The 112,839-nt window shown below is 71.4% G+C and carries 101 protein-coding genes and 1 tRNA gene (2 of these 102 only partly in view); 44 read left to right on the top strand and 58 right to left on the bottom strand.

What is annotated here, in order from left to right; genetic code table 11:
* Positions 1 to 227, bottom strand: partial view of a dihydrodipicolinate synthase family protein gene (locus CGQ25_RS18065; protein WP_208711168.1) — the beginning only. Its footprint begins 718 nt before the window's first position; the window shows 227 of its 945 coding nt (coding positions 1-227); its start codon is at positions 225 to 227; its stop codon lies off the left edge, out of view.
* A 119-nt stretch (positions 228 to 346) separates the two neighbouring features.
* Here CGQ25_RS18065 and CGQ25_RS18060 point away from each other — a divergent pair, with 119 nt between their 5' ends.
* The gene (locus tag CGQ25_RS18060) at positions 347 to 1,411 is read left to right on the top strand and encodes a LacI family DNA-binding transcriptional regulator (RefSeq protein WP_208711167.1); all 1,065 of its coding nucleotides are present in this window, start codon (positions 347 to 349) and stop codon (positions 1,409 to 1,411) included.
* Positions 1,412 to 1,529: 118 nt separating this feature from the next.
* Positions 1,530 to 2,630: an alanine racemase gene (locus CGQ25_RS18055; protein WP_208711166.1), complete on the top strand. Its 1,101-nt coding sequence runs from the start codon at positions 1,530 to 1,532 to the stop codon at positions 2,628 to 2,630.
* 61 nt (positions 2,631 to 2,691) lie between these two features.
* On the opposite strand, the gene CGQ25_RS18050 is transcribed toward CGQ25_RS18055, so the two are convergent.
* The 4 genes from CGQ25_RS18050 to CGQ25_RS18035 form a co-directional block, all read right to left on the bottom strand.
* Positions 2,692 to 4,140: an amino acid permease gene (locus CGQ25_RS18050; protein ID WP_208711165.1), complete on the bottom strand. Its 1,449-nt coding sequence runs from the start codon at positions 4,138 to 4,140 to the stop codon at positions 2,692 to 2,694.
* 167 nt (positions 4,141 to 4,307) lie between these two features.
* Positions 4,308 to 5,063 carry a MerR family transcriptional regulator gene (locus CGQ25_RS18045; protein WP_208711164.1) on the bottom strand — a complete coding sequence of 252 codons (756 nt, stop codon included), beginning with the start codon at positions 5,061 to 5,063 and terminating at the stop codon, positions 4,308 to 4,310.
* Between the two features lie 141 nt (positions 5,064 to 5,204).
* A complete protein-coding gene (locus CGQ25_RS18040; protein WP_208711163.1) occupies positions 5,205 to 5,360 on the bottom strand; it encodes a hypothetical protein in 156 nt (51 codons plus the stop codon).
* 80 nt (positions 5,361 to 5,440) lie between these two features.
* Entirely contained in the window at positions 5,441 to 6,769 is a 1,329-nt protein-coding gene (locus tag CGQ25_RS18035) for an MFS transporter (RefSeq protein ID WP_208711162.1), read from the bottom strand.
* Between the two features lie 265 nt (positions 6,770 to 7,034).
* Here CGQ25_RS18035 and CGQ25_RS18030 point away from each other — a divergent pair, with 265 nt between their 5' ends.
* On the top strand, positions 7,035 to 7,814 hold the full coding sequence (locus tag CGQ25_RS18030) for a cyclase family protein (protein ID WP_208711161.1): 780 nt from the start codon (positions 7,035 to 7,037) through the stop codon (positions 7,812 to 7,814).
* Positions 7,811 to 9,547 carry a thiamine pyrophosphate-binding protein gene (locus tag CGQ25_RS18025; RefSeq protein ID WP_208711160.1) on the top strand — a complete coding sequence of 579 codons (1,737 nt, stop codon included), beginning with the start codon at positions 7,811 to 7,813 and terminating at the stop codon, positions 9,545 to 9,547. The genes CGQ25_RS18030 and CGQ25_RS18025 overlap by 4 nt, the downstream gene beginning before the upstream one ends.
* Here the strand turns inward: CGQ25_RS18025 and CGQ25_RS18020 are convergent.
* Both CGQ25_RS18020 and CGQ25_RS18015 read right to left on the bottom strand, forming a co-directional pair.
* Complete coding sequence (locus CGQ25_RS18020; RefSeq protein ID WP_208711159.1) at positions 9,534 to 10,265, bottom strand: ABC transporter ATP-binding protein; 732 nt, start codon at positions 10,263 to 10,265, stop codon at positions 9,534 to 9,536. The two genes, CGQ25_RS18025 and CGQ25_RS18020, sit on opposite strands and share 14 nt — an antisense overlap.
* A gap of 42 nt (positions 10,266 to 10,307) precedes the next feature.
* Positions 10,308 to 11,435 (bottom strand): ABC transporter permease, encoded by a 1,128-nt coding sequence (locus CGQ25_RS18015; protein WP_208711158.1) that lies wholly within the window; start codon positions 11,433 to 11,435, stop codon positions 10,308 to 10,310.
* 268 nt (positions 11,436 to 11,703) lie between these two features.
* On the opposite strand from CGQ25_RS18015, the gene CGQ25_RS18010 reads away from it, so the two are divergent.
* A complete protein-coding gene (locus tag CGQ25_RS18010; RefSeq protein ID WP_369802258.1) occupies positions 11,704 to 12,951 on the top strand; it encodes a sensor histidine kinase in 1,248 nt (415 codons plus the stop codon).
* Positions 12,948 to 13,607: a response regulator transcription factor gene (locus CGQ25_RS18005; protein WP_208711157.1), complete on the top strand. Its 660-nt coding sequence runs from the start codon at positions 12,948 to 12,950 to the stop codon at positions 13,605 to 13,607. The genes CGQ25_RS18010 and CGQ25_RS18005 overlap by 4 nt, the downstream gene beginning before the upstream one ends.
* A 12-nt stretch (positions 13,608 to 13,619) precedes the next feature.
* On the opposite strand, the gene CGQ25_RS18000 is transcribed toward CGQ25_RS18005, so the two are convergent.
* The 5 genes from CGQ25_RS18000 to CGQ25_RS17980 form a co-directional block, all read right to left on the bottom strand.
* Entirely contained in the window at positions 13,620 to 14,606 is a 987-nt protein-coding gene (locus CGQ25_RS18000; RefSeq protein WP_208711156.1) for an aldo/keto reductase, read from the bottom strand.
* Between the two features lie 95 nt (positions 14,607 to 14,701).
* Complete coding sequence (locus tag CGQ25_RS17995; protein ID WP_208711155.1) at positions 14,702 to 16,099, bottom strand: MFS transporter; 1,398 nt, start codon at positions 16,097 to 16,099, stop codon at positions 14,702 to 14,704.
* A gap of 25 nt (positions 16,100 to 16,124) precedes the next feature.
* The gene (locus CGQ25_RS17990; protein ID WP_208711154.1) at positions 16,125 to 17,330 is read right to left on the bottom strand and encodes a cytochrome P450; all 1,206 of its coding nucleotides are present in this window, start codon (positions 17,328 to 17,330) and stop codon (positions 16,125 to 16,127) included.
* 17 nt (positions 17,331 to 17,347) lie between these two features.
* A complete protein-coding gene (locus CGQ25_RS17985) occupies positions 17,348 to 18,340 on the bottom strand; it encodes a PDR/VanB family oxidoreductase (RefSeq protein ID WP_255405445.1) in 993 nt (330 codons plus the stop codon).
* A 163-nt stretch (positions 18,341 to 18,503) separates the two neighbouring features.
* The gene (locus CGQ25_RS17980) at positions 18,504 to 19,265 is read right to left on the bottom strand and encodes an IclR family transcriptional regulator (RefSeq protein ID WP_208711153.1); all 762 of its coding nucleotides are present in this window, start codon (positions 19,263 to 19,265) and stop codon (positions 18,504 to 18,506) included.
* Between the two features lie 267 nt (positions 19,266 to 19,532).
* On the opposite strand from CGQ25_RS17980, the gene CGQ25_RS17975 reads away from it, so the two are divergent.
* Positions 19,533 to 19,994: a response regulator gene (locus CGQ25_RS17975; RefSeq protein ID WP_208711152.1), complete on the top strand. Its 462-nt coding sequence runs from the start codon at positions 19,533 to 19,535 to the stop codon at positions 19,992 to 19,994.
* On the opposite strand, the gene CGQ25_RS17970 is transcribed toward CGQ25_RS17975, so the two are convergent.
* A complete protein-coding gene (locus CGQ25_RS17970) occupies positions 19,936 to 20,871 on the bottom strand; it encodes an MBL fold metallo-hydrolase (protein ID WP_208711151.1) in 936 nt (311 codons plus the stop codon). The two genes, CGQ25_RS17975 and CGQ25_RS17970, sit on opposite strands and share 59 nt — an antisense overlap.
* A gap of 14 nt (positions 20,872 to 20,885) precedes the next feature.
* Positions 20,886 to 22,307, bottom strand: coding sequence for an aldehyde dehydrogenase family protein (locus CGQ25_RS17965; RefSeq protein WP_208711150.1), 1,422 nt, complete (start codon positions 22,305 to 22,307; stop codon positions 20,886 to 20,888).
* A gap of 189 nt (positions 22,308 to 22,496) precedes the next feature.
* Between CGQ25_RS17965 and CGQ25_RS17960 the strand changes: the two genes are divergently transcribed.
* Entirely contained in the window at positions 22,497 to 23,294 is a 798-nt protein-coding gene (locus CGQ25_RS17960) for a coniferyl-alcohol dehydrogenase (protein ID WP_208711149.1), read from the top strand.
* A gap of 71 nt (positions 23,295 to 23,365) precedes the next feature.
* Entirely contained in the window at positions 23,366 to 24,187 is an 822-nt protein-coding gene (locus CGQ25_RS17955; RefSeq protein WP_208711148.1) for a PaaX family transcriptional regulator C-terminal domain-containing protein, read from the top strand.
* Between the two features lie 10 nt (positions 24,188 to 24,197).
* On the opposite strand, the gene CGQ25_RS17950 is transcribed toward CGQ25_RS17955, so the two are convergent.
* A complete protein-coding gene (locus CGQ25_RS17950; protein ID WP_255405442.1) occupies positions 24,198 to 24,932 on the bottom strand; it encodes a S9 family peptidase in 735 nt (244 codons plus the stop codon).
* A 14-nt stretch (positions 24,933 to 24,946) separates the two neighbouring features.
* The gene (locus tag CGQ25_RS17945; RefSeq protein ID WP_208711147.1) at positions 24,947 to 25,429 is read right to left on the bottom strand and encodes a cupin domain-containing protein; all 483 of its coding nucleotides are present in this window, start codon (positions 25,427 to 25,429) and stop codon (positions 24,947 to 24,949) included.
* 158 nt (positions 25,430 to 25,587) lie between these two features.
* On the opposite strand from CGQ25_RS17945, the gene CGQ25_RS17940 reads away from it, so the two are divergent.
* Both CGQ25_RS17940 and CGQ25_RS17935 read left to right on the top strand, forming a co-directional pair.
* On the top strand, positions 25,588 to 26,607 hold the full coding sequence (locus tag CGQ25_RS17940; protein WP_255405441.1) for an MBL fold metallo-hydrolase: 1,020 nt from the start codon (positions 25,588 to 25,590) through the stop codon (positions 26,605 to 26,607).
* The gene (locus CGQ25_RS17935) at positions 26,604 to 28,121 is read left to right on the top strand and encodes an MFS transporter (RefSeq protein WP_255405440.1); all 1,518 of its coding nucleotides are present in this window, start codon (positions 26,604 to 26,606) and stop codon (positions 28,119 to 28,121) included. Before CGQ25_RS17940 ends, CGQ25_RS17935 begins: the two co-directional genes overlap by 4 nt.
* Before the next feature lie 97 nt (positions 28,122 to 28,218).
* Here CGQ25_RS17935 and CGQ25_RS17930 read toward each other — a convergent pair whose 3' ends face one another.
* On the bottom strand, positions 28,219 to 29,538 hold the full coding sequence (locus tag CGQ25_RS17930) for an MFS transporter (RefSeq protein ID WP_208713182.1): 1,320 nt from the start codon (positions 29,536 to 29,538) through the stop codon (positions 28,219 to 28,221).
* A gap of 277 nt (positions 29,539 to 29,815) precedes the next feature.
* On the opposite strand from CGQ25_RS17930, the gene CGQ25_RS17925 reads away from it, so the two are divergent.
* From CGQ25_RS17925 to CGQ25_RS17905, 5 genes are all read left to right on the top strand, one after another.
* On the top strand, positions 29,816 to 31,522 hold the full coding sequence (locus CGQ25_RS17925; RefSeq protein WP_208711146.1) for a thiamine pyrophosphate-binding protein: 1,707 nt from the start codon (positions 29,816 to 29,818) through the stop codon (positions 31,520 to 31,522).
* Between the two features lie 52 nt (positions 31,523 to 31,574).
* Positions 31,575 to 33,503: a GAF domain-containing protein gene (locus tag CGQ25_RS17920; RefSeq protein WP_208711145.1), complete on the top strand. Its 1,929-nt coding sequence runs from the start codon at positions 31,575 to 31,577 to the stop codon at positions 33,501 to 33,503.
* Between the two features lie 131 nt (positions 33,504 to 33,634).
* The gene (locus tag CGQ25_RS17915) at positions 33,635 to 34,897 is read left to right on the top strand and encodes an iron-containing alcohol dehydrogenase (RefSeq protein WP_255405439.1); all 1,263 of its coding nucleotides are present in this window, start codon (positions 33,635 to 33,637) and stop codon (positions 34,895 to 34,897) included.
* A 20-nt stretch (positions 34,898 to 34,917) separates the two neighbouring features.
* Positions 34,918 to 36,390, top strand: coding sequence for an NAD-dependent succinate-semialdehyde dehydrogenase (locus tag CGQ25_RS17910; protein ID WP_208711144.1), 1,473 nt, complete (start codon positions 34,918 to 34,920; stop codon positions 36,388 to 36,390).
* A 43-nt stretch (positions 36,391 to 36,433) separates the two neighbouring features.
* On the top strand, positions 36,434 to 37,804 hold the full coding sequence (locus CGQ25_RS17905; protein WP_208711143.1) for an MFS transporter: 1,371 nt from the start codon (positions 36,434 to 36,436) through the stop codon (positions 37,802 to 37,804).
* Positions 37,805 to 37,902: 98 nt separating this feature from the next.
* On the opposite strand, the gene CGQ25_RS17900 is transcribed toward CGQ25_RS17905, so the two are convergent.
* The 6 genes from CGQ25_RS17900 to CGQ25_RS17875 all read right to left on the bottom strand — a co-directional run bounded on the left by CGQ25_RS17900 (position 37,903) and on the right by CGQ25_RS17875 (position 44,965).
* Positions 37,903 to 38,358, bottom strand: coding sequence for a thioesterase family protein (locus CGQ25_RS17900; protein WP_208711142.1), 456 nt, complete (start codon positions 38,356 to 38,358; stop codon positions 37,903 to 37,905).
* 107 nt (positions 38,359 to 38,465) lie between these two features.
* On the bottom strand, positions 38,466 to 40,874 hold the full coding sequence (locus tag CGQ25_RS17895) for a bifunctional salicylyl-CoA 5-hydroxylase/oxidoreductase (protein WP_208711141.1): 2,409 nt from the start codon (positions 40,872 to 40,874) through the stop codon (positions 38,466 to 38,468).
* 14 nt (positions 40,875 to 40,888) lie between these two features.
* Positions 40,889 to 42,547 carry an AMP-binding protein gene (locus CGQ25_RS17890; protein WP_208711140.1) on the bottom strand — a complete coding sequence of 553 codons (1,659 nt, stop codon included), beginning with the start codon at positions 42,545 to 42,547 and terminating at the stop codon, positions 40,889 to 40,891.
* Positions 42,548 to 42,633: 86 nt separating this feature from the next.
* Complete coding sequence (locus CGQ25_RS17885) at positions 42,634 to 43,587, bottom strand: acyl-CoA thioesterase II (RefSeq protein WP_208711139.1); 954 nt, start codon at positions 43,585 to 43,587, stop codon at positions 42,634 to 42,636.
* Positions 43,584 to 44,078, bottom strand: coding sequence for a cupin domain-containing protein (locus CGQ25_RS17880; RefSeq protein WP_208711138.1), 495 nt, complete (start codon positions 44,076 to 44,078; stop codon positions 43,584 to 43,586). The genes CGQ25_RS17885 and CGQ25_RS17880 overlap by 4 nt, the downstream gene beginning before the upstream one ends.
* Positions 44,079 to 44,113: 35 nt before the next feature.
* On the bottom strand, positions 44,114 to 44,965 hold the full coding sequence (locus CGQ25_RS17875) for a fumarylacetoacetate hydrolase family protein (RefSeq protein WP_208711137.1): 852 nt from the start codon (positions 44,963 to 44,965) through the stop codon (positions 44,114 to 44,116).
* Positions 44,966 to 45,108: 143 nt separating this feature from the next.
* Here CGQ25_RS17875 and CGQ25_RS17870 point away from each other — a divergent pair, with 143 nt between their 5' ends.
* Positions 45,109 to 45,534, top strand: coding sequence for a RidA family protein (locus CGQ25_RS17870; RefSeq protein ID WP_255405438.1), 426 nt, complete (start codon positions 45,109 to 45,111; stop codon positions 45,532 to 45,534).
* A gap of 35 nt (positions 45,535 to 45,569) precedes the next feature.
* Here CGQ25_RS17870 and CGQ25_RS17865 read toward each other — a convergent pair whose 3' ends face one another.
* Genes CGQ25_RS17865 through rhaI form a run of 4 tightly spaced genes read right to left on the bottom strand, consistent with a single transcriptional unit; the run spans position 45,570 to position 51,407 of the window.
* Positions 45,570 to 46,592: a LacI family DNA-binding transcriptional regulator gene (locus CGQ25_RS17865; RefSeq protein ID WP_208711136.1), complete on the bottom strand. Its 1,023-nt coding sequence runs from the start codon at positions 46,590 to 46,592 to the stop codon at positions 45,570 to 45,572.
* Positions 46,593 to 46,624: 32 nt separating this feature from the next.
* Positions 46,625 to 48,109, bottom strand: a complete 1,485-nt coding sequence (locus CGQ25_RS17860; RefSeq protein ID WP_208711135.1) for a rhamnulokinase family protein — start codon at positions 48,107 to 48,109, stop codon at positions 46,625 to 46,627.
* Positions 48,110 to 48,137: 28 nt separating this feature from the next.
* Entirely contained in the window at positions 48,138 to 50,195 is a 2,058-nt protein-coding gene (locus CGQ25_RS17855; protein WP_208711134.1) for a bifunctional aldolase/short-chain dehydrogenase, read from the bottom strand.
* A gap of 45 nt (positions 50,196 to 50,240) precedes the next feature.
* A complete protein-coding gene (gene rhaI / locus CGQ25_RS17850) occupies positions 50,241 to 51,407 on the bottom strand; it encodes an L-rhamnose isomerase (RefSeq protein WP_208711133.1) in 1,167 nt (388 codons plus the stop codon).
* A 211-nt stretch (positions 51,408 to 51,618) separates the two neighbouring features.
* On the opposite strand from rhaI, the gene CGQ25_RS17845 reads away from it, so the two are divergent.
* The 7 genes from CGQ25_RS17845 (at position 51,619) to CGQ25_RS17815 (ending at position 58,145) form a co-directional block, all read left to right on the top strand.
* Entirely contained in the window at positions 51,619 to 51,987 is a 369-nt protein-coding gene (locus CGQ25_RS17845) for an L-rhamnose mutarotase (RefSeq protein WP_208711132.1), read from the top strand.
* Positions 51,988 to 52,199: 212 nt separating this feature from the next.
* Positions 52,200 to 53,576, top strand: coding sequence for an MFS transporter (locus CGQ25_RS17840; RefSeq protein ID WP_208711131.1), 1,377 nt, complete (start codon positions 52,200 to 52,202; stop codon positions 53,574 to 53,576).
* Positions 53,577 to 53,656: 80 nt separating this feature from the next.
* The gene (locus CGQ25_RS17835) at positions 53,657 to 54,820 is read left to right on the top strand and encodes a glycoside hydrolase family 105 protein (protein WP_208711130.1); all 1,164 of its coding nucleotides are present in this window, start codon (positions 53,657 to 53,659) and stop codon (positions 54,818 to 54,820) included.
* A 30-nt stretch (positions 54,821 to 54,850) separates the two neighbouring features.
* Positions 54,851 to 55,615, top strand: coding sequence for a 2-dehydro-3-deoxy-D-gluconate 5-dehydrogenase KduD (kduD, locus tag CGQ25_RS17830; protein WP_208711129.1), 765 nt, complete (start codon positions 54,851 to 54,853; stop codon positions 55,613 to 55,615).
* 48 nt (positions 55,616 to 55,663) lie between these two features.
* On the top strand, positions 55,664 to 56,503 hold the full coding sequence (kduI, locus tag CGQ25_RS17825; protein WP_208711128.1) for a 5-dehydro-4-deoxy-D-glucuronate isomerase: 840 nt from the start codon (positions 55,664 to 55,666) through the stop codon (positions 56,501 to 56,503).
* Between the two features lie 11 nt (positions 56,504 to 56,514).
* On the top strand, positions 56,515 to 57,171 hold the full coding sequence (gene eda, locus CGQ25_RS17820) for a bifunctional 4-hydroxy-2-oxoglutarate aldolase/2-dehydro-3-deoxy-phosphogluconate aldolase (RefSeq protein WP_208711127.1): 657 nt from the start codon (positions 56,515 to 56,517) through the stop codon (positions 57,169 to 57,171).
* A complete protein-coding gene (locus CGQ25_RS17815; protein WP_255405437.1) occupies positions 57,168 to 58,145 on the top strand; it encodes a sugar kinase in 978 nt (325 codons plus the stop codon). The genes eda and CGQ25_RS17815 overlap by 4 nt, the downstream gene beginning before the upstream one ends.
* 54 nt (positions 58,146 to 58,199) lie before the next feature.
* On the opposite strand, the gene CGQ25_RS17810 is transcribed toward CGQ25_RS17815, so the two are convergent.
* The 4 genes from CGQ25_RS17810 to kynA all read right to left on the bottom strand — a co-directional run bounded on the left by CGQ25_RS17810 (position 58,200) and on the right by kynA (position 62,210).
* On the bottom strand, positions 58,200 to 59,069 hold the full coding sequence (locus CGQ25_RS17810) for a PaaX family transcriptional regulator C-terminal domain-containing protein (RefSeq protein ID WP_208711126.1): 870 nt from the start codon (positions 59,067 to 59,069) through the stop codon (positions 58,200 to 58,202).
* 125 nt (positions 59,070 to 59,194) lie between these two features.
* Positions 59,195 to 60,049 (bottom strand): PaaX family transcriptional regulator C-terminal domain-containing protein, encoded by an 855-nt coding sequence (locus CGQ25_RS17805; protein ID WP_208711125.1) that lies wholly within the window; start codon positions 60,047 to 60,049, stop codon positions 59,195 to 59,197.
* Positions 60,046 to 61,338 carry a kynureninase gene (locus tag CGQ25_RS17800; protein WP_208711124.1) on the bottom strand — a complete coding sequence of 431 codons (1,293 nt, stop codon included), beginning with the start codon at positions 61,336 to 61,338 and terminating at the stop codon, positions 60,046 to 60,048. The genes CGQ25_RS17805 and CGQ25_RS17800 overlap by 4 nt, the downstream gene beginning before the upstream one ends.
* 2 nt (positions 61,339 to 61,340) lie before the next feature.
* Entirely contained in the window at positions 61,341 to 62,210 is an 870-nt protein-coding gene (gene kynA / locus CGQ25_RS17795; protein ID WP_208711123.1) for a tryptophan 2,3-dioxygenase, read from the bottom strand.
* A gap of 203 nt (positions 62,211 to 62,413) precedes the next feature.
* On the opposite strand from kynA, the gene CGQ25_RS17790 reads away from it, so the two are divergent.
* Entirely contained in the window at positions 62,414 to 63,697 is a 1,284-nt protein-coding gene (locus tag CGQ25_RS17790) for an ATPase (protein WP_255405436.1), read from the top strand.
* A 29-nt stretch (positions 63,698 to 63,726) separates the two neighbouring features.
* Here the strand turns inward: CGQ25_RS17790 and CGQ25_RS17785 are convergent, their stop codons facing one another.
* The 4 genes from CGQ25_RS17785 to CGQ25_RS17770 all read right to left on the bottom strand — a co-directional run bounded on the left by CGQ25_RS17785 (position 63,727) and on the right by CGQ25_RS17770 (position 69,597).
* Positions 63,727 to 64,401: a GntR family transcriptional regulator gene (locus CGQ25_RS17785; protein WP_208711122.1), complete on the bottom strand. Its 675-nt coding sequence runs from the start codon at positions 64,399 to 64,401 to the stop codon at positions 63,727 to 63,729.
* A gap of 29 nt (positions 64,402 to 64,430) precedes the next feature.
* Complete coding sequence (locus CGQ25_RS17780) at positions 64,431 to 65,852, bottom strand: carboxylesterase family protein (RefSeq protein ID WP_208711121.1); 1,422 nt, start codon at positions 65,850 to 65,852, stop codon at positions 64,431 to 64,433.
* Entirely contained in the window at positions 65,849 to 67,828 is a 1,980-nt protein-coding gene (locus CGQ25_RS17775; protein WP_222703682.1) for an NAD(P)/FAD-dependent oxidoreductase, read from the bottom strand. The genes CGQ25_RS17780 and CGQ25_RS17775 overlap by 4 nt, the downstream gene beginning before the upstream one ends.
* A 116-nt stretch (positions 67,829 to 67,944) precedes the next feature.
* Positions 67,945 to 69,597 carry an FAD-binding oxidoreductase gene (locus CGQ25_RS17770; RefSeq protein WP_208711120.1) on the bottom strand — a complete coding sequence of 551 codons (1,653 nt, stop codon included), beginning with the start codon at positions 69,595 to 69,597 and terminating at the stop codon, positions 67,945 to 67,947.
* A gap of 79 nt (positions 69,598 to 69,676) precedes the next feature.
* On the opposite strand from CGQ25_RS17770, the gene CGQ25_RS17765 reads away from it, so the two are divergent.
* Positions 69,677 to 70,612, top strand: a complete 936-nt coding sequence (locus CGQ25_RS17765) for a LysR family transcriptional regulator (RefSeq protein ID WP_208711119.1) — start codon at positions 69,677 to 69,679, stop codon at positions 70,610 to 70,612.
* Positions 70,613 to 70,630: 18 nt separating this feature from the next.
* Here the strand turns inward: CGQ25_RS17765 and CGQ25_RS17760 are convergent, their stop codons facing one another.
* Positions 70,631 to 71,965, bottom strand: a complete 1,335-nt coding sequence (locus CGQ25_RS17760) for an NtaA/DmoA family FMN-dependent monooxygenase (RefSeq protein ID WP_222703681.1) — start codon at positions 71,963 to 71,965, stop codon at positions 70,631 to 70,633.
* A gap of 161 nt (positions 71,966 to 72,126) precedes the next feature.
* Entirely contained in the window at positions 72,127 to 73,494 is a 1,368-nt protein-coding gene (locus tag CGQ25_RS17755; RefSeq protein WP_208711118.1) for an MFS transporter, read from the bottom strand.
* Between the two features lie 248 nt (positions 73,495 to 73,742).
* Here CGQ25_RS17755 and CGQ25_RS17750 point away from each other — a divergent pair, with 248 nt between their 5' ends.
* The 3 genes from CGQ25_RS17750 to CGQ25_RS17740 are packed head-to-tail and all read left to right on the top strand — an operon-like array spanning position 73,743 to position 77,899.
* Positions 73,743 to 75,236, top strand: coding sequence for a 4-hydroxyphenylacetate 3-hydroxylase N-terminal domain-containing protein (locus CGQ25_RS17750; RefSeq protein ID WP_208711117.1), 1,494 nt, complete (start codon positions 73,743 to 73,745; stop codon positions 75,234 to 75,236).
* A 37-nt stretch (positions 75,237 to 75,273) separates the two neighbouring features.
* A complete protein-coding gene (locus CGQ25_RS17745; protein WP_208711116.1) occupies positions 75,274 to 76,701 on the top strand; it encodes an MmgE/PrpD family protein in 1,428 nt (475 codons plus the stop codon).
* Positions 76,702 to 76,750: 49 nt separating this feature from the next.
* A complete protein-coding gene (locus tag CGQ25_RS17740; protein ID WP_208711115.1) occupies positions 76,751 to 77,899 on the top strand; it encodes a flavin reductase in 1,149 nt (382 codons plus the stop codon).
* A gap of 783 nt (positions 77,900 to 78,682) precedes the next feature.
* Here CGQ25_RS17740 and CGQ25_RS17735 read toward each other — a convergent pair.
* The 4 genes from CGQ25_RS17735 to CGQ25_RS17720 all read right to left on the bottom strand — a co-directional run bounded on the left by CGQ25_RS17735 (position 78,683) and on the right by CGQ25_RS17720 (position 82,181).
* Positions 78,683 to 79,510, bottom strand: a complete 828-nt coding sequence (locus CGQ25_RS17735) for an ABC transporter ATP-binding protein (RefSeq protein ID WP_208711114.1) — start codon at positions 79,508 to 79,510, stop codon at positions 78,683 to 78,685.
* 53 nt (positions 79,511 to 79,563) lie between these two features.
* Entirely contained in the window at positions 79,564 to 80,307 is a 744-nt protein-coding gene (locus CGQ25_RS17730; protein WP_208711113.1) for an ABC transporter permease, read from the bottom strand.
* A gap of 85 nt (positions 80,308 to 80,392) precedes the next feature.
* A complete protein-coding gene (locus CGQ25_RS17725; RefSeq protein ID WP_208711112.1) occupies positions 80,393 to 81,169 on the bottom strand; it encodes an ABC transporter permease in 777 nt (258 codons plus the stop codon).
* 7 nt (positions 81,170 to 81,176) lie between these two features.
* Positions 81,177 to 82,181, bottom strand: a complete 1,005-nt coding sequence (locus CGQ25_RS17720; RefSeq protein ID WP_208711111.1) for an ABC transporter substrate-binding protein — start codon at positions 82,179 to 82,181, stop codon at positions 81,177 to 81,179.
* A 153-nt stretch (positions 82,182 to 82,334) separates the two neighbouring features.
* On the opposite strand from CGQ25_RS17720, the gene CGQ25_RS18615 reads away from it, so the two are divergent.
* Positions 82,335 to 82,520, top strand: coding sequence for a hypothetical protein (locus CGQ25_RS18615; protein WP_208711110.1), 186 nt, complete (start codon positions 82,335 to 82,337; stop codon positions 82,518 to 82,520).
* A 9-nt stretch (positions 82,521 to 82,529) separates the two neighbouring features.
* Positions 82,530 to 82,868 carry an aldehyde dehydrogenase family protein gene (locus CGQ25_RS18610; protein ID WP_208711109.1) on the top strand — a complete coding sequence of 113 codons (339 nt, stop codon included), beginning with the start codon at positions 82,530 to 82,532 and terminating at the stop codon, positions 82,866 to 82,868.
* A gap of 30 nt (positions 82,869 to 82,898) precedes the next feature.
* Here the strand turns inward: CGQ25_RS18610 and CGQ25_RS17705 are convergent, their stop codons facing one another.
* The 5 genes from CGQ25_RS17705 to CGQ25_RS17685 all read right to left on the bottom strand — a co-directional run bounded on the left by CGQ25_RS17705 (position 82,899) and on the right by CGQ25_RS17685 (position 87,831).
* Positions 82,899 to 84,626 (bottom strand): FAD-dependent monooxygenase, encoded by a 1,728-nt coding sequence (locus CGQ25_RS17705; protein WP_208711108.1) that lies wholly within the window; start codon positions 84,624 to 84,626, stop codon positions 82,899 to 82,901.
* 5 nt (positions 84,627 to 84,631) lie between these two features.
* Entirely contained in the window at positions 84,632 to 85,486 is an 855-nt protein-coding gene (locus tag CGQ25_RS17700; RefSeq protein ID WP_208711107.1) for a fumarylacetoacetate hydrolase family protein, read from the bottom strand.
* 51 nt (positions 85,487 to 85,537) lie between these two features.
* Positions 85,538 to 86,413 carry a VOC family protein gene (locus CGQ25_RS17695; RefSeq protein ID WP_208711106.1) on the bottom strand — a complete coding sequence of 292 codons (876 nt, stop codon included), beginning with the start codon at positions 86,411 to 86,413 and terminating at the stop codon, positions 85,538 to 85,540.
* 107 nt (positions 86,414 to 86,520) lie between these two features.
* Positions 86,521 to 87,210 carry a GntR family transcriptional regulator gene (locus CGQ25_RS17690; RefSeq protein ID WP_208711105.1) on the bottom strand — a complete coding sequence of 230 codons (690 nt, stop codon included), beginning with the start codon at positions 87,208 to 87,210 and terminating at the stop codon, positions 86,521 to 86,523.
* Positions 87,211 to 87,291: 81 nt separating this feature from the next.
* Entirely contained in the window at positions 87,292 to 87,831 is a 540-nt protein-coding gene (locus CGQ25_RS17685; protein WP_208711104.1) for a TetR/AcrR family transcriptional regulator, read from the bottom strand.
* Between the two features lie 77 nt (positions 87,832 to 87,908).
* On the opposite strand from CGQ25_RS17685, the gene CGQ25_RS17680 reads away from it, so the two are divergent.
* Positions 87,909 to 89,480 carry an MFS transporter gene (locus CGQ25_RS17680; protein WP_208711103.1) on the top strand — a complete coding sequence of 524 codons (1,572 nt, stop codon included), beginning with the start codon at positions 87,909 to 87,911 and terminating at the stop codon, positions 89,478 to 89,480.
* 84 nt (positions 89,481 to 89,564) lie between these two features.
* Here the strand turns inward: CGQ25_RS17680 and CGQ25_RS17675 are convergent, their stop codons facing one another.
* From CGQ25_RS17675 to CGQ25_RS17665, 3 genes are read right to left on the bottom strand one after another with little or no spacing between them, the layout of a single operon-like run.
* The gene (locus CGQ25_RS17675) at positions 89,565 to 90,263 is read right to left on the bottom strand and encodes a dienelactone hydrolase family protein (protein WP_208711102.1); all 699 of its coding nucleotides are present in this window, start codon (positions 90,261 to 90,263) and stop codon (positions 89,565 to 89,567) included.
* 29 nt (positions 90,264 to 90,292) lie between these two features.
* Complete coding sequence (locus tag CGQ25_RS17670; protein ID WP_208711101.1) at positions 90,293 to 90,673, bottom strand: CrcB family protein; 381 nt, start codon at positions 90,671 to 90,673, stop codon at positions 90,293 to 90,295.
* The gene (locus CGQ25_RS17665) at positions 90,670 to 91,377 is read right to left on the bottom strand and encodes a CrcB family protein (RefSeq protein ID WP_255405434.1); all 708 of its coding nucleotides are present in this window, start codon (positions 91,375 to 91,377) and stop codon (positions 90,670 to 90,672) included. The genes CGQ25_RS17670 and CGQ25_RS17665 overlap by 4 nt, the downstream gene beginning before the upstream one ends.
* A 73-nt stretch (positions 91,378 to 91,450) precedes the next feature.
* On the opposite strand from CGQ25_RS17665, the gene CGQ25_RS17660 reads away from it, so the two are divergent.
* The gene (locus CGQ25_RS17660; protein ID WP_208711100.1) at positions 91,451 to 92,938 is read left to right on the top strand and encodes a lipase maturation factor family protein; all 1,488 of its coding nucleotides are present in this window, start codon (positions 91,451 to 91,453) and stop codon (positions 92,936 to 92,938) included.
* Between the two features lie 89 nt (positions 92,939 to 93,027).
* Here the strand turns inward: CGQ25_RS17660 and CGQ25_RS17655 are convergent.
* Positions 93,028 to 93,110, bottom strand: a tRNA-Leu gene (locus CGQ25_RS17655).
* A 261-nt stretch (positions 93,111 to 93,371) separates the two neighbouring features.
* Between CGQ25_RS17655 and CGQ25_RS17650 the strand changes: the two genes are divergently transcribed.
* From CGQ25_RS17650 to pknB, 7 genes are read left to right on the top strand one after another with little or no spacing between them, the layout of a single operon-like run.
* Positions 93,372 to 94,094 (top strand): DUF3662 and FHA domain-containing protein, encoded by a 723-nt coding sequence (locus tag CGQ25_RS17650; protein ID WP_208711099.1) that lies wholly within the window; start codon positions 93,372 to 93,374, stop codon positions 94,092 to 94,094.
* Positions 94,091 to 94,564, top strand: a complete 474-nt coding sequence (locus CGQ25_RS17645) for an FHA domain-containing protein (protein ID WP_208711098.1) — start codon at positions 94,091 to 94,093, stop codon at positions 94,562 to 94,564. The genes CGQ25_RS17650 and CGQ25_RS17645 overlap by 4 nt, the downstream gene beginning before the upstream one ends.
* A 2-nt stretch (positions 94,565 to 94,566) precedes the next feature.
* The gene (locus tag CGQ25_RS17640; protein WP_255405433.1) at positions 94,567 to 96,393 is read left to right on the top strand and encodes a PP2C family serine/threonine-protein phosphatase; all 1,827 of its coding nucleotides are present in this window, start codon (positions 94,567 to 94,569) and stop codon (positions 96,391 to 96,393) included.
* A complete protein-coding gene (locus tag CGQ25_RS17635; protein ID WP_208711097.1) occupies positions 96,390 to 97,853 on the top strand; it encodes an FtsW/RodA/SpoVE family cell cycle protein in 1,464 nt (487 codons plus the stop codon). Before CGQ25_RS17640 ends, CGQ25_RS17635 begins: the two co-directional genes overlap by 4 nt.
* Positions 97,850 to 99,313, top strand: a complete 1,464-nt coding sequence (locus CGQ25_RS17630) for a penicillin-binding protein 2 (RefSeq protein ID WP_208711096.1) — start codon at positions 97,850 to 97,852, stop codon at positions 99,311 to 99,313. The genes CGQ25_RS17635 and CGQ25_RS17630 overlap by 4 nt, the downstream gene beginning before the upstream one ends.
* The gene (locus tag CGQ25_RS17625; protein WP_208711095.1) at positions 99,310 to 100,968 is read left to right on the top strand and encodes a serine/threonine-protein kinase; all 1,659 of its coding nucleotides are present in this window, start codon (positions 99,310 to 99,312) and stop codon (positions 100,966 to 100,968) included. The genes CGQ25_RS17630 and CGQ25_RS17625 overlap by 4 nt, the downstream gene beginning before the upstream one ends.
* A gap of 49 nt (positions 100,969 to 101,017) precedes the next feature.
* Complete coding sequence (gene pknB / locus CGQ25_RS17620; RefSeq protein ID WP_255405431.1) at positions 101,018 to 102,997, top strand: Stk1 family PASTA domain-containing Ser/Thr kinase; 1,980 nt, start codon at positions 101,018 to 101,020, stop codon at positions 102,995 to 102,997.
* Between the two features lie 43 nt (positions 102,998 to 103,040).
* Here pknB and CGQ25_RS17615 read toward each other — a convergent pair whose 3' ends face one another.
* Positions 103,041 to 103,685, bottom strand: a complete 645-nt coding sequence (locus tag CGQ25_RS17615) for an aminodeoxychorismate/anthranilate synthase component II (protein WP_208711093.1) — start codon at positions 103,683 to 103,685, stop codon at positions 103,041 to 103,043.
* A 222-nt stretch (positions 103,686 to 103,907) separates the two neighbouring features.
* On the opposite strand from CGQ25_RS17615, the gene CGQ25_RS17610 reads away from it, so the two are divergent.
* Positions 103,908 to 104,150: a cell division protein CrgA gene (locus tag CGQ25_RS17610; RefSeq protein WP_208713173.1), complete on the top strand. Its 243-nt coding sequence runs from the start codon at positions 103,908 to 103,910 to the stop codon at positions 104,148 to 104,150.
* Here the strand turns inward: CGQ25_RS17610 and CGQ25_RS17605 are convergent.
* From CGQ25_RS17605 to CGQ25_RS17595, 3 genes are read right to left on the bottom strand one after another with little or no spacing between them, the layout of a single operon-like run.
* Positions 104,113 to 105,258 carry a glycosyltransferase family 4 protein gene (locus CGQ25_RS17605; RefSeq protein ID WP_255405427.1) on the bottom strand — a complete coding sequence of 382 codons (1,146 nt, stop codon included), beginning with the start codon at positions 105,256 to 105,258 and terminating at the stop codon, positions 104,113 to 104,115. The genes CGQ25_RS17610 and CGQ25_RS17605 overlap by 38 nt on opposite strands.
* 16 nt (positions 105,259 to 105,274) lie before the next feature.
* Positions 105,275 to 105,679, bottom strand: coding sequence for a 6-carboxytetrahydropterin synthase (locus tag CGQ25_RS17600; protein ID WP_208711091.1), 405 nt, complete (start codon positions 105,677 to 105,679; stop codon positions 105,275 to 105,277).
* Between the two features lie 22 nt (positions 105,680 to 105,701).
* Positions 105,702 to 106,706: a zinc-binding alcohol dehydrogenase gene (locus CGQ25_RS17595; protein ID WP_208711090.1), complete on the bottom strand. Its 1,005-nt coding sequence runs from the start codon at positions 106,704 to 106,706 to the stop codon at positions 105,702 to 105,704.
* Between the two features lie 101 nt (positions 106,707 to 106,807).
* On the opposite strand from CGQ25_RS17595, the gene CGQ25_RS17590 reads away from it, so the two are divergent.
* A complete protein-coding gene (locus tag CGQ25_RS17590; protein ID WP_208711089.1) occupies positions 106,808 to 107,536 on the top strand; it encodes a hypothetical protein in 729 nt (242 codons plus the stop codon).
* Positions 107,533 to 108,159, top strand: coding sequence for a phosphoribosylanthranilate isomerase (locus CGQ25_RS17585; protein ID WP_208711088.1), 627 nt, complete (start codon positions 107,533 to 107,535; stop codon positions 108,157 to 108,159). The genes CGQ25_RS17590 and CGQ25_RS17585 overlap by 4 nt, the downstream gene beginning before the upstream one ends.
* Before the next feature lie 154 nt (positions 108,160 to 108,313).
* On the opposite strand, the gene CGQ25_RS17580 is transcribed toward CGQ25_RS17585, so the two are convergent.
* Positions 108,314 to 108,772, bottom strand: coding sequence for a DUF4383 domain-containing protein (locus CGQ25_RS17580; RefSeq protein ID WP_208711087.1), 459 nt, complete (start codon positions 108,770 to 108,772; stop codon positions 108,314 to 108,316).
* Between the two features lie 176 nt (positions 108,773 to 108,948).
* On the opposite strand from CGQ25_RS17580, the gene CGQ25_RS17575 reads away from it, so the two are divergent.
* Positions 108,949 to 110,928 (top strand): APC family permease, encoded by a 1,980-nt coding sequence (locus CGQ25_RS17575; RefSeq protein WP_208711086.1) that lies wholly within the window; start codon positions 108,949 to 108,951, stop codon positions 110,926 to 110,928.
* A 48-nt stretch (positions 110,929 to 110,976) separates the two neighbouring features.
* On the opposite strand, the gene CGQ25_RS17570 is transcribed toward CGQ25_RS17575, so the two are convergent.
* The 3 genes from CGQ25_RS17570 to CGQ25_RS17560 all read right to left on the bottom strand — a co-directional run.
* Positions 110,977 to 111,852, bottom strand: a complete 876-nt coding sequence (locus tag CGQ25_RS17570) for an anti-sigma factor domain-containing protein (protein WP_208711085.1) — start codon at positions 111,850 to 111,852, stop codon at positions 110,977 to 110,979.
* Positions 111,845 to 112,450, bottom strand: coding sequence for an ECF RNA polymerase sigma factor SigK (gene sigK, locus CGQ25_RS17565; RefSeq protein ID WP_369802254.1), 606 nt, complete (start codon positions 112,448 to 112,450; stop codon positions 111,845 to 111,847). Before sigK ends, CGQ25_RS17570 begins: the two co-directional genes overlap by 8 nt.
* Positions 112,451 to 112,563: 113 nt before the next feature.
* A protein-coding gene (locus CGQ25_RS17560; protein ID WP_208711084.1) for a fasciclin domain-containing protein crosses the window boundary here: on the bottom strand, positions 112,564 to 112,839 show its end. It continues 402 nt past the right edge of the window; only the last 276 of its 678 coding nucleotides appear in the window; its start codon lies off the right edge, out of view; the stop codon is at positions 112,564 to 112,566.

The following is a 112,839-nucleotide window of genomic DNA, read 5'->3' as shown; positions in this document are numbered from 1 at the left end:
AGCCGGCCGTCCACGGCGTCGCGGAAGGCGGAGATGACGAGCGCCTGCTCGGCCTGGGTCAGGAAGGTGCCCTCGCCGGCGTGGCCGAGGACCACGAGGCCCTTGACACCCTCGACGCTGCCGAGCCACCCGCCGAGGCGGTGGATCGCGGCGACGTCCACGTCGCCGTCGCGGGTGAACGGGGTGACCGGGGCGGGGACGAGGCCGCGGAGGTCGATGCTGCTCATGGTTGCTCCTCTTCGAGTGGGGACTTTTCGAGTAAGGGAATCGATTCCGTTATCGATTGCTTCAACGGTAAGCTGGGTCACGTCAGCACGTCAAGGGTTCCGTTCCGAGGAGGAAGACGATGGAGGGCAGGGAGGCCAGGGCGGGGTCGCGGCCCACCATCGCCGACGTTGCGGCGGCGGCGGGAGTGGCGCGCTCGACCGTGTCCCGGGCGATGAACCGCGAGCACACGTTCTACCGGAGCGAGTCCGCCGCCCGCATCCGCGCGGTGGCCGAGTCGCTGGGCTACGAGCCCAACCCTTCCGCGGCGAACCTGCGGCGCCGGCAGACCAACACGATCGGCGTCCTGGTCTCGCGGCTCACGGACACGGTGATGGCCACCCTCTACGAGGAGATCGCCTCCGCCTGCGCCGCGCGCGGCTACCACGCGCTCGTCGCGACAACCTACGGCGACCCCGGCCTCGAGCGCGACAACGGCCACACGATGCTCGCCTCGCGCGTGGACGGGCTGATCCTGACCACGGCCACCACGGAAGGCGGCCTGTGCACCGAGCTCCTCGAGCGGGGCGTGCCGCATGTGCTCGCCCTGCGCGCCTACGGGTCCAGCCCGAGCGTGACCGGCGACGACGCCCTGGGCGGATACCTCGCCACCCGCCACCTCGTGGACCTCGGCCACCGCGAGATCGGCATCCTGACCGGCCCCGACGAGGCGCCGACCGCTCTGGCCAGGCGCGAGGGATACCGGCGCGCCCTCGCCGAGGCCGGGATTCCGGAGATGCCCGAGTTCGTCTACTCCTCGACGTTCTCCATGGAGAGCGGCGAGGCGGCAGCCGAGGCCTTCCTGGGCGCCGCCCGCAGGCCCACTGCCGTCTTCGCGGTGAACGACAACACCGCGATCGGCTTCACCTCCATGGTCCAGCGGGCCGGCCTGCGGATCCCCACGGACCTCTCTGTGGTGGGCTACAACGACATCCCGCTCGTGGGCCGGCTCGCCGTGCCGCTCACGAGCGTGCGCGTGCCGTTCCGCGAGATCGCCGCCGCCGCGGTGGACTCCCTCCTCGACCAGGTCGCCGGACGCACGGGGACCGGGTCGGGGGCGGCCCGCGTCGTGGCGCCGACGCTCATCCCGCGCGCGTCCACGGCGCGGCCGCCCGTCCGCGAGCCGGCTGCGGTCTCGGAGGGATAGGGCCGCGAGGCGCACGACGGCGGGTGGGCACCCGGGCAGGGCCGGCGACCGAGGCCCCCCATCGCCGCCTCGCCTAAGCTGGGGCGACCACCCCGACCCGGCAAGGAGAGCGCAGAGCATGACCACGGTCCCGCACGACATCGACACCCCCCAGATCATGGTCGACAGGGATGTCCTGCAGCGGAACATCTCCCGGATGGCGGAGGCGGTTGCCGCGAAGGGCCTGGCGCTGCGCCCGCACGCGAAGACCCACAAGATCCCCGAGATCGCGGCGCTCCAGCTCGCGGCCGGCGCCGTCGGGCTGACCGTCGCGACGATCGGGGAGGCAGAGGTCTTCGTGGAGCACGGCGTCGAGGACCTGTTCATCGCGTACCCGCTGTGGGTGGGCCCGCGGCAGGCCGAGCGGCTGCGGCGCCTCGCCGAGCGGGCCAGGATCGCCGTCGGCACGGACTCCGCCGAGGCCGCCCGGGCCATGGGCGCGGCGCTCGGGGACGCGGCAGGGACGCTTGACGTGCTCGTCGAGGTGGACAGCGGCCACCACCGCAGCGGCGTCGCCCCGGTGCAGGCCGTCGCGGTGGCCCGGGCCGCGGCGGACGCGGGGCTGCGTGTCGCCGGCGTCTTCACGTTCCCCGGCCACTCCTACGCCCCCGGCATGCCGACGGCGGCGGCGCACCAGGAGCGGCAGGCGCTCGCCGAGGCCGCCGCGCTGCTCGCGGACGCCGGGTTCGAGGCCACGCGGGTGAGCGGCGGTTCGACGCCGAGCGCGCTGCTCACCGAGCCCGGAGCCACCACCGAGGTCCGCCCCGGCGTGTACGTGTTCGGCGACGCCCAGCAGCTCGAGCTCGGCCGCTGCGGTCCCGAAGACATCGCGCTCACGATCGCCGCCACCGTCACGAGCCGGCACGAGGGCGACGGCGCCATCCCGCGCCGCATCGTCCTGGACGCCGGGACCAAGGTGGTCGGGGGCGACCGGCCCGCGTGGTCCACCGGCTTCGGGCGGCTCATGGACTTCCCCGACGCCCGCATCACGGCCCTGTCGGAGCACCACGCGACGGTGGTGTTCCCCGATGGCGCAGACCTCCCGGCCCTCGGCGAGCGCGTCCGAGTCATCCCCAACCACGTGTGCGTCGCCGTGAACCTCGTCGACGAGGTGGCCGTGGTCAGCCGAGGCGAGGTCGTGGACCGGTGGCGCGTCGCGGCGCGCGGACGCAACAGCTGAAGCTGGACGGCCCGCGGACGACGGCGGGTGCGCGCCCGCCGTCGTGCGCCCGGCAGCGCGCTCAGCGCTCGGAGGACGGAGCGGCGCGCTGCTCGCTGGCGTGCCGGGGGCTCTCCGGGTTGAGGAGCGAGTGCCGCCGCGAGTAGCCGAAGTAGATGGCCAGTCCGACCACGAGCCAGACGGCGAAGCGGACCCATGTCTCCCAGGGCAGGGAGATGATGAGCCAGAGGGAGAACAGGACCCCGACCGCGGGGACCACGGGCATCAAGGGGGTCTTGAACGAGCGCGGGATCTCGGGGCTGCGGTAGCGCAGCACGATGACCGCCAGGCACACCACCACGAACGCGGAGAGGATGCCGATGTTGGTCAGCTCCGCCACGGTGGTGATCGGCAGGACACCGGCGAGGAGTGCGGAGCCGACGCCCACGATCCACGTGACGCGGGTCGGGACGTGGCGCTTGGGGTCGGTCTTGGCGAACCACTTGGGCAGCAGCCCGTCGCGGCTCATGGAGAACCACACCCGGGTCACCCCGAGCATGAAGGTGATCATGACGGTCAGGATGGAGATGATCGCCCCGATCGCGATCACGTCGGCTACGCCCGCGAGGCCCACCGACTCGAACGCCGTGGCGAAGCCGGACTTGGGGTCGATGTCCTTGTAGTTCTGCATCCCGGTGAGCACGAGGGTCGCCAGCACGTAGAGGACCATCGCGATCACGAGGGAGTAGATGATCGCCTTGGGCATGTGCCTCCTGGCGTCCTTCGACTCCTCCGCGGCGGTGCTCATGGCGTCGTAGCCGAAGACGGCGAAGAACACAGTGGCCGCGCCGGTCATCACCCCGCCGAAGCCGAACGGGAAGTAGGGCTGGTAGTTGGCCGTGTTGATGTGGAGGACCCCGAGCACCACGATCACAACGACGAGCAGCACCTTGAGCCCGACGATCACCAGCTCGAAGCGGCCGGTGCTCTGGATGCCCCGCGTGAGGATCCACGCCGTGAGCAGGCACAGCACAATCGCGAAGACGTCGACCACGTGCCCCGGCCCCGTCCCCGGCGCGCCGAGCATCCACGCGGGCAGGTCGACGCCGAACTGCCCCACGAGGAAGCCGAAGTACCCCGAGATGCCGATCGCGACCACCGCCACGATCGCGGTGTACTCGAGCAGCAGGTCCCAGCCGATGAACCATCCCACGACTTCGCCCAGCGACGCGTACCCGTAGGTGTAGGCCGAGCCGGCCTTGGGGATCATGCCCGCGAACTCCGCGTAAGACAGGGCTGCCGCCGCGCTTGCGACCCCGGCGATGAGGAACGAGATCAGCACGGCGGGTCCGGCGGTCTTGTTGGCCACGGCGCCGGCGAGCGAGAAGATTCCGGCGCCGATGATTCCGCCCACGCCGATCGCCGTCAGCTGCCAGAGGCCGAGGGTCCGTGACAGGTGCCCGATCCCCGGCTCCTCCTCGATCTCCCCGATGGGCTTGCGGCGCAGGATTGACTGGTTCGGCCGAGACATGACACCCCTTGCTCGAGTAGGTCGCCTCCGGAAGTCCTGCCAGTATGCGCGCGGGCCGGGGATACGCCTAGGCGTCCGCGGCGCATCCCGGGGCAGATGCGCGCACGACGGCGGGGTGCGCACCCCGCCGTCGTGCACTCACCGCACGCCGCGGACCTCGGCCGCGCCTACATTTCCCGTTCGGCGAACGCGTGGAGCGCGTCGCGGACGAACTCCGCGCCCTCGGCGCCGCCGTAGTTCCTGGCGAACCGCGGGTCGGCGACGTACATGTCGGCGAGGCCGAGCACGTACTCCTTCGCCGGGCCGTGGGGGTAGCCCGGCGTGCCGGGGATGCCGCCGAGCCACTGCACATGGCGGGCGGCGAGCGCCTGGGCGGCCTCGCCGTCGGGGGCCTCGCCGCTCCGGGCGGCGGCGAGCCAGTCCTCCCCGAGCCGGCGCGAGCGCTCCTTCCATTCGGCCTGCCCCTCGGGGCCGAGGCCGCGCCACCACGCGTCGGAGTCGGCGTACGCCGCCGCACCCCAGCGCTGCTCGACCTCGTCCTTGTACTGAGTGTGGTCGAATCCGTCGAACATGTCCTTGGCCATGACCGGCCCTCCTGTCTCCAATGCCTCGATGGTCTGCTCCACCGCGCGCGCCTGCCGGGCGAGCCTCTCCTGCTCGGCGCCCAGCCACGCGAGGTGGCGGCGCAGGGCGCGGGCCGGGTCGCCGTCGTGCGCGAGCGCCGACGCGATGTCGTCCAGCCCGAGGCCGAGCTGGCGCAGGAGGAGGATGCGCTGGAGGCGCACGAGCGCGTCCCGGTCGTAGTAGCGGTAGCCGTTGGCGCCGGTGCGGGTCGGCTCGAGCAGGCCGATGCTGCCGTAGTGGCGCAGGGTCCGGCTCGTGGTCCCGGCGAGGCGGGCGACCTCCTGGATGCTCCAGTCCATGCGTTCCTCCTTCCGTTCTCCCACGGTAGGAGTTGACGCTGCGTCAAGGTCAAGGGGGATCAGGGACAGGAAGAGGCCGACGGCGGCGGGTTCGCACCCGCCGTCGTCGGCCTCCTGGTTGTCCTGGCCGCCCGGAGGGGGCTACTCGTCGCCGGTGGTGGCCTCCGGGTCCTCCTCCGGCTCGAAGGTCGTGGCCTCCTCGCCGGCGCCCAGACCCACCCCTTCATCGCTGTCGGGGATGCTCTCGCCCGTCGGCTCCTCCGGGATCGGCTCGCGCTCGTCGGGATTCGTGCCCATGGTCTGCCCCTCTCATCCGAGTTCAGCCTGCACGACCCAATATGGCCGAAAGCGGGCGGGGAGAACAGGGGAACCGCCGGTCAGGACTTCTTCGGGATGAGCGCCACCGCGACGGCGGCGAGGAGCCCGATGCCGGCGAAGATGACGAAGTTCCACTGGAACGGGAGCTGGACGGCGGCGATGACGCCCCCGATCATCGGGCCCGCGATGGCCCCGATGCGGGCGAAGGAGAGCGCCCAGCCGGTGGCGGTCCCGCGGGCGTGCGCGGGGTAGTAGTCGGCAACCCACCCGGTCAGGACGAGCGAGGTCGAGATCGACCCGACGCCGGCCACCGCGACGAACACGTAGTTCACGAACTGGCTGCCCGGGAACATGAGCGCCAGGATGCCCGCCGAGCCGAGGGCGTAGAAGACCACGAGGATGAGCTTCTTGCCGTACTTGTCCGCGACCCCGCCGATGAGGACTCCGCCGATCGCCGAGGCGAGCGAGAAGACGAGCAGGAACGTCAGCGACGAGCCGAGGTCGTAGCCGGCCTTCTTCATGATGGCCGGGAGCCACGTGTTGAGCCCGTACACGAGGAGGAGGCCGCAGAAGAGCGAGATCCAGAAGCAGACGGTCGCCACGCCGTAGCGGCGGGAGAACATCGTGCCCAGGACGCTCTTCCACGAGGCGCCGGCCTCCTTGCCCGGATCGGCCCGGGGCGTCCAGTCCTCGGCGACGAACGGGGAGATGCCGAGCTTCCGGGCGAGCGTCTCGGCTCGGTCGCGGCGGCCCTTGGCCATGAGGAACTCGAGCGATTCGGGCACGAAGGCGAGGATGAGCGGCAGGATCACGAGCGGTGCGGCGCCGAGTCCGATCACCCACCGCCAGCCGAGGGTGGGCAGGAACGCGAGCGCGCAGAGCGCCGAGACGACGATGCCGAGCGAGTAGCCCGAGTACATGAGCCCGTAGTTGTAGGAGCGCTTGGTGGGCGCCGAGTACTCGATGGTGAGGGCCGCGGCGACCGGGATGATGCCGCCCATGCCGAGGCCGCCCAGGAGGCGGAACAGGCCGAACAGCTCGGGCGTCGGCGCGAAGGCTGCGCCGAGCTGGGTCGTGGTGAAGATGAGCATGGAGACCGCGAGCATCCGGCGGCGCCCGAACAGGTCCGAGAGGGTGCCGATGAACATCGCCCCGATCAGCATGCCCACGAGGGCGTACGAGCCGAGGCCGCCGAGCGCCAGCGGGCTCAGGTTCCACGGCTTGTAGTCGGCCAGGGCCGGCAGGACCGCGCCGAGGACGCCGACGTCGTAGCCTTCGGCGAGGATCGCGAGCCAGCAGCAGAAGAGGACTTTCGAGGTGGTGCTCTTCGGCACCGGCCAGGCTCCAGCCCGGCTTCCGGTGACGGTGGACGACGGCGCAGCGGCCATGGGCGGACTCCTCGTTGAGTTGCGCGGTTGTGACGTGCGTCACCGGACGACCATAAGACGTGCGGATGACGACCGTCAAGGAAGGGCGATAATCAGCCGCCTGCGGGACTGGTCTCCGCAGCGTAGCCGACGGCGGCCCGGATTCTGGGAGACTCTAGGCAGCCCTCGGAACGCGATGTACCGTAGCGGACTATGGACTTTTCGTGACGGAAGTCACGGAATCAGGTTATGCACCACTTGTGTGCGCCCGGACGAAGGAGTCCCCATGCCCCTGCCCACCCTCATCGAGTCCCTCGCCGCCGGCACCACGCGCGTCGTCGACCTCACGAACCGGCTCTCCTCCCAGACGCCGACGCTGCGGCTCCCCGAGCCGTTCGCGAACCTCGTGGACTTCAGCCTCGAGGAGGTCTCGGCCTACAACGAGCCGGGACCGTTCTGGAAGCACCACAACATCTCCACCGGCGAGCACATCGGCACCCACCTCGACGCCCCCGTCCACTGGGCCACGGGCAGGGACGGCAAGGACGTCGCCTCGATCGAGCCCGGCCGCCTCGTCGGGCCGGCTTGCGTCCTGGACGTGACCGCGCAGGTGGCCGAGGACCCCGACTTCCTCGTCGACATCGAGCACATCGAGGCCTGGCAGGACGAGCACGGGCCGCTGCCCGAGAACGCGTGGCTCCTGGTCCGCACCGGCTGGGAGGCGTACGCGCAGGACCGCGAGCGCTTCCTCAACGCGGACGAGAACGGGCCGCACTCCCCCGGCTTCACCGCGCGCTGCGCGCAGTGGCTCGCCGAGTCGACCCCCCTCTCGGGCGTGGGCGTGGAGACCGTGGGGATCGACGCCGGCTCGGCCGGGGGGATGGAGCCGCCGTTCCCGATGCACCACTTCCTCCTCGGGCACGACAAGTACGGCATCACCTCTCTGCAGAACCTGGGCCAGCTGCCCATCACGGGCGCGCTCCTGATCGTGGCGCCGCTGCCGATCGTGGGCGGGACCGGCTCCCCGGCCCGTGTCCTCGCGTTCGTGCAGGAGGATGCCGCGTGAGCGCCGCTTCGGCCCCGGCGGGGGCCGAGACTGTCGCCGGCGTCGTCGCCCGGACGCTCGCCGAGCTCGGGGCGGGGCACTGCTTCGGGGTGGTCGGCTCGGGGAACTTCGCGGTGACGAACGCGCTCGTCGCGAACGGCGTGCCGTTCACAGCCGCCCGGCACGAAGGGGGCGCAGCGACCATGGCCGACGCCTACGCCCGCATGTCCGGCAAGGTCGGCCTCGTCTCCGTCCACCAGGGCTGTGGGCTGACGAATGCGACGACCGGCATCGGCGAGGCCGCCAAGTCCCGCACCCCGCTCATCGTCCTCGCCGCGGAGACGGCAGGCGCCGCCGTGCACTCCAACTTCGCGATGGACCAGGCGGCGCTCGCCCGGTCGGTGGGGGCGGTGGCCGAGCGCGTCCACTCGGCCGCGTCCGCCGTCGCCGACACCGTGCGCGCCTTCCGGACCGCGCTCGAGGGCCGGCGCACGGTCGTGCTGAACCTGCCCCTGGACGTACAAGTGCAGGAACTGCAGAGCACCGCGCACGACGCCGGCCACGCGCCGTCGTCCGTCGCCTCGCCGCTGCGGGTCGCGCCCCCCGCGCCGGTGCGCCCCGCCGAGGAATCGGTCCGCGCGATCGCCGAACTGCTTGCAACGGCCGAGCGGCCGGTGTTCGTCGCCGGGCGCGGGGGCCGCGGGGCCCGCAAGGAGATCCTGGCACTTGCCGAGCACGCGGGCGCCCTCGTGGCCACCTCCGCGGTGGCGAAGGGCCTCTTCGCCGGCGAGCCGTTCAGCCTCGGCATCTCAGGCGGTTTCTCCTCCCCCACGACGGCGGAGCTCATCTCAGGCGCGGACGTGATCGTCGCGTTCGGGTGCGCCCTGAACATGTGGACCATGCGGCACGGGAACCTCATCGGGGCGGACACCGCCGTCGTGCAGGTGGACCTGGACCACGCGGCGCTGGGCGCGCACCGCCCCGTGACGCTCCGGGTGGTCGGAGACTCGGGGGCCACCGCGGCCGCCGTGCTCGAGGCGCTCTCCGGCGCCGCGCCGCGGACGGCGTACCGCACCGAGGAGGTGCGCGAGCGCATCGCGGCCGGTTCCCGCTGGCAGGACGTGGTGACGGAGGACCTCTCGGGGCCCGGCGCGGACGGGCTGGAGCGGATCGACCCGCGCGAGGTCACCCGCCGCCTCGACGCGCTCCTGCCCGCGGAGCGGATCGTCGCCGTCGACTCGGGAAACTTCATGGGCTACCCGAGCCAGTACCTCGACGTCCCCGACGAGTTCGGCTTCTGCTTCACCCAGGCCTTCCAGTCGATCGGGCTGGGGCTCGCGACGGCCATCGGCGCCGCGCTCGCCCAGCCTGGCCGCCTGCCGGTGCTCGGCTCGGGCGACGGCGGCTTCCTCATGGGCCTGTCCGAGCTCGAGACCGCGGTGCGGCTCAAGCTGCCGCTCGTGTGCGTCGTCTACAACGACGCCGCGTACGGGGCCGAGGTCCATCACTTCGCCGCCGACGACGCCGACGTCGACGTCTCCACGGTGACCTTCCCCGAGACCGACATCGCCGCCATCGCCCGCGGGATCGGCTGCGAGGCCGCGACGGTCCGGACGCTGGACGACCTCGACGCCGTCGGGCGCTGGCTGGCCTCCGGGCCGAACGGGCTACCAGTCCGGCCGCTGGTGCTCGACGCGAAGGTCGCCTCCGACGGGGGCGCCTGGTGGCTGCAGGAGGCGTTCAAGGGGCACTGAGCGGGGACAAGGCCTCTGTCCCCGCGGCGGGGACGGGGGCGGCGAGCCTCCCGTCGCGCATGGTCGCGACCGCGTTCGTCAACGGAACGAATTCGGTGTCGTGCGTGACCATGACGGTGGCGACCCTGAACTCGTCGGTGACGCGGCGCAGGAGCCGGACAATGGACTCGCTGCGTTCGTGGTCCAGGGCCGCGGTGGGCTCGTCCACGAGCAGGACCTTGGGTTCGCCCATGAGCGCTCGGGCGATGTTGACCCGCTGACGTTGGCCGCCGGAGAGCTGGTGCGGGCGCTTGTCGGCGCTCGGGGCGAGCCCCACGACGTCGAGCATTTCTGCGGCCTTCGCCCACGCGGCCTTGGCGGACCGCCCGCGCAGATGGTCGCCGATCACGAGCTGTTCGGCCGCGGACAGCGACGCGAGCAGGTTCGGCTGCTGGAAGATGAGGCCGACCTTTTCGCGGCGTAGCACCGCGAGGTCCTTGTCCCCGAGGCCTGTCGCATCGGTGCCGTCGATGAGCACCAGGCCGTGGGTGGGGCGGACGAGGGTGGCTGCGACGGCGAGCAGGCTGGACTTGCCGGAACCTGACGGGCCCACGAGGGAGACCAGCTGGCCGCCGCGGACGCTGAGATCGACGGCGTCGAGGGCTCTGACGGTTCCGTCGCCGTCCGGGTACTCGAGGGTGACGTTGACGAGGGCCAGGGGAGCGGGAGTGGAGGACATGACGATGCTTCCTTGAGGTTCAGGGCCGGACTGCGGCGTGGGTCAGTTGCCGCCGAGCGCGATGAGGGGGTCGACCTTGGTGACGCGGCGGACGGCAAGGGCCGCGCCGGCCAGGCCGAGGGCGATGATCCCGACGACGGGCAGCAGTGTCGTGGCCGGGGTGATGAGGAAGGGTGCGGCTGTCGCTGCCACCAGGCCGCCGAGGACGCCCACCACGCCCCCGAGTCCAGCCCCGGCGAGCAGGACGATGGCTGCTTGGGCGAGGGCATCGCGGAGGAGGTAGCCTGCCGAGGCCCCCATCGCCTTGAGCACGGCGATGTCACGCGTGCGCTGGACAGTCCAGACTGTCAGGAAGGCCACGATGACCAGCGCAGAGATGCCGTAGAGGAAGCCCTGCATCAGGATCAGGGAGCCGTTCTCGCTCTTGTAGGAGCCCAACGCCTGGAAGGAACCCGTGCGGGAGGCGCTGACTGTGTGCGCGGCGGCGTTGGCGGCGGCCTCGTCAACGGCGGCACCGTTCTGGTAGGTGACCGCGGCAACCGTGGCGAGCTGTCCAGGGCTGCTGACATGGGCGAGCCTGGACCAGGTCGGGAGGGCAGTCCAGGCGACGCTGGTGTGGGAGTACCACTGGTCGTCGACGACGGCGCTGACGGTCAGGTCGATGCCGCCGACCCTGGCGGTGTCGCCGACTCCCAGGGACAGGGCGGTGGCGACGGCCCTGCCGATGACGACCGTGTCGGCACCGACGTCGGACGGGGCGAGCCCCCCGCCGGATGCGACGCCGAAGACGGCGACGTTGGCGGTGCCGGCGCCGCTGCCCCCGGTGACGGCCTGGAGGCGGCTCTGGCTGATGCCGAGGGGCTCCGCGGCCTGCACGCCCGGGGCGTTCTTCCAGGTCTCGACCTGGTCGGCGCTGATCTCGCTCTCCGTGAACGAGGCCTTGGGCTCGCTCGTGCCCGGGGCTCCGAAGACGATGGTGTCAACGGCCATCGGCGGGACCCCCGCGGGGCTGACGGCGCCGAGTCTGGCGATGGCTGAGGTCGACTGGTCCCCCAGGCCGGCCGTGAGCCCGGAGAGCATGACGAGGAGCAGGGTGATCGGGGCGACGACTCCGCCCATCAGGGCGAATCGGCCCTTGGCATAGCGAATGTCGCGGACAGCGAGGAACACGTTCAGTCTTCTTTCAGTGGGGTGTCTGGCAGCCGAAAGGCTCCTTGATCCACTCTCCCGCGGGCCGGGGGCGCACATCATCGTGCAGGCGATTGACCCCGCAGGAGGAACGGCTGATCTCCGGGTCAACCATTCGGTTGACCCCACCTGATCGGGACCCGCATACGCTGGTACAGTGCCTGCCGCAGACCCGCCCCCCGCACCGGACAGCGCTCGTCCTCCAGGGCTGGACGGAGACTCTCCCGGCGATCCCGGCACGGCCCCGACTGTGGTGATCCTGCGCGTCCTGAGGGTCACGCTGCACGTCGGCTTCGCCGCCCTGCTGAGCGTGGCGGTCGTGAGGCTGCTGAGCATGGGGCAGGCCGGCGTGCTGGGCTACGTCTGGACCGCGGCCGCGTGTGTCCTGGCCGGCGTCTACCTCACCGGCACGCTGCAGGAGAAGCGCTTTGCCGCGGCCGGAACCGGCATGGACCCTCGCCGCTACGGCGTCCTCTGGCTGGGGATCGTCACCGCGCTCTGGCTCGTCCTGCTGTCGGCGAGCGCCGAGTTCTCCTGGCTCGCGTTCCCCCTCTTCTTCCTCCACCTGCACGTGCTGCCGCGGCGGGTGGCGCTGCTGACCATCGCGCTGATGACCGCCGCAGTCATCGCCGCACAGTGGGCCTCCAGCGGGCTGGCCGCCCCCCAGCCGGCGATGGTCATCGGCCCGCTCTTCGGTGCAGGGTTCTCCATCGTGACGGGGCTCGCCTACCGGGCGCTCTACCGGGAAGCGGAGCGCCAGCGCCGGGCAGTCGATGAACTGAGACGGACCCGCACAGAGCTGGCCGCATCGCAGCACGACGCCGGGGTCCTCGCCGAGCGCGAGCGGCTGGCCCGGGAAATCCACGACACGCTCGCCCAAGGCCTCTCGAGCATCGTCCTGATGGCCCGCGCGGCGGAGAAGTCGCTCGCCGACGGCGACGCTGCCACCGCCGCCGCGCGCCTCGCCCTCGTGCGGCAGACCGCGTCGGAGAACCTCTCGGAAGCCCGCAGCTTCGTCCGCGGGCTCTCCTCCCCGCAGCTGCAGGGGGCTTCCCTCCTGGAGAGCCTGCACCGGCTGTGCGAGCGCACCGAGACCACTGCCGCTGCTCGCGGCGTGCGGCTGCGGTGCAGGGTCGAACTCGACGGGGAACCCGTGGACCTGCCCCAGCCCTATCGGGTGACACTCCTCCGGGCCGCCGAAGCAAGCCTCGCAAACGTCGCGGACCACGCCGGCGCCAGCAACGCCGTCGTGACCCTCGCCTTCCTGGGCAGCGACGTCGCCTTGGACATCTACGATGACGGCGTCGGCTTCGACCCCGGCACCCTGGCGGCGCAGACCGCTGCGCGGACCGACGGGACCGGCTACGGGATCCGGTCGCTGCAGCAGCGGGTGCAGGAGCTGGACGGTTCCCTCGACCTGGAGTCGGCTCCCGGGGAGGGGACGGTGGTCGCGGTGCGCCTGCCCTTGCGAGAGGCCGCCGGGAGGACGGGACGATGAAGGAGATCCGCGTTCTGCTGGTCGATGACCACCCGGTGGTCCGGGCCGGGCTGAGGGCGATGCTCACGGCGTTCGAGGGGATCTCCGTCGCGGCGGAGGCGGCCGACGGCGACGCGGCACTGAAAGAGCTGGAACGGCTGAGGATTCTGGGGGACAGGGTCGACGTGGTGCTCATGGACCTGCAGATGGGTGCCGGAATGGACGGCGTCACGGCCACTTCCCGGATCAGGCAGCTGGAGGGTCCCCCGCCCGTCCTGATCCTGACCACGTATGACACGGACGCCGACATCCTGGCGGCAGTGGAGGCAGGCGCGAGCGGCTACATGCTCAAGGACGCCCCTCCCGAGCAGATCCACCAGGCCGTGCTGGCCGCCGCCGCCGGCCAGACGGCGCTGGCGCCGCGGGTCGCGGCCCTGCTGATGGACAGGATCAGCAATCCCGCCCCGTCGCTCACCCCGCGGGAGATCCAGCTGCTCGAGCTGCTCGCCACCGGCCTGTCCAACCGGGCCATCGCCAAGCGGGTCTTCATCTCCGAGGCGACCGTCAAGACCCACCTCGTGCACATCTACGGCAAACTCGGGGTGGACAACCGCACGGCAGCCATTGCCGCCGCCACCCAGCGCCGCATCATCCGGGGCCCCGGCACCCAGGGCTGAGCATGCCTGGTCCTACCAGCGCGGGTGGACCGCCTCGCGGAAGTACGCGTCGTAGATCCGCTGCACCCCGGCATCGAGCTCCGTCCCCAGGCGGCCTGCGGCGTCGGCCGCCGCGGCGTTAGCCCTCGCCTGGGCGGCGTTCCTCGCCCCGGGGATCGCGGTGGTGACCCCCGGCTGGGAGACGATCCACGCCAGGGCGGCCTGCGCCGTCGTCAGGCCCTCCGGGAGGAGCTTCTGGAACTCGGCCACGGCGTCGAGGCCCTGTTCGAAGTCAACGCCGGAGAACGTCTCCCCCACGTCGAAGGCCGAGCCGTCCCGGTTGTAGCTGCGGTGGTCGCGCTCGTCGAACCGGGTGCTGCGGCTGTACTTCCCGCTGAGCAGGCCTGAGGCCAGCGGCACCCGCACGATGATCCCGACGCCTGCCTCCCGGGCCGCCGGGAAGACCTCCTCCTGGGGCTTGAGCCGGAACGGGTTGAAGATGATCTGCACCGTGGCGACACCGGGCCGGGCGATCGCGGTGAGGGCTTCCTCGGTCCTCTCCACGCTGACGCCGTAGCTGCGCATCACGCCTTCCTCAACGAGCTGGTCGAGGGCGTCGAAGACCCGGTCGTCCGAGTAGACCGGGGTGGGCGGGCAGTGCAGCTGGACCAGGTCGAGGGTGTCCTGGCCGAGGTTGCGGCGGGAACGGTCGAGCCACTGGCGGAAGTTCTCGAGGGTGTAGTTCTCGGGGACCTGGGGCACGCGCCGGCCCATCTTGGTCGCCACCGTGATGCCTGCGTCGGGATGGGCTGCGAGCCAGGCGCCGATGGTCTGCTCGCTGCGGCCATCGCCGTAGACATCGGCCGTGTCGAAGAACCTCACGCCGGATTCGGCCGCCGCGTCGAGCACCTGGGCGGCGTCCGCTGCGCCGACCTCGCCCCAGTCGGACCCCAACTGCCACGTTCCGAGGCCGATCGGCGAAACGATCCGGCCAGTCCGTCCCAGCACACGCTCTTCCATGGTGTCCGACTATAGTGCGCTGGCTCACGCAGGGCGGTGGACGCACAGGCAGGGGCCACGCGACCGGTCGTCGCGCGGCCCCTGCCGGTATCGGATCAGGCGGCGGGCACCGGCGCCGCGTCGAGGCCGAGCCGGCGGCGGTCGCGCTGCTGGTTGATGAAGACCAGGGACAGCACGCCGCATGCCAGGAGGAGGCCGCCGGCGAGCGCGAAGGAGGCCGAGTACCCGGCGGCCTGCGTCGCGGCGCCGCCGATGAGGAAGCCGGAGACCGCGGGGGCGAAGACGCCGCCGGTGGTGAACACCGCGTTGGCGATGGAGAGGTTCGCCCCGCGCTGGGCCACCGAGGTCAGCTCCGCGACCACGAGGTAGCTGAGGGCGAACAGCGCCGGCGCGGTGCCGAAGCCGAACACCATGAGTGCGACCGCCACGACCGGGTCCGGGACGAGGGAGGCGGCGAGGAGGGCCGCTCCCCCGAATACCGCGCCGCTGCCGAGCACCCAGGCCCGCGACTTGCGGGTGGGGACGCCGCGGAGGTGGAGGCGCTGCGTGAGGGCGCTCAGGCCCACGGTCGCGATGGCGCCCCAGGCGGCCGGGAGGGCGATGAGGCTGCCCGCCTGCTGCCCCGTGAGCCCCAGGACGGTCTGGAAGTACGCCGGGCCCCAGGACATCGCGAGGGTGAAGGTCCAGTAGCCGAAGAACGAGGTCAGCACCGCGAAGATCCAGCTCGGGGACAGGATGGTCCGCAGGTAGGGCACGCGGTTCTCCACCACGGCGGTGGCGGACGACGGCGTGGCGGCGCCGGCGCGGGCGCCCCGGTCGCCATCGAGCTTCAGCTCGGCCGCGCGGCTCGTGTACGGGCCCTCCTTGCCGACGATGAGCCAGTAGGCGGCGAACGCGAGGCCCACGACGGCGAGCAGCGCGAACGCGGCGTGCCAGCCGTAGGAGCCGATCACCCAGGCGAGCACGGGGGCGAAGGCCACGATGCCGAGGGTGACGCCGGAGGAGGCCAACGCGGCCGGGGTGGCGCCCTTCTTCTCGGGGAACCACTTGTAGACGCCGTGCATCATGACCGGCGCGAGCGGGCCCTCGCCGGCGCCGAGGAGGAGCCTGCTGACCCAGAGCGCGGGCAGCGAGGAGAAGACGAGGATCGGGGCCTGGGCCACCGACCAGAGGATGCAGATGACCAGCAGGATCCAGCGGCTCTGGACCTTGTTCGCCAGCGGGGCGGCGACAAGCTGCGCCACGCCGAAGGTGAAGAACATGGCGCTGCTGACCAGCCCGAACATCTCGGGGGTGATCTGGAGGTCCTTCATGATGGGCACGGCCGCGAGGCCCAGGACGGCCTTGTCCGCCCAGCTGAGCATCATGAGGAACAGCAGCGAGACCGTGACGAGCCAGCCGTAGCGGCGGCGCTTCTCGTAGGACCAGGTGGCCGGGTCCTTCGACACGGCGGCGGGCGCCTGGGGCGGCGTGGGGGGAGCAAGCTGGGTCATGGATCTACTCCTTCGTAGAACCGGCTCACGCAGCAGCGGAGACCTTGAGGGGGATGGAGGTGAAGAAGTGGAGGGTGTTGTGGAGCTCCTGGACGGGATCGCCGTCGAGCTCGAGGGTGGCGGCCCGCGCCACGAGTGCCTTGAGGACCAGTTCGATCTCGAGGCGGGCGATGGGCTGCCCGATGCACTGGTGCAGTCCCATGCCGAAGGCGACGTGCCCGGTCGCGTTGCGGTCCAGGTCGAAGTCCGACGCCGTGTCGCCCCACCGCCGGGGGTCGCGGTTGGCGGCACCGAGGAAGAGCAGGATCTTGGAGTCGGCCGGGATGCGCACCCCGACGAGCTCGGAGTCCACGGTTGCGGTGCGGTGGAACATCTGGAACGGCGACTCGAGGCGCAGCGCCTCGTCGACGGCGAACTTCACCAGGTGCGGCTCGCGGCGCAGCCGCGCCCACTGCTCGGGCTCGCGGGCCAGGCAGAGGAGCGTGTTGCCGATGCCGGCCACCGTAGTGTCGACGCCGGCGGAGAGCAGGGCCCGCACGAGCAGCGAGGCTTCCTGGTCGGTGATGTTGCCGAGGTCGGCCTGCTCCCAGATCTTCTCCCCGAACCCCCCGGGCATGAGGCTTCCGCGGGCGCACGCCCACTCGACCCAGGCGGCCACGGACTCGGCACCGACGAAGGCACGCTCGTAGATCTCGTTGCGCGGGCCGAACGCGTTGAAGGCCATGCTGCCGTAGGGCAGGAGGTTCTCCCGTCCTGAGTCGGGGATGCCGACGGCGTCGGGGAAGACGCGCAGCGGGTAGACCTGCGCGAGGTCTGTCACGGCGTCGAACGAACCGCGGGTGACGAGCGATTCGGCGAGGCTCTCCGCGGGCGGGGTGAAGCCTGCGGCCAGGTCCCGGACCGAGCCGGGGTGGATGACCTTCGACAGGCCCCGCCGCATCGCCGTGTGGGTGGGCGGGTCCGACTCGAGGATGCCGGCAGGTCGCCACTCGGCCTGCTTGCGGATGTCCTTCGGCCCGACTCCGCCGGAGGAGCAGTAGGTCTCGAAGTCCATGAGGACCTCGCGGACGGGGTCGAAGTGCGTGACGGCGTAGACGCCGTACTTCTCGAGGTAGACCACGGGGCCGGCCTCGCGCAGGGTCTCGTGGAGGGCGTAGCGGCCCACGAGGTTCTCGGGGGCGAAGGGATCCGCGTCGAGGATCGGCGCCTCGCGGTGTGTCAGAAGCGACATCGTGTTCTCCGTAGGTCTCAGAGGTCGAGGGTGAGGCGGCTGCAGCCGGAGGCGGCGCGGGAGACGCAGACCATCATCGTGGCGCTGCGGGCCCGGTCCTCGGGGCTGAGGATTGCGTCGCGGTGGTCCACCTCGCCGGCGAGGACGGGGATCTCGCACGTGCCGCAGACCCCTTGGCGGCACGAGGAGAGGACGCGCACTCCGGCCTCCTCGACGGCGTCGAGGACGGTGCGGTCCGCGGCGACCTCGACGACACGGCCGGTACGGCTCAGCTCGACCTCGAACGGGCCCGCGGACCCGCTGGCGCCCGGGGCCGCGGCGAAGCGCTCGAGGTGCAGGGCGCCGGCGGGCCAGCCGAGGCAGTAGTCCTCGATGGCGTCGAGGAGGCGCTGGGGGCCGCACGCGTAGACGAGGGTGAGGGCCCGCGGAACGCCGAGGAGTGCCTCGAGGTCCAGCCGGCCGGACTCCTCCGACGGGAAGAGCAGCACCCGCTCGGGTCCGTAGGCCTCCAGGAGCCCCTGCGCGAAGGCCATGGTCGCGAGGCTGCGGCCGCCGTAGGCGAGGCGCCACTCCTTGCCTGCCTGCTCGGCCGCCTCGATCATCGCGAGCATCGGCGTGATGCCGATCCCGCCCGCGATGAAGAGGTACTTGCGCGAGGGGGCGAGGGAGAAGTTGTTGCGCGGGCCGCCGACGACGACCCGGGTGCCCGGGGTGAGCTCCTCGTGGACGTACGCTGAGCCGCCGCGGGACTCGGGCTCGCGCAGGACGGCGATCTCGAGGCTCGCACGGTTGGCCGGCGAGGAGCAGATCGAGTACTGGCGCGTGTGCCCGGGGAGGTGCAGGTCGATGTGCGCTCCGGCTTCCCACGCGGGGAACAGGCTGCCGTCCGCGGGGCGGAGCGTGAGGTGGGCGACGCCGTCGGCCGCCTCACGGCGTTCGGCGACGAGCGCGTCCAGCGTCGCGGAGACCGGCAGGAGGTGCTCCATGTCTGCCTCGGCCTGTGCCGTCATCGGGATGTCCTTTCGCTGATGCGGGTGGAGGATGCCCTCCATCGCCGCGCCTTCTCCAAGACCTTAAGTCCGCTGCGTGGTCCGGATCACGCGGCCTTTACCGCTGGATGGAAAAGCAGCGTCAGCCGGCTTGTCCATCCCTTCGGAGCCTCGGTCGGGCGCCTCAGCCGGTGGCGCCCAGCGTCCTGCCGATCGCCTTCGCGGCCACCTGGAGGGCCGGGAGCGTGCGCGCCACGGGCGGCGGCGTGGCCCCGATGCCGACGGCGCCGAGGGCAGCGATCACTCGTCCGCCGGCGCCGAAGACGGGCACGGCGAGGCCGGAGGTTCCGAGGGCGTGCTCCTCGACGGTGGTGGCGTAGCCCTGCTCGCGGATCTTCACGATCTCGCGCTGGAGCTTGGCCGGGTCGGTGATGCTGTGCCGTGTCTCCTGCTTCAGCTCGGCGAACGCCTGCTCGAGGACGGACACCGGCGCATAGGCGAGCAGGACCTTCCCGCCCGCGCTCGTGTGGAGGAGCAGCCGCTCCCCCACACGCGCCACAGGCTGCCCCACGGCGGTGCCCGCAATGCGCTCCAGGAGCAGCGCGCGGGCGTCTTCGAGGACGAACAGGTTCACCACGTGGCGGGTCGCGAAGAGGACGTCATGCATGTACGGGGCCGCGACCTCGCGCAGGCCCTTCTGGACGGGGGCAAGCATGCCGAGCGTCCACAGGCGGTAGCCGATCTGGTACCGGCCGTCGGTGGTCTTGGCCAGGGCGCCCCACTCCGTGAGCTCGCCCAGCAGGCGGTGGCACGTGGCCACGGGCGTGCCAGAGCGACGGGCGATCTCGGAGAGACCGAGGACCGGATTCTCCTGGTCGAACGCGCCCAGCACGTTCAGCGCCCGTGACGTCACGGACTTCCCGGCGGCCTTCGTATGACCTGCCACTGCCCACCTCGCCGACGAGGCACACGGCACCGTGCCGTGCGCCCCCTTCACGATACCTGTGCCACGGCCGGCCGGACGGGGGGCCTGTGGTGGCGAGGCCACGTGGGAAGCCGGCGGCACCGGGTCCTTCGCCTCTGAGGCGCGCCGGTGCGCTCCGCTAGTGTCGGGGGAGTCAGGAAGCGGCGAGCACACGCAGTTCCGCGCCCAAGGCTCCCTGCTCCCCAGGGACGGTCCGCGGACAGCCCGATGACGTAGGGAAACCCGCCGATGGCCCCCGCACCAGCCCCGCACGACCCCCTGACGGTGTTCCTCCTGGCCGCCCTCGTCCCGCTCCGGCGCCGGCTCGCGGAGCTCCTGCAGGACGAGGGCATGAAGATCGTCGGGGAGAGCTCCTCGGCCTCGGACGCCGCGCGCTCGATTCCCGTCCTGGGTCCCCGCGTCGCGGTGCTGGACCTCACGGTCCCCGACGGTAACGGGATCGCCCTGTGCAGGGAGGTCAGGCGGACGAGCCCAGGCACGCGCTGCGTCATCCTCGCCAGCTTCTTCGACCACCGGGCCTACGGTGCGGCCATGGAGGCCGGCGCCTCTGCCTTCGTGCTGCGGCAGATCAGGAACCACGGCCTCCCGGACGCGGTCCGCCGCGCCGCCTGCACGGAGCCTTCCGTCCGGGTCAGCTCCGGGCCGGGATGCGTCCCGGGACGAAGCGCTGGCCCGGCTGGGCCACGGTGATCGGCCCGGAGAACTCCGCGGCCACGCCGGCCGCCCACTCCTCGTCGGTGGCCACCCCGGCCAGATGGGACAGGACCACGTGCCCGACGCCGGCCGCCCGGGCCACGCGCCCGACCCCGGCGGGGGTGGTGTGGGAGACCTGCTGGTGGTTGAGGAACTCCGGCGAGAAGTCCCGGGCCGCGAAGTAGGCGAGGTTGACCGCCTCGTGGATGAGCAGGTCCGCGCCCGCGGCGAGGGTCGCGACGTTCTCGCACTCGGTGGTGTCCCCCGAGATGACGACCGAGCCGTAGCGGGTGTCGAAGCGGAACGCGAAGGCCGGGAACACCGGCGGGTGCTCGACGAGGATGGCCGTGACCGTCACGTTCTCGTCCGTGTACACCTCGAACGGCCGCATGGCCGGGGTGGAGCCAGGGCCGCCGCCCGCGGCGTCCGCGGGGAGCTCGATGTCCACGGGGCGCACGATGCGCCGCAGGTCGGGGCGCCCCTCGTCGACGATGCGGATGGCGATGTCGTAGTCGAATGCGGCGAGGAGGTGGGAGACCATCTCGCTCGTCTGCGGCCCGGGCCCGTAGACGGGGACGTCGCGGGTGAAGCCGTCCACGGGCCTGCCCCAGTTCCACAGCAGGTAGGCGGGCAGTTCGCCCACGTGGTCCGAGTGGAGGTGGGTGATGAACGCGGCCCGCAGGTCCTGGCCGCGGAGGCCGGCGGCGTTGGCCTGGCGGGTGCAGCCGAGGCCGAAGTCGACGAGGTAGTGGGCGCCGTCGACCACGATTGCGGTGGCGATGCCGGGGGCTCCGCTGCGGATCGCGGGCCCGGCCGCGGTGCCCAAGGTGATGACGTCGAGGCCGGCGGGTGCCGGGCTGTTCGCGGGGTGCATGCGGGTCCTCCGAATCAGCGGGCCGTCACAGCGGCGGAAGCTGCCGCGGGGGTGGGGCTCGGGGCGGTGTGGCTGCGGGCATTCACAGTGCGCAGCTCGAGGTAGGGCTCGAGCCCGAACGGGCCGCGCTCGCGCCCCACGCCGGACGCCTTCCAGCCGCCGAATGGGGCGTCCAGCTCCACCTGCGTGTGCTGGTTGACCCAGACCGTGCCTGCCTCGATCCGGCCGGCCAGCTCGTCGGCGCGGTCCAGGTCAGGCGTCCACAGGGAGGCGCCGAGGCCGAACTCCTGGCCGTTGAGGCCCTCGAGGAGCCGGTCGAGGTCCGTGTAGGCGACCACGGGCAGGGCCGCGCCGAACTGCTCCCCTGCGACCAGGGCGGTATCGAACGCAGCGCCGGCCACGACGGTCGGCTCGAGGAAGTACCCCGGCAGGGAGGTCCCCCGGCCGCCGCCCGAGGCGAGCCTCGCGCCGCCGTCGAGCGCGTCCCGCACCAGGCCCTGGACGAGCTCGAGCTGGGACCGGCTGTGCATCGGGCCCATGGTGGTGCCCTCCGCGACGCCGTGGCCGAGGACGAGCTTGGCCGCCTCCGCAGCGATCGCCTCCACGAACTCGGCCTCCCGCTCGGCGGGCACGAACACGCGCTTGACCGCCATGCAGACCTGCCCGGCGTTGCGGAACGCCGAGCCGACGATCCCCGCCGCGGTGAACGCCGCGTCGGCGTCGGGCAGGACGATGGCGGGGTCGTTGCCGCCGAGCTCGAGCGTGACGCGCTTGACCGTCGGGGCGGCCTGGGCCGCGATCGCGGCGCCCACCTCGGTGGAGCCCGTGAAGGAGATCTTGCGGACCTTCGGGTGCTCGCTGAGCGCACGGTTGACGGCGCGCCGTCCGGTGAGCCACTGGACCACCCCATCCGGGACGAACTCCGCGACGGCGTCCACGAGCGCGATCGTGGAGAGCGGGGTGGTGGGCGACGGCTTGGCGATGACGGTGCAGCCGGCCGCGAGTGCGGGGGCGAGCTTGACGCTCAGGAGGGAGATCGGGAAGTTCCACGGGGTGATGGCGGCGACGACGCCGACCGGGCGGCGCTGGACGGTGAGCCGCCGGCCGCCGCGCTCGGGCAGGGACTCCTGCTCGTCCCATTCCAGGCTCGCGTAATAGTCGAACACGTCCGCGGCAACGAGGACCTCGCCGACGGCCTCGCGCAGCACCTTGCCCTGCTCGAGCGAGAGGGTGCGGCCGATCCCGGGCGCCTTCGCCCGCAGGGCCGCGGCGGCGCCGCGCAGGGCGGCGCGGCGGGCATCGCGGTCGGCGGCCCAGCGCGGGCCGGCGGCGACGGCCCGCCCGACGGCGCGGTCGACGTCCGCCTCGGCGTGCAGGGGCGCGGTGCCGACCGGCTCCAGCGTGGCGGGGTCGAACACCTCGTACGTCGTTGTCATGCGATGTCCCTTTCGGCGGGCCGGGCGCCGGTGGGGCGCCGGGTCTCGGATCTGGTTCCCAGCGTGGCCCGGCACGCCGGGGACGGACAACGCAGTCTCTCCATCCAGTGGAAAGGGCGCGTTGCCCGTCACATCGCGGGACCCAAGAGTGGTGGGAGAGACATCAGCCACTCTTCAGCAGGAGGACCCATGGAGCCGAACCTCGCCGGCCGCACCGTCGTCGTCACCGGAGCCGCCTCGGGCATCGGGGCCGCGACCGCAGCAGCCTTCGCCCGTCTCGGGGCGCGGGTGATCGGGGTGGACCGCAACGTTCCCGACGGCGCCCGCGACTTCGTGCGCGCAGACCTCTCGACCTCGGCGGGAGCCGCCGCGGCGGCAGAGGAGGTCCGCGCCCTGGCCCCGAGGATCGATCACCTCGCCAACATCGCCGGCGTGCCGGGCACCGCGCCGTGGCGGACCGTGCTAGGCGTGAACGTGCTCGGCCTGCGCGCCCTCACCGACGCCCTGCTGCCCTCCATCGCGGAGGGCGGGTCCGTGGTGCACCTCGCCTCGAACGTCGCGGACGGCTGGGCCGCCCGCGTCCCGCAGCTCCGCGCATTCCTCTCCCACGCGGACGACGCCGAGGCCCTCGCCTCTGTCGAGGACGACGCCGAGGTCACCGGCAACTCGTACCGCTTCTCGAAGGAGTGCGTGCGGGTCCTCGCCCAGGCCCAGGCGGCGGCGTCCCTCGGGCGCGTCCGCGTGAACTCCGTGAGCCCCGGCCCGGTCAGCACTCCGATCCTGGACGACTTCAAGCGCGACCACGGCACGGACAAGGTCGAGGGTGCCATCAGCCTGACCGGCGGCGCCGCCACGCCCGAGGCGGTGGCCGACGTGGTCGTCTTCCTCGCCTCCGACGCCGCCCGGTGGGTCAACGGCAGCGACGTCCGGGTGGACGGCGGCCTCGGCGCCCACCGCTTCACCGAGGCCGCGGCGCAGCCCGCCTGAGCGGCCGGCGCGCCGGGCGCCGCGGCCGGACCTAGGATGGCAGGGACCCCGCCGCCGTCCTGAGGAAGAAGATGCCGCCGCGCCCGACCCCGCTCGTCCAGGAGCTCGTGGTCACCCTCTACGGCCTCTACGCTGACCCGCGCACCGGCGAACTGCCCGTGGCCGGGCTCGTGCGGCTGCTCGACGGGGTGGGCGTGGACGGGCAGGCGGCGCGCGCCACAGTCTCCCGCCTGAAGGGCAAGGGGGTCCTGGACCAGCGCCGCGCCGGTGGCACGAGCCTCTACGCCCTCTCCCCCGACGTCCTGGACCTGTTCCGCGCCGACGACGAGCGCATCTTCGCTCCCATGCGCTCCGTCCCGGGGGACCCGTGGTCCCTCATCGTCTTCTCCGTGCCGGAGGCGGAGCGCAACCGCCGCTACGAGCTGCGCAGCGAGCTCGCGAGCCTGGGCTTCGGGTTCGTTGCCGCCGGGGTCGCGATAGCGCCGCGGACCGTCCTCGACCAGGCAAGGGAGCGCCTCGCGGCGCGGGGCCTCGACGGCTACACCGAGTGCTTCGCCGGGGAGTACCTCACGGGCGCGGACATCCGGGCGAAGGTCGGGCAGTGGTGGGACCTGGGCGCCCTGGACGAGCAGTATGCCGCGTTCATCGGCGACTACGAGCACCTCGAGGCCCCCTCGCCGGACGGCCCGGAGGCCGATCTGGCCGCGTTCGCCGCCTACGTGCCCATGCTCACGCGCTGGCGCCGGTTCCCCTACCGCGATCCGAACATCCCGCTCGAGTACCTGCCCGAGGGCTGGAAGGCGCCCCGAGCGAAGGCGGCGTTCCTGCGCCTGCACGCGCAGCTGGCCGGCCCCGCGGGACGGCACGCCCGGCGGGCCCTCGAGGCCGCCTGATCCCCGGCGCTCAGCGCACGACGGCGGCCCCCGCCATCCAGCCGACCACCGCCTCCCAGTGGGACGCCGCGGGGTCGATGGCACCCAGATGGGTCAGGCCCGGCACCTCGAGCAGGCCGACGGGGCTTCCGCCCGCGCCCGAGGCCGCGCGCACATAGTCGACGGAGTGCGCGAGCGGCACGCGGTCGTCGGCGTCGCCGTGCACGGCGAGGACGGGGCATCCCGGGGGCAGCCGGCGGATCGGCGAGGCCTCTGCGTACACGCCCGGGAGCTCCGCCGGTCCCGCTCCGAAGAACTCGGCGGCCGCGCCGTCGCCCAGGCCCTCGGCCCACACCCGCCCAGCGTCGGTCACCGGTGCAAGGGCGACCGCACTGTCGAGCTCCCCCGAGGCGAGCAGCACGAGCTGGCCGCCCACGGAGTGCCCGATTCCGACCAGCGGGCCGCCCCAGTTCCAGCGCCACGCGCTCGCGGCGACTGCGACGGCGGCGGCCCGGACGTCGTCGTCCGGCGCGGGCCATGGGCCCGAGGCGCCGCGCCGGTACTCCACGTTCGCCACCGCCCACCCGCGCGCCACGAGATCCGCGGCGAGCCCCCGCATGAGCCCGAGCGTAAAGCGCTCGCGCCAGTAGCCGCCGTGGACCAGGAGCGCCACCCCGCGGGGCTGGCTGCCCTCGGCAGGGTCGTAGAGCTCGACGCGCTGGTCGGGGTGGGCGCCGTAGCGCACGACGCCGTCGGGCCGGTTCACGCGGCTGCCCCGCCTCAGGCGCCCGGGACGGAGCCCGGCGGGAGGAAGTCCACGTCGCGCAGGGCCGAGAGGCGCACGACCTCCTGGGGGTCGTCGAGGTTGTGCAGCTCGTCGAAGAGCCTGCTGAGCTGGCCGGCCGGGCTGACCCAGAAGAGCGACTTCCCGGGGGTCTCGCCCTTGTTGTAGTAGGCGTGCGGGAGGCCCTTGGGCATGCGGACCGTGTCGCCGGGCCCTGCCGTGGTCCACTCCCCGTCGAGGTACAGCGTGTACGTCCCCTCGAGGACGTAGATGTGCTCGTCCTGGGTCGGGTGCACGTGCGGCGGAACGCCGGTCCCGGTGGGGTCGAGGGACAGCCAGGCGAAGCTGGTGGCGGACTCGACCTTGGCCAGGTACGTGTGCCCGAGGACGTTCCACGTCTTGTTGCCCATGGCCTCGCTCGCGAGCGTGATGCCCTTGGGAAGGTCTCCGAGGATGATCTCCTGGCTCGTCGGCTCCATTGCCTGTTCCTTTCGTCGGTGGAAGGTCCGGCCAGCATGGCACGCCCCCGCACGCTTATGCAATACCCATTGCGATCGCCAAAAATGCTGTATATGGTGTTCGTCACACGCTGGCCAGCGGACTGCTCACACCCCCAGACCCGAAGAAAGGCCACGCCATGACCTCTCCCCCCACCCCCGGCATGACCGTCCACGCCCTCGGCACCGGCGGCGGCCCCATCGTCTCCTCCAGCCGCGCCGGAACCTCCACCGCCGTCACCGTCGACGGCGCCACCTACGTCATCGACGCCGGGATGGGCAGCATCCGCAACTACCGCTCCCACTCGTCCTGGGCCGCCCTCCGCGCCGTCCTCCTGACCCACCACCATTCGGACCACCTGTACGACCTCGGCGCCTACCTCGTGACGGGCTGGGAGGTGCCGGGCGAGTCGTTCTCCCGCCCGGTGCGGGTCCTCGGCCCCGGCCCGGCCTCCGTCGGGACCGAAGGGCGCACCACCTCAGCGACCACCGAGATCGTCGAGGCGCTCCTGGGCACCGTGTTCGCCTCCGACGTCGCCGTGCGGCGCGAGGACGAGCGCCGGGGCGACCCGCGCGCGTGGATCCTCGCCGAGGACATCGCCGTGCCGGGCGGTGCCGGCGCCGACGAGGCCACGCGGCATCCCGAGACGGAGCCGTTCGAGGTGTACCGCGACGAGCTGGTGAGCATCACCGCGGCCCTCGTGGACCACCGGCTCTGCTACCCGGCCTTCGCCTTCCGCGTCGACTCGCGCTACGGCTCGGTCGTGGTCTCCGGCGACACCGCGCCGTCGCCGAACCTCGTGCGCCTCGCACGGGGCGCCGACCTCCTCCTGCACGAAGTCATCGACCTGGACTCCATCCTCGCGACCTTCCCCGACGGCCCTGCCCGCGCAGGCATCGAGGTGCACCTGCGCGAGTCCCACACCCCCTACAGCGACGTCGGCAAGGTGGCCGCCGGCGCGGGAGTGGGCGAGCTCGTCCTGCACCACATCGTCCCGAACACGCCCGGCGCGGCGGACCTCGCGGCCATCCTGGCCGGCGCCCGCGCCGACTTTGCGGGGCCGGTCCGGATTGCCGAGGACAACGACGTCTTCCGCGTCGGCACCCAAGGCGAGGCGGCCGGCGTCGTCCGCCACGAGCTCGCCGGGAGCAACGCGTGAGCGCCCCGCAGCAGGTCGCCGACCACACCCTGCGCGGGGCGATCGCGAACGGCCGTATGAACCGGCGCGCGTGGCTGGTGACGGGCCTGCTCGTGGTGTTCCAGATCATCAACTTCGCGGACAAGGCCGTCCTTGGCCTCGTGGCCGACCCGGCGATCCGCGAGCTCGGCCTCACCGCCGGCGAGTTCGGGATGATCGGCAGCTCGTTCTTCTTCCTCTTCGCAATCTCGGCCGTCGTGGTCGGGTTCGTCGCAGCCCGGGTCCCGACGAAGTGGCTCCTGCTCAGCATGGGCGTAGCGTGGGCCGTCATCCAGTTCCCGATGCTGGCCGGCGGCGGGGCCGCGGTCCTGCTCGTCACCCGCATCATGCTCGGCGCAGCCGAGGGCCCGGCCACCCCCATCACGCTCCAGCACGTGCACGGCTGGTTCGCGCCGGCCGAGCGGGGCCTGCCCAGCAGCCTCGTCGCCGCCGGCTCGACGCTCGGGCCCATCATCGCCGCCCCCGTGCTCGCCTGGATCATCGCGCACCCCGAGCTCGGATGGCGCTGGGCGTTCGGCTTCCTCGGAGTCCTCGGACTGGTCTGGTCCCTGGCCTGGCTGCTCGTGGGCCGGGACGGGCCGTTCAGCCACACGGCCCGGCGCCGCGGCACCGCCGCCGCGCACCCGGGCCTGTCCGCGCACGACGGCGGGGACGTGCCGTCGTCCGCCTCCTCGCCGGAGACGCGGGCTGGCGGGGCGGGGGGCGGGACCGCTACCGCGGCGGGATCCCCGCGTGGCACGTCGGGGAGCATCGCGGACCGGGCGGACGCGCTCGGAATCGTGCCGATCCGACGGATCCTGGGCACGCGGATGTTCGCGGTCGCGGTCCTCGCCGGTGCGGGCTGCTTCTGGGCGCAGGGCTTCCTCACGACGTGGTCGCCGAAGTACCTCTCCTCGATCGTGGCGGTCTCCCCCGAGGCAATCGGGGCGCTCTCGACCCTGCCGTGGATCGTGGGCGCGCTCGCGCTCCTGGCGCTCGGGTACGCCTCGCGGTTCCTCATGCGCCGCGGGGTCACGGTCCGCTGGGCGCTCGGGGCACTGTTCGGCGGGACGCTCCTGGTCTCCGGCGTGTGCTTCCTGCTCCTCCCGGGCCTGCAGGGGGCGGCCGCCATCGCCGTCGTGACCGTCGGCGCGGGCCTCGCGATGATCTACCCGCTCGCCCCGACCGCCGTGGCCTTCTGCGTCAGCTCCAAGCAGCGGGCCGCGGTCATGGCCACCCTCACCGGCCTCGCCTCGCTCGGCGGCGTAGTGGCCCCGGCGATGGTGGGCGGCCTCATGGATGCGGCCGGCTACGTCCCGGCACCGAAGGGCGTCAAGGAGTCGGCGGAGATGATCGCCCGGCTGGGGGCGGGCATGGACACCTCCTTCTGGGCCATCGGGGTGTACCTCGTCCTCGTGGGGGCGCTCAGTGTCCTCCTGCTCAACCCCGACCGGACGGGCACGCGGCTCCAGGAGCGGTTCGCGTTCAGCGGGTAGGCCCGGCTGGACCCGCATAGGAATGTGCCCCCGTTCCGGACGCCGCGCGGCTCATGCAGGAGACGTCCGGAACGGGGGCTTCCAGCGGCAGCGGCGCTCAGGGTCCCGGCTCGGGCGCGGGCGTCGGCGGCCGCTGGTACTCGCGCGAGATGAGCCGGTAGGAGCGGGTGCCGAAGGCCATCACCGCGAGCGCCGTGAGCAGGAGCCCGCTGGCCAGGAAGACGAGGGCGATCCCCCTGGCCTGACCCTCGCCGAGCAGCCACCCCCACGCCTGCCGGCCGCCGTCGGATGCCATGTACGGGATGATCCAGAACTGGGCGACGGGCGCGATGAGAAACGAGGTGATCGGCGCTGCCGCGGCCTCGAACGCGGAGGCGAATCCGAAGACCCGGCCCTGCCGCCGGTACGGGACGACCCGCTGGATCACAGTCTGCTCGGAGGCCTCGACGGCGGGGATGAGCATCATGTAGGCGAAGATGCCGAGCGCGTAGACCCACCACCACTCGCGGATGGTGAAGAGAGCGCCGAGGAGGCCCATGGCGACGACCATGAGCAGCATGGTGCGCACCGGGTTCCTGCCCAGCCCGAACTTCGCGATGGCCGCGCCCCCGATGAGGAACCCCGTGGACGTCACGCCCAGGACGAGGCCCCAGAGCTCCACCGAGAACAGCGTCAGCCCGTACGGGTCCATGAGCGCCATGTAGACGCCGCCGATGAGGTTGTTGAAGGTCGTGAACAGGATCAGGGCGAAGAGCCCGGGCACCCCGCGGATGGCGGCGAGGCTGCCGCGGATGTCCACCGAAGGCGCCTTCCCTCCCTCCGGGGCCGGCTTCTCTTCGGGGATACGCACGAACATCAGGTGCACGAGCGTGACGAGCGTGAGGGCAACGGCGATCGCCAGCGTCCACCCCATCCCCAGCAGGCCGACCGAGAGCCCGCTGAACACGCTCGTCGTGATGAACGCCAGCCCCTGGACGGTGCCCACCATGCCGTTGGCGTTCGCATGCCGCTCCACCGGCACCAGGAGGGTCACCGTCGTCGAGAGCGCGATGTTGCGCAGCTGCTCCACGACTGAGCCGAGCAGGATGACGCCTGAGAAGATCCAGAACCACATCCCGCCGAGGTCCACGATCGCGGACTCGGGCTGGAGCAGGTAGACCGCGGCGGCCACGAGGAACGCCCCGAGCGGGACGACGCTCGAGAGCACCATGACGCGGTGCTTCCGGTGACGGTCGACCATCGTCCCGAAGTACATCGCGAACACCGCGACCAGCAGCATGTACGCGCCGCCCACGATCCCGGTGGCCAGCACGGACCGCGTCTCGAGGTAGACCCAGAAGGTGAGGGCGAACCAGAGGTAGCTTGTCGTGACGTTCGCGACCATCGTGTTGGCGAGCAGGGCGACGAAGACGCGCATCCCGTCCGACGGCGGGTGCGCGCCACCGGGCGCGTGCTCGGCGGCCGCGCCCGCCGGAGGAGTCCGGGCCCCCTCAGTCACCCTACGAGGCTAGCGCGCAGCGGCGGCATCTGGCAGGGCGGCCGAGTCGGTCAAACAAATTGCCACATCAAGAGCCGCTTCCACCGTGCATAAGTGACATCGTGCACCGTCCTAATGTGCCCGCTTGTGCAGTGACGCTCTTCACACCTACCGTCATCGAGAACCGATGCGCAGCACATCATCGAGGAGGGGCCAGATGACCACCGCCACCGATTCCCAGCAGACCGCATCCGCCGGCGCCGGGAGCGCCCCGACCGTCTCCACCGCCGTGGCGGACGTGATCGCGGAGCGCGCCCAGCACCTGTTCGGGCTCATGGGCAACGGCAACGCCCACCTGATCAGCCACCTGACCTACGCCGGCTTCCCCTTCACCTCCGCCCGGCACGAGGCCGCGACCGTCACGATGGCGGACGCGTGGCACCGGGCGACCGGCACGGTCGGCGTCGCCACGACCACCTACGGGGCGGGCTTCACGAACACCTACACCGCCCTGGCCGAGGCGCGCCTGGCCCGCATCCCCCTCGTCCTCGTGGTCGGGGATGCCCCGACCACCGGGCCCCGGCCCTTCGACATCGACCAGACGATGGCGGCGGCGGCGGTCGGGGTCACCACCCTCGTGGCGACCCCGCAGAACGCGGCCGCTGTCGCGCACCGCGCGTTCGACCTCGCCCTCCAGACCGTCCAGCCCGTGGTCCTCGCCATCCCCTACGACGTCGGCACCGCGCCCCTGGCTGCCGAGCAGTCCGGGCTCGAGCCACTGCCGGCCAAGCCCGCGTGGCACGCCGACCCCGCCGACCTGGACCGGATCGCCGACCTTCTCCGCGCCGCGGAACGCCCGCTCGTGCTCGCCGGCCGCGGGGTTGTCCTGGCCGACGCCGCGGCGCCCCTGCGCGAGCTCGGCGACCGGCTCGGTGCGCTGTTCATGACCTCGGTCATGGCCGTCGGCGTGGTCGACTCGCCGTGGGACCTCGGCGTGGCGGGCGGGTTCACGCGGGCCCACCGCCTCGAGCTCGCGCGGCAGGCCGACGTCGTCCTCGTGGCCGGCGCGTCGCTGAATGCCTTCCAGTCCCGCTACGGCACGCTGTTCCCCGAGGGTGCCCGGGTGATCCGGATCGACAACGAGCCCGCGGAGGACCTCGCCCACCCGCAGGTCACCGACTACCTCCGCGCCGACCTGGCCCCAGCCCTGGCCGGTCTGGCCGAGCGCATCCCCGCGGCGGACGCCGCCCGGACGTGGCGGGCGCGGGTGCCCGAGGCCGCCGACGCGGCCTTCCACTCCGCCGAGCCGGTCGAGGACCCTGCCGAATTCGGCCCCGACGGGCGGCTCAACCCGCGCGCCGTCGTCGCCGCGCTCGAGGAGATCCTCCCGACGGAGCGGTCGGTGGTCATGGACGGCGGGCACTTCATCGGCTGGGCGCCGATGTACCTGTCGGTCCCGGATCCGAGGGCCATGGTGCTGGTCGGCACCGCGTTCCAGAGCATCGGGCTCGGCTTCGGCTCCGCCGCCGGTGTCTCCGCCGCCCGCCCGGACCGCACCACCGTGCTCGTCACCGGCGACGGCGGCGGGCTCATGGGCCTGGCCGATCTCGAGACCTTCCTGCGGGCCACGCGGCGCGGCGTCGTCGTCGTGCTCAATGACTCCGCCTACGGCGCCGAGCTGCACCAGTACGCCTCCAAGGGGCTGGACCCCACGGCGATGCTCATCGACGAGGTCGACTTCGCGGCGCTCGGGCGCGCCCTCGGCGCGCGCGGTGCGAAGGCCCACACCCTCGCCGACCTCGAGTCCCTCAGGGAGTGGCTCGCCACGGGCGAGGACGGCGTGTTCGTCCTCGACGTCGCCATCTCCCAGAAGGTTATCGCCGAGTTCATGGCCGCCTCCCTCGACGCGGGCAAGAGGCTCTAGCCTGACCTCTTGGAGGACCCCGGGAGCTGAAGCGGCGCCTTAGCATGGCTGCGTGGATGCCAAGGGCAGTGCCAGGGCCACCGACGGCCCGATCACCGGGGAGCTCCTGTCCCTCCTGGAGTCGGGCGTGCCGGCCGGGACGCTTGAGCCGCGCCTCTCCCGATGGCTCGAGGAGGGCCGCATCGACGAGGTGGCGGCAAGGGCAGCCCGCGGCCTGCACTCGCAGCTCTCCGAGGCACGTCGGCGGGAGAGCCTGCTCCGGGTGCTGTACGACACAGCAACGGACCTGACCGCCATCCGCGATGTGGAGGCGATCCTCAAAGCGATCGTCCGGCGCACCCGTGCGCTGATGGGAACGGATCTGGCCTATCTGAGCCTCAACGACTACAAGACGGGCGAGTCATACATCCGGGTCACCGACGGGGCGACGACGGCCCTCTTCCGCAACATCCGCATGCCGCTCGGTGCCGGGGTGCTGGGCGCCGTGGCCACCGGTGAGGCACCCTCGCAGAGCTCCGACTACCCGGCGGACCGCACCAAGTCGCACCTCGAGTCCAGCGACCGTGCGGTTGAGGCCGAGGGGGTCCGCGCGATCATGGGCGTCCCGCTCCGCGTGGAGGGCAAGGTGATCGGCGCCCTGCTCGTCGCCGACCGCCACCCGCACGAGTTCAGCAGTGAAGACGTTGCCCTCATGGAGTCCCTCGGCACCCACGCCGCCGTGGCCCTCGAGAATGCCAGGCACTTCAGCGAGATGGCAGACGCCCTAGCCGAGCTGGACCGGGCCCAACAGCAGAATCTCGCGACAGTGCGGGCGCTCGAGGAGCTCTCCAGCATCGACCGCCGCCTCATGGAAGCGCTGGCCGCCCCGAACACGCTGCCCGAACTTCACAAGCTGCTGCGCGGGGCACTGGGAAAGGATGTTGCGGCGATCTCGCCACTCGGGGAGAGCCTGGAAGGATTCAACGCCGACGCCGAGTACGCGGTCCCCGAGGTGCTCGCGGCGGCGCAGGAGTCCGCCGCGAGCACCGCCCCCGTGCTCTTCACGGCCGGCGGGCGAGAGCTGACCTTGATGTCCGCCGTGGCAGGCGAACAGCAGCTCGCGTCCCTGATCGTGGTCGGCGAACTCGGCCCGGCCCAGATCGCAGTGCTGGAGCGCAGCGCCCTCGTGCTCAGCGTCGCCCTGCTCTTCGAGCGGACGTTCCAGGACGCGCAGTACAGGCTCCAGCTGGAGCTGATTGACGAGCTGCTGAGCTCCCGCCCCCAGGACTCCGTCTCCGTCGCCCGACGCGCCAGCCAGTTTGGTCTCAGCGGCAGCGTCCGCCTCGTGGCGAGGGTCATCGGCGTGGAAGAGGATCAGCGTCACCGGGCCCTTGCTGTCCTCCGGCGCGAGATGGAAGGGCGTCCTGGGATCGTGGCCCTGCACGAGGCCCATCTGTGCCTGATCGAGCCTGCCCGCCCCGATGACGACGGCGGCGAGTCCTTCCTCGCCGCCCTGCGCCGGCACCGCATCACGGCAACCCTTGGCTCCTCGCAGCCGGTTGCCGGCTTCGCTGCCCTCGCGTCCGGGCACGCCGAGGCTCAGGCCGTGCTCGCGGCCCTGCTGGCCCTCTCGCGTGCTGGCGAGGCGGCGGACAGGGCGGCCCTCGGCACAGCCGGCATGCTCCTCGGCGCCATGGGGAGCCACTTCACCGAGCAGCTGCTGGCCGCGCAGATCGGCCCGCTGTTGGACTACGACCAGCGGCGCGGCACCGAGCTGACACTCACCGCGTGGCGTTTTCTGGAGAGCGATGGCGCTCTGGCGGTGGCCGCTGACTCCCTCCACATCCACGCGAATACGCTGCGCCAGCGGCTGCAGCGGATCGACGCAGTGCTGGGAGAGGGCTGGCGGCGGGGCAGCCGGACCTTGGACGTCCACGTGGCGCTGCAGCTCTGGCGGCTCAAGTCCGTCGGGAGGAAAGGTTCTGCAGGCAGCTCGAGCTGATGTTGTCTGACCACATAGGAACCGCTCTGTTGTGGCTGTGATCCCCATAGGAGAGAGCTGGATCACGGGAGACGATGGAGACCCGCGCACACCGCGGAGATCTTCCACCCCCCTTGAGGAGTAGAGCACCCATGTCTTCCATGTCCTGTTCGCACCCAGAAGGCGTCCGTTCAGGCGGCCCCTCAGGCGTCCTGCGCCTGCCGCGCACCGTCGTCGTGGGCGCCGGCCAGCGCTTTGCTGTCGCCAGCCTCGCCGCCGGGCTCGGCCAGCGCGTCCTGATCTGCACCGACCCCCGTCTGGCCGCCTCGGAGGACCTCCGATCGCTGGTCGAGAGCCTCGAGAGCGCCGGTCTGGCCGTCCGCGTCTTCGGAGAGACCCAGGCGGAGCTGCCTGTTCCCGGAATCGTCGCATGCGTCGATGGCCTCCGCGGCGAGGACATCGATGTCGTCGTCGGCTTCGGCGGCGGAAGCTGCATGGACATGGCCAAGGTCGTGTCCATCCTGCTGACCCACGGGGGGCGCCCGAGCGACTACTACGGCGAGTTCGCCGTTCCCGGCCCCACCCTGCCGGTCATCGCCCTGCCGACGACGGCGGGGACGGGTTCCGAGGCCACTGCCATCGCCGTCGTCTCCGACCCGGAGCTGGGGATGAAGATGGGCATCTCGAGCCCGCACATCATTCCCGAGATCGCCGTATGCGACCCCGAGCTGACCTACACCTGCCCGCCGTCCCTGACCGCGGCCACCGGTGCGGACACGTTCGTCCACCTCGTCGAGTCCTTCACGGCGATCACCCGCGAGCCCACCAGCGCCCTGGCCTCGGAGCGGATTCTGATCGGCAAGAACACCCTGACCGACTCCTTCGCGCTCGACGGCATCCGTCGCGTCGGCCGCAGTCTCGTGACGGCCTACAAGGACCCCGAGAACGCCGAGGCGCGCGGGGACATGATGCTCGCCGCCCTCTACGGGGGCGTCGCGCTCAGCAACGCCGGAACCGCCGCCGCGCACGCCATCCAGTACCCGGTTGGGGCCCTGACCCACACGCCGCACGGCGTTGGCGTGGGCCTGCTGCTCCCGTACGTGGTCCGGCACAATTTCGACGTCGTCCGGCCCCAGCTGGCAACGATCGCCGAGGCGCTCGGACGGGACGTGCGTGGCCTGGACGAGCGGTCCGCCGCCGTTGCCGGTGTCGAGGCCATCGACGAGGTCATCGCCGCCATCGAGCTCCCGCCCACCCTCGAGGCACTCGGCGTGAGGGAGGAAGACCTGCCGGAGATCGCGCGGCTCTCACTGAACTCCAAGCGCCTTGTCGACAACAACCCTGTGCCCCTCGACGTCGAGGCCGTCACCTCCATCGTGGAGGCCGCCTTCGCCGGCGACCGCACCATCCGCTGACCACCACCAAGGAATATCCCATGACCCAGACTGCCCCTGAAGCCCTCGCACTTGATGGCCTCGACGTCCCGACCCGGCTCCTCATTGCCGGTGAGTGGCGCGACGCCGCAGCCGGCGCCGTCATCGACGTCGTCAACCCCTCCGACACCTCGGTCCTCGCCTCGATCGCCGATGCCGAGGTCGAGGACGGCCTCGCCGCCGTCGACGCCGCCGCCGCGGCCTTCCCGGCCTGGGCCGGAACTGCCCCGCGCGAGCGGGCAGAGATCCTGCGTCGCTGCTTCGAACTGATGACGGAGCGCAGCGAGCAGCTCGCACGTCTGATCTCGCTCGAAAACGGCAAGGCACTCCCCGACGCCCGCGGCGAGGTGGCCTACGCCGCCGAGTTCTTCCGCTGGTACTCGGAGGAGGCCGTGCGGATCATCGGCGACGTCAGCACGTCTCCCTCCGGTTCCAACCGCATCCTGGTCCAGCACCAGCCCATCGGCGTGACGGCGCTCATCACCCCGTGGAACTTCCCGGCCGCCATGGCGACCCGGAAGCTGGCCCCGGCCTTGGCCGCCGGCTGCACGGCGGTCCTGAAGCCAGCGGCCCTGACTCCGCTCACCTCCCTCGCGATCGCCCAGCTCATGGTCGACGCCGGGGTGCCTGCCGGCGTCGTCAATGTCATCACCACCAGCAGGACCGGCGCAGTGATGGGCCCCATCATCGCCGACCCCAGGGTCCGCAAACTCTCCTTCACCGGCTCCACCGAGGTGGGCCGCCACCTCCTGCGCCAGGCAGCCGACAACGTGCTCAAGTGCTCGATGGAGCTGGGCGGCAACGCTCCGTTCCTCGTGTTCGACGACGCGGACCTGGACAAGGCGGTTGACGGCGCCATGGTCGCCAAGATGCGCAACGGCGGGCAGGCCTGCACTGCCGCGAACCGCATCTACGTCCAGCGCGGCGTGGACGAGGAGTTCGCCCGCCGGCTGACAGAGCGGATGAGCGCCCTGCGCGTCGGTCCGGGCACCGACCCCGCAACCGAGGTCGGCCCGCTGGTGGACGAGGCCAGCGTCCGCAAGGTCGACGAGCTCGTCCGCGACGCGGTCGGGCAGGGCGCCCGGCTGCTGACCGGCGGCCGCACCCCCCAGGCTGAGGGCTTCTTCTACCTGCCCACCGTCCTGACCAACGTCCCGCTGAGCGCCCGCATGGTGAGCGAGGAGATCTTCGGTCCGGTCGCCTCGATCATCCCGTTCGACACCGAAGAGGAGGCCATCGCGGCGGCCAACGACTCCGAGTACGGCCTCGCCGCGTACGTCTTCTCGGAGGACCTGCGCCGCGCCCTGCGCGTCTCAGAGAGGATCGAGAGCGGCATGGTCGCCATCAACCGCGGCCTCGTCTCCGACCCGGCCGCGCCCTTCGGCGGAGTGAAGCAGAGCGGCCTGGGCCGCGAGGGCGCTCATCAGGGCCTGCTCGACTTCACCGAGACCAAGTACATCGCCCTCGACTGGTGACCCCCACCCGAACACCCGTGATCCACCAAGAGAAAACAGACCAATGACGCATTCTGCCCCCGCGGCATCTGCCCGCCGCGTGCCCTGGCGCGTATCAGTCGCCAGCCTCGTCGGCACCACCATCGAGTGGTACGACTACTACATCTTCGGCCTGCTGGCCGCTACCGGGGTCTTCAGCAAGCTGTACTTCCCCGACCAGGACCCGGCCACCGGCCTCCTCCTCGCCTTCGTGACCTACGCCGTCGGCTTCGTGGCGCGCCCCTTCGGCGGCCTCTTCGCCGGGCATTTCGGCGACAAGCTCGGACGCAAGCCCATGCTGGTGCTGTCCCTGATGATCATGGGCGTCGCCACCCTCGCCATGGGTCTTCTGCCGACCTACGCACAGATCGGCGTCTGGGCGCCCATCCTGCTCACGGTGCTGCGGCTCGCGCAGGGCTTCGGCGCTGGGGCTGAATGGGCCGGCGCTGCCGTGATCTCCACGGAGCACGCGCCCGAGGGCCGCCGCGGCTTCTTCGGCAGCTTCACGCAGATGGGCGTTCCCGCCGGCATGCTGCTGGCCAACTCCAGCGTGCTCGCCGTCAAGGCCTTCGTGCCCGCCGCAGACTTCGCGGTCTGGGGCTGGAGGGTCCCGTTCCTGCTCAGCGCCCTGCTGATTGCCACCGGTCTGGTCGTCCGCGCCAAGCTCGAAGACTCGGCGGACTTCAAGGAGCTCGTGGCCGCGAAGCAGACCGCGCACAACCCGCTCGGGGAGGCCCTGAAGAAGGAATCCAAGGGCGTGTGGCTCGTGGTCGGCATGCGCCTGGCCGAGAACAGCGCCTTCTACCTGTACACGACGTTCTCCGTGGTCTACATCATGAAGACCTTCGGCCCCGAACAGGCCAACCAGGGCAGCATGTCGGTGCTGATTGCCTCGGCCATGGGCGTCATCGCCGTGCCGCTGTGGGCCCTCCTGTCGGACCGGATCGGCCGCAAGCCGCTCTACCTCTTCGGCTCCATCGGCGGGCTCCTGTTCTTCCCGCTGTACTTCGTCATGACGGACACGGGCAGCGCCCTCCTGGCGACCCTCGCGATCATCATCGGCCTGGCTGTTTTCCACAACTCCATGTACGGGCCGCAGGCCGCCTTCTTCGCCGAGCTGTTCTCCACCAAGCTGCGCTACAGCGGCGCTTCCATGGGCTACCAGTTCGGCTCCGTGCTGGCAGGCGGCATCGCCCCTCTGGTCGCCGTGGCCCTGCTTGACCTGGGCCAGGGGCATCCCGGCTGGGTCATCCTCTACTTCAGCATCATCGGTGTGATCACGATTGCCTCGGCGATCCTCGCTCCGGAGACGATGAAGCGGGTCAAGGCTCACGTGGAAGACGCTTCGCTCTCCGCGCAGACCACGACGGGGGAGGCCGGCGCCCCGGTCCGGTAGCCCCCAGGGACGGCGCCCCGAGAACCGCCGCAGGGCCCCCTGTCGCAGGGAAGACACCGTCAAGCCGTCTTCCCTGCGACAGGGGGCCCTCGGCTGTCCTAGTCCGACAGCCCGCCCTGCGACGTCACGGCCCCGCGGATGGCCTCGGGCCACGGGGCGGACGCCTCGCTGTCCTTCGGCACATGCACCGTCACGAACCGGCCCGAGGCCGCGAGGCGCCGCTCGACGCGCCCGGAGGGGCCGCCGTCGTGCGCCTCGCCCCACACCTGGAAGCGGAACGTCATCGAGGACCGGCCGATCGCCTCGAGCTCGAGGACGGTCGTGGCCTCCTGCCCGAAGTACAGCTTGGAGAGGTAGTCGACCTCCTGGCGCACGCGCGGCGCCGCGCCAAAGTACGCCTCGAGCACGCCGAGGCGCCGGAACAGCCGCGCCTCGGCCGCCTCGACGCTGCGCAGCACGAACGAGTTGTGGTGGTGCCCCGCCGCGTCCGTGTCGACCCACTCGACGGTGCGGGTCACCTCTTCGCGCACGACGGCGCCGCTCGCCTCCGTCACGGAGTCCTCCTGGGTTGTGCGATTCACTCAGAGTCTGGGGGTCCCGTCCCGATCCTAGGGCGGGCGGGACGGGACCCCACAACGGGCGGGACGGGACCCCGCAAGGGTCAGGCGTTCGCGAGGGCCTCGTGCTTCCGGGCCGCAGCCGGGGTCCAGCGCAGGTGGGTGGGCAGCTCGTCGGCGTCTGGCTCGCGCAGGAGCGAGAGCCGCGGGCGGACGGCGTCCGTGCGGGCCGACGGGGGCTTCCGCCGGCCGGCGCGGAACTGCTGCACCCACTCCGCACCCTCGCCGCGGTAGTCCTGCTCGGCGGCCGCGTGCAGCGTCCAGTTCGGGTCGTACAGGTGCGTGCGGCCCAGGGCGCAGAGGTCGGCGCGGCCGGCGAGGAGGATCGAGTTGACGTCGTCGTAGCTCGAGATCGCGCCGACGGCGATGACGGCTGCGCCTGTCCCCTCGAGGGCCTGGCGGATCCGGTCCGCGAACGGCGTCTGGTACGAGCGGCCGAACGCCGGCTTCTCCTCCTTGGCGATCTGGCCGGAGGAGACGTCCACGGCGGCTGCGCCGTGCGCCACGAAGGCCTGCGCGATCTCGACCGCGTCCTCCACCGTGTTGCCGTCGGGCAGCCAGTCCACCGCGGAGATGCGGACGGTGACGGGACGCTCGGCCGGGAAGGCGGCGCGGACGGCGTCGAACACCTCGAGCGGGAACCGCAGGCGGTTCTCGAGGCTGCCGCCGTACTCGTCTGCGCGCCGGTTCGAGGCCGGGGAGAGGAACGACGAGAGCAGGTAGCCGTGCGCGGCGTGGACCTCGAGCAGGTCGAAGCCGGCCTCGCCCGCGCGGCGGGCGGCGGCGACGAACTCGTCCCGGATCGCGTCCATGCCGGCCCGGTCCAGCTCGGCCGGGACCTGGTTCTCCGGGCCGTAGGCCAGGGCGGACGGTGCGACCGCCTGCCAGTTGCCCGACTCCAGGGGCTGGTCGATGCCCTCCCACATGAGCTTCGTGGAGCCCTTGCGGCCCGAGTGGCCGATCTGCGCGCCGATCTTCGCGGTCGAGGCGGTGTGGACGAAGTCCACGATCCGGCCCCAGGCCTCCTGCTGGCCGTCCGTGTAGAGGCCGGCGCAGCCCGGGGTGATGCGGCCCTCGGGGGACACGCACACCATCTCCGTCATGACGAGACCGGCCCCGCCGAGGGCCTTGGAGCCCAGGTGCGCGAGGTGGAAGTCGCCCGGCACGCCGTCCACGGCGGAGTACATGTCCATCGGGGAGACGACGACGCGGTTCTTCAGCTCGAGGCCGCCGATCCGGTAGGGCTGGAACATCGCGGGGCGCGACGCGCCGTCGCCGTGCCCGGCCGCGGCCTGGGACGCGGCGAACCAGGCGTCGACCTGCGCGGCGAACTCCGGGTCACGCAGCCGCAGGTTCTCCTGCGTGATGCGGCGCGAGCGGGTCAGGAGGTTGAAGCAGAACTGCGTGGGCTCCTGGGACGTGTACATGCCGATGTTCTCGAACCACTCGAGCGAGGCCTGCGCGGCGCGCTGGGTGGACTCGACGACGGGGCGCCGCTCGGTCTCGTACGCCTCGAGGGAGGCCTCGAGGGTGGGGTGCTCGTGCAGGCAGGCCGCGAGCGCGAGCGCGTCCTCCATGGCGAGCTTGGTGCCGGAGCCGATGGAGAAGTGCGCGGTGTGGGCGGCGTCGCCGAGGAGCACCACGTTCCCGTGCCGCCACGAGGCGTTGCGCACGGTGGTGAAGTTGATCCACTTCGAGTTGTTGGCGAGGACCTCGTGGCCGTCGAGCTCCTCGGCGAAGATCTCGCGGACCTTGGCGATGGCCTTCTCGTCGGAGACGCCCGGCGCGAAGGCGGTGCCCTCGGTCTCGTCGAACCCGGCGGCGCGCCACACGTCCTCGTGCATCTCGACGATGAAGGTCGAACCCTCGTCGGAGTACGGGTACCCGTGGATCTGCATGGTGCCCCACTGGGTGTCCTTGACGAAGAACTGGAACGCCTCGAACACGAGGTCCGTGCCCAGCCACATGTACTTGTTGGGGCGCACGTCCAGGCTCGGTCCGAACGAGTCGGCGAACTTCGCCCGCACGGCCGAGTTCACGCCGTCGGCCGCGAGGACCAGGTCGTAGTCCCGGGAGAGCTCCGCGACGTCGGGCGCCATGGTGGAGAAGCGAACGTCGACGCCGAGCTCCGCGGTGCGGCGCTGGAGGAGCTGCAGGAGCTCCTTGCGGCTCATGGCCGCGAAGCCCTGGCCGCCCACGGTGTGGCGGACGCCGTTGAGGGTGATGTCGATGTCCGTCCAGCGGGCGAACCGCTCCGACATGTACTCCGCGACGACGGTGTCCGCGTTGCCGATCCCGCCGAGGGTCTCGTCGGAGAACACGACGCCGAATCCGAAGGTGTCCTCGGCCCGGTTCCGCTCCCACACGGTGATCTCGTGGGACGGGTCGAGCTGCTTCATGAGGGCGGAGAAGTACAGGCCGCCGGGGCCGCCGCCGATGACTGCGATCTTCATGGTGGGTCTTCCTCTCAAACCTGGGTGCCGTTGGTGGCGGCCTGCTCGCGCAGGCGGTAGTGCTGGAGCTTGCCGCTCGGATTGCGCGGGAGGGCCTCGACGAAGCGGACGTCGCGCGGGTACTTGTAGGGGGCAATCCGGGACTTGACGAAGTCCTGGATCTCGCGGCGCTTGGCGTCGTCGCCCTCCACGCCCTCGCGGAGGACGATGAACGCGCACACCACGGTGCCGCGCTCGGCGTCGGGGCGGCCGACGACGCCGGACTCCATGACGTCAGGGTGCTCGTTGATGGCGGCCTCGACCTCGGGGGCGCCGATGTTGTAGCCGGAGGAGACGATCATGTCGTCCGCGCGGGCCTGGTAGTAGAAGTAGCCGTCGGCGTCCCGGTAGAAGGTGTCGCCCGTGACGTTCCAGCCGTTGACCACGTAGGAGGCCTGCCGCTCATCGTCGAGGTACCGGCAGCCGGTCGGGCCGATGACGGCGAGCCGCCCGAGCTCGCCGGGGGCCACCTCGTTGCCCTCCTCGTCGAGGACCGTGGCCCGGTAGCCGGGGACGGCGCGGCCGGTGGCGCCGGGGCGGATGTCCTCGCCGGCGGCGGAGATGAAGACGTGGAGCATCTCCGTGGCGCCGATGCCGTTGATGAGCTTGAGGCCGGTCTCCTCGTAGACGTGCTGCCACGTCTCCTGGGGAAGGTGCTCGCCGGCCGAGACCGCCTTCTGCACGCCCTTGAGCAGGTCGGCGTGGCCCTCCTTGAGGATCGCCCGGTACGCGGTCGGGGCCGTGGCGAGGACCGTGACGCCGTGCTCCGCGACGAGCTCGGCGAGCTGGACCGGCGTCGTGCGCTCGGTCAGCAGCGCCGAGGCGCCGAAGCGCAGCGGGAACACCACGAGGGAGCCGAGCCCGAACGTGAACGCGAACGGCGCCGAGCAGGCGAAGACGTCGTCCTGCCTGGGCTGCAGGACGTGCCGGGCGAACGTGTCCGCGTTGGCGAGGATGTCGCGGTGGAAGTGCATGGTCACCTTGGGCACGCCGGTGCTGCCCGAGGTGGGGCCCAGGAGGGCGACGTCGTCCGCCGCCGTCTGCACGGCGTCGAACGTCCCGCTCTTGGCCGACGCGCGGGCGGTGAGGTCGTCCGGGCCCTCGCCGCCGTACCGGACGACGGTGGGGCGCACGACGGCGGCCGGGGCACCGAGGCCGGTGACCGCGGCGTCGAGGTCCTCGGCGAAGCGGTGGTCCACGAGCGCCACGGTGGGTGTGGTCCGCTCGAGGATCTGGGCGATCTCGGGGGCGCGGAGGGCGTGCATCGTCGTCACGACCACTCCGCCGGCCTTGAGGACGCCGAGCCAGGCGGCGACCGTCCAGGGGTTGTTCGGGGAGCGCAGGAGGACCCGGTTGCCGGGCACGAGGCCGAGGTCCTCGGTGAGGACCTGCGCGACCTGGTTGGCGTGCGTCTGGAGCTCGCCGTAGGTCCAGCGGGTGCCGTCCGGGGCGATGACGGCCGGGCGGTCGGCGCCGAAGCGCTCGACGGCGCGGTCGATCAGCGCCGCACCCGCGTTGAGCCGGTCGGGGTACTGGAGCTCGGGGAGGGTGAACTCGAAGGTCGGCCACTGCTCGGCCGGGGGGAGGTTGTCCCGCGCGAACGTGTCCGCGTGGGCGGAGGGTGAGAGAGCCATGGCGCACCTTTCGTGATGTGCGGGTGGGGCACGGGTGGGGATCTGCAGAGGCGGGCCGGGGGGGCCCGGGGCCCGGGGCCCGGACGTCAGTGTCCGGGCCGGACCAGGGCCTCCTGGGCCACGGTCGCGACGAGGCGGCCGTCGGTGTCGTAGAACCGGCCCAGACCGAGGCCGCGCCCGGACTGGGCGCCGGCGGCCTCCTGGACGTAAAGGAGCCATTTGTCCACGCGCGCCGGGCGGTGGAACCACATGGCGTGGTCCAGGCTCGCCGTCGTCAGCCCCGGGTCCGCCCAGGCGAGGCCGAGGGCCCGCAGGGTGGGCTCGATGATCGTGTAGTCGCACACGTAGGCCAGCGCCGCGGTGTGGAGCTGCTCCTCGGTGAGGGCGCCGGCCCGAGCGCCCTCGAGGGGGCTGAAGGCGCGGACCCACACGGCCTGGTGCGGCACCGGCTCGCCCTCGACCCGCACGTACACGGGGCCGGGGACGTGCCGCGTGTCGAACGAGCGGCCGCCGGACCAGTACGCCCTGGCCTCCTCGGTCATGGTGCCGGCCTCGGGGGTGCCGGGCTCCACGGCCGCGAGGTACTCGGCCGAGCTCGGCAGCGTCTCGGGGGCCGGAACGCCGGCGGGCATCGCGGGGGCGAGCTCGGCGCCCTCCTCGGGCACCTGGAAGGAGGCGAGCGCCGCGTAGACGGGCTTGCCGTTCTGGTAGCCGCGGACCTGCCGGGTCGAGTAGCCGCGGCCGTCGCGCAGCAGCTCGACCTCGTACCGGACCTCGGCGCCGATGTCGACCGGCCGCATGAAGTAGGAGTGCATCGAGTGCAGGCGGCGGTCAGTCCCGGCGGAGAGCATCGCGGCCGCGGCGGCCTGGGCCACCATGTCGCCGCCGTAGGCCTTGGGCCACGGGCAGGGCTGCGTCGTCGCGGTGAAGGCGAGGTCGAAGTGCTCCGGCTCCGTCGGGGTCAGCTCGAGCGCCGCGAGGAGGGCCTCCGCGGTGCCGCCGCGCGGCGTCGTGCGCGTCTCCTGGGTCCCGGTGCTCATGCCCGACGGAACCCCTCGAGCTCGGAGTCGTCGACGTCCTCGAGGTTCACCACGATGTTCTCCGGCGTGCGGGCGGTGAGCCAGACGAGCTCCTCAGTGGTGGACATGTTGGCCTCGACGTGCGGCATGAACGGCGGGACGAAGACCCAGTCCCCCGCGGTCATGTCGATGTAGTCCTTGTAGCCCTCGCCGAAGTAAATGCGGCCGTGGCCGCGGAGCACGTACCCGCCGGTCTCGGCCTCGCCGTGGTGGTGCGGGAAGGAGCGGTAGCCGGGCTCGTTGGAGACCTGGCCGAACCAGATCTTGGTAGCAGGGGTGTGCTGGATCGAGACGCCGGAGACGCGCACGCACTGCCCGGACTGCATCGTGGAGGTGTCCTCCTGCCCGGCGCGGGTCACGACGGGGACGACGCGGCCGTCGGGCTGGGCGTAGACGGAGTTGTCGCCCTCGGTCGCGTACTGGGCCTGCTGGATCTCGGTCTGCTGAGTCATCGTGGCTCCTTTGCCTTGTCTCTAGTGTGTCGGTGTCAGTCGGTGAAGCGGATGGTGTTGGCCAGGCGGCCCAGGCCCTCGGCCTCGACCACCACGGTGTCGCCATCGGCGAGATACCGCGGAGGCCGCATGCCCATGCCGACGCCGCCGGGCGTGCCGGTCAGGATGACGTCGCCGGGGCGCAGCACGGTGAACTGGGAGATGTAGGCCACGAGGGCCGCGGGGCCGAACACGAGTGTCTTGGTGTTGCCGGTCTGGCGGCGGATGCCGTTGACCTCGCAGGTGATCTCGATGCCGGCCTCGGGATCGAGGGCGTCCGCGGTGACGAGGACCGGGCCGAGCGGGTTGGTGGCGTCCCAGGCCTTGCCCTGGAGCCACTGGAGGCTGCGCTTCTGCCAGTCGCGGACGGAGATGTCGTTCGCGAGGGTGTAGCCGGCGATGCCGTCCCGGGCCTCGTCCTCCCGTGCGTCCCGCAGCTCCGCGCCGACGACGACGGCGAGCTCGGCTTCCCAGTCGAGCTCGGCCTGGGCGGCGGGCGGCACGGCGATCTCGTCCGTGGGGCCGGTGAGGGTGTCGGCGAACTTCGCGAAGAGCGTGGGGTGCTCGGGGAGATCGCGGCCCATCTCGAGGATGTGGTCGGCGTAGTTCAGTCCGCAGCAGATCACCTTGCGCGGGGCCGGGAGCGGGAGGACGAGCTCGGCGTCGTTCGCCGCGACCGGGGCCGCGGCGTGCGGCGCGGTCCCCGCGAGGGCGGCGTGCGCCGTCGTTCGCCAGGCGGCGTCGGCGAGGAGCGCGCTGAGGTGCGGGGCGCCGAGCGGCAGCCACTGGTCCCCGCTGCGCACGGCGGCGCGGGTTCCCTCCGCGGTCCGGATGGTGGCCAGTTCCATGGGGCTCCTCCCTGGGTCGTGGGCGACATTCCTGAGTATGTCGCTTTCTTGACGTCCGTCAACTAAGCTCAACGTAACACGGCTCACACGGCCGTGACTAGCCCCACACTGGAACGAGCCCGCGAGGGACGCAGGAGGACACCATGGAGGCCACCATGACGCGCAAGGAGACCATCAACCCGGCGTCGCTGCCCAAGCCGTCGGGCTACGCGCACGGGATCAAGGTGGGGAACACCGTGTATCTGGGCGGGCAGACCGCCCTGGATGCGGACATGAAGATCGTGCCCGGCGGGATCGTCGAGCAGTTCAAGCAGGCGTTCGGGAACGTCCTGGCCACACTGGAGGAGGCGGGCGGGAAGCCCGAGGACCTCGTCGACGTGACGATCTACCTGACCGACGTGGACGACTACATGGCCAACGGGCGCGAGATCGGGCGCCTGTGGCGCGAGATGGCGGGCCGCGAGTACCCCGCCATGGCCGGGATCGGCATCACCCGGCTCTGGCAGGAGGAGGCGCTCATCGAGATCAAGGGCGTCGCGGTGATCGGGTCGGGCGCGGCGGCGGAGTAGGGCGGGACTCCGGGGTCTCGGGCGCCGCCGCGGCGTTAAGGGGCGGCGGTCGAATCGCGGACCACAAGCTCCGGCTGGAAGCTGACGTGCCGGTGGCGGTGCTCGGGGTCCGTGCTCTCGTCCTCGAGCAGTTCCACCGCGGTGCGGCCGATCAGCCGCGCCGGCTGGCGTATCGACGACAGCGGCACGATCGCCGAGGTCGCGAAGTCGATGTCGTCGTAGCCGATGAGTGCAATGTCCTCGGGGACACGGATCCTGCGGTGGAACGCGAAGGCCTGCAGCAGGCCGATCGCCACCAGGTCGTTTGCGGCGAAGACCGCATCGGGGCGCCGGTCCTGCGGCAGGTCCGCGATCTGCTCCCCGATCCGCCTGCCCTCCAGTACAGTCAGGGCCTCGCTGGCGAAGTCCTCGAGGGACGCGCCGGGGACGCCTTGGACGGCGCGACGCGCACCGGTGCGGCGGTCGCGGACCTGGTGCAGCGAGTCGGGGCCGCCGACGAAGGCGATCCGGCGGCGCCCGGTCGAGAGCAGATGCTCGACGGCGAGCCGGCCGCCTTCGATGTCGTCCACGGCCAGCGAGCAGTACAGGCTGGACGAGGCGTGCTCGTCGACGAGAATCACGGGAATGCCGCGCGAGCGGAGGGTGTCGATGCGGGCGCGGTCCGCCGACTGCGGAGTGATGAGCACGCCCCGGACACGCTGCTCCTGGAAGAGGTCGAGGTAGAGGCCCTCCCTGGCCGGCGACAGGCCCGCGTTGCCCAGGATGACGGCCTGGCCGAGCTTCTCCGCCGCGGCCTCCGCGCCCAGGGCGATCTCGTTGTAGAAGGGGTTGGCCGAGTCCTGCACGACCAGGCCCACGGTGAGGGATTGGCCAGCCTTGAGCTGGCGGGCGACGTCGTTCCGGACGTAGCCCAGCTCTTCGATCACCTGGGTGACGCGGCGCCGGCGATCCTCGGAGACCATCTCGGGGCGGTTCAGGACGTTGGACACCGTGCCGATGGAGACGTTCGCGTGGCGGGCGACGTCCTTGATGCTCACCGGCGGTCGGCCACGGTTCATGTCCGGATTCCCCCTCCTCACAGGTGAGAGTGTCATCGTACCCAATGGCCAGCGCGGGAAAGGCTCGGGGCGTGGGCCTTGGGTGGGTAGCGGACCGGCTCGAACGTGCGGGCCACGACGCTCCGGAGGGCCTCAAGGCTCCCCGAGAGGATGCCTGTGGCCCTCATCTGGACCAGGACGTTGCCGATCGCGGTGGCCTCGACGGGTCCGGCGAGGACCGTCCGCCCCGTGCGGTCGGCCGTGAGTTGGCAGAGCAGGGTGTTCTGCGACCCGCCGCCGACGATGTGCACGGTGCGGATCCGCTTGCCTGAGAGCTGCTCGGCCTGCTCGATCGTGGCCGCGTACGCGGCAGCGAGCGACTCGAGGATGGACCGGACGAACTCGGCCCGGCCGCGCGGCGGCTCGAGGTCGTGTTCCAGGCACCACGCCGCGATGCGGGAGGGAATGTCCCCCGGGGCCGTGAAGCGCTCGTCGGAAGCATCGAAGACCGGCTGGGGGCGGGCCACCGCGGCCGCCTCGGCGATCAGGGCTGCGAGGTCGCTGGTGCGCTGGGCGTCCGTCGCCCCCAGCCCCTCCCACGTGCGGATCGACTCCGAGAGCAGCCACAGCCCCGAGACGTTCTTGAGGTAGCGCACGCGCCCGTCCACTCCGCCCTCGTTCGTGAAGTTCGCCGCCAGGCTCTCGGGCGTGAGCACGGGAGCGTCGAGCTCGAGCCCGACCAGCGACCAGGTGCCAGAGGAGATGAAGGCGGACTCGTCGTCGGCGGCCGGAACCGCCACCACGGCAGAGGCGGTGTCGTGGGAGCCGACGGCGGTGACGGGCACCGTGCGGGAGGCCCCGAGTTCTGCCGCCACCTCCGGCAGCAGGGCGCCGAGCCGGTGCCCCGGATGGACCAGGGATGGGAAGAGGTCCCGCGGCAGGCCAAGCCGATCGGAGAGCGCCGTGTCCCACTGACCGGACCGGACGTCGACAAGCCCGGTCGTCGAGGCGTTGGTTGCCTCGGTGGCCTCTTCCCCCGTGAGCCAGTAGGCGATGAGGTCCGGGATGAGCAGCGCCCGGTCTGCGAGCGCGAGGTCTCCCTCCTCCGAGTCGGCAGCCAGCTGGAAGACCGTGTTGAAGGGCAGGTGCTGCAGCCCGTTGCGCTGGTAGAGCTCGACGGCGGGCACCCGGCCGTGCACCGCCTCCACCCCTCGGGCGGTGCGCCCGTCGCGGTAGTGGTAGGGCAGCCGGAGCATGCGTCCGCGGCGCAGCAGCGCGTAGTCCACGGCCCAGGAGTCGATCCCGATGGAGGCCAGTCGGGGCTCGTCCCGGAGGGCCTGGGCAAGGCCGGCACTCAGGGAACGGTAGAGCTCCGCAATGTTCCAGTGCAGGCCGAGACGGCCGCCTTCGTGCAGCTGCACCGGCTGGTTGGGGAAGCGGGCGACGTGGCGCAGGCGAAGCCGCCCGTCCTCGAGGCCGCCGAGGATGACCCTGCCGCTCGTGGCCCCGAGGTCGACCGCCGCCACGGATGTCGTCATGCTCTCTCTCCTCTGATCACGACCAGCATCAGCGCAGGAAGGCGGCGGCGACGCCGGCGTCGACCGGAACGTGCAGGCCGGTGGTGTGCGAGAAGTCCGAGGTGCAGAGGGCGAAGACGGCGTTGGCGACGTTTTCGGGGAGGACCTCGCGCTTGAGCAGGGTCCGCTGGGCATAGTACTGGCCCAGCTCCTCCTCGGGGACGCCGTACACCGCCGCGCGCTTGGCGCCCCAGCCTCCGGCGAAGATCCCCGAGCCGCGCACAACGCCGTCGGGGTTGATGCCGTTGACCTTGATGCCGTGCTCGCCCAGCTCCGCTGCCAGGAGACGGACCTGATGGGCCTGGTCGGCCTTGGTCGCGGAGTAGGCGATGTTGTTGGGCCCGGCGAAGATCGAGTTCTTCGAGGAGATGTACACGATGTCTCCGCCCATGTTCTGGTCGATGAGCACGCGGGCGGCGTTCTTGGACACGAGGAAGGAGCCCTTGGCCATGACGTCGTGCTGCAGGTCCCAGTCCTTCTCGGTGGTCTCCAGAAGCGGCTTTGACAGCGACAGCCCGGCGTTGTTGACCACGAGATCCAGTCCGCCGAAGGCGAGAAGCGACTCCTGGATGGCGGCCTGAACAGCTGCCTCGTCGGCGACGTTCACGGCAACGCCGACGGCGACGTCGGGTCCGCCGATCTCAGCGGCCGCCGCACGCGCCTTCTCCGCGTCGAGGTCGGCGATCACCACGCACGCCCCCTCGGCCGCCAGGCGGGTGGCGATGGCCTTGCCGATGCCCGAGGCCGCGCCGGTCACGAGCGCGATCCGCGTCGCCAGTGGCTTCGGCTCGGGCATGCGCTGGAGCTTGGCCTCCTCCAGGGCCCAATACTCGATGCGGAACTTCTCGGCCTCGTCGATGGGGGCGTAGGAGGATACCCCCTCGGCACCCCGCATGACGTTGATGGCGTTGAGGTAGAACTCGCCGGCGACGCGCGCGGTCTGCTTGTCCTTGCCGAAGGAGAACATCCCGACGCCGGGCACGAGCACGATGGCCGGGTCAGCCCCGCGGATCGCTGGGGAGTCCGGGACGGCGTGGCGGTCGTAGTAGGCCTGGTAGTCGGACCGGTAGGCCTCGTGGAGCTCCTTCAGCCTGGCGACGGAGTCGTCGACCGATGCATCTGCGGGGAGGTCCATGACCAGGGGCTTGACCTTGGTCCTCAGGAAGTGGTCCGGGCATGAGGTGCCCAGGGCCGCCAGACGGGGGTGCTCCGCGCCGGCGAGGAAGTCGAGGACCCGGGGGTCGTCGGTGAAGTGGCCGACCTGCGGCCGGTCGTGAGAGGCCAGGCCCCGGATCGTCGGCGCCAGCGCGGCCGCCTTGGCGCGCCGCTCAGCCTCGGGGAGCGCCTCGTAGCCGGGCAGGACCGGACCGAAGGGCTCGGCCTTCGAGTTCTCGGCGATGTACCTCTCCGCCGCGGCGATGATCGACAGGGAGTTCGCCTCCGCCTCCTCGCTGGTCTCGCCCCAGGCCGTGATGCCGTGTCCGCCCAGGATGCAGCCCACGGCCTGCGGGTTGGCATCCTTGATGGCGGCGATGTCCAGTCCCAGCTGGAACCCGGGGCGGCGCCACGGCACCCACACGACCTTCCCGCCGAAGACCTCGGAGGTGAGCCTCTCGCCGTCGGCCGCTGTGGCGATGGCGATGCCGGAGTCCGGGTGGAGGTGGTCCACGTGGGCGGCGCCCACCAGGCCGTGCATGGCGGTGTCGATCGAGGGGGCTGCCCCTCCCCTGCCGTGCAGGCAGTAGTCCAACGCGGCGACCATCTCGTCCTCGCGCTCGACGCCCGGGTACATGTCCGCGAGGGCCCGCAGCCTGTCGAGGCGAAGCGCCGCGAGGCCCTGCTCGGTCAGGGTGCCGAGGTCACCGCCCGATCCCTTGACCCACAGCAGCTCGACGTCCTCGCCCGTGACTGGGTCCGTGGCCCTTCCCTTCGCGGACGTGTTGCCACCGGCGTAGTTGGTGTTCCTCGGGTCGGCGCCGAGCTGGTTGGAGCGGGCGATCAGGTCCGCGACGACGGTCTGCGCGGGGCTGTCGGTGATGGTGTTCATGATCTGGCGTTCCTTGGAAGTCGGTGGGTCGACGGGCGGGATGGATCAGGAGGCCCAGGAGGCCTGGGCGCCGCCGACACGCTCGTCGGCGATGCGCTGCTGGTAGCCCGAGGCCGCGTAGGCGCGCATGGGGTCGGCGGGCAGGCCTCGGGATTCCCGCCACGCGGCCAGGGCGGGACGGACATCGGTGTAGAAGGCGTCCATGAGGATCTGGTGCGCTCCGAGCACGTCGCCGGCCTCCTGCGCCGCGGTGAGTGCCACGCGGTCCAGCAGCAGCGCCCGCGCAGTCATCTCCTGGACGTTGAGGACCGAGCGGATCTGGCCGGGGATCTTCTCCTCCACGTTGTGGCACTGGTCGAGCATGAACGCCACGCCGGACTCGTGGTCCAGGCCTCCCCCGCGGACAACCTCCACCATGACGCGGAACAGCTGGAACGGGTCGGCGGCACCGACGATGAGGTCGTCGTCGGCGTAGTTGCGGGAGTTGAAGTCGAAGGACCCCAGCTTCCCGAGCCGCAGGAGCTGCATGACGATGAACTCGATGTTGGTGCCCGGGGCGTGGTGCCCCGTGTCCAGGCACACGACGGCGCGCTCCCCGAGGGCGGCGACCTGGGTGTACGCGGTGCCCCAGTCCGGCACGTCCGTGTGGTAGAAGGCGGGCTCGAAGAACTTGTACTCCAGGACAAGCCGCTGCTCCATCCCGAGCTGGCTGTAGATCACTGCGAGCGACTCGGCGAGGCGGTCCTGGCGGCCGCGCATGTCACCCTGGCCAGCGTAGTTCGTGCCGTCAGCGAGCCAGATCTTCAGGTCCCGGGAGCCGGTCGCCTCCATGATCTCGAGGCACTGCAGGTGGTGGTCGATGGCCTTGCGCCGTACGGCCGCGTCGGTGTGGGTCAGCGAGCCGAACTTGTAGTCCTCGTCCTGGAACGTGTTGGAGTTGATCGTGCCCAGGGCCACCCCCTCGTCGGCAGCGTGGCGGGACAGCGCGGCATAGTCGTCCACGGCGTCCCAAGGGATGTGCAGTGCCACGGTGGGAGCGAGGCCCGTGAAGCGGTGGACCGTCGCCGCGTCGGAGATCTTCTCCTCGACTGTGCGGGGGGTTCCGGGGGTGCCGAAGACCTTGAAGCGGGTGCCGGCATTGCCGAAGGCCCACGAGGGCAGCTCGATGGCCTGCGCGGCGAGACGCGGTGCGATGTCGTCGAAGGCTGTCATGATCTTCTCTTCTCTGTGAGGACCGACGCAGGAGAGCGGCCTGGGCGACTCGACGCGGCCTGTTCCCTATTTATTGAATCGTTTCATCCACGGTAGCCGGTGAATCAGGTCACGTCAACGATCACGCCCGCATTTGAAACGTCTCAAATATCTTCTACGATGAAACCCCCACCGAGGTGCACATCACAGCCCTTCCGGCCAAAGGAGCCCCATGAATCCCGACCCAACACCCTCCGAGCTGATCGGTCTGGTCGAAGTGCCCCAGGAGGTCCTCCGCACCCGGCACTGCTTCCTCCTGCGGATCCGCCCCGAGAAGCTCGCTGAGTACGTCGAGGTGCACCAGAGGGTGTGGCCCGAGATGCTTGACGCCCTGCGCGGGACCGGATGGCGCAACTACTCGCTGTTCCTCCGGGCCGAGGACGGCCTGGTCGTGGGGTACTTCGAGGCCGATGACGCCTGGGACGCCGAGACCCTTATGGCAAGGCATCCGGTGAATGCGCGGTGGCAGGCCCAGATGGCCCAGTACTTCGTCGAAGGGTCGGCACCCGAGGGGCTCCTGCAGTACTTCCATCTCGAGTAGGAGGCCCGGGCGGGGAACGCTGCACGGCCGAATGGAAACAAGCATCCTCGGGGCGTTGACGTGGCGCACCTCACCTTCTACGATTGATGAAACGATTCAAGAAGCGAAGGCTTCAACGCCTCGCATCCCTCCCCCAGCATCCACCGTCACGACCAGTGCCCCTGCGGGGCCAGCGCCGGCTCATCACCAACGTCGATGAAGGAAGTCAGCACATGAACACGTCAGCCGGGGACTTCGGTCCCGAAGCCAGCATCGGACGGCGCAACCCGAAGAAGGCCGCGATCAGCGGCTGGATCGGAAGCGCCCTCGAGTACTACGACTTCGCGTTGTACTCGACGGTCTCGGCGCTGGTCTTCCCCAGCGTCTTCTTCCCCTCGGAGAACCCGACCGTCGCGATCATCGCCTCACTTGCGACGTACGCGGTCGGCTACGTCTCCCGTCCGCTCGGCGCGGTCGTCCTTGGCGCGTACGGGGACCGCCACGGGCGGAAGAAGGTCCTGGTCTTCGCCATGCTGCTGATGGGGGTCGCCACCTTCGCGGTGGGCCTCCTGCCCACCTACCAGCAGGTTGGACTCCTCGCGCCCGCCCTCCTCGTGGCCCTGCGTCTGATCCAGGGCTTCGCGGTCGCGGGCGAGCTCGGCGGCGCGAGCGCGATGATCGTCGAGCACTCCCCCGATGCCAAGCGCGGGTTCTTCGCCAGCTTCAGCCTCCAGGGCACCCAGGTCGGCTCGATCCTCGCCACCGCGGCACTGCTGCCCCTCTCCGCATTCCTCCCCGCGGAGCAGTTCCAGACGTGGGGCTGGCGGATCCCCTTCCTGCTCAGCGCGTTCGTCATCCTGGCCGGCTACCTCATCCGCCGCCGCGTCCAGGAGCCACCCGCCTACCTTGCCCAGGCCGAGAAGGCCGAGGTCAAGCGCCGTTTCCCGCTCGTCGACCTCCTCCGTAGCCACCCCTGGGTCCTGGTCCGCTGCATCATCATGACGTTCACCAACGTCATCGGCATGGCAACCCTGATCTTCGGCGTGTCCTACGCCACGCAGAAGGGCTATGGCATCGGCTTCTCCGCCGGCGAATTCCTCTGGGTCACGCTCGTGGCCAACGTGGCCGCCGTGATCACCATCCCGGTCTTCGGCGCACTCTCCGACCGGATCGGGCGGCGGGCCCTCATGATCGTCGGCGGCGCCGGCGGCGGCCTGCTGGCTGCGGCGTACCTCTGGGCCATCGACCAGCGCAGCCTCGTCCTCGTCTTCGTGTTCGTGGTCATCGTCCAGGGCGCCCTCTTCCAGATGTGGAACGCGACCTTCGCGACCTTCTTCCAGGAGCAGTTCCCCATGCGGATCCGGGTGACCGGCTTCGCGGTGTCGCAGAACATCGGCCTCATGATCGCCTCCTTCTTCCCGAGCATCTTCACGGCGATCGCTCCCCCCGGAACGGCGAACGTCCCGCTCGTGATCGGTGGCGCCACATTCGGCATCTGCGTCGTCGCCGCCCTGGCGGCCCTCCTCTCCTCGGACACGAAGGGCAAGACCCTCGCAGACCTCGAGGACGAGAAGACCGCGCCCAACCGGCTCAGCACCACGGGCGCCTAGCCACCGTGCCGTCGAAGGGGGAACCTGAGGTTCCCCCTTCGACAAGCCAACCACCCACGCACACGACAAGCGGAGACGAGATGACCGAGAAGACGACGGCCCCCCACGCGGCGGTGTGGCCCGTGAAGCACAGCCCGCTGCTGCGCGCTCCGGAGCGCTTCATCCCCCGCAGCGGCCTGCAGGAGCTGGTCCGCCGGCTGACCGAGAACCTCGTCGGCATCAGCGATGAGACAGGAGAATTCCTCCTCCGGCTCGACGACGGCCGCGTCATCGACACCAAGGGCTGGGCGGGCTGGGAGTGGACCCACGGCGTCGGCCTCTACGGCATGTGGCAGTACTACGACCAGACGGGCGAGACCGCGATGCGGGACATCATCGACGCGTGGTTCGCCGCACGGCTGGCAGAGGGAACCACGAAGAACGTCAACACCATGGCACCGTTCCTGACGCTCGCCTTCAGGTACGAGGAGACCGGCGACCGCACGCTTCTGCCGTGGCTCGACTCGTGGGCCGAGTGGGCGATGCGGGCCATGCCCCGTACGCCGCACGGTGGCATGCAGCACATCACCCTGGCTGAGGAGAACCACCACCAGCTGTGGGACGACACCCTCATGATGACCGTCCTGCCGCTGGCCAAGATCGGCCTTCTGCTAGACCGTCCCCACTACGTCGAGGAGGCGACGTTCCAGTTCCTCACCCACGCGGCCCACCTCATGGACCGGGAGACGGGTCTCTGGTTCCACGGGTGGTCCTTCGAGGGCAACCACAACTTCGCCAAAGCCCGCTGGGCCCGCGGGAACTCATGGCTGACCATGGTCATCCCCGACTTCCTCGAGCTCGTGGACCTGCCCGCATCCAACCCCGTGCGGCGGTTCCTCATCGAGATCCTCGATGCGCAGGTCGCCGCCCTCGCCCGCCTCCAGGACGGCTCAGGGCTCTGGCATACGCTCCTCGACGACCCCTCCTCCTACCTCGAGGCCTCCGCGACCGCTGGAGTCGCCTACGGAATCCTCAAGGGCGTGCGCAGGGGCTACCTCAAGGCCGACTACCAGCCAGTCGCCGAGAAGGCGGTCCGTGCGGTGATCGACAACATCTCGGACGACGGCGAGCTGCAGCAGGTCTCGTTCGGGACCGGAATGGGCTCGGACCTGGACTTCTACCGGAATATCCCGCGCACCTCGATGCCCTACGGGCAGGCCATGGCGATCCTGTGCCTGGCTGAGTATCTGCGCACCTACTACTGACCCCCGCTGACCACTAATGGAGGCACACTGATGGTTCTCGACTCGTTCCGCCTGGACGGAAAGGTCGCCCTCGTGACGGGCGCGTCCCGTGGCCTCGGGCAAGGCGCCGCCGTCGCACTCGCCGAGGCGGGGGCCGACGTCGCCCTGCTGAGCCAGAGCCCGGCGGAGGAAACCGCCGAGAAGGTCCGGGCGCTCGGACGGCGGGTCCACACGATCGAGCAGGACCTCGTCTCAGCGACGCCCCGGGAGCTGGACGAGTCCATCCAGCAGGTGGTCGATGCCCTTGGCCGCATCGACATCCTCGTCAACAACGCGGGGATCATCCGCCGCGCCCCGCTCCTGGATCACCCCGCGTCGGACTGGGACGACGTGATGGCAGTCAATCTCGACGCCGTCTTCCACCTCTCTCAGGCCGCTGCGCGGCGCTATGTGCCGCAGGGCGGGGGGAAGATCATCAACGTCGCCTCCATGCTCTCGTTCCAGGGCGGCATCCTCGTGCCCGGCTACGCAGCGAGCAAGCACGCCGTCGCGGGGCTCACGAAGTCATTCGCGAACGAGCTCGCGGCCCACGGGGTGAACGTCAATGCCATCGCCCCCGGCTACATGGCCACCGACAACACAGCCCCCATCCGCTCCGACGAGTCGCGCGAGAAGTCCATCCTCGACCGGATCCCGGCCGGGCGATGGGGCACGCCCACCGACCTGCAGGGCCCCTTCGTCTTCCTGGCCTCGGCGGCCTCGGACTACCTGAACGGCGCAATCATCCCCGTCGACGGCGGCTGGCTGGTCCGCTGACCCCGCCGCCCCACCACACCGACCCACTCTGAGACTGGAGAGCACTTCATGGAACAGCGATACGCCACGAGCCCCGGCCAGCTGCCGCATTTCGATACCGCCGAGCTGCGGGAGCGCTTCCTCATCGAGGACGTCTTCGTGCCCGGCGAGGTGAAGGTCGTCTACACGCATCACGATCGGATCATCCTCGGCGGCGCCGTCCCCGCCGGACGCGAGCTGCCACTCCCGACCTTCGACGAGCTCCGCGCGGAGTACTTCCTCGCCAATCGCGAGGTCGGGATCGTCAACGTGGGCGGCACCGGAACGGTCACCGCCGACGGCGAGGTGTTCACCATGCCGCACGGCGCCTGCCTGTACGTCGGGCGCGGCACTCGCGACATCGCCTTCGCGGACGCCCCCGAGGGCGAGGAGGCCGCCGGTGCCCAGTTCTACCTGTTCAGCGCTCCCGCGCACACCACCTACCCCACGCAGCTCGTGCTCAGGGGCGAGGGCACGGTGCTGGAGCTGGGAGACCAGCTCACCAGCAACCGGCGGACCCTGAACCAGTACATCCACGAGAAGGGCGTGGAGTCCTGCCAGATCGTCATGGGCGTGACGGAGCTGCATCCCGGATCGATGTGGAACACCATGCCGGCGCACACGCACGACCGGCGCACGGAGTGCTACCTCTACTTCGACGTCCCGCAGGACGCCCGTGTGCTGCACCTGATGGGCCAGCCGGCCGAGACCCGGCACCTCATGGTCGCGGACCGGCAGGCCGTCATCTCGCCCTCCTGGTCGTTGCACTCCGGCGTCGGGACGGCCGCGTACTCCTTCGTGTGGGCCATGGCCGGGGAGAACCAGTCCTTCACCGACATGGACGCCGTTCCCGTCACCTCCCTGCGGTGAGGGCGGCACCGATGAGTGAGACGCTTTCCGCGCTGCGCGCCGCACGCCTCGTGCCCGTCGTCGTGCTCGACGACGCGCGCGACGCCGCGCCGCTGGCCGCCGCCCTCGTGGCCGGCGGGCTGCCCGTCGCCGAGGTCACGTTCCGCACCCCCGCCGCTGCCGACTCGATCCGCGCCATGGCGGACCGCGGGGACATGGTCGTTGGGGCAGGCACGGTGCTGACGAGCCAGCAGGTCGACCGGGCGGTGGAGGCGGGCGCCTCCTACGTGGTCTCGCCAGGCCTCAGCCGGGCGGTCGTGGAACGCTGCCATGACCACGGCGTGCTGGCGCTTCCGGGGGCCGTCACGGCCACCGAAATCCAGGCTGCCCTCGAGCTGGGACTGACCACGGTCAAGTTCTTCCCGGCCGGAACCTCGGGTGGCGCTCCCGCGATCGCAGCGCTTGCGGCGCCGTTCGGGGACCTGAGCTTCGTGCCCACGGGCGGGATCGGCCCGAAGAACCTCCACGACTACCTCGCAATTCCGGCCGTGGCTGCGGTCGGCGGCTCCTGGATGGTGCCGCGCGACCGGGTGCAGGCCGGCGACTTCGCCCAGATCACCCGGCGCACCTCGGAGGCCGTCGCCCTCGCGTCAGAAGCCGAGTCCGCAACGGCAAAGGCGTCCGTGTGACGGCGGCACGGGAGAGCGCGCAGCTTCCGGCCGCCGAGGTCGTCACGTTGGGCGAGACCATGGCCCTGTTCAAGGCGGACGCCCCCGGCCCGCTGCCCCACGTGCACAGCTGGAGCCTGGGCGTCGGCGGAGCCGAGAGCAACGTTGCCGTGGCGCTGCAGCGTCTGGGGACTTCGGTGGCCTGGATCGGGCGTGTCGGCGCGGACGGCCCGGGAGACCTGGTGGTCCGCGAGCTGCGCGCGGAGGGCATCGCCGTCGTGCCCGTCCGCGACGACGCCGCGCCGACTGGATTCATGATCAAAGAACGGCGCACCGCTGAGGCCCTCAAGGTCTCGTACTACCGGTCGGGCAGCGCAGGATCGCGCCTGCGGCCGGACGATCTCCCCGCAGGCGTCATCGAGAGCTGTCGGCTGCTCCACATCACCGGGATCACGCCCGCCCTCTCCGGCTCGGCCGCCGCCGCCACGCAGGAGGCCGTCGACCGCGCCAAGGCGGCCGGGGCACTCGTGTCCTTCGACCTGAACTACCGCGCTGCGCTCTGGCCCGCCAAGCTGGCCGGCCAGCACTTCCGGCAGATCATCGCCCAGGCCGACATCGTGTTCGCCGGCGACGACGAGGCCGCGATCGCCGTCGGCCCCTCCAGCGATGCCGGGGAACTGGCCAGGCGGATCGCGGCGCTGGGCCCCACCCAGGTGGTCCTCAAGCGCGGGGCCCGCGGCTGCCTCGCGCTGGTCGACGGCGCCGAGTACGCCCGAGAAGCGGTTCCGGTACGCGTGGTGGACACGGTCGGCGCCGGGGACGCGTTCGTCGGCGGGTACCTGTCGGAGCTGCTCCGCGGGTCCGACGTCGAACAGCGCCTGATGGTCGCCAACCAGGTCGGCGCCTTCGCGTGCCTGGTCCCCGGCGATTGGGAGGGCATGCCGCGCAGGAGCGAGCTGCACCTTCTTGATCCGCGCGATCCTGTTCTGCGGTAGCGCTGGCCCGCGCGACTGGATGTTATGCCGCGAGGGCAATGCGTCGGCGCGTTCTTACGCTCCAAGGACCCGCTCGGCATGGCGCCGGGCGGGGCCGGCGAGCTTCGCGTGGAGCTCCGCGAACAGCTGCTGCGCCACGAGCCCCTGCCAGTTCTCCGGGAGGTACTCAGCGGGAAGCCCCGGGTCGAGATACGGGAGCCGCCGCCAGTGCGTGAGCAGCGAGACGTAGTCGGTGAACGCGGCGGCGTCGTCGTCCGCGGACGACGGCGCCGGCGCGCCTTCCCAGCGTTCGCGCACCTCGCGCTGGCCCTCCACGAACTCCGCGTAGGTCGCGTCGAGCGCCTCCAGGTCCCACCACTCGGCGACGCGGCCGCGCATGCCCGACCCCTCGCCGTCGTCCGCGTACTCGGCGCGGAAGAACTCGACGTAGCCGGCGGCACCCGCCCGGGCGAGGCGGCGCCGGGCCTCCCGCTCGAGTGAGGCCGGGGCGATCCACAGCCCCGGCGAGACGGCGCCGAAGCCCAGACGTGTGAAGGCCGCACGGATCTGGTGGCGCAGCGCGCGCTGGGACTCTGGCACAGAGAAGGCGGCGAGCAGCCACGGGTCCTCAGGGCGGGCGCGGCGGGGCGAGAAGATGCGCTCGTCGCCCTCGGAGAAGACCTCTTCGAGGCCGGGACCGAGGCGGTAGGCGGCGGCGTTGCCGAGCTTGACGCTCTCGAGGACGCCGCGCTTCTTGAGCCGCGAGACCGCGGAGCGCACGCCGGCGCCCTCGACGCCGAGGTCTCCGAGCAGCCGCACGAGTCCCGCGACCGGCAGGACGCCCCCGTGCTCTCGCGCGTAGAGGCCGAACACTGTGACGATCAGCTGCTGGTGCCGCGGGGAAGCGGCCGCGGCCTTGGACTCCGCTGCGGCGACGGTGGACATGCCTCCGAGCCTACCGCCGGACCTGGCGGGGCCGGGTTGAGCGCGGGGGCGACGAGAGGGTGAGCCCAGCGCGTCAGGGGACGAGACCCCGCAACGAACGGGACGCGACCCCGCAAGGACTGGCCCTACGGGGCGAGGACGCCCCGCACGAAGTCGGCCGCCGGGCCCGCGTGGGCCTCGCGGATCCGCAGGAACAGAGCGATGCACTCCGGCCCGGGCCAATCCCGCGGCAGCAGCTCGGGCGGCAGTCCCGGATCGAGGTACGGGATGACCCGCCACGCGTCGATGCATCCGACGTAGGCGGCAAAGCTCTCGGCGGCACTCCGGCTGTGCTCCGGCACGCCCGACTGCCCCTGGACGAACTCCCGGTGCAGCTGCGCGATCCCCTTGAGGTCCCACCACTGCCGCACCTGCCCTGCCGCGACCGGCCCCGGGGGCAGCCCCCGCGCGGTGAACAGCACCACATGGCCCGACAGGCCGAGCCCCTCGACGGCGTCCTCGACCTCGCCGCGCAGGAAGTCCGGGCAGATCCACACCCCGGCCTCGACGGTGCCACAGCCGATCCACTTCAGCTGCTTGCGGAGCTGGTGCCTGGCATCCCGCATCGCCTCCGGCACGGAGAACACGATGAGGCACCACTCGCCGTCGGCCGCCATGGCCCGCGGCTCGTGGATGCGCCGGTCGCCCCGGGCGAGCATCGCCTCGGCGCCGGGTGCTAGCGCGAGGCCGGGGACGCCGTCGTGCGCCTGAGCCTGCAGGAGGCCGCGCGCCTTGACGCGGCTCAGCGCCGTGCGGGCCTGCGGCACGGGCACGCCGAGGGCGCCGAGCAGGGCCAGGAACGCGTCGGTGGGCATCCAGCCACCGGCCTCGCGCAGGTACAGCCCCACCACCGTGCGCAGGAGGGAGACGGCGCTGCCGGGGCGCGAGACCATGTCATCCGCGACGCGCGGCTCGCGTCCCGTCTGGAGGCTCTGGGTCATGCGAGCTCGGTCAGGGCGGCCCGGATCGCCTCGATCCCGGCCTCCACCTCCGCGAAAGACGTGCTCAGCGGCGACAGCCCGATCCGCAGCCCGTGCGGGGGCCGGAAGTCGGGGATGACGCCCCGCTCCCACAGCAGCGCGGTGACCTCGCGGAAGCGCGGGTGGTTGATGGTGATGTGCGAGCCGCGCACGGACGGGTCGCGGGGGCTCGCGAACTGCACCCCGAGCGGGGCCAGATCGCGGTCCGCGAGGGCCGCGGCGAACTCGGTCAGGAGCACGGACTTGGCGCGCACGGCGTCGATCCCGCCGGCCTCGGCGATCAGCTCGACCATGGCGGAGAGCGGCTGCATGGCGAGGATCGGCGGCGTGCCCGTGATGAAGCGGCGCATGCCGGCGGCAGGGACATAGGACTCGGTCATGCCGAACGGGTCGGCGGCGCCCATCCAGCCCCAGATCGGCTGCTGCAGCGTCTCCTGCAGGCCGGCGCGCACGTACCCGAACGCGGGCGAGCCCGGGCCGCCGTTGAGGTACTTGTAGGTGCACCCCACCGCCAGGTCCACGCCCCACGCGTCCAGCTCAACCGGCACCGACCCCGCCGAATGGCACAGGTCCCACACCACGAGCGCCCCGGCGCGGTGCACGGCGTCGGTGATCGCGGGCGCGTCGGCGACGTACCCGGACCGGTAGGCGATGTGGCTCAGGAGCACGACGGCGGTGCGCGGCGAGAGCGCGGCCTCCACGTCCGCGGCGGTCACCCCGGTGGCGGGGTCCGGCGTGACCCAGCGGAGAGTGGAGCCGCGCTCGGCGGCGATGCCCTCGACGAGGAACCTGTCGGTGGGGAAGTTCTCGCGGTCGATCACGAGCTCATCCCGGCCCCGCCCGGCGGCGTCGAGCGCTGCGCGGACCAGCTTGTAGATCATGACCGACGTCGAATCGGCCACGACGGTCTGCCCGGCCGCGGCCCCGAGGACCACCTCGCCGAGGCGGTCGCCGAGCCGGAACGGCTCGTCCATCCACTCCTCGTCCCAGGCCCGGATGAGGCGCTGGCCCCACGGCCCAGCCGTGAACGCGGCGAGCCGGTCGCCGATGTCGGCAAGCGGCCGTCCGAGCGAGTTCCCGTCGAGGTACGCGACCACCGGCTCGCCCTCGGGCTCGAGGAACCGGCCGCGGAACGCCGCGAGCGGGTCAGCGGCGTCGAGCGCTGCCGCGTCCAGCGTGGGGAGGCCGACGGCGCCGGGTGCGCGGCCGGCGTCGTGCGCGGCAGAGGCGGGGGTGCTGGGGAGGGTCATGATCAGGCTCCGATCGCCGTGCGGACGGCATACAGCTCGGGGAAGAAGGTCAGGTCGAGGGCTCGCTTGAGGAAGTCGACGCCGGAGGAGCCGCCAGTGCCGCGCTTGAAGCCGATGGTGCGCTGGACCGTGCGCAGGTGCCGGAAGCGCCACGCCTGGAAGTTGTCCTCGAGGTCCACGAGGCTCTCGCAGGCCTCGTAGAGGCCCCACGGCGTGGAGTCCTCCTCGTAGATCCGCTGGAACACGGGCACGAGGTCTTCGCGGAAGGTCCACGGCTCGCGCACGTCGCGCTCGAGGACGTCCCGCGGCACGTCGTAGCCGCTGCGGGCCACGAGCGCGAGGAACGAGTCGTAGACCGTGGGCTCGCCGAGGATCCGGGACAGGAGCGCGTGTGCTTCGGGCTCGGAGCTGAAGACGTCCAGCATCTTCGCGTGCTTGTTGCCGAGCACGAACTCGATGGCGCGGTACTGGTACGACTGGAAGCCCGAGGAGTTGCCGAGCGAGCCGCGGAACTGGGAGTACTCGCGGGGGGTGAGGGTGCCCAGGACGCTCCACTGCTCGGTCAGCGTCCGCTGGATCGCCTTGACGCGGGCGAGGCACTTGAGGGCCTTGCCGAGGTCGTCGGCGTCCATCAGGCGGCGGGCCTCGAGCAGCTCGTGCAGGACGAGCTTGAGCCACAGCTCGCTCGTCTGGTGCTGGACGATGAAGAGCAGCTCGTCGTGGTGCTCGGGCTGGCTCTGCGGGCGCTGGCTGTGGAGGAGCTCGTCGAGGGCGAGGTAGCGCCCGTACGTCATGGCGCCGCGGAAGTCGGTGCGGACGCCGTCCTCGATCCGGCGGACGCCGGCGGGCTCGGCGGGGCTGGTCTGGGGCATATCCCCACGATATCAGCTAGGTGACGAACGTCAAGCAAATGAAATCGCGGCTCCGCCGAGGCGCCGTGTGCCGCACGGATGAGTGGGCCGGTTGACGGCTGCCTCCTTCTCGGCCGTCACTGCGCTGCTGTACCTTGACCCCCACAGACACAAGCACGAGGCCATCCGCTCCGAAGGAACTCGGTGCAGCGCCCGCAGGTTGGATGCGTCTCGATGCCGACAGCAAGGCGGAGATGATGGAACCCCACGCCCTCGACTTCCCCAAGATCGACGCCGTCCTGCGCGCCGACGGCACCGGCGAGGTCACCATCGACGGCACGTCCCACCCGCTCCAGGCGGACGACGAACTTGCTGCGCTGCGAGAGGCCCTGAACCTCATCTCCGGGACGGCGGTCCGGCTCGGCCGGCCCGTGAAGGTCACCACGAGGGATGGAGACGGACAGAGCCTCGTTGTCGTGTCACCGGACGGCACCTTCACAGAGGTCCCGGCCCCCGCTGCCACCGGCGTGGGGCCGCAGGGCCCCCCGCGGGAGCCCGGCCGGCCTCCCGCGGGATCCGCCAGGCCGCACCCGTCGCGCACATCCTTCCTCCCTCAGGAACAGGCGGAGGAGCCTGCGACGCAGGGATGGCGAGGGATCCTCACCCGTTCCGGGTTCCGGATGCCGCCCAGCGCTGCAGAGCGCGCCGAGCGCGCGGACGTTCAGGCCGTCAGCCAGCACTGGCCGGGACCCCGCACGATCGCGGTTGTCAATGGCAAAGGCGGCGCCTCCAAGACCCCCAGCACGATCCTCCTCGCCGCCGTGTTCGCACGCGAGGGCGGCGCCGGCGTCCTGGCCTGGGACAACAACCAGACCCGCGGAACGCTCGGCTGGCGCACCGAGCAGGGACCGCACGAGGCCACCGTGCTCGACCTCCTGCCCCAGGTCGAACCTCTGCTCGGGATCGCCGCCCAGTCCGCCGATCTCGCGCGATTCGTGCACCATCAGACCCGCGACCGCTTCGATGTCCTCCGAAGCAAGCCCATGGCCCTTGCCCACGAGCAGCGCGTGGAGCCGAACGATGTCGACGTGATCCATGCGGTGGCAGCCAAGTACTACCGCCTGATCCTCATGGACAGCGGCAACGACGAGAGCGATCCCATGTGGCTGCGCATGATTGACCGCACCGACCAACTGGTCGTCGCCACCACCACCCGGGACGACCACGCCGAGGCCGGCGCCCTCCTCCTGGAGGCGCTGGCAGAGCGGGACGAGCACTCTGCCAGCCTCGCCCAGCAGGCCATCGCCATCGTCAGCCAAGCCGATCCGAGGGCGACAGCGGACCAGGTCCGCCGGATCGCGGACGGGTACCGCGAGCTCGCACGCGAGGTCGTCACCATCCCCCACGACCCTGCCATGGTCGGAGGCCCGCTCCGCTACGGTTCCCTCCGGCCCGCCACCCAGCGGGCCTGGCTCGCCGCGGCCGCCGCGGTCGCCCGCGGGCTCTAGACCTGTCGGCTTCGCGGGGCCGCCGAGGCTCACCCTCCCGTCTGGGCCATCGCAAGGCCCGCGTCCAGGACCATCTCCGCCGTCGCCTCGTAATGGTGCCGAAGGCGCGCGGCCATCGCCTCGACGTCGTGCGCCAGTGCTGCCTCGAGCAGGCCGCGGTGCTCGCCCTCGACGTCCCGCTGCGACGCGGCAGGCGCGGCGGAGGCCCAGCGCCGGTAGAGCTCGGTGGTGCGGCCGAGCTGGCTGGCCTGCCGGAGGACGGGCGCGCACCCGCAGGCCGACAGGAGCGCCTCGTGGAACGCACGGTGCGCTTCCTGCCACGCAGCAGTGGTGACGGAAGGACCCTCCGGGTCCCGCCGCGGCGTACGCGTCAGCCGGTGGTAGGCGGCCATCACCGCGCTCTCCCACGCGACGTCCCCACGCTCGAGGCTCAGCCGCGCCGCGTACACCTCGGTCAGACACCGCAGCTCCGTCAGGTCGTGCAGCTCCTGCACATCAAGGTCCCGGACAGCGAACCCACGCTGCGGCCGAAGGGTGACGAGGTCCTCAGCCGCAAGCCGGGTGAGGGCCTCGCGGATCACCGTGGTGCTCGTGCCGAGCCTCGCGCCGAGCGCACCGGGTGCGAGGCGCTCCCCCGGGTGCCACACACCGTCGAGGATCGCGGCGCGCAGCATGCTGTACGCCTGCCGTCCAGCCGTTCCCATGCCCCTTCCTCAGGCTCTCGGCCGGCTGGTCACGGCTCAGCCCTGCGTACCGGCTCGCCGCGGGCGGGGTCGGGCACGTGGTCGACGTGCACGACGCCGTCCGCGAACCCCACGGCCCGGACCTCGCCCGGCGCCGTGGTGGGCGCTGCGCCCGCCACGGCACGGGCGAGCGGATCGCGCCAGACGGCGGCGACGGCGTCGAAGGCATCGTCCTCAAGGTCCACGAGCATGGGCGAGTCCCGCCACTGGCCGCGGTCCCCGAACAGGAACGGCACGTCGAAGCAGTGGGCAGCGCCGGCACCACCGGCCGCCTCGATGTCGAGGCGGGAAACGTGGACAGCCACCCCGGCCGAACGCAGGTGCCCCGCCAGTTCTCGGGCGGCACTGGCGAACTGGTGCTCCGTCATGTCGGCGGTCATCTGCCCCCACGCACTGTCAGCGGCAGGCAGCTCGGCGGGCCGTGCGAAGTGGGCTGCACGGTACGCGTCCGCTGCCGCCGAGGGCAGGCGGCCGGCCGCGTGCGGCGGAATGAAGGCACGGGCCTCATGGGCCGTCGTCGCCAGCAGGACATGCTCCACGCCGGCCAGGCGCCCCACGGCTGCATCCCAGTCCTGGACGCCGCCCGGAAGCCGACCGCCAGCAAGCGGCTGGACTCCCAGACCGCGGCCCGCCCAGGCCTGGTTCACCTCCGCCGAGGCGGCCACGAGGACGCCGGGCGTGGCCGCCGACGGGTCCGGTCCGGCGAGCGCCTCGGCGAACACGCGGCGCCGGGCAGCGGCGCCCTCGGGGCCGGGCGGCGGCTGGTACGGCAGGCTGTAGAGGGCCAGCCGCCTGATCCGCCCGGCGAGTGCGGGATCCTGCGCGGCTGCGAACGCGAGCCACGCCCCGGCCGACTGGCCTGCAAGGGTCACGTCATCCGGGTCTCCGCCGAAGTGGGCGGCGTGGTCGATGGCCCACTGGACCGCCGCGACGGCGTCCGCCACGGCCGGTGCAGTGCCGTCGGGGCCGGGGTTGAAGCAGGCGGCCGCCCCGAGCCGGTAGGCGGGGACTGCGATGACCGCGCCGATCGCTTCGGCCAGGGCCGACGCGTCGTGCCAGCGGACCGATGCACCGCCCGAGACGTACCCGCCACCGGGCAGGAACACGACGAGGGGAGCGCCGGGAGCCGCCTCGGCGGGAGCGTACACGCTGATCTGGAAGGCGTCCTCGTCCTGCTCGACCTCGCCTGCCGCGGGGCCGAGCAGCCAGTCCAGACCCCCGGGCTGCTGGGGGAAGACCACGGCGTCCTCCACGGTTCCCACCGCGGCCGGCGGGACGGGCACGGCGGGCGGGAGGACGCCGTCGTCCGCTGGACCGCCGAGCCGCGCCCACCGACAGCGGGTGAGCACGACGGCGCCCCGCCCGCCGGGGACGTGCTCCTCGCACAGGCCCCGGGTGGCCGTGGCGCTCACGCGATCGGCTCGTACTGCTCGGGGTCGACGGAGCGCGTGAGGTTCCAGTACTCGAGCACCGGCAGCGGCCAGATCTGGGAGACCCGGCCGAACCGGTTCTTGTACCAGGTGTGCACGCTGGGATGTCCCCAGGCCTTGGTGGCGCTGGCGGCATCGAGCCGCTCGTAGAACTCGTCCAGGGCCTCCTGCTTGAGGTCGAGCGCGGACCAGCCCTCGGAGAGCTCGCGGCGGATGGCGTCGAGCGCGTACTCGAGGCCGTACTCGATCATCGAGAAGAGGCTGCCGTTGACCACGTGGCCGGTGTTGGGCCCCGAGACGATGAAGAGGTTCGGGAAGCCGGGCACGGTCATGCCGAGGTAGGCCTTCGCGTCGCCGCCCCAGTAGGCGTGGAGGTCCCGCCCCCCGCGGCCCGTGATGGAGAGCGGCTCGAGGAACTCGCTCGCCTGGAACCCCGTGGCGTAGATGACCGCGTCGAGCTCGTGCAGGACCCCGTCTCCGTCCACGACGCCCTCGGGGACGAAGTGGCCCAGTCCCGAGGTGACGAGCTGCGTCTGGGGCTTGCGGAGGGACGCCGCCCAGACGCCGTTGTCACGCAGCATACGCTTGCCGCCGAGGAGGTAGTCAGGGGTGACCTTCTCCAGCAGGTCGGGGCGGCCGGCGTACTGCTCGGCCAGAAGCGCGCGCAGCGACTCCTGGACCCGGTGGTGGACCTCGGAGATGGAGTCAGGACGGGTCCACTGCGGGTCGATGACAGTGGTGTGCTGGCGGCCCTCGACGCCGAGCCAGTGCTGCCACAGGCGCAGCCACTGGCCGAAGTGGGGCAGGTGCTCGGAGAGCCACAGGACGGCATCCGGCATGCTGTCGTAGTACATGGGCGTGGGCAGCATCCACGGCGAGCTGCGCTGGAAGACCGTGAGCGACGCGACGCGGTCCACGATCGCCGGGACGATCTGGTACGCGCTCGCGCCGGTTCCGACCACCGCGACCCGCTTGCCGGTGAGGTCCACCCCGTGGTTCCACTCGGCGGAGTGCATCTGCGCGCCGGTGAACGTCTCGCGGCCTGGGGTGTCAGGGATCTTGGGACGGTCGAGCTGGCCGACCGCGGTGAAGACGGCGTTGACCCGGTGGACGGCCGGCACGCCGTCGACCGCGACGCGCACGTCCCACATGCGGGAGCCCTCGTCCCAGGTGATGGCCTGGACATCCGCCCCGTAGACGATGTCGTCGAGGAAGCCGCCCCGCTCGGCGACTTCCCTCGTGTACGCGTGGATCTCGGCGCCTTCGGAGAACTGCTGGGGCCAGTCGTCCCGCTGGGCGAAGGAGAAGGAGTAGGCGTAGTTGGGGGTGTCGAGGCGCACGCCGGGGTAGGTGTTCTTCCACCACGTCCCTCCCACGTCATGGCCCTTCTCGAAGACCCGCACGTCGATCCCCGCCTGCTTGAGCCGGTACGCCGAGGCCATGCCAGCGACTCCGGCGCCGATGACGGCGGCGGTGAAGTTGCGTCCTGGGGCCACCTCGTCGACGCGCCAGCGGGGGCGTCCGTTCGACTGGGGCGCGAGGGCCATGTCGTGCTTGAGGAGGGGGCGGTAGGCATCGTCGGCGCCGTTGGTGATCCAGTCGACGATCGCGTCGGCCTCGGCGTCGGAGAGCGTGCGGACCCGGGTGATGCGCTCGTCGCGGACCCTCTTCAGGGCCTCGAGGGCGAGGGCGCGAGCCTCGGCCTGCTGCTCTGCGCTCATGGCGCCATGCGGCTTGCCGACGGTGTCCACCGGCGGCTGCGGGGGCCGGAGCCGGTCGCGCAGGAGGCTGAAGTCTCCGGTAGCGGCCGCGAGCGCGACCATGAGGGCGGGCAGCTCCACGCTCTGGACGATACGCGTCAAGAACGCATCATCCTCGGTGATGGGGGTGTACTCGTCGCGGGTGTAGAGGTCGTCGATGCCGCTCAGCACGTCGGCAGGGGCCAGGGATTCAGTCACAGTGCTCTCCTCGGATCACGCGCCGCTCCGTGAGCGGCATCACGTCTCCGTCCATAGTATCGGTTAAAATGCAATAAACAAGAAAAATGCATTATTTGCTCTGGTAGCAGTGTGCCTCAGTTGGCCGCGGTGGACGCGGTGTGCTCGGCTTCAGCGCGGGGGATGCTCCCCTGCTCACTGGTATGCGCCTGCCGGAACCGCGCCGGCCAGACCCCCTGCTTGCCGGGGGAGATGATGCCGCGGGGGTCGACAGCGTCCTTGAGTCGCTCCTGGAAGCGCAGAGCCGCACGGTCGTTGAAGTCGAAGCCGGCAGCGATGCGGTCCATGTGGTCGACGTGGCTGCGATACGGCGCATAGCCATGGGAACGGGCAGCGTCGAGCAGGCGCGTGTAGAGCTCTCGGGCGCGCGCGAGCATCTCCTCGTTGCCGCGCTCGAAGAAGATCATGGTCACGTGCACCATGTGCCGCGGGTACAGGTGGTAGCCGATGTAGAGGTCGAACCCGTACTCCGCGTAGAGCGCCTTGGCCTCCTGGTAGAACGCGTACACCTCCTCGCCGCGCGCAGGGATGATGGGCGCGGCGTCGATGTGGCCGCCGTTCTCGGAGGCCCAGGCAATCGTGGAGAGGGGCTTCAGCGTCGGGACACCCGCCATCTGCGTGCGGTCCGCCTCGGCGATGCGCTCGTGGTCGAGCCGGCGGCCTTCCTCGCCCTCGTACACCCGGGCGTCCACCCTTGCTCCCGGGACGGCAGCGGTGACGCGGTCCCGGACGATCTCCAGCCGCCTGCGGACGAGTCCCGGGTCGCCGTACAGCCCGAACTTGGCATTCCACTGCCCGATGCCGAAGTCGCGCCGCATCTCCTCCAGCCGCCAGTCCGGGATCGACCCTTCCCCGTCCCAGAAGTCCTTCCGAGCCCCGCGCATCGTTGCGGCGCGCACGACGTTCCCGCACAGCGCGTTGTTCTGGATGACGTCCTCGCGCCGAAGCTGGGTGAGCACGTCGATCAAGGCTGGGAGGTCCTCCTCGCGCTCGACCATGATGTCCCCGTTGGCGAACGCCTGGGGGGCGGGCATGAGCCACAGGCCACCCGAGACGACGACGCCGAGGTTCGACTGCGTGAAGAGCCCGTCGAGGGTGGGGCCGAACCCTCCTTGGAAGATCGGCCCCAGGTCGGTGCCCTCCATCGCTCCCATGCCGGTGCGCAGGAGGTCGCCGTCCGGGAGCACGACCTCGACGCCGCAGAGGCTCTTGACGTGGTCGCCCAGAGGGGTCATGCCGTAGCCGCGGTCCAGCATGTTGCCGAGGATCGAGCCCCAGCCGAGCGCCGGAACGCTCATCCAGAGATTAAGGCCGTGCTCGCGGATGTACTCGAAGAGGTCGAAGAAGGTGACTCCCGGTTCCACGACGGCATAGCCGAGCCTGTCGTCGACGGCGAGGATGCGGTTCATGCGGGACAGGTCGAGCGCGACCATGCCCTGGTCCCGCGGCTCCGGGCCGCCGTAGCCCAGGTTCTTCCCCCGGGAGAACGTCCACAGCGGGGTTCCGGTCTCGCCGGCGAGCCGAACGAGGGCCTGGACTTCCTCGGTGCCTGCGGGCCGGACCCCGGGCCATGCCGAACGGCCGGGATTGAGCGGGTACGGGTCGAGGTAGCCGTCCTGGACGTCGGGGCGGACCACGTGCTCGTCGCCGATGATCTCGGCGGCGCGGCGGAGGAACTCCTCGCGGGAGTCCGTGGCGGAATCTGCGGACAGGACGGAATGTGCGGACATGTTCATTTCCTTCGTTTTTCTCAAGGCTTGTTCAGCAGCCGGGCCGAGGAAGGCTCCTGCAACCGGCTAGGCTCGGCGCATGATCCCCGAGCAGCAGCCCGCGCTCACCCTCCGGCAGGCCTGGCACTTCGTCCTCGCGGCCGAGTCCGGGACCTTGGCCGAGGCGGCTCGTCGGCTGCACATGGCCCCGTCGGCGATCTCCACGTCGATCGGCGAACTCGAGCGGGCGGTAGGCGCCGAACTGCTCGTCAAACGCCGCGCCAAGGGCGTCGCCCTCACCGCGACGGGCCGCCAGGTGCTCGGGATGGCCCGGGAACTCCTCAGGCTTGCGGACTCCATCGCGGCGCTCTCCCGGGAGGACCGTTCGCAGCTGCGGGGCCCCCTCACGGTGGGCTGCGACATCACGCTCGGGCCGACCATCATCCCGGCCATGCTCACCGACTTCGCCCGCCAGTGCCCGGGAGTCGAGGTGGACTTCGTCGAGGGCTTCCACGAGGACGTGCAGGCGGGGCTCCTCGCCGGAGCGCTCGACGTCGCCTTCGTGTACGACGCCGGCGTGGACCCTGCGCTGACCACGGTCGCCCTGGCGGACGCGGCCCCGCATGTCCTCGTCCCAGCCGACCACCCGCTCGCGGAAGCGGAGGGGGTGCGGCTGACGGACATCGCGCACGAACCGCTCGTCCTCTTCGACTCCCCTCCCCTGGGGAGCCGGGTGCTGCAGCTCCTCCACGATGCCGGCGCGGTTCCCCAGGTGCGGCACCGCTCCCGCTCGTACGCAACGGTGAGGTCCCTCGTCGCGGTGGGGCGCGGCGTCGCGGTCCTGTACCAGCAGACCGCGCTCGAGGCGCCGTACGCCGAGCTCGGCGTACGGCTCCTCCCGCTGCGCGCACGGGCCGAGCTGTCCCGGCCAGTCCAGGTCGCGCTCGCGAGCCCCCGCAGCACACGCCCCTCGGTCAGGGCACGCGCCTGGATCGACGTGGCGCTCGAGCTGTTCACCGAGCGTGGCGGGGACTGACGGGCTCACGGCGGACGCTCAGGCGAGCGACGACTCGCGCACGGCGGACGGGTACGGGAGGCCGAGGTTCTCGCGCAGCGTGGTGCCCTCGTACTCGTGGCGGAAGTAGCCGCGCTCCGCGAGCTCCGGCACCAGCTTGTCGCAGATCAGTGCGAAGCCGCCGGGGTTGAAGGGAGAGTTGAGGTTGAACCCGTCGCATGCCCGGGCCTCGAACCACTCGATCATCCGGTCGGCAATGGCACCCGGCGTCCCGGCCATCCACTGGTGGCCGGTCGAACGGGCCAGGTCCACGATGAGCTCGCGCAGCGTCATGCCCTGGTCGACGCTCTTGCGGCGGTAGATGTGGTAGCGGGAGCCCCGCGCAGGATCCTCCGTGAACCACTCGACCGGGATCGCCTCGTCGAGGTCGAGGGAGGACAGGTCCAGCTTGAGGTCAGCGCCGACCTGCCGGCGCCCGTTCTCCATGTGGATGTTGCGCGCCAGCTCCTCCGCGAGCTCGTCGGCCTCGGCCTGGGTGTCGCCGATGATCGGGAGGATGCCCGGGATGACCTTGATCAGTTCCGGGTCCCGGCCCTTCGCGGCGGCCTTGGCCTTGAAGTCCGCGTAGAACTCGATGGAGGGCTGAAGGAGGGGCTGGGCCGTGTAGATCCCGTCCGCCACCGAGGTCCCGAGCTCGACGCCGGGGCCGGACGACCCGGCCTGGACCAGCACCGGACGCCCCTGCGGCGACCGGGGGCCGGGAAGAGGGCCCTGAACACGGAAGTACTCGCCGACGTGGTCGATCGCGTGGATCTTCGACGTGTCGGTGTACCAGCCCGAGTCGCGGTCGTTGATGACTGCGCCGTCTTCCCAGCTGTCCCAGAGCTTCTGGACGACCTCGACGAATTCGGTCGCGCGCCGGTAGCGGGTGGGCCCGTCGGGGGCTTCCGTCAGCCCGAAGTTCTGGTAGCCGTCGGAGCTCGTGACGATGTTCCAGCCGGCGCGGCCACCCGACATGTGGTCAAGCCCGGCGAGCAGGCGCGCCACGTTGTAGGGCTCGTAGAAGGACGTCGAGATGGTGCCGATGAGGCCGATGTTCTTCGTCACCGCGGCGAGCGCGGCGAGCGTCGTCATCGGCTCGTAGAAGCCGTTCATCTTGATGTCCCCGCGCATCACCGTGTTGGCGTGCGCAATGTCGCCGAAGAAGACGGCGTCGAGCTTGGCTGCCTCGGCCATGCGGGTGAGGTCCGCGACGAAGTCGAAGTTGCCGAGTTCGTCGGCCCGGCTGCCCGCCATGCGCCAGCTGTCCTTGTGGTAGCCCGCCGGCAGCATGAAGGTGGTGAGCACCATGTGGTGTCCGCGCGAGTTGGTCATGAGAGTTCCTTTCAGGGCACCCGGCTGCATCGCCGCGGTGTACTTCCATCGTGGGACCCCAACTTCATCTGGTAAAGCATCGAAATCAGGGCTCAATGTTCTAAGAAATAGGCTTTACGGCACAGGCGGAACCATGATCCGCAGACGAGGCCCAGCCGTGCTCAGCGAACGGCGGCGCGCGTCTTCCCCGTCTCCGCACGAGGAGCGGCGTCCGCTCCGAGCCGCGTCCCTTCTCGGCTCAAGAAGACAGCGACCAGGCCCGCGACGAGGATCAGCGCCCAGGCCACCCCGACGAGGGCGAAGCTGCCGTCGACCATGACGAGCAGGGTCGCGAGCATCGGCGTCAGGCCTGCCCCCAGTGTCGATGCCGCCTGGTAGGACAGGGACGACCCGGTGTAGCGGACCTCGGGCGGGAACTGCTCCGAGATGTAGGCGCCGATGGGCCCGGCGAGCAGGCCCTGGACGAGCCCGTTGCCGACGATCACGGCTACCGAGAAGCCCCACAGGGTGCCGTTGTGGAGGAGGACGAGCGCCGGGTAGACCCAGAGGATCCCGAGAACCCCGCCGGCAGCGAGCACCGCCCTGCGGCCCAGCCTGTCGCTGGCCCGGGCGGCGGCGAAGCAACCGATGATGGTCACGACGGCGGCGATGCCCTTGACGTTGAGGATTCCCTCCCGGGAGACCCCCTCCGCGTTGGCCACAGACACGCCCCACGAGGTGAGGAACCCCTGCATCGTGTAGAAGCCGAGGGATGCCACGAGCGTGAGCACGAGCGGGCGCCAGTGCCGGCGGAACACCACGACTACCGGGAACCTCTTCCGCTTCCGCGACTCCTCCGCCTCGGAGTCCAGCGCCTGGAAGACCGGCGATTCGGCCACCTTGAGGCGGATGAGCAGGCCGATGAGGATGAGGACGGCGGAGAGCAGGAACGGGATGCGCCAGCCCCAGTCGAGGAAGGCGGGGCCCGTCAGCGCGGAGACCCCGGAGACGACGAACGTGGCGACGAGTCCGCCCGCCGGCCCGCCCGCGTTGGCGAAGGCGGCGGCAAAGCCCCTCTTTGACTCGGGTGCGTGCTCGAGGGCCATGAGCGTGGCGCCTCCCCACTCACCACCCACGGAGAGGCCCTGCACCACCCGGAGGATGACGAGGAGGATCGGAGCGGCGAGGCCGATCTGGGACTGGGTCGGAAGGAGGCCGATCGCCACCGTCGCGACGCCCATCAGGAGCATCGAGACCACGAGCATGCGCTTTCGGCTGACCCGGTCACCGAAGTGGCCGAAGACGACGCCGCCGAGCGGACGGGCAATGTAGCCGACAGCCAGCGTGCCGAAGGAGGCGAAGAGGGCGACACCCGGGGGCAGGTTCGAGAAGAAGACCTTGTCGAAGATCAGGGATGCGGCAGTGGCGTAGAGGATGAAGTCGTAGTACTCGATGATCGAGCCGATCGCGCTCGAAGCGAGGATCCGGCGCAGGTCTTTGGTGTTCAGCGAGTCCGAGGGGTTCCCAGCTCGCGTCGTTGCGTGCGTCATGTGCGGGCCTTCCGGCGGGGATGTCATGTGGTCCTCACCACAGGATGGCATACGCGGAGCTCAGTTTGAACATTTTCGGCCGAGAAAATATTTTCTTGACCACCGCCACCCCTCCTTGACTGCGCACGCGAGGACACCCGTACATGTGAGGCAGATCGCAGAAACACTTGCGTCGCAACCGCCGACTTTGTAATCTCGATTCAAGATTATATTTTCTGGCCGACGGCCACTACAGAAGGAGGTCACCGATGGTGGCACGCACGGGAGACCAGTACCGAGCTGGGCTCGTCGACAGCCGAGAGGTATGGCTGGGCAACGCACGCATCGACGTCTCGACGCACCCCGCCTTCCAGGGCTCCATCTCGGGAATGGCCGCGTACTTCGACTACCAGCACAAGTACGCCGACGACTGCCTCATGATGGATCCCGAGACCGGCCAGCAGCACAACGTGTCCCTCATGCGGCCGCGCAGCGCGGAGGACATCGGCCGCCGGCACCGGGCGTTCGACAGGCTCGCGCGGTACTCCAACGGCATGCTGGGCCGCACCCCTGACTACGTGAACGTGGTCCTGGCCGGGCATGCGAGCCGCAAGGACATCTATGACCGCTCCGGCGACCCGGTGTACTTCGAGCGTCTGGAGGCCTACTGGCGGCTCGTGCAGGAGCAGGACCTCGCCCTCACCCACACGATCGTGCACGCGGCCATCGACAAGAGCGTCGGTGAACTGCAGGGCATCAACGAGGAGCTGACGCTGCGCGTCGTCGACCGCACTGAGCAGGGCCTGGTCGTCCGGGGCGCCAAGATGCTCGCCACGCTAGGGCCCATCGCCGACGAGCTCTACGTCTACCCCGCGACGCCGATCCAGAAGGGCTTCGAGGAGTACGCCCTCTCCTTCGCGATCCCGGTGGCGAGCCCCGGCGTCGTCGCCGTCTGCCGAGACCACTACGGGGTGGACATGGAGGTGGTCGACAGGCCCTTCTCCTCGCGGTTCGACGAGCAGGACGCGGTCATCATCTTCGACGACGTCCTCGTCCCCTGGGAGCGGGTCTTCATCGACGGAGACCTGGGGGTGTACAACGCCATCAATGCGGCGACGGCCACCGGCAACACGCAGCAGCAGACGGCGATCCGTGCCACCGTCAAGCTCGAGTTCGCCTACGATCTCTGCACCCAGATGGCCCGGGTCACCGGCACCGAGGCCAAGCCGGACACGGCCGCAATGCTGGGCGAGATCTACTCCTACCTCCGCATCGCCCGTGCGGTGGTGTCGGATGCCGAGAACCGCGCCTCGGACTGGGGCGGCGGCGCCTTCTTCTGCCACGACGACATCTCGTCGCTGCGCACGGTCCTGCCCGTGTGGATGGCCCGGGTCAACGACATCATCAAGTCCATGGGCTCTCACAACCTGCTCGCCACCCCGACGGCCAGCGCATTCGAGGACCCCCGGCTGGGGCCGCTGCTCCACAAGTACCTGCCCGGCGCGAACGGGATCGCCCCTGAGGAGCGCGCCCGCATCTTCCGCACCGCCTGGGACTTCGCGGGCTCCGCCCTCGGCAGCCGGATCGAGCTGTACGAGCGGTTCTACCTCGGTTCGGTGGCACGTGCCCGGGCGCTGGACCACCGGAAGGCCCAGGCCAAGGGTGAGACGGGCGCCTTAGCGGCGATGTTCGCCGAGGCCGGCATCGCGCCGGTACCGGCACCGGCCGAAGAGCTCGACGACCTCGCGGCGAGCAACGCCTGAGGCCGAAGCCACAGGATCCACGAAGGAGGCGATGAGGATGAGCTCAACCGCTGCCGACCACTGCGTGACGGACGACGGCGCCCGGGTCGCCGCGCGCGGCCGGCTCACCGCACGTCTGGCGGCGCACGTCATGGACACGCAGCCGGAGGGAATTCCCGCTGAGGCGCGGGAACGCGCCGTCGTGCGGCTGCTCGACGCGCTGGGGTGTGCCCTGGCGGGGCACCGGGCCCCGGGAGGCGACCGCCTCCTGGCCCTCGCCCGCGGCTGGGGAGGACAGCCCGAGGCCCGCATTCTCGGCACTTCCACCGCCGTCCCGTCGCGCACCGCGGCGTGGGCCGGGAGCGTGCTGACGCGGTCCTTCGACTTCGAGCCCGTGAGCGCCGAGGGCCCCGGCGGCGAGGAGGTCGCGGCCCACATCACGGGCACGACCGTCCCCGTGGCCCTCGCCGAGGCGGAACGGCGCGGGGCCGGCGGCGCGGCCCTGCTCGACGCACTGGTGCTCGCCGACGACATCACGGCCCGCCTCGCGGTGGGCAGCGGTTTCGACGTCTACTCCGGCCAGGACAACACCGGCACGGTCAACGGCATCGGCGCAACCGCCCTCGCGGCCAGGCTCGCTGGCATCGGGACGGACGGCCTGGTCGACGCGTGGGGCATCGCTGTCCAGCAGCTCGGGGGGTCCGTCGCCCCGATCTTCGACCACGCGCCCGCGTTCCGGCTGCCGATGGCCTTCGCGGCGCAGGCCGGCATCACCGCCGTCGAGCTTGCCGGCATCGGCTACCGCGGCGAGGACGATCCGCTCGCAGGACGCTTCGGCTTCCTCGACCGCTTCTGCTCCGAGCCGCGGCCGGAGGTCATGCTCGAACGCCTCGGCGAGGTCTTCTGCGCCGACCGCGTCATCAAGCCCTTCAGCTCGTGCCGCGCCAGCCACCCGAGCCTCGACGCGGCCGCCCGCCTGCATGCCCGGGGTGTGCGACTGGACGATGCCGCGAGGATCCGTGTGCATGTCACTCCCCGCACAGCAGCAGGCTTCGTCGGGGCCCCCTGGCATCCCGGCCGCACCCCCGAGGTCGACGCCGCCTTCAGCCTCCGCTTCACCGCGGCGGCCGCACTGGCGCACGGGACCGTGCGTCCCGAGCACCTGCTCGCCGCGGCCGACCCCGAAATCTCAGCGGCCGCTGAGGCCGTCGAGATCGTCCCCTCCCTCGCGCCCGGCGAGTACCTCACCGCCGAGGTCGAGGTGCTCCTGCACGACGGCGGCACGGTCCGCGAGCGGGTCGAGGCCCCTCTCGGCGACCGCCACCACTCCCCGCTCACCGACGCGCAGGTCGAGGCGAAGTTCCTCGCCAACGCGGACTTCGCCGGCATGAGCCAATCCCGCGCACGGAGGGCACTGGCCCTCGCGCGGGAACTGCCCGGCGCGGCATCCGTCGGGCCTCTCCTCGACTCGCTTGCGCTCGACTGAGCGCGGCACCCTTCCCAGCCACCCAGCTTCCCGTCCAAAGGAGGACACCATGACCACCCAGCCCATCACCGCCGCCGGACCGGTCGTCGACCCCATCGTGTTCCGCAATGTCGTGGGGCACTTCGCCTCTGGCGTCACGGTCATCACGACCGTGGTCGACGGCAAGCCCTACGGCACCACGGCGTCCGCCGTCTCCTCCCTGTCGATGGAGCCGCCCATGATGCTCGCGTGCCTCAACCGCGCCTCGTCGACTCATGACCGCGTGGTCGAGGCCGGCGTCTTCGGCATCAACATCCTCGCCGAGGACCAGGCCCCGCTCGCGTTCCAGTTCGGCCGCAAGGGCGGGGACAAGTTCGAAGGCGTCGGCTACACCGTTTCCGAGAACGGCGTCCCGCTGCTGGACGGTGCACTGGCCACGATCGAGTGCCGCGTGGCAGAGACGGCCACGGGCGGCACCCACACCGTCTTCCTCGGCGTCGTCGCGCAGGCGAGCGCCGCGGATCGCCAGCCGCTCGCGTACTACCGGGGCACTATGGGGCGCCTCGAGCGCGTGCTCGAGGTGAAGGCCTACGACGGCGTCCGGGACTGGGTGCTCAAGCGGCGCACCCCGCTCGGTTCCGTCCTGGATCCGGTCGCCATCGGAGAGGCTGTCCGCTCCGAGCCCGAGCAGGTGCAGAACGCCCTCGTGAAGCTCACCGCGGAGGGCCTCGTCACGCGCAATGACGAGGGGCTCCTCGAGCCGCAGCCCATCACAGCCGAGACGACCGACGCCGCGTACGACGGACGGGCCACCATCGAGTCGGGCATCATCGCCTCCCACCTGGGGCGCCTCAGCGACGGGGAGGTCGCCGAGCTGCGCCGGATCGTCGGCGAGCTCGAGGCCCTCCGGGCGGATCAGGCGGGCGACCTGGACGCGTTCCTCTCGCTCAATGTGGCGTACCACGACTGCCTCGTGTCGGTGGCAGGCTCCGCCGCACTCGTGGACGCGTTCCGCCGGCTCGGGATCGGCACGGTGTGGCGTCAGGCCCTCACTGCCGACGAGTGGTCGAGGCAGCTCGAGACCAGCCACATCCACGCCCTCACCGAGGCCCTGGCGGCCCGTGACGGCGCGGCAGCGCAGGCCGCACTTGCCGCGCACACGGCCTTCGCGAAGAGGCTTGCCCGGGATGTGATCGCCCGCCACGGCGGGACCGTCTGACGGCAGGGAACCCCTGCGGGAAGGGGCGGGATGCTGTGGGCGTCCCGCCCCTTCCCCGTGGGAGAGCACTGTTGGAAGGCTGCCCGTCATAAGGTGATGACGGACCGGGCCACGGCGCTGTTCTCCTGACGGGCGCAGGCATCGTTGATCTCGTCGAGATCGATGCGCACCGAGACGAGATCGTCCAGGTTGAGGCGGCCCTGCAGGTAGAGGTCGGCGTAGAACGGGATGTCGCGCCGAGGTCGGTGGAACCCAAGTACACCCCTTGCATGGTGCGCTGGCCCAGCAGTAGGTCCTGTAGGTCGAGGTCGACCGCTCGGGCACCGGCCAGGGCTGCGCCTTGGACAACGTTGAGGCCCACGCCGCCGGCCCCGACGACGGCGACCGCCTCCCCGGGACGCAACCCCGCCGTGTTGAGCACCGCACCCACCCTGTCCAAACGGCACGTCCGAGGACTGCGGCCTGGGCGAAGGGGATGCCGCGGGGAACCTTCACGAGCTTGTTGGGGTGCAGGAGCCCTGCGGCCGCCACCTCTACCAGCACCTCATCGCCCCGCGGGCGATCCAAGCCCAGGTCCTCGACGTCGAAGGTTCCGTCCAGCCTGTTCATGACCGCTGCTCGCATTGTTCCCCGCCTCTCCTGCATCGGCACTCCTACAGCGGAGCGCCGAATATTGCACATATTGGCTGACTATGCTTTTTGTCCGTGGCGCCGATGAAGCAGCACGGCAGGAGAGGCCGGGTCGTCAGACCCGGCCTCTCCTGCACGCCCCGAAGCGCCTGCTCAGTCCTTGCGCAGGCGGTGCATGATGCGCGCCCGAGCTTCCGCGAAGTGCGGGTCCGCCTTCGTCTCGAGCTGGTCGCGGTGGTCGCCGAACCCCGTCTCGATGACGTCGACGACGGTCGCCGGCTTGTTGGCGATCACTACCACCTTGTCGGCAAGGTAGAGCGCCTCGTCGATGTCGTGGGTGACGAGGAGGATCGTGACGCCCAGCTCCTGCTGGAGGTTCAGCACGAGGTCCTCGAGATCGAACCGGGTCTGCGCGTCCACGGAAGCGAAGGGCTCATCCATGAGCAGCACCTTGGCCTCGTAGGCGAGCGCCCGTGCGATCGCCACCCGCTGCTGCATCCCGCCGGACATCTCCCACGGGAACTTGTGGCCCTGGCCCTCGAGCCCCACCGCGGCGAGGTTCTTCTCCGCGGCAGCAGTGCGCTCGGCCCTGCCCATCCCCTTTCCCTGAAGGGGGAAGGCCACGTTCTCCAGGGTCGTCATCCACGGCATGAGGGAGCGGCTGTAGTCCTGGAAGACCACCGCCAGGTCCGGATGAGGTCCGTCGATGACATCGCCCGAGACCGTGATCGTCCCGGACTGTGGCCGGATCAGCCCGGAGAGGCAGCGCAGCAGGGTCGTCTTGCCGACTCCGGACGGCCCCACGATCGAGACGAATTCGCCGGACGCGATGTCCAGGTCGAGGTCGGCGAGGATCGGGTTGAGCGCGGCGCCGGTGCCATAGCTCATCGTCAGCCCCCGCACCGTCATGACGTCCTGGCTCCGCTCCGGGAGGCTGCGGACGCCGGCGTCGTCCTTGAGGGGCTGGTGCTGGATGGTCATGGTCTCTCCTGACGGCACGTGTTCCTGGATGGGCAGGGCGAATGCGGCCCAGATCATTGGGCACCCGATGCGTGGTACCAGCGCAGCACCCGGCGCTCGACAAGGACGAACAGCATCGAGAGCACATAGCCGACGACGCCGACGAGCAGCGCTCCTGCCCACGTCTGGGGCACCTGGAACGTCGCAGAGGAATTGAGGATGTAGAAGCCCAGCCCCTCGGTGGAGGCAAACATCTCCGAGACCACCATGACGGTGATACCGATGGGCAGGGCCACGCGGATGCCGGCCATGATCTGGGGCAGCGCAGCCGGAAGGACGACCCGGCGGAAGTAGAGGGCGGGAGGGATCCGGTACACCCTCGCGAACTTCCGCACGGTCGGCTCGACGCCGAGCACGCCGTCGATCGTGTTGAGCAGGACGGGCCACATGCAGGCGAAGGCGATCGTTCCGACCTTCGGCCCCTGGCCCACGCCGAAGGTGCCGATGATGAGCGGCACCAGCGCAGCTTGGGGAATGGAGCGGAAGAAGTGGATGATCGGGTCGACGATTTCCCGGAGCCACCTCGCCTCGCCGAGCAGGATCCCGAGGAGGATCCCGACGCCGATCGCGATGGCAAGGCCTCCGAAGAGGTTTCCGAGGGAGTAGGCCGCCCCTGCGGCGATGACCCCATTGCCCAGGTCCTTGCCCAGGGAGGCCATGATGTCGGCAAGGGGCGGGATGAAGAAGTTGGTGCTCCTGGCGGACAGGAACCACCATGCGATGGCCGCGACCACCACGAGCCACGAGGCCTGGGCCACGCGCAGCGGCCTTGAAGGCCCGCCGCCGCGCCCTCGCCGCGAGGCGGACCGGGCCGGGCGGGGGTCGGCGGCCTGAAGGGCTGCACTACTCATCGGTCTGCCTCTTCCATGTCAGGGCACGGGACTCGAGCCGCTGGAGCAGGACGGCGAGCGTCCAGCCCACGAAGCCCGTGAACAGCAGGTACGCGAAGGCGAGGTCCCAGCTGGCGTTCTGCTGCATCAGGGTGATCTGGCGCCCGATGCCGGGTGCCTGGGAGATGACCTCGACGCCGACGGCCACGAGGACCGAGATGGCCGAGGAGATGCGCACGCCCGTCGCGATGAAGGGCAGCGCCGCCGGCAGCAGGACGCGGCGGAAGCGCAGCAGCGGCGGGATCCGGAAGACCGCGACCGTGTCGGCCACGGCCGCCTCCTGCCGGCGGGCGCCGTAGATGGTCTGGATCAGGATGGGCCACAGCGCGCTCAGGGCCACCACCACGATCTCCATGCGGGAGTTGGAGCCGAGGAGCATGATGACGACCGGCATGAGCGCCAGGACGGGGAACGAGCGGCCGAAGTCGAGGAGGATGGACGTCGAGCGGTCCAGGAAGCGGACCGATCCAATGAGCAGGCCAAGCACAACCCCGATGACCGTCGCGACGAGCCACCCCGCGAGCGCCGCGAGAAGCGTCATCCCCAACGCCTGCCAGAAGGCCGGATTCACGAGGGAGGCCCCGACGGCGGCGGCCACCGCGCCCACCCCGGGAACCATGGACGGCAGGATGCCTGAGGCGACGACTGCCTGCCACAGTCCGAGGAGGACGGTGATTGCGAGGAGACGCTGGGCCAGAAGCCACGCTCCGCGGGCGGATGTGATGGTCATCGTCGGCTCACTTGCCAGCCTCGGCGCGCTGGGGGGCCTGGTCCCACAGCACGTCCTTCACCGCGACGTCCTTCTGGAGCAGCCCGAAGTGGCGCATGGCGTTGATCCCGTCCTGGGCCTCCTTGACGTTCAGGGTCACATCGGCGGGGACGAACGTCTTGGGCGCCTTGGAGATGTCCGCCTGGTTCACGTCCGCATAGACCTTCTGGACGTCCTGCAGGTGCGCCGGGTCGTTGTAGTAGGCGACGGCCTCCGTCATCGCATCCGTGAACTTCTTCGCCGTCGAGGCGTTCTGGGAGACCCACTGCGCGGTCGTCGTCCAGACCGTCACCGGCATGTCCGCCTGGTACTCCCGGACAGGATTCGAGATCGACGTGTAGCCTGCGGCGACCATCTGATGGTAGAAGCTGTCCGCCGGCACGACCGCGTCGACCGTGTTGCGCTCGAGGGCCGCCTGCATCCCGGAGTAGGGGATCGCGACCTCCTTGACGCCGCTCGTGTCGACACCGGCTCCCTCGAGCGCCTGGAGGACAGGGATGTCACCGCCGGTCTTGACGCCGTTGACGCCGATGGTCTTGCCGGCAAGGTCCTTCAGGCTCTTGACCGGCGAGTCCTTGGCGACGAGGACACCCGAGTTGTCGGACTTCGAGTCCACCATCCCGTTGCCGCCGATCACCTTCACGGGCACGCCCTTGGCAGCCGAGGTGGCGACGTTGATCCACGAGCCGATGCCGATGTTCACGTCGCCCGAGACGACCTGCGCCAGGAGGGCGGCGGGATCGGCGCCGCGGACGAGTTCGACGTCGAGGCCGTGCTTGGCGAAGTAGCCCTTCTGCTGGGCGATGTAGGCCGTCTCGAACTGGATGGGCGCCACGGCCACCTTGACCTTGGTGGTGCCCCCGTCCGACTGCGCCGGCGCGTCCCCGCCGCAGGCTGTGAGCCCGAAGGACACGGCGGCCGCCACGGCGAGTGCGGCACTGCCTCTGACGAGGAAGGAACGTCGAGTGGTCATGGTCTTTCTCCTGCAGTGTCTCGGCGGCGCTGCCGCAGTGGAAGAATGCATTTCTCAGAGAGTAATGTATCTTTGCTGTGATGATGTTGCAAGGGTCACATTTTCGGGACCTTCGAGCACAAGGAGACGACGACAGCAACGGCCCACGTCCACGTGCGTCCGGCCCTCCTCGACGCGTCGCGCGACTTCGAGATCCGGCAGGGCATCGAGGTCCTCCGCTACCAGTCGGGCTGTGCCACGAAGCTGAACCGGGAGACCCGGGATTTGTCCCTGCCGGGCACCTGGCACGCCTACACTCTCCGCCAGGCCGTCGGCGTCGCGGGTCTGATCGCGCCGTAGAACGTGTCTTTGACCCTGGCCCTGTCCAAAGTCGCGCCGGCCCTGACGGCGGGCTGCACCGTGGTGCTCAAGCCCGCCGAGCTCACGCCGCTCACGGCCGTGCGCCCCATCTCCGAAGCCCGGCGCGAGCGCGTGCCGGGCTACATCCGCGCGGGAATCGCGGGTGGAGCCGAGCTCGTCACCGGCGGCACCGCGGCCGACGGGGCGGGCTTGCGCATCAACAGCCCCGGCATGGACCCGAATCTGCCGTTCGGCGGGCTCAGGATGGCGGGCTGGGAGCGTGAGAACGGCCGTGAAGGCATCGAAGCCTACACGGAGCTCAAGACTGTGACCGTGCGCCTCGCTTAAGACGCGGCCTCGCCCCTCCTGGGGGTCACCTCAGGAGGTGACCTTCAGGAGGTGACTCCCAGAGGGGACTGCGAACTGGTCCGCGAGCCCCGGAAGGGCGTCCGCAAGCGAGGTGTACGCGCCGCGGCGGGCTCCGATGGGCACGACCGCGGCGATGTACCGGTCGGGCCGCACGAGGAGCTCGTGCCCCACCGCGGCGTCGAGGATCCCCGCGTCCACGGCTCCAGCCACCGTGCGCACCGCCTCCGGCGCCTCTCCTGGTCGGGTCACCGACAGCTCCCCCGGGCCCGTGACGGCGAGCCAGGCAAAGCCGCTCCCGAGCACGTCGTCGAGCTTCACGACGGCGCCGCCCTCCGCCGGCACGACGTCGGGCTGCGGCAGCGCGCGTCCGAGCAGGTCCGCCGCAGGCCCCGGGACGTCGGCTGCCACCGGCGCAGCGAGACCCCGGTGGTACCGCGGCTGGCGCAGGAACTTCATGGTCGTGAGCCAGGCCTTGACGCGCGGAGCAACTCCGAGCGCCGGGATCGCGGCGTCGCGCAGTGCGCACACGAGAGGGTTGGTGCTCATGACTACGGCACCGATGCGCTTGGAGAGCCTGACCATCTCGGCCGCGTGCGGCTTGCGCTCTGCCTCGTAGGAGTCCATGAGGCCGTCCCCCGCGCGGCCGTGGACGGCCTCGGCCACGCGCCAGGCGGCGGCTGCCGCGTCCCGCAGGCCGGCGTTGAGGCCCTGGCCGGCGAACGGCGGCATGAGGTGCGCCGCGTCACCGGCGAGCAGGACCCGGCCCTCGCGCCACCGCGACGCCAGACGCTGCTGGGCCGTGTACACGGCAGCACGCCGGACCCTGAGCCTCCCCACGTCCTGGTACTCCCCCACGAGAGCGCGGATCGAGGCGGCCGAGACCATCGCCTGCTCGTCCTCGCCCGGCAGCAGCATGAACTCGTAGCGGCGCCGCCCGTTGACCCCGGGCACGACGACGGCCGGCCGGCTGCCGTTGCAGTGGAACGTCGCGTACAGCTCCCCCTCGCCCGCGTCGAGCAGGTCCACGACGATCCACTTCTCGACCTGGGTCGAGCCCTCGAGCCCGATCCCGAGGGCCTTCCGCGCGAAGCTGCGGCCGCCGTCGCAGGCCACGAGCCACTGCGACCGGAACGTCACCTCGGTGGGCGGGGCGCCGGCCTCGGCCGACGCCGGGGTGCCGCCGATGTGGACGACGTCGCCTGTGCCGGAATCGGCCAGCGCGAAGGCCTCGTCCTGGGCCAGGTCCCCGCGGTAGCCCTGGCTGCGTGGCCCCCGGCGCACTCCGGTGAGCTCGACGCCGTCGTGCGTCTGCGCCAAGCGCGTGGCCTCGGTCGCGAAGTGGAGCTGGATCCGGGGCCGCGCCGCGGCGGCCTTCCAGAGGAGGCCCTCCATGACGGGCTGGTCGAACTGGCTCTTGCCCGGTTGCCCCAGCCGGGGGCGCGGCGGGTGCACGTCGGCGAGGACCTGCCCCCGCCTGCCCGTGTACCGCGCCCCGGTCCCCAGAAGCGTCTCCGGGGCGAGCTCGGGAAGGACGCCCAGCTGCTGCATGATGCGCAGGGCCTCGTCGGTCGCGCTGATGGCGCGCGGCTCGTCGCCGGTGCCTGGATGCTGTTCGACGACGGCGACGCTCAGGCCGGCGTCGGCCATGAGGCAGGCAGCCGTGAGGCCGGTGGGCCCGGCGCCGAGGACCACGGCGTCGACGTCGACACGCTCGCTCGCGGGTAGTGGCTCGGTCATGGCGGTCAGACGTCCAGTGCCACCGTGTTGGAGAGCGTGCCCAGGCCGGTGATCTCGACCTCGACCACGTCGCCCGCCGACAGGAATCCCTTGGGCTCCATGAACAGGCCCACGCCACCCGGGGTGCCGGTGACGATCACGTCGCCGGCGGAGAGCTTCGTCCAGGCGGTCACGTACTCGATGATCTGCGGGATCGAGAAGTAGAGGTCCGCCACGGAAGCGCTCTGCCGCACCTCTCCGTTGACGCGGGTCTCGAGCTTGAGCTGGTCCACGTCCCCGAGGTCGGCGGCCGGGACCAGATAGGGGCCGAAGGCTCCGGTGCCGGGGAAGTTCTTGCCGGGGGTCCACTGGGTTGCGGCGAGCTGCCAGTCGCGGACGGAGAAGTCGTTGTACGCGCCGTAGCCGGCCACGTAGTCCCACGCGTCCTCGGCCTTCACCCGGTAGGCGTCCTTCGAGACGACGAGGGCCATCTCGCCCTCGTAGTCGTACTGGGTCGTCGAGGCCGGCATGAGGGCCGGGGCGAGGTGGCCCATCTGGGTGTCGGCGAAGCGCGTGAAGACGGTGGGCGCCTTCTGGTTCGTCTTGCCGGTCTCCTCCTGGTGGCTCACGTAGTTCACGCCGATGCACAGGATCTTGGCCGGGTCGGTGATGGGCGGCAGGAGGGTGACGTCTGCCTCGTCGTAGGCCGGGGCCCGGGTGACCTGCTCCTCGGACAGCGTGCCGAAGCGTCCGTCGGCCACGATGTCCTTCAGGGTCGGGGCGAGGCCCGCGCCGGACGGACCGAGGTCGTGGACGCGGCCCTCGAGGGACACGCCCCAGGAGGCGGCGCCGTCAGGAGTCGTGAAGGAGACGTAGTTCATGGAAGGCCTTTCGGGTCAGAGGTGATGGGGTGGGCGAGGTGGTGGGCCGGATCAGAACCGGTGGTCCACCGGGGGGATGCCGAAGGTGCGGAAGTCGTCGGGGCGACGGTCGGACCACATGTTGTACCAGTTCTCGTCCTGGCCCCAGACGACCGGCTCCCGGTCGTCGTCGTAGATCTGCTCGAGGTCGGTGTACAGCTCCACGACGGCGCCGGAGGACTCGACGTAGTACGCGGCGATGTTGTGGCCGGCTCCGTGGCGGACAGGCCCCCAGATGAGCTCGCGGCCCTTCAGATGCAGGCGGTCGCCAAGCTTCGCGAGGTCCCCGACCGACTGCGTCTGCCAGGCGTGGTGATGGAACGTGCCGCGGCCCTTGATGAGGGCGATGCCATGGTGGTCGGGGTTGCAGCGCATGAAGTAGGCGAAGTCGTCCCCGATCACGTCCGAGAGCCGGAAGTCGAAGACGCGGGAGAGGAAGAGCATCATCCCGCGGACGTCCTGCGGGTGGAAGTTGAGGTGGCCGTACCGGTCCGGGCCGAACGAGAGCGCGTCCCGGTCCGCCTTCTGCATCCCCGTGTACACCTCGAAGATCCACCCTTCGGGCCCGGTGAAGGCGAAGCCGTCCGCGACGCCGGCGCTCAGGGGCCGGTCGGAGAGGATCGGGAGGTTCTCGGCCTCGACGCGGCGGCGCACTTCGGCGAGGGCGTCGCCGTCGCGCGCGATCAGGCCGAGGGCGTGGATCCCGTTGCGGCTGGATTCGACGTAGACGAGCTCGTGGTGCACGGCATTCGCCGCGAGGTAGACGCCGTCCTGGGTGCGCTCGGTGACGCGCAGTCCCAGGATGTCGGTGGCATCGGCAACCGACGCGGCGAGGTCGGTGGTCTGGATGGCCACGTGGCCCATCTCGCTGATCAGTCCCCAGGACATGCGTGCTCCTTCGCTCGGCCGTCTACGGCATCCTGAAGAAGACACTACCTGAAAGATTTTGCATTATCTAGCGATATTGCAAAGTGACTGAGGAATGGCTCCCGGCTTCAGCCCACCTTGAGCCCCACCTCGCCGGCGCTGCGGATCGCGGACATCGTCGTCTGGTAGTGAGCCCGGAGGAGCGCGGCCGTCAGCCGGGGGTCGCGGGCCAGCGCAGCGGCCAGGATGTCCCGGTGCTCCTGCTCGACGTCGCGGTTCGCATAGCGGGTTGCGACGCCGGCCCAGCGCCCGTAGAGCTGGCTGAGATCGGAGAGGACGCAGGTGAGGTCTATCAGGACCGGGACCCCGCACGCCTCGATGAGCTTGGCATGGAACGCCTGATGGGCGTCGTTCCACGCCTCCGTGTGGACGTCGGGGTCGGAGGGATCACGGCTCTGGGTGCGCTCCAGCGTGTGATGGGCCGCGATGAGCTCGGACTCCCAGTCGAGGGTGCCGCGCTCGATGGCGAGCCGCGCGGCGAGCTCTTCGTTGACGCACCGCATCTCGGTGATGTCCTCGAGCTCGGCGAGGGAGAGCTCCGGCACGAAGAAGCCGCGGTTGGGCCGCAGCTGCACCAGCCTGTCGCCCACGAGCCGGGTGAGGGCCTCGCGCACCACAGTGCTGCTCGTCTCATAGTGCTGGGAGAGGGCGATCAGCTGCAGCTTGGCGCCGGGGTTCCAGCGTCCCGCGAGGATGTCCCGCCTCAGGGCATCGCGCAGGTGCTTGGAGAGGGTCTCGGCGTCCGTCTTCTTGGCCATGCGCGAAGTATACCGAGACGGATATTAGATAAATACAGCTGATCAATGCACAGAGGCGGGGACGGCCCGAAACCCTGTCCGCTACGCCTGCCGCAGCCGGTCTACGACGCCGAGCAGCCCCTCGATCCCCGTCCCGAACGCGGCCTCCGGCCACGTCCCCGCGAGGGTCGAGTAGTGGTACAGCCCCTCCCCCACGAGCATGATTGCCGCGGACACGGCCGGGTCGGCAACCTCGGTCCGGATCAGCGCCAGCCAGGCGGCGTCGAGTTCCTCGAGGGCCGCGAGCGCACCGGCGTGCCCGGCCTGGGCCAGGCGCACCGCCGCGACGAAGAGCCGGTCCAGGTCGCTGTCCGTGCTCACCGACGTGCGCACGAAGTACCGCGATGGCCCCTCCTCCGCAGCGGCCATCGCCTCCCTGTCCTCGGCCGCGGCCTCGCGCAGCCTCCCCAGCAGGCCGGCGGCGAGGGCGTCCTTGCTCCCGAAGTGGTAGAGGAGCCCGCCCTTGGAGACCCCGGCGGCCGCAGCGACCGCATCCATGGTGGCCGCCCGCTCGCCGTCGGAGACGAGGAGGTCCCGGTAGGCGTCCAGGATCGCCGCGCGGGCCTTGGGGGGTCTGGGCATACGGCCACTGTACGCGGAGTTGTAGCTATACCGTCCAGCCGGTACAGTTATGACATCCCCACGAACCAGGAGTCCCGATGAACCAGACCGTCCCGGTCCAGGCATCCCCCGCATCCGCCGCACCGGCCACCCCGGCCCGTCGCTGGCTCGCCCTGACCGCGCTCATGTTCCCCGTGCTGCTCATCGCCGTGGACAACACGGTGCTGAGCTTCGCCGTCCCCGCGATCACGCTCGCGCTCGCCCCCTCGTCCACCGAGCTGCTCTGGATCGTGGACGTCTACGCCCTCGTGCTCGCGGGCCTCCTGGTGCCCATGGGCTCGATCGGCGACCGCATCGGCCGCCGCCGCATCCTCCTGGTCGGTGCCACCGGCTTCGCCGCGGTCTCCGCCGCCGCGGCCTTCGCCACCACCGCGGCCCAGCTCATCGCAGCGCGCGCCCTCATCGGCGTCTTCGGCTCCATGATCATGCCCGCCACGCTCTCCCTGATCCGGAACATCTTCAGCGACGACCGCGAGCGCCGCCTCGCCGTCGCCATCTGGGCCGCCGTGTTCTCGGGAGGCGCGGCCCTCGGCCCGCTCGCTGGCGGTGCGCTGCTGAGCCACTTCGCGTGGGGCTCGGTGTTCCTCGTCGCGGTTCCCATGCTCGTCCCCGCGCTGCTCCTCGCACCCCTCCTCGTGCCCGAGTCCCGGGACCCCGCGCCGTCGCCCGTGGACCCGGCGAGCATCGCGCTCGTGGTGGGCGCCGCCGTCGCCCTCGTGTGGGGGATCAAGGAGCTGGCGCACGACGCCGGCGCGCCGGCCGCCGCCGCCATCCTCCTCGGGCTCGGGCTGGGCGCGCTGTTCATGCGGCGTCAGCTGGTGCGGGCCGCCCGCGGGAAGGGCCCGATGCTCGACGTGCGGCTCTTCGCCCGGCCCGCCTTCAGCGCGGGCCTCGCGGCGAACCTGCTGAGCATCTTCTCGCTCGTGGGGTTCATGTACTTCCTGTCGCAGCACCTGCAGCTCGTGGCGGGGAAGGCGCCCCTCGAGGCGGGCTTGCTCATGCTCCCGGGCATGGCGCTGTCCGTGGCCGCCGGGCTCGCGGCGGTGCGGCTCGCCCGGCGGTTCTCGCCGGCGTCGGTCATGGTCGCGGGCCTGCTCGTGAACGCGTCCGGCTATGCGGTGGTGCTCGCCTTCGGGCGGGACGGGTCGCTGCCGGCGCTGCTGACGGGCTTCGCCGTGGTCGGCGCGGGCGTGGGCCTGGCCGAGACCCTCTCCAACGACCTCATCCTCGCCTCCGTCCCGCCTGCGAAGGCCGGGGCCGCGTCGGCGATCTCCGAGACGGCGTACGAGCTCGGCGCCGTCCTCGGCACCGCCGTGCTGGGCAGCATCCTCGGCGCGGCGTACCGGCTGGGGGTGCACGTCCCGGCGGGGCTGCCGCCGGAGGCTGCGGCCCGCGCCCGGGAGACGCTCGGCGGTGCGGCCGACGCCGCGGCGCACCTTCCCGCCGACGCCGCCTCAGCCCTCCTCGACTCGGCGCACCGGGCCTTCGACTCGGGCGTGGCGTACACCTCCGCGATCGGGGCGGCGCTCCTGGTGGCGGCGGCCGTCGTCGTGCACCGCGCACTGCGGGCGCCGATCCCCGGCCAAAGTCACCGCGAATTGTCGGGTTGACGCTGGTGCCGGCGCTTCCCACCCACGGCAACCCGACAATTCGCGGGGCGAGGCGCCTTCCCGCAGCGCGAGGCACCTTGGGGCTCAGCGCACCTTCGCCTTGAGGAACGCCACGGCCCGGGACCACGCGAGGTCCGCCGCCTCGGGGCGGTAGTTGCCCTGGGGGTTGGAGTCGTTGGCGAAGGCGTGCGGGGCGTCGTAGTAGAAGAACTCCACCTCCGCGCCGGATTCGCGGCGGATCTGCTCCTCCTGCTTGCGCGCGTCCTCGATCGGGTAGCTCGTGTCCTGCTCGCCGTAGTGGCCCTGGACCGCGCCACGGACGCCGGAGAAGTCGTTCGGGACGCCCTGCCCGACGCCGTAGAACGGCACCGCGGCGCTCACGCGCTCGCCCTGCTGCGCCGCGAGCTGCAGCACGAAGCCGCCGCCCATGCAGAAGCCGATCGCCCCGACGGTGGAGCTCGTGACCTCGGGGCGGGACAGCAGGTAGTCGACCGCGCCGCCGAGCAGGCGTGCCCCTTCCTCCTCGGGCAGCTCCTGCATCATCTGGGCAGCCTCCTCGCCGTCGTGCGCCACGCGGCCGCCGTAGAGGTCCGGGGCGAGGGCCACGAAGCCCTGGCTCGCGAGCCTGTCCGCGATGTCCTTGATGTGGTCCACGAGGCCCCACCACTCCTGGATGACTATGACGCCGGGTCCCGTGCCGCCGGCGGGCACGGCGAGGTAGCCGTGGGCCTCGCGGCCCGAGGACGGGAAGGTGACGTTCTGGAAGGGATGCTGATCGCTCATGGGCACACCGTACCCACCCGCCGCGCCCCTTACGCCATCAGCGCCGAACCGAGCGCGAGCCCGCCGAACGCCGCCGCGAGGCACAGCGCCATCGTCCCCACCCCGTTCACGACGGCGGCGCCCCACCTCCCGCTCAGCGCGAGGCTCACGCTCTGGTAGCTGGCGGTCGAGAAGGTCGTGTACCCGCCCAGGAACCCCGTCCCGAGCACGGCCTGGAGCGCCGGGTCGGCACCGGCGAGCACCGCGCCCGCGATGACCCCGAGCACCAGGGAGCCGATGACGTTGATGAGGATCGTCGCGAACGGCAGCGGCCCCGTGAGGCGGCGGCTGAGTGCGGTGTCCAGGACGTAGCGCACGACCGCGCCCAGCCCGCCCGCCGCCCCGAGCAGCAGCGCCTCGGCGGGGTTCACCGCGGGTCCTCCTGAGCCCCGCTCGGCCCCTCGCGTCCGGGATCCGCGTTCCCGGGCCCCTCCCGTCTGGGGGTCACGTTCTGGGGGTCACCCGATGTGCCCCCCAGAACGTGACCCCCAGACGGATGGGGGGCGTGGGGGTGAGCCGCGACGTGGGCCTCGGCGGCGAGCCCGCGGCGGTCCTCGCGGTGCAGCCACGCCGCCCCCGCGACCCCGGCAAGGGTCGCGGCCGCCCCGCCGAGCAGGCTCAGCACGAGGTACCACGCGCCGTCGCCCGCGCGGCCCGCCGAGAGCAGCCGCGCGCCGTCGACCGCCAGGGTGGAGTACGTGGTGAAGGCGCCGAGGAACCCCGTGCCGACGGTGAGGCGCACGAGCCGGCGCCGGCCGACGTCGGGCCCGCGGCGGGCGAGGGTCTCGAGCAGCGCCCCGAGCGCGAGCGCCCCGGCGAGGTTGACCAGCAGGGTCGCGAGCGGCCACCCGCCGGGCGCGGGGATGGCCTCCCCGAGCGCCCAGCGGGACAGCGCCCCGAGCACCCCGCCGGCGAACACGAGCGCGAGCACGGCCGGGGAGAACGGGTGCGCGAATCGCGGCGGCGCGGGCAGGCGCGAGGGGACGGCGGCGAGCGACGGCGCAGGGGCGCCGTGCGCAGCGGCAGCGGGCGGCGCGGCGGCGTCGCGGGTGTCTCGGGGCTGGGAGTCGGTCACGGCGCGTCGAGCCTATCGGGTCCGCCTCCGATCCGCCCGAGTGAATCCGTGGCGGCGGGGTAGCGTGAAGACCATGGACGTCCTGTCCTGGTTCACCGACTGGTTCGCTGCCGAGGACTCCGAGGTGGCTCGGTGGGTGCTGCAGCGAGGGGTCGCGGCGCTGTTCTTCGTCGCCTTCCTCTCCTCCCTCAACCAGTTCCCGGCCCTCCTCGGCGAGCGTGGCCTCCTGCCGGTCCCGGAGTACCTCGAGGGCTTCCACCGCCTGCGCCGGCCAAGCCTGTTCCGCTTCCGCTACTCCGACCGGCTGTTCCGCCTGTTCTGCGCGGTGGGCCTGGCGGTGTCCGCGCTGCTGGTCCTGGGCGTGCCGCAGCTGGGCCCCTGGTGGGTGCCCCTCCTGGCGTTCCTGCTGCTGTGGGGGCTGTACATGTCGATCGTGAACGTGGGCCAGACGTTCTACGGCTTCGGGTGGGAGATGCTCCTGCTCGAGGCCGGGTTCACGGTCGCGTTCCTCGGCTCGGACCAGGTCCCGCCCCCGGCGCCGATCCTGATCCTGACCGTGTGGCTCGTGTTCCGGCTCGAGTTCGGTGCCGGCATGATCAAGATCCGCGGCGGCGACGAGTGGCGCGACCTCACCGCGCTGTTCTACCACCACGAGACCCAGCCGATGCCCGGCCCCCTGAGCCGGCAGTTCCACCTCCTGCCGAAGTGGATGCACCGCTGCGAGGCCGCGGGGAACCACTTCGCGCAGCTCGCGGTGCCGTTCTTCCTGTTCTTCCCGCAGCCCATCGGCTCCATCGCCGCGGCGCTGGTGATCCTGACACAGCTGTGGCTCGTGCTGTCCGGGAACTTCGCGTGGCTGAACTGGTCCGCGATCGTGCTCGCGTTCGCCGCCGTGGGCGACCGGGCCGTGCACGCCGTCCTCCCCTTCATCCCCGAGGACCTCGGCTGGGACCGCCCGCGCACGACGGCGTGGCCCGCCTCCGGCGACTGGGTCGCCTGGGCGTGGGTCGTCGCCGTGCTCGCCGCATCGGTGCTGCTGCTCGTGCTGTCGTGGTGGCCGCTGCGGAACCTGTTCGCGAAGCGCCAGCTCATGAACGCCGCCTTCAACCGGTGGGCGCTCGTGAACGCGTACGGGGCGTTCGGGTCGGTGACGAAGAACCGCGTGGAGATCGTCGTGGAGGGCACGCTCGACACGGTGCCGGCGGAGGACGCCGAGTGGCGCGAGTACCGCTTCAAGGGCAAGCCGGGCGAGCCTGACCGGGTCCCACGGCAGTGGGCGCCGTACCACCTGCGCCTCGACTGGCTCATGTGGTTCCTCCCCCTGCGCACCGTGCACGAGGAGTGGTTCTACGCCTTCCTCATGAAGCTCCTGGCCGCGGACCCCGCCACACTCAGACTGCTGCGCGAGGACCCGTTCGACGGCGAGCGGCCGCGCTGGGTCCGGGCGCGCTCAGCCCTGTACGAGTTCTCGACCCGCGAGGAGTTCCGCGAGACGCACCACCGGTGGGTCATCACGCCGCTGCGGGAGGTCATCCGGCCGATCGGGCTGCGGGAGGAGTGAGGGGAGCGTAGGTGGCATGGAGCCTCGCGGGTGGCGGACTTCTGGGGAAACGCGAAGGGCCCCGGTCATCGACCGGGGCCCTTCTGCTGTGCGCGAGGCGGGATTTGAACCCGCACGCCCTTTCGGACACTGGCACCTGAAGCCAGCGCGTCTGCCGTTCCGCCACTCGCGCGTGGCACTCCCCGAGCCCGTCTCCGAACCCGTGAAAGCAGCGAGAACCAGCATAGCGGAGCGCTGCGGCGATTGCGAAATCGCCTGCCGGGCGGGAGAGGATGGGCGGGCTGCATCGTTACGGGGACGCTACCTGGCCGTTCAGGTCGGACCCAGAGGCGCCCAGTAGTATCGTCACAGGACTGTGCCCGGGCGGACCGACCTTCCGGATGCAGTGCGATGCACCCACCGGCATGATCGTCTACCCCGGAGAGGAGGGGCCATGGGACTGCTCGACAGGCTTGAGCGCGGCATCGAGAAAGCCGTTCACGGCGTCTTCTCCACCGGCTCCAAGGGCCAGGTCCAGCCGGTCGAGATCGCGAGCCGGCTGCGCCGCGAGATGGACCACCAGGCCTTCGCGATCGACCAGGGCCGCACGCTGGCGCCCAACGTCTTCGAGGCGCACCTCTCGGACACCGACTTCGAACGGGCCCGCGGCTGGGGCCAGCCCCTCGCCGAGGAGCTGTGCGACGTCGCGGTCAAGCACGCGCGCTCCCAGGGGTACACGCTCCAGGGACCGGTGCGCTTCACGTTCCGACACGACGCGTCCCTCAAGGGCGGCGAGTTCGAGGTCGTCTCCCGCACCGAGAAGGGCGCCCCGCGCCCCAACATCCCGGCCGCGCCGAGCCGGCAGCCCGTGCAGCTGAGCCCCGTCCTCGAGATCGACGGCCAGCGGTACTCGCTCAACGCCGACTCGGTCGTGCTCGGGCGCTCGTCCGAGGCGGACATCGTCGTCGACGACACCGGGGTCTCGCGCCGCCACATCGAGATCCGCACGGAGTCCGGCACCGCCTACGCGGTGGACCTCGGATCGACCAACGGCAGCTACGTCAACGGCCAGCGCGTCTCCGGCAGCGCGGAGCTCCGCGACGGGTCCACGATCAGCATCGGCCGCACCAAGATCGTCTTCCGCCTGCTTCCGGCACCCCGGGGAGGAAACGCGTGAATGAGCTGACGCTCACCGCTCTGCGGTTGGGCTTCCTTCTGCTGCTCTGGCTCATGGTCTTCAGCGTCGTCGGCGCCATGCGCCGCGACCTGGCCGTGGGTCGGCGCAACAAGACGGGGGCCCCCACCGCGCGGCAGGTCCGCCGCAACCCGGAGCTCGCCGAGCCCCCGGCGAGGCAGCAGGCCCACCGCCTGGTCGTCGTCGAGGGTCCCCTCGCGGGCACGAGCGTCCCGCTGGCCGAGAGCCCCATCCTGCTCGGGCGCGCCCAGGAGGCCACGCTGGTCCTCGAGGACGACTATGCCTCCGGCCGGCACGCGCGCCTCTTCCCGCAGGGCAGCCGCTGGTTCATCGAGGACCTCGGGTCGACCAACGGCACCTACCTCGCCGACCAGCAGCTCACCCGTGCCCAGCCGGTCGAGCTCGGTGTGCCGATCCGCATCGGCAAGACCGTGATCGAGCTGAGGCCCTGATCTTGGCTGACGCCCGTCTGGTCCTCCGCTACGCCGCCCGCTCCGACGTGGGCCGGCTCCGCTCGAAGAATGACGACTCCGCGTATGCGGGCCGTCACCTCGCCGTCGTCGCCGACGGCATGGGCGGGCATGCGGGCGGGGACGTGGCGAGCGCCTCGACCGTTCTGGACCTCATCCACCTCGACCACGGCGACTACGCGCCCGGCGAGGCGGCGACCCAGCTCGCCGACGAGATCCAGACAGCCAACTCCCTGCTGTCCGAGCTCGTGAGCGCCAACCCGCTCCTGGCCGGGATGGGCACCACCGTCACGGCGATCCTCCTCTCTGGCGACAGCTTTGCGTTCGCCCACATCGGCGACTCCCGCGCGTACCGGCTGCGCGGGAACGACCTCGAGCAGGTCTCGGTGGACCACACCTTCGTCCAGCGCCTCATCAACGAAGGACGCCTGCGTCCTGAGGAGGCCGAGACCCACCCGCACAAGAACGTGCTCATGCGGGTCCTGGGTGACGTCGACGCGAGCCCGGAGCTGGACCTCTCGACCTTCCCCGCGGTCGAGGGCGAGCGCTGGCTCCTGTGCTCCGACGGCCTCAACTATGTGCCGCTGCCCCTCGTGGAGCGCACGCTGCGCGAGTACGACGACCGCGCCGAATGCGCGGACCGGCTCATCGAGCTGACCCTCGCTGCCGGCGCACCGGACAACGTCACGGTGATCGTCGCCGACGTCGAGGCCACCGAGGACGACGACGCGCTGCCGGCTCCCGCCGCTCCCCCGGCTGCCGCGCCGCTCACCGCAGCGGCGGCCGCACGCACGCCCGTGACCTCCGCCGCCGCCCCCTCCGCCGCCGCCCCTGCCGGTGCCGCGGGCAAGGCACAGGCCTCCGGGACCGCTCCCAAGGCTGGCGCCGCCGGCAAGGGGGCGGCACCCGCCGCCCCGACGGCGTCCCCGGCGTCCAAGGATTCCGAGAAGCAGCCTGCGAAGGCGTCCGACGGGGCGCGGCCAGCGGGGGCAGCGTCCCCCGCGGCGGAGGCGCCGTCGGAGGAAGGGCCCGGCACCCCGGCCGCCGTAGGCGACGAGGACCGGCGCGAAGAGCCCGCCACCGACCCCAACCTCGGCGCGCACCTCTCCGCCGAGGTCCTGCGACGCGAGCTCGAGAGCCGCCCCCACGAACTCGTCGGCGCCGCGGCCTCCGCTGCGGAGACCGGGTCGCTGCCCTCGGTCGCGAGCCGGACGGCGGCGCGCCGCGCGGCGGCGATCCTCATGCACCGGAGCCCGGAGGCGGAAGCCGAGGCGGAGGCGGAGGACGAGGAGTCCACATCCTCCGACCGGCCCGCCCGGCGCTGGTTCCGGCTGGGCCTGGGAATCCTGGCCGCCCTCGCCGTGGTGGTGGGCCTCTGGTTCGGCTACGCCTGGACCCAGACGCGCTACTACGTGGGCGCCTTCGACAACCGTGTGGCGATCTACAACGGGGTCTCCCAGCAGCTGGGACCGATTCCCCTCTCGCACGTCCACACGGTCACGAACATCCCGCTCGATTCGCTGAGCCCGTTCACCCAGCAGCGCCTGCGCTCCGGGGTTCCCGCCGACGGGCTCGAGGGCGCCGAGGAGATTGTGCGCAACATCCAGACCGACCCCCAGGGCTGCCTGCCCGGCTCGGGGGCGACCGCGAGCCCGACGGCCACGCCGAGCGGCAGTGCGCCGCCGTCGTCGTCCGCCGCCGCAGCCGCCCCGAGCGCGGCACCGAGCGCGAGCGCCACGCCGAGTGCGAGCGCCTCGGGCTCGCCCAGCACCAGCCCGACCCCCGACCCCTGCCTGGGAGGCACCCGATGAGCGGCGTCGACACCGTGCAGAAGCCACGGCGCAACGCAGAACTTGTGCTCCTGATCCTCGCCCTGGCTGTGGGCATCGGGGCGAGCGCGATGACCGGGGTCAAGGAGGGCACGGCCCTGGACCGGGACTTCTGGCTCCAGTCGGCCCTCCTCGCCGGTGCATCCCTCGCGGTTCATACAGTCCTCCGGTTCCGCGCGAAGTATGCCGATCCGATCATCCTTCCGCTGGTCGTGACGCTCAACGGACTCGGCCTCGCGATGATCCACCGCCTCGACACCCCGGAGACGGACTACGGCAACGCCCAGGCGCGCTGGACGATCATCGGCATGGTCCTCGCGGTCGCCGTGATCTGGTTCCTGCGCGACCACCGGTACCTGCGTCGCTACACCTACATCTCGCTCATCCTGAGCGCGGTCCTGCTGCTCCTGCCGCTCGTTCCCGGGATCAGCGCCGGCGAGGTCAACGGCGCCCAGGTGTGGATCCGCTTCGGCTCGGCCTCGTTCCAGCCCGGAGAGGTCGCCAAGATCACCATCGCGATCTTCTTCGCGGGCTACCTCTCCACGAACCGGGACCTCATCCTGCTCGCGGGGCGCCGCATCGGCCGGCTCCAGCTGCCCCGTTTCAGGGACCTCGGGCCGATGGTGGTCACCTGGCTGGGGGCCATCGGCATCCTCATCTTCCAGCACGACCTCGGCATGTCGATCCTCTTCTTCGGCATCTTCATCTCGATGATCTACATCGCCACGAGCCGTGCCAGCTGGGCGCTCCTCGGCGTGCTGCTCATGTTCGGCGGCGCGATGGCCGCCAGCGTCCTCCTGCCGCACATCCGCCTGCGCATCGACGGCTGGCTCAATGCCTTCTCCCCCGAGGTCTACGGCCGCACCTACGGCAGCAGCTACCAGGTCATCCAGGGCCTGTTCGGCATGGCGAACGGCGGCCTCCTCGGCACCGGCCTCGGCGAGGGGCGGCCGGACCTCGTGCCCTTCCCGCACTCGGACATGATCATCGCCTCCTTCGGCGAGGAGCTCGGCCTCGTGGGCCTGTTCGCGATCATCATGTGCTACGCGCTGCTCATCACGCGCGGCTTCCGCGCCGCGCTCGGCGCCCGCGACTCGTTCGGCAAGCTCCTCGCCGCCGGCCTCTCCGCCGGTATCGCGCTGCAGTGCTTCGTCGTGATCGGCGGCGTCACCCGGCTCATCCCCCTCACCGGACTCACGACGCCGTTCCTCGCCGCGGGCGGCTCGTCGCTCCTGGCGAACTGGATCATCGTGGCGCTCCTCCTCGTGATCTCCAACGCGGCGCGCCGCCCCGTGGACATGACCCCGCTCGACCCGAACGACGCCGCGGGGCCTGCCCCCAGATCGCGGCTGGCCGACCTGACCGACCGGGTGATGCCACCCCGTCGCCGCAGGACAAGCACTCATGACGACACCCAGACCGAGGCGGTGAGGATCCGATGAACCAGGCCATCCGCAACGCCTGGATCGCCGTCGCGGCGCTCTTCGCCCTCATCCTCGGCTCCATCAGCTACGTCCAGGTCATCGGCGCGGACGAGCTGAACAAGAACGCGTGGAACAACCGCGCCATCCTGGCGACCTTCTGCCAGGAGCGCGGCGCGATCCTCGTCGCCGGACAGCCCATCGCCCAGTCCGTCGCCAGCGGCTCCGACACGTGCCAGTACCAGCGCACCTATCCGGGGTCCCCCGAGCTGTACGCCGGGCTCACGGGCTACTACTCCAACGTGTTCGGCTCCACCGGCCTCGAGAACTCGATGAACTCGACCCTCACGGGCCAGTCGGACCAGCTCCTCATGGACCGCGTGCGGCAGCTCTTCCTCGGCCAGCAGCCCAAGGGGGCGACGGTCGAGCTCACCATCGACCCGGTGGTCCAGAAGCTCGCCTACGACCTGATCCCCGACGGGCAGCGCGGCTCGATCGTCGTGACCAACCCCAAGACGGGCGCCATCATCGCCATGGTGTCCAAGCCGAGCTACGACCCGAACAAGGTCGCCACCCACGACCAGGCGGCCGCCCAGGCGGCCATGGCGCAGATCCAGGCGCTCCCCGGCATCAACCTCAACCAGGGCGTGAGCGGGCCGACGGGCGCGCTCCTGGCCCCGGGCTCGGTGTTCAAGCTCGTCGACACCGCGGCGGCCCTGGCCTCGGGCAAGTACACGAAGGACTCCGTCCTGCCCAACCCCGCCGAGATGACCCTGCCGGGCACGAGCGCCAAGCTTCCGAACTACGCGGGAGGCAACTGCTACACGCGCACCGAGGCGAACTTCTCGTTCGCGCTCGAGCAGTCCTGCAACACCCCGTTCGCCTCGATCGCCCTGGATCTGGGGCAGGACGCGATCGGCAAGCAGGCGGCGGCCTTCGGCTTCGGCCAGGACGCGGGCGACCAGCTGCACCTCGACTACTCCCCGGGCGTCTGGCCGCAGAACCTCAACCAGGCCCAGCTCGCCCAGTCCGCGATCGGCCAGTTCGACGTGAAGGCCTCGCCGCTGCAGATCGCCCTCATGACCAGCGCGATCGCCAACGGCGGGGTCCAGATGAAGCCCTCGCTCGTCAAGAGCATCACCGCCCCGGACCTCCGGGTCGTCTCGGAGCCCAAGCCCGAGGTGCTCCGCACGTCGACCTCGCCGGAGATCGCCCGGCAGATCACGGAGTGGATGACCAACGTTGTGTCCCAGGGCATCGCGAACCGCGCGGCAGTCCCCGGCGTCAAGGTGGCCGGCAAGACCGGCACCGCGGAGCTCGGCTCCTCCGGCCTCAACAACTCCTGGTTCACCGGGTTCGCCCCGGCGGACAACCCCCAGGTTCAGGTGACCGTCGTCATGGAAGGCGTCGACGTCAAGACGGGAGCCTCGTTGACCAGTCCCACAGCTAGCAAGATCTTTGAGGCGGTGTTGAAGAAGTGAGACCGACGTCGGGCATCACCTTGGGCGGCAGGTACCACCTGCAGAGCCGGATCGCCATCGGCGGCATGGGCGAGGTCTGGAGGGCGCGTGACCAGGTGCTGGGCCGGATCGTCGCCATCAAGATCCTCAAGGAGGAGTACGCGGGCGACCCGGGCTTCCTCGAGCGGTTCCGCGCCGAGGCCCGCCACACCGCGCTCCTGAACCACCCCGGGATCGCCAACGTCTTCGACTACGGTGAGGCCGAGGGCTCGGCCTACCTCGTGATGGAGCTCGTGCCGGGCGAGCCGCTCTCGTCGATCCTCGAGCGGGAGCGCGTGCTCTCCCCGGACCGCACCCTCAACATCATGGCGCAGACTGCGCGCGCCCTCGCCGTCGCGCACGGGCAGGGCCTCGTGCACCGCGACGTGAAGCCCGGCAACCTGCTCATCACACCGGACCACAAGGTCAAGGTCACCGACTTCGGGATCGCCCGCCTCGCCGACCAGGTGCCCCTGACGCAGACCGGGCAGGTCATGGGGACCGCCCAGTACCTCGCCCCGGAGCAGGCCACCGGCCAGCAGGCCACCGGCTCGAGCGACATCTACTCGCTCGGAGTCATCGGGTACGAGTGCCTCACGGGCCACCGCCCGTTCTCCGGCGAGAGCCAGATCGCGATCGCACTCGCCCAGGTCAACGACGCCCCGCCGCCGCTTCCCGAGCAGCTTCCCGCCCCCGTGCGGGCGCTGCTCATGTCCATGCTCGCCAAGGACCCGCGCAGCCGCCCGGCGAACGCGATCAAGCTCGCCGAGGCGGCGGAGGCAATCCGCCGCGGGGACATCGCCGCGGCGCACGCGGCGGTCCCCGCCATGGTCCAGCACGACGACTCGACGGCCGCGATCACGACTCCCGCCACGGGCAGGACCCAGCAGCAGACGGCCCCGACCGCCGTCGTCGGCGGTGCAGGCCTGGCCGCCGCAGCCGGTGCCGCCGCAGCCGCGCACGGCACCCCGCCGACGTCGGCGCTCCCCGTGGTCGGCGACGACGAGGGCTACTCGGCCTCGGAGGCGCCCGCGCGGCCGCTGTACGCCTCGGTGGACGACGACGAGGACGTGGCACCCCATGAGGAGGCCCGCCGCGAGCGGAAGCGCAGCGCGCTGACGTGGCCGCTGGTCGGGCTCCTGCTGCTGATCCTGTTCGTGCTGATCGGCGTCTGGCTCTCCAACGCCGGCCTGTTCAGCCCGACCCCGCTGCCGAGCTCCCCGGCGACCTCGACGGCGGCGAGCACGCCCCCGCCGTCGAGCGCCACGCCGACCCCCACGCCCACGCCGACCCGGACGACCCCGGTGCAGACGCCCACGGGACCCGCCACGGTCAACGTGGTTCCCGCGGCGTACCTCGGCCGGAACTACACTCAGGTCAAGGCCGAGCTCGAGGCACTCGGGCTCGGTGTAGCGCTCAACCCGGTGGCCTCGCAGACCGGGACGATGGGCCAGGTCACGAACATCGAGCCGAGCGGGCAGGTCACGGTCGGCTCGACCGTCACCGTGACCTACCTCAACGTCCAGCCGCCTGTGACGCCCACCCCCACGCCGACCCCCACGCGGACCAACGGCAACAGCTCACAGACCACGAACCAGACCCCGAGCCTCACGCTTCCAGCGCTCCCCGGCCAGTGACCACATGACCTCATCCGCCAATCCGCCCGTAGAACGAGAGGACGAGCCCATGCCGCGTCCCCTCGTCCTCTCGGGCCGCTACGAGCTCGGCGAGCTGATCGGCCGGGGCGGGATGGCGGACGTCTACGAGGGGCGCGACCTGCGCCTCGGCCGCACGGTGGCCGTGAAGATGCTGCGGCCGGACATGGCGCGGGACACCCAGTTCCGGGTGCGGTTCGAGCGGGAGGCCAGGGCGGTGGCCGGGCTGAACCACGCCTCCATCGTCGCGGTCTACGACACCGGCGAGCAGCAGCCCGACCCGGGGACGCCGCACGCGGTCGCGGTGCCCTACATCGTGATGGAGCACGTGGGCGGGCAGACGCTCCGCGAGCTCATCCGCGCCAACTCCGTCACGGTCGATGAGGCGGTGGACTACATGCTCGGCGTGCTGTCCGCGCTCGAGTACAGCCACCGCTCCGGGATCGTGCACCGGGACATCAAGCCCGCGAACGTCATGGTCTGCCGCGACTCCGGCGCCGTGAAGGTCATGGACTTCGGGATCGCGCGCGCCATGGCGGACTCCGCGGCGACCATGACCCAGACCCAGGCGGTGGTCGGCACGGCCCAGTACCTCTCCCCGGAGCAGGCCCGCGGCGAGGTCGTGGACGCCCGCAGCGACCTGTACTCCGCCGGGTGCCTCCTGTATGAGCTGCTCACGGGGCGCCCGCCGTTCGTGGGCGAGTCCGCCGTCTCGGTCGCGTACCAGCACGTCCAGTCCTCTCCCCCGCCCGCCTCGGACTTCAACCCGAAGGTCACCCCGGCCCTCCAGAGCGTCCTGGACAGGGCGCTCGAGAAGGACCCCGACGCACGCTTCCAGGACGCTGCGGCGTTCCGGCGTGCCCTGCGCGCCGCGCGGGCCGGCGTCGTCGTGCCCCCTCGTCCCCTCACGGGCGGCGGGGCGGCTGCGGCGGCGGCGGCAAGCCTCGGCGCGGCCGGAGCAGGTGCCGCCGCGGCGGCGGAGGCGGGCCCCGAGGATCCCGCGCACGACGCCGGCGTCCCCAGCCAGGCGGTCAACGTCGCCGACGGCGGCGGGGCGGAGGACGGCGCCGGACGCCACGCCGCGTCGTCACACCTCGGGGACACCGGCCAGATCCCGCAGGTCCAGGCGGCCCCGGCGGCCGGACTGATCGCGTTCGACGACGCCCGCGACGAGGAACGGGCCCGGCGCGGTCGCGGCAAGCGCCGCGCCTGGATCACCGTGCTGATCCTGGCCGCGCTGCTGCTCATCGGCGCGGGCGGCCTCTGGCTGTACCAGTACGTGAACCAGCCGGCGGCCGTGACCACGGTAACCGTGCCCTCCGTCGAGAACATGAGCGAGACGGAGGCCGCGCTGCTGCTACAGCGGCAGGGTCTCGAGCTCGAGCCCATCCAGCGGCCCAACCACCCGACCGTGCCCAAGGGCACGGCGATCGACACGATCCCCGGTGCAGGAACGCAGCTCCAGAAGGGCAGCAAGATCACCCTCGAGGTCTCCTCGGGGCCCTCGAGCGCCGAGATACCGAAGGACCTCATCGGGGCCACCGAGGCCGGGGCGCGGGCGACCCTTGAACGGCTGGGGCTCAAGGTCAAGCCCCGCTCCGTGCTGGCCAACGACCCGAAGGCCCCCTACGGGACGGTGATCGCCACGAACCCGGGGGTGGGGCAGATGGTCGCCATCGGCTCCGAGGTGGAGCTGACGGTCTCCACGGGGAAGGTCACGGTTCCCGAGCTGCGCGGCAATGCCCTCGCGGACGCCCAGACCATCCTGACCGGCCTCGGTCTCCGCGCCGATCCCCGCGAGGTCGAGAACGCAGTCGTGGCTCCCGGCACGGTCACCGACCAGTCGCCGGCGCCGGACGGGAATGTGGACCAGGGAGGCGTGGTGATCCTCTCGGTCGCGAAGGCTCCGCCCGCTCCGCCTCCCCCGGCTCCGTCGCCCACCCCGACGCCGACCAGCACGCAGCCGGCGAATCCGAAGTCCACCCAGAACCCCGGCCACGGCAACGGCTGAGCCGGGCCAGCGGCCCGGCGGCCGTCAGGCGCGGCGTCGGTCCTCAGGCGCCGGCGGTGATGAGCGGGCTCAGCGTGGAGGCGCGGGCTGCCGCGCCCCGGAGCCCCAGGGACTCGAGCCACGTGCCGAGCATCTGGTAGCCACCCTCGGTCAGGACGCTCTCGGGGTGGAACTGGACCCCGCACAGCGGCGCCGTCCTGTGGGCAAGGCCCATGACGACCCCCGAGTGCGTGTGGGCCGTGATCTCGAGGACATCGGGGATGCTCTCCGCGAGGGCCGCGAGGGAGTGGTAGCGCGTGGCTGTGAAGGGGCTCTTGAGTCCGGCGAAGACGCTCTTGCCTTCATGCTCCACGAGGGATGTCTTCCCGTGCATGAGCTCCGGGGCATGGGTCACGGTGCCGCCGTAGGCCTCCGCGAGGGCCTGGTGGCCGAGGCAGACGCCGAGCATGGGCTTGTTGTTCTCGCCGCACCACCTGATGAGCTCGATGCAGACCCCGGCCTCGGCGGGGTTGCCCGGCCCCGGGGAGATGAGCACGCCGTCGCGCGCAGCGGCGAGCTCGATCGCCTCGTCGAGGGACACATCGTCGTTGCGCACCACGGTCGTCTCAGCGCCGAGCTGCTGCAGGTAGCCGACCAGCGTGTAGACGAACGAATCGTAGTTGTCGATGACGAGAATGCGCGTGCTCATGGGGGTTTCGGCCAATCGTGGAGTGGGCGGGACCGGCAGGCCCGGGCGGCTAGACTTGGCTACCAGAACGAGTCAGACAGCAGCACCGCGGCGCGTCGGCGGTGCTTGCAGGATACCAAGCGTGCCCGCCTGCAGCCGAAGGGCGGCCAAGGAGGACCAGTGCCCGATTCACCGGACAAGCCCGAGACCGAGGCGCGCGCCTCGAAGAGCGCGGACAAGGTCCTGAAGAAGTCCTCGAAGCCCAAGCCGCGCAAGAAGAAGCGGACGCCCAGGCCTGCCGGCCCGACCCCGCAGTGGTACAAGTACCTGATGTTCGGGCTCATGATCGTGGGCCTGCTCTGGATCATCGCCTTCTACATCACCCAGGGCCTGTTCCCCGTCCCGGCGATCGGCAACTGGAACATCCTGATCGGCTTCGGAATCGCCATCATCGGGTTCCTGATGACCCTGCGCTGGCGGGGCTGAGCGCACCGAGCACGGCCCTCGCGGCCGCGTCCCATCCGGGCAGCAGGGGCCGCGCGGCCAGGGCGGCTGCCCTCCACCGGGCCCTGACCTCGGCTGAGGCCAGCCACTGGGCCGTCTCCGAGCGCAGTGGGTCCCCGCCCGCCGCAGGGTCTTCCTCGCGCACCGCCGTACCGGCGGCCCCGAGTCCGCCCTCGAGGCTCAGCGCGAGCGCCTCTGCCGCGCCCGTTCCCGCGGGGACGACGGCGGGCACTCCCCTCGCGAGCGACTCCGCCACGACCAGTCCGAACGTCTCGGACTCCGACGCGAGCAGCGTCAGGTCCGCACGCGCCCACTCCTGATCGAGCTCGGCGCCGCGCAGTTCCCCTGGCACCTCGATGCGGTCTTCGAGCCCCAGGCGCCGCACCTCATCGCGGACAGCGCGCGCATAGTCCGGGTCGGCGGCGTCGTGCCCGGCGAGCGTCGCCGTCCACGGCAGGCGGGCCAGCCCGGCCAGTGCCCGCACGATCCTCAGCTGCCGCTTCCCCGGCAGCAGCGCAGCGAGGCACAGCAGGTGTGGAGGCGCCCCCGCCGCCAGGCTCCCCGGTGAGACGGGGGCACGCACGACGCCGGGCCGCGCCACGCGTGCCCGGGTCCCGTAGCGCTCGGCGAGCCGGCGCGCCGCGAAGCTGCTCGGGACGATGACAGCGTCGGGCGCTGCGAGGGAGGCACGCTCGAGCGCAGCGAGGCGGCGCCTCCCCTCCGGTGTGAGGCCCGGGGCGTCGGGGAGGGACATGTGCACGAGGATCCCGAGGCGCGCTGGCCCTGAGGCCGCCGCGGCGCGCACCTCCTCCGGTGCTCCGAGCGCGAGGAGCCCGTCGACGAGCACCGCGTCCGGCGACGCGGCCGCGCGGGCTGGGGACGCGCCGTCGTGCGCGGTGGCGGACGGGACGCCGAGCGCGGCGGCAAGGGACGCCCGTTCCGCGGGGGAGCCGACCGGCCAGGCGCCCGGCACCTCGACCGTCTCGACCCGCACGCCGAGCGCGGCGAGCGCGCTGGCGAGCCTCGCGTTGTAGACGTTCCCGCCAGAGGAGTAGCCGAGGCTGCCGGGAACCACCAGGCGCAGGTCCACGGCGGGGCCCGCGGGGCTAGGCGCCCGTACCCCGCCCGCGGGCGAGGTCCATCGTGCAGGAGGCCCACGCATCCGGGTTCTCGCGCAGGGTGACCTCGACGGCGGAGAGGTGGTCGAGGTGTCGCAGGTTCTCGGCAGCGGCGACGGCCACGTGCTGTGCGAGGACCTCGGTGGTGGTGAGCCGGCCGGCGAAGTCGGGGTGCTCGTCGAGGTTGCGGTAGCGGATCCCGTCGAGGATCGCGCCGAGCAGCTGCGACGCCTCGCCGATGTCCATGACGGTCGAGTTCGCATCGAGGGCGTCGGCGCGGACGGTGAGCTCGACGACGAACGTCGCCCCGTGGAGGCCCTGCGCCGGCCCGAACGCCGGGCGCGGCAGGCTGTGGGCGATCATCGCGTGGTCACGGACGGTGAGGCTGAACATGCGGCTCCTTGCGTGGTTGCTGTCACTGCGCCCCGGGGTAGCGGATCACGTGGCACAGCCCCGGCAGGGACCCCTCGGCGAGGCGGTCCATGGTCTGCGGCAGGTCGGAGAAGTCGGAGACCGCGCCGAGGAGCGCGTCGAAGGCGGGATCCTCGAGGAGGCTCAGCGCGAGGGCGAGCCGCTCGCCGCAGGTGCGCCGGTGCCGGCGCGGGAGGGCCACCTGGCCGACCTGGGCGGCCTTCAGTGAGAGCCGGCGCGCGTGGAAGTCGGCGCCCAGGGGCACCGGCACCGCGTCCTCGCCGTACCAGGAAAGCTCTATGACGTCGCCGTCGTCGCCCACGATTTCGAGGCACCGGGCCAAGCCCGCCGGGGAGGCCGAGGCGTGGAAGACGATGTCGCAGTCTGCCGAGGCGTCCTCGGGGAAGGCAAAGCGCACCTGCAGGGCCTCCGCGATGCCGGCGCGCACGGGGTCGCTGTCCACGGCCTCGAGGCGGGAGAGCGGGAAGCGGCGCAGGAGGGCCGCCGTCGACGCGCCGATGAGCCCGCACCCCACGACGGCGACGCGGTCGCCGATCCGCGGGCCCGCCTCCCAGAGCGCGTTGATCCCGGTCTCCACAGCACCGGCGAGGAGGGCGCGGCGCGGGGGCACGCCGTCGGGCACAGGCACGAGGTCCGCTGCCGGGACCACGTAGCGGTCCTGATGGGGGTAGAGGCAGAAGACCGTCCGGCCCTCGAGCTCGGCCGGGCCCTGTTCCACGACGCCGACGGACAGGTAGCCGTACTTCACCGGCGCCGGGAAGCTGCCCTCCTGGTGGGGTGCCTCCATGAGCCCCGCGACGCGGGCAGGGACACGGCCCGTATGCACGAGGTTCTCGGTGCCGCGCGAATGCCCGGAGTACAGGGTGCGCACCAGTGCTTCCCCCTCCCCCGGCGGCCGGAGCTGCTCGCGTCGGAGCTCGCCGCGGCACGGACCCGTGGTCCAGTAGGCCGTGGCTGTCAGGTCATCGGTCCCGCCGGTCTGCGCCATCGACTCGACCCTACCCATGCCCGCCCGCGGCGAACCAGCGCTGGCGTGCACGGCGTGCCGCCCCGGGACCCTGCCCACGGCAGGCAATCTAGACTTGAACAGTGACCACCGCCCCGAGCACACGGACCGACGAGGCCCGTCAGACCCACGCCTACTTCGACGACACGTACCTCACGGAGGCGGACGCGACCGTGATCGCGTCCGGGACGGGCGAGGACGGACCCTGGGCCGCGGTCTCACCGAATATCTTCCACCCCAAGGGCGGCGGCCAGCCGTCCGACGAGGGCACGCTCGACGGCGCAGCGGTGACCCCCGCGCGCGACGAGGACGGGCTCGTCGTGCTGCTCGGAGCCCCGACCGTGCCCGACATCGGGGCCCGCGTCGCATGCCGGGTCGACGCCGCGCTGCGCCGCCGGCACGCTGCCCTGCACACGGCCGGCCACGTTCTGGGACACCTCGGCGAGGCGCGCGGCTGGACGCACTCGGGCCACTCGCACTTCCCAGGCCAGGCGCGGCTCGACTTCGACCCGAGCGGGCACGAGCACGAGCTCGCCATCCCCGAGCTCCGCGACGCCGTGCGGGCCGAGCTGCAGGCGCAGATGGACGAGGTGCTCGCCCGCGGCGGAGCCGTCTCGGCGTCCGTGGACGCGGCGGGCCACCGCACCGTGACGATCGAGGGCGTCAACGCCGAGCCGTGCGGCGGGACGCATGTGCGCACTCTCGCGGACCTGGCCGGCGTCCGCATCCTCGAGGTCAAGGTCAAGCGCGGCGCCATCAAGGTCCGCTACGAGGCCGAGCACCGTGACCAGGCAGGGGGTGACGCCGCATGAGCGTGTGGGTGAAGATCTGCGGGCTCTCCACGCCCGAGTCGGTCGAGACGGCGGTCGCGGCGGGCGCGGACGCGCTCGGCTTCGTGCTCGCGGCCGGCAGCCCCCGGACGGTCGACGCCGCGCGCGCCGCGTCGCTCGTGGCGGTCGCCCGGGAGGCGGGCCGCCGCGCGGGGCGCGAGGTGGAGACGGTCGCGGTGGTGCGGCACCAGGGCGCGGACGAGGTGGAGCGGCTCGCGCGCGAGGCCGGCGTCGACGCGGTGCAGCTGCACGGCGACGAGCCCGAGGCCGACGCCGACTCGCTGCGCACCGCGGGTTTCCGCGTGATCCGCGCGCTCTCGGCCGGCGAGTACGGGGCGCGGGTCGCCGCGGGATGGACGAGCTCCGACCGGCTCCTGCTCGACGCCGCGGTCCCTGGGTCCGGGACGCGTATCGGCGCCGAGGAGCTCGCCGAGGCGCCCGCGGGCTTCTGGATCCTGGCCGGCGGCCTGTCCCCCGCCAATGTGGCCGAGGCCGTCGCGGCCCTTGGCCCGGGCGGGGTCGATGTCTCGAGCGGCGTCGAGTCGATGCGCGGCGTCAAGGACCTGGCCCTCATCCGGGCCTTCATCGCGGCCGCACGGGGCTGAGGAATTCTTTCTGGGTTATATGCGCGCCTGGGCGCTCATGGCGCTCGGCATGTCACGGCGGCCGGCTCCTTCCGTGGGGAAGGCGCCGGCCGCCGTCGTAGGTGCCGCAAGCGCTCGGGGAGGGCGGGGAACGCAACCCCGGCCCCGGACTGCGTCAGCGGTGGGTGACATGCACCGGGCGGACCGCAGCTGTGCGGCCGAGGACCACGCCCAGGCCCAGCATGCCCATGCCCAGCACGAGGTGGAGGATGTTGTCCGCGGCGTTGAGGGGCACGAAGTTCGCGGCGGTCTCGCCTCCGAACACGAGCCCGTACACGAACAGGACGAGGTACACCGCGCCGCCCCACGCGAGGTAGCCCTTGGCACCGGCCACGGAGCGGCCCAGCGCGAGCCCCGCGACGCCGAACAGCAGGTGCACGACGTTGTGGAGCACCGAGACCTGGAACAGGCCCAGGAGGAAGGCCTCGGAGTGGTGGCCGGCAAGGCCGATCCCCGGGCCCGCGGTGATGCCGGGGATGAACCCGAGCACCCCGACGAGGAGGAACACGGCGCCCACCGCGGTCGCGGCGATCTGGACGGCGGTCCGGCGGTTCGAGAGGACTGACGTGGACATGGTGGCTCCTATCGAGTCGGCCGGCGCCCTGACTCGAAGCGCCGGTGCGGTGGCCCGCATCCTCACTTCGGAGCCGGCGCACAGGCGGATTGGGGTGGCCGCATATACGCTTTCGCGTACCAGCCGGTGTTCCAGGTAGTGAGCGCGGGAGACGGACACGCAAAGGAGACACGACGATGAGCGCACCTCCTCGGTACTCATTGCCGGGAAGTGTGCCGGGCCCCGCTCAGCCCGCCAAGCCCCAGAGCGGCCTGACGCGGTGGCTGCTGGAGAAGCGGGTCCATCAGCCCGTGGGCCCCGAGGTCCCCGAGGACCACGGGCAGCAGAGCTGGTGGAAGGTCATGTGCCTGACCGGGGTGGACTACTTCTCGACCCTCTCCTACCTTCCCGGCATCGCAGCCCTGGCGGCAGGCGCCCTTTCCCCCCTGGCGACCCTGCTCATCGTGGCGCTGACCCTCCTGGGCATGCTGCCCATGTACCGCCGGGTGGCCAAGGAGAGCCCGCACGGCCAGGGGTCGGTGGCCATGCTCGAGGACCTGCTGCCCTTCTGGCGCGGGAAGGTGTTCGTCCTCGTGCTCCTGGGCTTCGTGGCGACGTCCTGGATCATCACCATCACGCTCTCGGCCGCCGATGCCTCGGTGCACCTGATCGAGAACCCCCTGCTGCCGCATGCCCTCCTGGACGGGAAGGCGGTGCTGATCACCGTTGTGCTCCTCCTGATCCTGGGCGGTGTGTTCCTGCTCGGCTTCTCCGAGGCCGTGGCCGTGGCCATCCCCCTCGTCGCCGCGTTCCTCGGCCTCAACGCCGTGGTCATCGGCGTGGGCTTCGCGGACCTGCTCGCCCATCCGGTCACCGTCTCGGACTGGTGGGGTGCCCTGAACGGCGGCGGCGGGCTGTCCGGGATCGTGGGTCCTGCCATCCTGGCCTTCCCGCTCCTGGTCCTGGGGCTCTCCGGCTTCGAAACCGGGGTGAGCATGATGCCCCTCGTCGCCTCCCGGGGCGAGACGGTCGAGGAGAAGATGGCCTCGCGCATCCGCAACACCCGCAAGCTGCTGACCTCCGCGGCCGTGATCATGAGCATCTACCTGATCGGCAGCAGCTTCGTCACGACCCTCCTCATCCCGGCTCAGGAGTTCCAGCCGGGCGGGCAGGCCAACGGCCGGGCCCTCGCGTACCTGGCGCACGAGCGGCTGGGCGGGGTGTTCGGATCCGTCTACGACATCAGCAGCGTGCTCATCCTCTGGTTTGCCGGGGCCTCGGCCATGGCAGGCCTCATCAACATCGTGCCCCGCTACCTGCCCTCCTACGGCATGGCCCCCGAGTGGTCCCGGCACATCAGGCCGGTGGTGCTCGTCTACACGGCCATCAGCATCCTCATCACGCTCGGATTCCGGGCAGACGTGAACGCCCAGGCCGGTGCGTACGCGACGGGGGTCCTGGCCATGATGGTCTCCGGCGCGGTCGCAGTGACCATTTCGGCCATCCGCCGTCGGCAGCGGGCCGCCTCCGTGGCCTTCTCGGTCCTGAGCCTGATCCTGCTCTACGCGCTGGCGGACAACGTGGTCGAGAAGCCCGACGGCCTCGCGATCTCCGCGCTCTTCATCGCGGGCATCGTCGTCGTCTCACTCGTCTCGCGCATCACGCGCACCACGGAGCTGCGCGCGGACCGCATCGTGTTCGACGAGGCCGCGCGGCGCTTCATCGTCGAGTCGCTGGAGTACGACGGGCGCCTCAACCTCATCGCGAACCGGCCGCAGGCACGGGATGAGGCGGAGTATGCCGAGAAGGAGCTGGCGCAGCGAGAGATCAACCCGGTCCCGGGGGCCGCGGACGTGATCTTCCTCGAGGTGGACATCACGGACCCGTCGAAGTTCAGCGGCACCCTCGAGGTCCACGGCGTCGAGGTCGGGGTCTTCAGGGTGCTTCGCGTCCAGAGCCCTGCAGCGCCCAACGCCATCGCCGCGATCCTCCTGGCGCTCCGCGATGCGACGGGTGTGCTCCCCCAGGCGCACTTCGAATGGTCGGAGGGCAACCCGCTGGCGCACCTCATGCGCTACCTGCTGCTGGGCCGGGGCGACACTCCGCCGGTCGTGCGGGAGATCATCCGCGAGCACGAGCCGGACCCGAAGCGCCGCCCCGGCATCCACGTCAGCTGACCGCGCCGGCCGCCCCTCCCAGCCGGCGCGGCCGTGCCGCGGCACCTTTCAGGAGAACTGCTTGACCAGGATCGGCGGCGTGGTCGGCGCGGGCGAGCCGCCGGCCGGTTCCACGGTGACGCCGATCGCCGTCGAGGATCCGATCCCTCCCGTGAGCTCGTTCCACGTGGTGCCCCCGCCCCCGGGCATGAGGCCTGCGGGCTGCATGGTGCCCGAGGTGTCCTCGAGCCAGAGCTCGTAGACGTGGCCGGGCGGGGTCGCGGGCATGCCCACCGTCATGACGCCGCCGACCGACTGCGTCTGCGAGTGCACGATGAGCATCGTCCCGCCGCCGGGCACGGTGACCTCCTGCACCTTCGCGTCGGGTGCGGCGAGGATGCGGCCCATCCCCGCGCTCGGGGCGTTGGCCGCGACCGCGAGCTGGCGGAGGGCGTCGTCGCGCTGCTTCTGGACCTGCAGGCCCCACACCCCGGCGCCTCCGGCCGCGACGAGCAGGACGGCGGCCGCCGCAGCGAGCCATTTGCTGCTCGAGGGGAACCGTGACGCACGACGGCGGCGCTCACCGAGGTCGGCGACCGTCGCCCCACCTCCCCCTCTGGGGGTCACCTCCTGGGAGTCAGCTCCCGCGGGTGCCGGGCCCGGCGCGGCGGGACGGGACCCCGCAACGTCGGGACGGGACCCCTCGTCGAGGACGTCGAGCTGGGGTGTGACGGCGATCTGCGCCATGAGCCGGGCCTTGAGGTCCGGCGGGGGCGCCACCGGCGTCGTGCCCGCGGCGAGCAGCGCGGCCGTCTCTGCGAGCTCGCGAGCCTCCTCCGCCGTAGGGTCCCCGAACGCGAGGGTGCCCTCGAAGCGGCGGCGCTCGTCGTCGTCGAGCGCGTTGAGAGCATAGGCGCCCGTCAGCAGGTGCAGCTGGTCATCCATGGCTCACTCCCAACACGTCTCTCAGGCGGATCATTCCGTCGCGGATCCTGGTCTTCACAGTGCCCAGGGGCAGTCCCAGGGCGTCGGCGACTTCGCCGTAGGTGTAGCCGCCGTAGTAGGCGAGGCGGATCGCCTGCTTCTGCACCTCGGTCAGCGACTCGAGGGCCTTGTTCACCCGCTCGCTCTCGAGCGCCACCTCGACGCGGTGCTCCACGTCGTCGTAGCTCTCGCGGTATTCGCGGATCCCCTGGCGCAGGTCGCGGTCGGTGGCGGCCTGGGCGGCGCGGACGCGGTCGACGGCGCGGCGGTGCGCCATCACCGTGATCCACGCCCGGGCGCGGCCCCGGTCAGCGTCGAACCGCCTGGCCTGCTGCCAGACCTCGAGGAACACCTCCTGGGTGACCTCCTCGGACTGCGCCGGGTCGCGGACCACGCGCAGCACGAGACCGTGGACGAGCGGCGCGAGGGCGTCGTACAGGTCCCCGAAGGCAGCCTGGTCGCCGCGGGCGACCCGGGCCATGAGCTCGTCGAGGTCCGGTGCGGGAGCGGCCCCGCCGTCGTGGTCCGGCATGTAGACCACTGTCTCACGTCCGGGCATGCGCCTTCCCCCTCGTCTCGGTGTCCTGATCCTGGCGCCCGCGGGAAAAGCGGCCGGCGGGCCGAGCGCCTCGCGCCCGGCCCGCCGTCGGGCTCTTGTGTCTGGGCTGTGGACTACTTCGCCGGCGGCAGCAGGACCGTGTCGACGAGGTAGACCGTGGCGTTGGCCGTCTTGACGCCGCCGCAGATCACGTTGGCGCCGTTGACCTGGAGCGAGTTCCCGGAGCCGGTGACCTTCACGCTCTGGCCCTCCACCGTGGCGTGGTCGCCCGCGATCGAGGCCGGCTCGATCTGGCCCGGGACCACGTGGTAGGTGAGGATCTTCTTCAGCGTGGCGTCATCGGTCTTGAGGGATTCGATCGTGGCCGCGTCGATCTTGGCGAACGCGCT

This window comes from Sinomonas sp. R1AF57, assembly GCF_002224485.1.
GTDB lineage: Bacteria > Actinomycetota > Actinomycetes > Actinomycetales > Micrococcaceae > Sinomonas > Sinomonas flava.
Note: the sequence above shows the minus strand (reverse complement) of the source record. Positions and strands in the feature narration are given on the sequence as shown.

Coding starts and splice junctions, on each gene's coding strand:
- CGQ25_RS18060 (WP_208711167.1), top strand. CDS start 347: ATGGAGGGCAGGGAGGCCAGGGCGGGGTCGCGGCCCACCATCGCCGAC.
- CGQ25_RS18055 (WP_208711166.1), top strand. CDS start 1,530: ATGACCACGGTCCCGCACGACATCGACACCCCCCAGATCATGGTCGAC.
- CGQ25_RS18050 (WP_208711165.1), bottom strand. CDS start 4,140: ATGTCTCGGCCGAACCAGTCAATCCTGCGCCGCAAGCCCATCGGGGAG.
- CGQ25_RS18045 (WP_208711164.1), bottom strand. CDS start 5,063: ATGGACTGGAGCATCCAGGAGGTCGCCCGCCTCGCCGGGACCACGAGC.
- CGQ25_RS18040 (WP_208711163.1), bottom strand. CDS start 5,360: ATGGGCACGAATCCCGACGAGCGCGAGCCGATCCCGGAGGAGCCGACG.
- CGQ25_RS18035 (WP_208711162.1), bottom strand. CDS start 6,769: ATGGCCGCTGCGCCGTCGTCCACCGTCACCGGAAGCCGGGCTGGAGCC.
- CGQ25_RS18030 (WP_208711161.1), top strand. CDS start 7,035: ATGCCCCTGCCCACCCTCATCGAGTCCCTCGCCGCCGGCACCACGCGC.
- CGQ25_RS18020 (WP_208711159.1), bottom strand. CDS start 10,265: ATGTCCTCCACTCCCGCTCCCCTGGCCCTCGTCAACGTCACCCTCGAG.
- CGQ25_RS18005 (WP_208711157.1), top strand. CDS start 12,948: ATGAAGGAGATCCGCGTTCTGCTGGTCGATGACCACCCGGTGGTCCGG.
- CGQ25_RS18000 (WP_208711156.1), bottom strand. CDS start 14,606: ATGGAAGAGCGTGTGCTGGGACGGACTGGCCGGATCGTTTCGCCGATC.
- CGQ25_RS17995 (WP_208711155.1), bottom strand. CDS start 16,099: ATGACCCAGCTTGCTCCCCCCACGCCGCCCCAGGCGCCCGCCGCCGTG.
- CGQ25_RS17990 (WP_208711154.1), bottom strand. CDS start 17,330: ATGTCGCTTCTGACACACCGCGAGGCGCCGATCCTCGACGCGGATCCC.
- CGQ25_RS17985 (WP_255405445.1), bottom strand. CDS start 18,340: ATGACGGCACAGGCCGAGGCAGACATGGAGCACCTCCTGCCGGTCTCC.
- CGQ25_RS17975 (WP_208711152.1), top strand. CDS start 19,533: ATGGCCCCCGCACCAGCCCCGCACGACCCCCTGACGGTGTTCCTCCTG.
- CGQ25_RS17970 (WP_208711151.1), bottom strand. CDS start 20,871: ATGCACCCCGCGAACAGCCCGGCACCCGCCGGCCTCGACGTCATCACC.
- CGQ25_RS17965 (WP_208711150.1), bottom strand. CDS start 22,307: ATGACAACGACGTACGAGGTGTTCGACCCCGCCACGCTGGAGCCGGTC.
- CGQ25_RS17960 (WP_208711149.1), top strand. CDS start 22,497: ATGGAGCCGAACCTCGCCGGCCGCACCGTCGTCGTCACCGGAGCCGCC.
- CGQ25_RS17955 (WP_208711148.1), top strand. CDS start 23,366: ATGCCGCCGCGCCCGACCCCGCTCGTCCAGGAGCTCGTGGTCACCCTC.
- CGQ25_RS17945 (WP_208711147.1), bottom strand. CDS start 25,429: ATGGAGCCGACGAGCCAGGAGATCATCCTCGGAGACCTTCCCAAGGGC.
- CGQ25_RS17940 (WP_255405441.1), top strand. CDS start 25,588: ATGACCTCTCCCCCCACCCCCGGCATGACCGTCCACGCCCTCGGCACC.
- CGQ25_RS17930 (WP_208713182.1), bottom strand. CDS start 29,538: ATGCGCGTCTTCGTCGCCCTGCTCGCCAACACGATGGTCGCGAACGTC.
- CGQ25_RS17925 (WP_208711146.1), top strand. CDS start 29,816: ATGACCACCGCCACCGATTCCCAGCAGACCGCATCCGCCGGCGCCGGG.
- CGQ25_RS17915 (WP_255405439.1), top strand. CDS start 33,635: ATGTCTTCCATGTCCTGTTCGCACCCAGAAGGCGTCCGTTCAGGCGGC.
- CGQ25_RS17910 (WP_208711144.1), top strand. CDS start 34,918: ATGACCCAGACTGCCCCTGAAGCCCTCGCACTTGATGGCCTCGACGTC.
- CGQ25_RS17905 (WP_208711143.1), top strand. CDS start 36,434: ATGACGCATTCTGCCCCCGCGGCATCTGCCCGCCGCGTGCCCTGGCGC.
- CGQ25_RS17895 (WP_208711141.1), bottom strand. CDS start 40,874: ATGAAGATCGCAGTCATCGGCGGCGGCCCCGGCGGCCTGTACTTCTCC.
- CGQ25_RS17890 (WP_208711140.1), bottom strand. CDS start 42,547: ATGGCTCTCTCACCCTCCGCCCACGCGGACACGTTCGCGCGGGACAAC.
- CGQ25_RS17885 (WP_208711139.1), bottom strand. CDS start 43,587: ATGAGCACCGGGACCCAGGAGACGCGCACGACGCCGCGCGGCGGCACC.
- CGQ25_RS17880 (WP_208711138.1), bottom strand. CDS start 44,078: ATGACTCAGCAGACCGAGATCCAGCAGGCCCAGTACGCGACCGAGGGC.
- CGQ25_RS17875 (WP_208711137.1), bottom strand. CDS start 44,965: ATGGAACTGGCCACCATCCGGACCGCGGAGGGAACCCGCGCCGCCGTG.
- CGQ25_RS17870 (WP_255405438.1), top strand. CDS start 45,109: ATGGAGGCCACCATGACGCGCAAGGAGACCATCAACCCGGCGTCGCTG.
- CGQ25_RS17865 (WP_208711136.1), bottom strand. CDS start 46,592: ATGAACCGTGGCCGACCGCCGGTGAGCATCAAGGACGTCGCCCGCCAC.
- CGQ25_RS17860 (WP_208711135.1), bottom strand. CDS start 48,109: ATGACGACATCCGTGGCGGCGGTCGACCTCGGGGCCACGAGCGGCAGG.
- CGQ25_RS17855 (WP_208711134.1), bottom strand. CDS start 50,195: ATGAACACCATCACCGACAGCCCCGCGCAGACCGTCGTCGCGGACCTG.
- rhaI (WP_208711133.1), bottom strand. CDS start 51,407: ATGACAGCCTTCGACGACATCGCACCGCGTCTCGCCGCGCAGGCCATC.
- CGQ25_RS17845 (WP_208711132.1), top strand. CDS start 51,619: ATGAATCCCGACCCAACACCCTCCGAGCTGATCGGTCTGGTCGAAGTG.
- CGQ25_RS17840 (WP_208711131.1), top strand. CDS start 52,200: ATGAACACGTCAGCCGGGGACTTCGGTCCCGAAGCCAGCATCGGACGG.
- CGQ25_RS17835 (WP_208711130.1), top strand. CDS start 53,657: ATGACCGAGAAGACGACGGCCCCCCACGCGGCGGTGTGGCCCGTGAAG.
- kduD (WP_208711129.1), top strand. CDS start 54,851: ATGGTTCTCGACTCGTTCCGCCTGGACGGAAAGGTCGCCCTCGTGACG.
- kduI (WP_208711128.1), top strand. CDS start 55,664: ATGGAACAGCGATACGCCACGAGCCCCGGCCAGCTGCCGCATTTCGAT.
- eda (WP_208711127.1), top strand. CDS start 56,515: ATGAGTGAGACGCTTTCCGCGCTGCGCGCCGCACGCCTCGTGCCCGTC.
- CGQ25_RS17810 (WP_208711126.1), bottom strand. CDS start 59,069: ATGTCCACCGTCGCCGCAGCGGAGTCCAAGGCCGCGGCCGCTTCCCCG.
- CGQ25_RS17805 (WP_208711125.1), bottom strand. CDS start 60,049: ATGACCCAGAGCCTCCAGACGGGACGCGAGCCGCGCGTCGCGGATGAC.
- CGQ25_RS17800 (WP_208711124.1), bottom strand. CDS start 61,338: ATGACCCTCCCCAGCACCCCCGCCTCTGCCGCGCACGACGCCGGCCGC.
- kynA (WP_208711123.1), bottom strand. CDS start 62,210: ATGCCCCAGACCAGCCCCGCCGAGCCCGCCGGCGTCCGCCGGATCGAG.
- CGQ25_RS17790 (WP_255405436.1), top strand. CDS start 62,414: ATGCGTCTCGATGCCGACAGCAAGGCGGAGATGATGGAACCCCACGCC.
- CGQ25_RS17785 (WP_208711122.1), bottom strand. CDS start 64,401: ATGGGAACGGCTGGACGGCAGGCGTACAGCATGCTGCGCGCCGCGATC.
- CGQ25_RS17770 (WP_208711120.1), bottom strand. CDS start 69,597: ATGTCCGCACATTCCGTCCTGTCCGCAGATTCCGCCACGGACTCCCGC.
- CGQ25_RS17765 (WP_208711119.1), top strand. CDS start 69,677: ATGATCCCCGAGCAGCAGCCCGCGCTCACCCTCCGGCAGGCCTGGCAC.
- CGQ25_RS17760 (WP_222703681.1), bottom strand. CDS start 71,965: ATGACCAACTCGCGCGGACACCACATGGTGCTCACCACCTTCATGCTG.
- CGQ25_RS17755 (WP_208711118.1), bottom strand. CDS start 73,494: ATGACGCACGCAACGACGCGAGCTGGGAACCCCTCGGACTCGCTGAAC.
- CGQ25_RS17750 (WP_208711117.1), top strand. CDS start 73,743: ATGGTGGCACGCACGGGAGACCAGTACCGAGCTGGGCTCGTCGACAGC.
- CGQ25_RS17745 (WP_208711116.1), top strand. CDS start 75,274: ATGAGCTCAACCGCTGCCGACCACTGCGTGACGGACGACGGCGCCCGG.
- CGQ25_RS17740 (WP_208711115.1), top strand. CDS start 76,751: ATGACCACCCAGCCCATCACCGCCGCCGGACCGGTCGTCGACCCCATC.
- CGQ25_RS17735 (WP_208711114.1), bottom strand. CDS start 79,510: ATGACCATCCAGCACCAGCCCCTCAAGGACGACGCCGGCGTCCGCAGC.
- CGQ25_RS17725 (WP_208711112.1), bottom strand. CDS start 81,169: ATGACCATCACATCCGCCCGCGGAGCGTGGCTTCTGGCCCAGCGTCTC.
- CGQ25_RS17720 (WP_208711111.1), bottom strand. CDS start 82,181: ATGACCACTCGACGTTCCTTCCTCGTCAGAGGCAGTGCCGCACTCGCC.
- CGQ25_RS17705 (WP_208711108.1), bottom strand. CDS start 84,626: ATGACCGAGCCACTACCCGCGAGCGAGCGTGTCGACGTCGACGCCGTG.
- CGQ25_RS17700 (WP_208711107.1), bottom strand. CDS start 85,486: ATGAACTACGTCTCCTTCACGACTCCTGACGGCGCCGCCTCCTGGGGC.
- CGQ25_RS17695 (WP_208711106.1), bottom strand. CDS start 86,413: ATGTCCTGGGGACTGATCAGCGAGATGGGCCACGTGGCCATCCAGACC.
- CGQ25_RS17690 (WP_208711105.1), bottom strand. CDS start 87,210: ATGGCCAAGAAGACGGACGCCGAGACCCTCTCCAAGCACCTGCGCGAT.
- CGQ25_RS17685 (WP_208711104.1), bottom strand. CDS start 87,831: ATGCCCAGACCCCCCAAGGCCCGCGCGGCGATCCTGGACGCCTACCGG.
- CGQ25_RS17680 (WP_208711103.1), top strand. CDS start 87,909: ATGAACCAGACCGTCCCGGTCCAGGCATCCCCCGCATCCGCCGCACCG.
- CGQ25_RS17675 (WP_208711102.1), bottom strand. CDS start 90,263: ATGAGCGATCAGCATCCCTTCCAGAACGTCACCTTCCCGTCCTCGGGC.
- CGQ25_RS17660 (WP_208711100.1), top strand. CDS start 91,451: ATGGACGTCCTGTCCTGGTTCACCGACTGGTTCGCTGCCGAGGACTCC.
- CGQ25_RS17650 (WP_208711099.1), top strand. CDS start 93,372: ATGGGACTGCTCGACAGGCTTGAGCGCGGCATCGAGAAAGCCGTTCAC.
- CGQ25_RS17635 (WP_208711097.1), top strand. CDS start 96,390: ATGAGCGGCGTCGACACCGTGCAGAAGCCACGGCGCAACGCAGAACTT.
- CGQ25_RS17630 (WP_208711096.1), top strand. CDS start 97,850: ATGAACCAGGCCATCCGCAACGCCTGGATCGCCGTCGCGGCGCTCTTC.
- pknB (WP_255405431.1), top strand. CDS start 101,018: ATGCCGCGTCCCCTCGTCCTCTCGGGCCGCTACGAGCTCGGCGAGCTG.
- CGQ25_RS17615 (WP_208711093.1), bottom strand. CDS start 103,685: ATGAGCACGCGCATTCTCGTCATCGACAACTACGATTCGTTCGTCTAC.
- CGQ25_RS17600 (WP_208711091.1), bottom strand. CDS start 105,679: ATGTTCAGCCTCACCGTCCGTGACCACGCGATGATCGCCCACAGCCTG.
- CGQ25_RS17595 (WP_208711090.1), bottom strand. CDS start 106,706: ATGGCGCAGACCGGCGGGACCGATGACCTGACAGCCACGGCCTACTGG.
- CGQ25_RS17585 (WP_208711088.1), top strand. CDS start 107,533: ATGAGCGTGTGGGTGAAGATCTGCGGGCTCTCCACGCCCGAGTCGGTC.
- CGQ25_RS17580 (WP_208711087.1), bottom strand. CDS start 108,772: ATGTCCACGTCAGTCCTCTCGAACCGCCGGACCGCCGTCCAGATCGCC.
- CGQ25_RS17575 (WP_208711086.1), top strand. CDS start 108,949: ATGAGCGCACCTCCTCGGTACTCATTGCCGGGAAGTGTGCCGGGCCCC.
- CGQ25_RS17570 (WP_208711085.1), bottom strand. CDS start 111,852: ATGGATGACCAGCTGCACCTGCTGACGGGCGCCTATGCTCTCAACGCG.
- sigK (WP_369802254.1), bottom strand. CDS start 112,450: ATGCCCGGACGTGAGACAGTGGTCTACATGCCGGACCACGACGGCGGG.